The organism is Burkholderia sp. AU45251 (assembly GCF_030482905.1).
Taxonomy (GTDB): domain Bacteria; phylum Pseudomonadota; class Gammaproteobacteria; order Burkholderiales; family Burkholderiaceae; genus Burkholderia; species Burkholderia aenigmatica.
The window spans coordinates 173015-287037 of the sequence record NZ_JAUJQH010000002.1 but is presented as its reverse complement, the minus strand read 5'-3'; the positions used below and the strand labels follow the sequence as shown (position 1 = coordinate 287037).

Here is a 114023-nt window from a genome sequence, read left to right as displayed (position 1 = left end):
CGAGTGCAATGCCGTACATGCTCCAATAGAGCATCAGATTGTGCGTATCGAATCGCCGCATCACCTTGCTGCACACGACGGCGCCGGCCAGTGCGCCGAACGCGATGAAGCTCATTGCATAACCGACCATGCTGTCCGAGTAGCCGTTGCCTTTCAACAGCGCCGGAATCAGGATGCGTAAGGCCGAACCGACGAACAGAATGCAAAGCGCAGAGTATCCAATCGTGACGAACAATTCGCGTTTTTGTAACGCGCCCTTGAGATTCTGTCCGAAATCGCCGTAGAGACTCCGGATCGTCAGTTTCTCCTGGGAAAGCGAAGCGTCGTCGCGCATGTGCGCCGCGATGGCACACCAGATGCAAAGCGTCGACAGCAGATAGGTCGCGGCGTCGATGATCAACACGAAGCCCGGATTGCCAATGGTCGCCAGCATGACGCCGCCGAGCGCGGGCCCGACGAGTCCGCCCATTTCGGCGGCCATTTGCGTTGCCCCGTTGGCAGCAGGCAGGTGCTCGGTTTTGACGATCGCCGGAATCGTCCCCTGAAACGCCGGCTGGAACAATGTGCGGAAAGAAGTCATCGCCATGCCGATCAGCCCCAGTGAAACGAGGTCGACGCGATCGATCGCGAGCAGCACGCAGAATAGTCCCGTCGTGACGGCACGGGAGAGATCCGCGAATACCATCAACGCGCGGCGAGGCAGTCGATCGGACAATGCGCCGCCAAGCGGCCCGAGCACCAGATACGGGATGAAGCGGAAGAAGTAGACGATGCCGGCGAGCGCCACGTTGTTGTGTGCGGCGTGCAACACCGTGATGACGAATACGAACTCGTGAACGCCATCGCCAATTTGGGACATGGCATTGCCGGCCAGCAACACCGAGAATCGCCGTTCACGACGGAGCATTCCGATCATATGTCCTGCCTCCCTTCGCTACGCCGCCGCCAGAGGAATGATCGGATACAGCAATTCTCGCTTCGAGAACTGGCGCCCCGGGTCCTTGAGTTTGTCGACGACCATGCCGTTCATCAGCAGCTGATCTGCCTTTGGCATCAGGAAGTACATGAGATTGACGTACCAATACCAACCGAGCTTGGTCAGCGAAATGGACGTATCGTCTTCCGTGACGAATCCCTCGTCTCTCAGCGTGTCAAATTTGGCGAGCACTTCGGGATGAACCTGGTCCCAGACGACGCGCTGCTTCTCGATCGTTCCGTGATAGGGAAGGCGGAGGACGAGCGGGCGAGCGTAGTCGAGCGACACGTCGTGCTGGCTGACCACACTGGGAAACTCGCCGGCGGCGATCTTCTCCTGATAGACCTTCCTGCTATGCGTGTTCGTCGTGACGTGCCCCATCGTCGAACTGATCGCGTTCACGCCGAAACCCAACAGGTCGAGGTCGTGGTAGCCGTACACATGTTCGTGATAGACGAACGAATAGGCGTCGCTCACGACGCTGGTCGTTGCCGGTGTGCGAACGTAGCCGTGGCCGTTGTGCGGCATGAATCCGGCGTGCCGCATGAACTGGTCGACGAGGAGGTTCATCCCGAATTTGCGCATCGCCGATGTCGGCGCCGCACCTTCGTCAGACAGCTTTTTGTGCAACCCGACCTGGGTCACGATATTGTCGATCGGGTAGATATCGACGTTTGTCGTACCGAGCGCGACGGCTTTCTGAAGATCCGCGATGAGTTCTTCCTCGTCCTGCCCGCTCATGCCATACAGGATATCGAACGTCTGGTACGGAAACATTTCCTTGAGCAGCGTCGCAGCGCCGTGGATCTGGTCGAGCGTCGCGGTCAGGTCGAATATTTCACGCCACCTGGGTGAGAACGTCTGCAAGCCAAAGCGCGGGTGAGTCACGCCGATTTCTCGCATGGCTGCGGCACGCTCGGGCGTGAGGCTCTTGACCTCGACTTCGAACGAGAATTCACGCAGCTGCGACAGATCGAAGGTCGCACGAATCAGTTCGCCGATCTGCCTGATCTGCTCAGGATCAAGCAGGCTAGGCGTGCCGCCGCCGAAGAAAATTGAGCTCACCGGAACGTGCTTCAGATCGACCGACTCGGCTCTCATCCTGATCTCGGTGAGGAGCGCATCGAAGTACTGATCGATGGTGGAACGATCCGAATACTTTCCGCGGGTAAACGGGCAGAAATTGCAGATCGTGTCGCAAAACGGAATATGGAAATACAGCGCCCGCGACCGAGCGTGTTGTTGCGCGTGATGCCACACGCGAGACGCCGATACCGCGGACTGTTCCTTTCCCTGATTGGGAAAGAAGAAGTTGTAGATTGGAAACTGACGATCAAACTTGATTAGCGATGCCCCTGCCAGCAGATTCATGTCGCCCCCCGTGTTTGCCAGGAAGGAGGGGCATGCGCCCCTCCTCTTTCAACGCCTGATCTTGGCTTACCAGACGCCCATCTTCACCGGCATGGCCTGGACTTCCTGGGTTTCGAAATAGCTGAGCACGTCTTCCATTCTGGACTCCAAAATAAAAGAACAGGATGCCTCCTGCGAGGATGTCAGATTGATTCCGACATTCGATACCAGACCCGCTTCACTCGGAGCGGATTCTGCGTGACACGGCTCGATATTGCCGTCGTTTCGGGAAGGCACGAGGCCTCCTCATGACGCCAATCGGCAAGCGCTTATTTGTCTTATGAAACGTGAATGAAACGTATCAGGAGAAAATATGACAGTCAAACTTTTTTTGATGTAACCAAAAAATGTATGACCAGCGATGGGGCGCCACCGAACTGACCGGTACCACGGCGGGTTCTCGCCTTTCGGCAAGGCGTGTGGCGTGCCGTCGACGACGACTGCGCGCGAGCTCTCCTCGCGCTCAGCAAGCGTCAAGGCAACCTGGAGCGATGTCGAGGCGCCGGCCGTATTCCGTCAGTCCTGGCGATAATCCCCTGAATAGAGGCATGGTATCGATCGAACAGTTGGCCAATTGGATGAAGTGTGTCGCCCTTGCGCCACCGTTCCCACATCAGTGCCTTTTGAGGCTCGGTGTTGCAGATCCTGCGCCGCGGTTTCATTTGCAACACCTCCACCGCTTACGCAGCGTCTAGTGTGTTACATCGACCGGTTGAATCCCTCCGTTACGGACAGCCGGAAAACGCGGCATGGAAGCGGGCACGCCCTCGCCGCACTGCTCTGGAATACTATCGAATCTTCGTTCGAGAATCGTGCCGACAATCCGGAGAAGCCGGATAAGATGCGGGAACCTCAGCTATTGATCCCACCGAAGCCAAGAGGTCTTGTACCGAGGTCACTCGTCAGTCTAAGCAGGTACCCGTCCGGATCTTGAACGAGGAATTGCCTCAGTCCAATTTCCCGATCTCGGGATCGGTACCATTTTTCTTCTTCATCCATGAATAGCGCCCAACCTGCATCAAGTAATCGCTGACGCGCGGGCTGAATGGAAGGCAATGTAATGGAGAAGTTGATACCTCTTCCCAAAGGGGGCTCGACGTCACCAGTGAGCCAGCGAGCTTCGTCGTCGAGCTCTTCAAGCATAACCTGAGCTCCGTGAAGATCGAGGTAGGCAAACTTGTCCTCGGGACGATCGTACAAGATGTCGAAGCCAATGAGTCCGGTCCAGAAAGACAAGCTCCTGGCAAAATCTAGAACAACCAGTTCAGGTACTAATGGTTGTCGGTGCAACATAGCGACCTCGCTTGATAGGATGGAATCCGTTTGCAGATGGACAAGTGCATTCGCGCCAAGACCGTGACTGGCGTCGATCTGACCCACGATGGCGACTGACCGTTCACGGCCGGTTGCGATCGCCCGCCATCGGCAAAAACCGGCTGGAAGGAGAATATCGAACAGTTCGGCTCCGGACCCATGCAAATTCGGACTGCAAATGAAATTTCTCCAGTCGCGTGAACACCTGACCCACCGCATCACCTGCAAACGTCACCCCGACGATGCTGCGCGACCTGCACCGTCCCTGACAACACCCAACACGAGAAGTTACGCACAGTCGCCGGGCATGCCGCGCGCTCATCCTCCCTGCAGTGCTCATCGCATCACCACCCAAGAACCCCGCGCGACCCGCACGTTGCCCGTTCGAACAAAATCGGAAACATTCAGCGACACCGTATCGGCCTTCGCACTGGAGCGCGTCTTCCGCGCGACTGCCAGGATCGGCGCCAAGTGCTCGTAAAAGGATTCGAGTTGTCGCGCGTCAGATGCCAGTCGCTCGAGCTCGCACGCCTTCTCGAGAATCAACCGGGAAATATGAAAACGCTGAAGCCCGCGGCCGACCCGAATCTGAAACACGACGCCATCGCTGTTATGCGGCACCCCCGCCCATACGAGCGAACTGCGATCCATGAAGCCTCCGGGAAATCTTAATCGTCATATCAATATGCCAGCCATCTCTGACCTTGCATATTTGTATTTCAAAATTGTGGCATTCGGCACATCGGCGCTTTCACGAAATCCGCATATTGCGCCGCAGCAAAAGTGCCCGTAGACTGGGTTCGCATTCAATGTAGTTGCCCTGCAGTCGCCCCATGACGGGAGAGCACGCCATGACGACTTCTTCACCCGCACTGAGCCCAGCGCCTCCCGCCCTCCACGTGTTCCAGCAGGATGGAGGCTGGCACTGGGGCATCACGGTTCCTCGCTCCGCAGGATCCGGCTTCAAACTGATCGCATTCAGTCACCACATCTTTTCCACTGAAGACACGGCCCAACGTGACGGCGATCGGGCGTTGGCCTCCATCGTCGCAAGTGACATGCATTGAAAGGTGAATCGAGCCATTGCACTGTCCTTGAGTTTTCACAGGCAGATGCAATACTCGTATTTCCCTTCGATGCGAGACCACGTACCGCGCACGATGACGGACTCCGCCACTTGTCTGACTTACCCGATCGTCAGTGACGATCCAGGCCGGCCGCTCTCCACCTTTGGCCCCGGCTGGGGGAACGTTGCAATCAAGCTCGCAGCGGACGTCATCCGAGAAAAGCGCGGCGCACCGACTGCCACACCTACGCAATTGCTCACCGTGTTTGAAAGCAATCGAGAGAAGATCGCGGCCACGGTCAACCGTCCGACATTGACGAAAGACGGCCGGCAGATCCCACTCGACAAGTCAGACTTCTCCACCGAGGCCAGCTTGCCGACAGCAGACAGGAGGCGTTACATGAACATCCGGATCTTGGTTCCCTGCACCGTATTTCTTGTTTCTCTCAGTGCTCAAGCCGCAGATATCACCGGCGCAGGCAGCACGTTTGCCGCACCGATTTACGCAAAGTGGGCCGATGCGTACAAGAAGTCGGGCGGTGGCAAGGTCAACTACCAAGGTATCGGTTCGTCGGGCGGCCTGAAGCAGATCAACGCGAAGACGGTGGACTTTGCCGGTTCGGACGCTCCGTTGAAGGATGACGAACTCGCGAAGACCGGCCTGTTCCAGTTCCCGACGGTGGTCGGCGGCGTGGTGCCGGTCGTCAACGTGCCGGGCGTGAAGGCTGGCGAGTTGACGCTGTCGGGCCCGGTGCTCGGCGACATCTACCTCGGCAAGATCAAGAAATGGAACGACCCGGCGATCGCCGCACTGAACCCGAAGGTCAGGCTGTCGGACACCGACATCGCCGTGGTTCGCCGTGCTGACGGCTCGGGCACCAGCTTCATCTGGACGAACTACCTGTCGAAGGTCAACGGCGAATGGAAGTCGAAGGTCGGCGAAGGCACGACGGTCAACTGGCCGACGGGCACGGGCGGCAAGGGCAACGACGGCGTCGCAGCGTTCGTGCAACGTCTGCCGGGTGCAATCGGCTACGTCGAATGGGCCTACGCGAAGAAGAACAACATGGTCTACACCGCGCTGAAGAACTCGACGGGCACGGTGGTCGAGCCGAAGACCGAAACGTTCAAGGCCGCGGCTGCAGGCGCGAACTGGTCGAAGTCGTTCTACCAGATCCTGACGGACGAGCCGGGCAAGGACGCATGGCCGGTCGTCGGCGCGACGTTCGTGCTGCTGTACGCGAAGCAGGACAAGCCCGCACAAGGGGCGGAAACGCTCAAGTTCTTCGACTGGGCATTCCACAACGGCAACCAGGCCGCCACGGAGCTGGACTACATCTCGCTTCCCGATTCGGTGGTGTCCGAAATCCGCAAGCAATGGAAAGCGAAAATCAAGGACGCCGCCGGTAAGTCGATTGCAAACTGAGTGCGTCAGGTGGGACGCGCCCTCGCCCACCGTCGCACTGCGGCGAAGGCGACCGTCCCTCCGAAGAGCTTCCAGCATGTTCGATATGGCCGACAGTCGACGCCCGCCGCGATCATGAGCACGCTTGAATTGCACTTGGGCCGGATGCGCCGATCACGTTGTAATCAGCGGATCATTCGAATCATGAGCGAAGAGACGCTTCCTCGCGCCGGCGCATTCCTGAAAGGCTGACGCACATGCCTTGTGAAGCCTGCACGAACATGCGCACGATGTCCGATCCTGTCGCCCATGGCGAACTGGTGGAATTGCACAAGCCGACGAAGTTACGGCCGCTGGGACGCCCGGCAATCGTCGTGCGGCAGTATCGCTGCCGTCTTTGCAAGACGAACTGGCTGCGGGAGTTCGACCCCTTGCAAGCCGGGGGCACCGAATGGCTCTGCCTGAACGGGGCATCGAACATTCTCGCCCCCACTTCCACACGTCAGCCCAACGACGTGGCAACCGCGCGCGCCGGAGAAGCCGCGATCGGGAACTTGGCGATACTACCGAACCCGGCTCACTGCAATGGAGGCGGCGCCCTCTTTTAGTGCGCTACGGCTACGGCAGGTAAGGCGTGATGTTCGCGAGCGCACGGGAAACGTACTCGTCCTTCTCGCCGACCGGCGCAACGTAGTGCAGTGCGCTCCGCGTGGCTTCCTCGCCTTCCGTGCGCGCAATGATCCATGCGGCCAGATACGGCGAAGCAAAGCAGCCACCTGCGGTTGCGACGTTACCTTGCGCGAAGAATGGCTGATTGAGGACGTCGACGCCTGCCTCGACTACCCAGGGTTTGGTCGTGAGATCCGTGCAGGCCGGGATGTTGCCGAGGAAGCCGAGCTTTGCGAGAACCAGCGTGCCCGAACATTGGGCACCAATCAGTTGCCGGGCAGGATCGAGATTCAACTGCTCCATCAGCGTGGCGTCGTTGACGACCTCCCGGGTTTGAATGCCGCTCCCGACGATGACGGCATCCGCCGTGCAGGCATCCGCCAACGTCGACTGCGCCTGCACGGTTACACCATTCATCGACGTGACGAAATGCTCCGGGCAGGCAAGCGTTACCCGCCAGTCGGGCTTCTTGATTCGATTGAGCACGCCAAGTGCGATGAGGGAATCGAGTTCGTTGAAGCCCTGGAACGTCAGAATCGCGATGTGCATGGGGCGCCCTGTCTGAAGTCTGTCGACGCATATTGCCAGATCACCGTGATGAACGTCGCTTCCGTGCCGAAAACTTGTCGTTGCGACCACTGAAATCTGGTCAGAAGGCGTAGTTCGCGCACTCACGTCAGCACGACTGTCGACTTCGGCGCACAACGCAATTTTTCCCGGTCACGTGCGCACGCAACCTGCTGCAGCATCCACAAACGCCGCGCCACTGATGCAACAGTCGCTCTATTTGATAATGCCCGTCCACGAAAGCTACGCGTGGATCTACTGGCGCTCTTTGGGGAAATGACCCCGAAGAAGCATTCGACACATCCGGATTCGGTCGTTCCCGCACGTCCAGAAGCAGCCGCTCGCATGCATTTGAAGATGTCATCGTCGCGCTGATTTACCGAGTCGATGATCTCCATACAATTGACGCGACCTGCTCACTTGATTTATCGTGGATTCATGCAACGCCAATTTATTTCCCTCGCGAGCATCACCACCACGACGACCACCGGCAACGGCGGGTCGTCTGGAGGGTGCGCGCGGTAGTTTTGGCAGTTGCATACCTTCAAGGGCCCCGCCGGCAACGGACGGGGCCCTTGGCGTTTATGGCGCTCCGTGTGTTGTCAGCACATACCAACACGGAGTCATCATGAACGACAGCGATCATCGCATTCTCGGGAGCAAACTCGGCCTGTTCCATCAGCAGCAGGAAGGTCCGGGTATGGTTTTCTGGCATCCACGCGGCTGGGCGCTGTACCGCGTGCTGGAAGATTACGTGCGAATGCGAATGCGCCGCGCGGGCTTCCGCGAGATCCGCACGCCGCAACTACTGGCTCGCGAGTTGTGGGAACGCAGTGGGCATTGGGACAAGTTCGGCTCGCAAATGTATGCGCTACCCGAGCGATCGTTGATCGAGCCATCGGCCGATGCCGATCACGACGATGCGCTGGCGCTGTGTCTGAAACCGATGAGTTGCCCATGTCATGTGCAGGTGTTCAATCAGGGGCTACGTTCATATCGTGAGTTGCCGATTCGCTATAGCGAGTTCGGTGCGTGTCACCGCGACGAACCCTCTGGCTCGCTGGAAGGACTCAAGCGCACGCGTGCGTTTGTGCAAGACGATGCGCATGTGTTCTGCACGCAATCGCAAATCGAAAATGAAGTCGTGCGCTTTTGCGAGTTGCTGAGCGCGGTCTATGCGGACCTTGGATTTTCGTCCGTCACGGTCGCGCTGGCGACGCGGCCGATGCAACGGGCCGGCGAAGAGGCAGTGTGGGATCAAGCCGAAGCATCGCTCGCGGCCGCGGCTCGTGCGGCCGGTCTGGCATTCGAACTGTCCGAGGGCGAAGGTGCCTTTTATGGACCCAAGCTCGAATTCAAGCTGTCTGACAGTCGCGGCCGGGAATGGCAATGCGGGACGATTCAGCTGGACTTCGTGCTCCCCGATCGGCTGTCCGCGTATTTCATCAACGCGGAAAACGTACGAGAGACGCCGGTCATGGTGCATCACGCCGTGCTGGGCAGCATGGAGCGTTTCATCGCAATACTGCTTGAACACTACGACGGGTGGTTGCCTGTATGGCTCGCGCCCGAACAGATTGTCGTGGCGAGTATCAGCGATGCGCACGCCCCCTACGCGATGCGGGTGGTCCAGAGGCTTGAAAGCGCGGGACTGCGCGTCGTTGCTGACTGCCGTGCCGAGCGACTGGAGCGAAAAATCATTGACGCCCGGAAATTGCAGATTCCGTTCTTGATTGCCGTAGGGGCACGCGACGAACAGAATGGAACGGTCAGCATCCGCAACCGCAATGGCGATCAGGTTACGTTGCCGCTTGAGGAGGCAATCACGGTTTTATCGTGCGAGGCCAAGGTACCGGCGCCATAATCGCACCACGCGACTTCACGATCTGCGCTCTGCCATTTCAGAATCGGCCGGGAGCCGACGATCTTGATGTTGACGTCAACCGGCGAAATGGGCAGAAGTCTTCACGAATGCGAAGAGGATCGCAGCATGTCGTCCAGCTAGACAGCGCCCAAACATCGAAACGCTTATGATCGAGCTTCGTTACCCGAACTATATCGATTGCGCGCTCATTGACGAAGTGCGTCCCGAGCTTGACCTAGCTCGTTTGGAGACCGCATCCGTGCGAATCGATGCCATCACGGCTTCGATCTTGCTCGAGCAGTCCGCCCCAAAGGAATATCGCTAAAGGACCGCTCGTCAACAAACGGCCGCCATGATCCCCCTAGCTGGCGGTGTCGAGCGACAGCATTCGCAACCGGTGTTTCCAGATCAATCGTCGCATTTTCAAAGAGGAACCCTCCATGGCTATTCATCGAACTGGCCACCGATATCGTGACACGGCCACGGGCAAGACCATTGATGTCTGGTTTCCCGCCTCAGGCACCGGAAAACGTCGCGGTTGTCTTGCCGAGAAGGTCGGCCTCATTTCGGGTGATTTCGTCGACGTGGTGATCGAGGCATTGGAAGCCCCTCCGGTCTCGACCGAGGAAGCCTATCTGCGGTTACACCTGCTGTCCGAGCGATCGGTCAGGCCAAACGAAATCAATCTCGACGGCATTTTCGGCCTGTTGCCCAATGTTGCCTGGACGTCAGCAGGCCCGGTGTTCCCCGGAAATGTAGATGACCTTAGGGATCGGCTGGCTTCGGAGCATCATCATCTCACCGTGACCTCCGTAGACAAATTCCCCCGGATGACGGACTACGTCGTTCCCGACGGCGTGCGGGTCGCCGATGCTGATCGCGTGAGGCTCGGCGCCCACCTGGCAAGTGGTACGACCGTCATGCACGAAGGCTTCGTCAACTTCAACGCAGGCACACTGGGCGAATCGATGATCGAGGGACGCGTGACACCGGGTGTGACGGTCGGCAAAAATTCGGACGTCGGCGCTGGCTCGTCGATCATGGGAACGCTGTCGGGCGGAGGCAAGAGCAAGAACGCCATCGGGGAGCGCAGCCTGCTCGGCGCGAACGCAGGCATCGGCATTTCACTTGGAGACGAGTGCATTGTCGAAGCCGGTCTTTACGTCACCGCGGGTACGAAAGTGAAGATGCCCGATGGCACCGTCGTGCCGGCAAGACAGCTATCCGGTCAATCCGGCTGGCTGTTTCGTCGAAACAGTCAGACCGGTGCGGTCGAGGCACTTCCGACGGACGCCTCCCGCTGGGGTGGGCTGAATACGAACCTGCACACCAATGATTGAGTGCAGCCTCAGCCGCTTTCATGCGCCGCAAGCTCCTCGCCCGCGATCGGGGGTGACCGCCTTACGCTAGCGTGCTCGAACGGCCGCTCGTGACGGCACGCAGCATCCTTGAAGCCGCCTGCGGGCCCCGAACCGCCAGCCATGTTCCATGGCTGGCATGACTCCTCCACAAATCAAGGCTGGCGCTTGCCGCGACCGCCGGCGGGTTTGCCGGCCGGCTTGCGTGAACCCGCAGCGGGCTTGCTAGCGGGCTTGCCGGCAGGCTTGCTGCGCGGCTTCTGCGCGCTGAATGGACTGCCACTGGACAAGCTCGCGCCCTTACCCGCAGCCCCAGCCCGCTGCGCCGCAGGCTTGCGCTTGTTCTCGCCGCTTTGCGGGCGCGGCTTTTTGGCAGGCACCGGCATGGCACCCGACGCAGCTTGCGGCACTTTGGGCTTCTTGGGCTTTTTGGGTTTCTTGATGATCTGGCCCGTCGCGCTGGTTTCCGGCACACGGTGTTCGGCCTCGAAACCCGGCTCTTCTTCGCGCCGCAGCGTTTGCCGGATCAGCGCTTCGATCGCGGCCAGTTGCGGCGCTTCGTCGGCGCACACCAGGGACACCGCCACACCGCTGGCGCCTGCGCGGCCGGTACGGCCGATACGGTGCACATAGTCCTGCGCCACGATCGGCAAATCCACGTTGATCACCAGCGGCAGGTCGTCGATATCCAGCCCGCGCGCTGCCACGTCGGTGGCGACCAGCATCTGGACTTCGCCCGTCTTGAAGCGTTCCAGCGCACGCAGGCGCGCGGGTTGCGGTTTGTCGCCGTGGATGGTGTCGACCGCATAGCCCGCTTCGTCCAGCATGGCCGCCAGGTAATCCACGCCATTGCGGGTCTTGACGAACACCAGTGCATGCTCCCACTTGTTCTCGGCCACGAGGTGCATGAACAGGTCGGGCTTGTTCCGCTTGTCGACCGGTACGACCCACTGCTTGATCTTGCTGGCCGTGGCATTGGGCGGGCTGACGCTGATATTGACCGGGCCACGCAGAATGCTCGCCGCCATCGCGCGGATATCGTCGGTAAACGTGGCCGAAAACAGCAGGGTCTGGCGCTGCGCGGGCAACGCGGCAAAGACGGCGTTGAGTTCGCGCGCAAAGCCGAGATCCAGCATGCGGTCGGCTTCGTCCAGCACCAGCGCTTGTACTTGATCGAACTGCACCGCGTTCTGGCGGTTGAGATCCAGCAAACGGCCCGGCGTGGCCACGAGCACATCCACGCCCTTGCGCAACTTCATCATCTGCGGGTTGATGCTCACGCCGCCGTAGGCCGCCAGATATCGCAAGTCGAGGCCTTGGCCGTAAGCGATGAAGCTTTGCAGCACTTGTTCGGCCAGCTCACGCGTGGGCACCAGCACCAGCACGCGCGCGCGGTTGCTGGACACCGCCGGGCCGTGTTGCACCAGCCGTTGCAACAGCGGCAGCGCAAAACCCGCCGTCTTGCCGGTGCCGGTCTGGGCCGCCGCCATCACGTCCTTGCCATCGAGCACGGCAGGAATCGCCTTGGCCTGCACCGGCGTAGGGGCCTGGTAATTGAGGTCCTGCAGATTACGCAGCAAGGGATCGATCAGGCCGAGCGAGGCAAAAGACATGGACGTATTCCGGACTAAAACCGCAATTCTAGCGGTTGCCGGGCAGATCAAGGCCCGCCGCGCCTGGCTGGACGCCGCCGGCGGGGGGCAGGTACGGTCAACCGGAAGCAGCCGCTGACGCAAAGCAACCCGATCCAGCCCATTTTCCGGCACCCAATCGCCCCTCGGAGGAGCCGCTCGACCCTTATCTGTCTGTCACCTCATCGCTTGCGGTTCGGGCAACGAGGTCCGGAGAAGGTAGAGGTATCGCCGCTCCGAACTGGCGACGAAGGCGGGCCTGAGCCGCTCGACGCTGTTCCATGACGAAAGCCAGGTGATAAGCTCGATGCCGGCGTACTGTCGCGTATCGACACGCCCCGAACCCTGCCCTTACGACCGCAACGAGCCGCCCATGTCCCTCGCCCCTTCCGTCCTCTCCGCGTTCACGCCGACCGGCAAGCTGCGCGCGTCGATCAATCTCGGCAACCCGATCCTCGCGAATCGCGACCCGGCGACGGGCGAACCGTTCGGCGTATCGATCGACCTCGCGCGCGCGTTCGCCGAACGCCTATCGGCCGAGCTGGAGCTCGTGGTGTTCGACGCCGCCGGAAAGTCGGTGCAGGCACTGACCGACGAGCGTGCCGATTTCGGATTCTTCGCGGTCGATCCGCTGCGCGGCGAAACGGTCGCGTTCACCGCGCCGTATGTGCTGATCGAGGGGTTCTATCTCGTACGCGACGCTTCGCCGATCCGCACGAATGCGGACGTCGACCAACCCGACAACCGCGTGACCGTCGGCAAGGGCAGCGCCTACGACCTGTTCCTCACGCGCGAACTGAAGGCCGCGCAGATCGTGCGTGCGCCGACGTCGCAGGCCGTCGTGCAGACCTTCGTCGAGCAGCACCTGGAAGTCGCGGCGGGCGTGAAGCAGCAACTCGAGGCCGACGCGGCGAAGACGCCCGGCCTGCGCCTGCTCGACGAGCGGTTCATGGTGATCCGGCAGGCCATGGGCGTGCCGAAGAGTCGCGGCGAAGCGGCCGCGGCGGCGCTGAATGCGTTCGTCGAGGAAATGAAGGCGTCGGGCTTCGTCGCGGATTCGCTGCGGCGGCATGGCATCAGCGGCGCATCCGTCGCGCCGCAAGCGTGATGGCATACCGCGTGATGCAGCGGCACGCGACTGCGCGCGCCCCGCTTTTGACCTGAAATGCGAAAGCAGGCTCGATACCCGTCGACTTGCGCAACGGGATCGATGCCTGCTTTCGCGCCGCACTGACGCGGCGGTTCGCCGAATCAGCCGGCCTTACCTTGCGGCGGATTGGCCAGCGGCGTGCGTTGGCGGCGGCGCCACCAGAATGCGACGCCCAACAGCGCGATCAGCACGACAACCACTGCGCCAGGCAGCATCAGCGGCCGGACGCGCACGAGCAATGGAACCGGACCGCCGCTGCGCACGACGGCAACGTCGTCCGCGGTGACGGTCACGTCCGGATTGCCGTACTGCGCAAGCACGTAGTTCGAGATTGCAGCGATCTGATCGTCTTTGAGCGGCTGGACATAGGAATCCTCACCGAAAGACGGCATCAGCACGTGCTCGCCCCCCACCTCGCGATCGACGCCGTACAGGATCGCCGCAATCAGGTTCGACGGATTGCGCGAGCCGGTGGCGGTATTGTTCGACAGCGACGGATATGCCTGGCTCGGGCTGCCCTTGCCGTTGGCCTGGTGGCAACTCGCGCAGTACCCGCTGAACAGCGCCGCCCCCGTCGTCAGCGTGCCGTTCGCATTCAGCGCGGATGCGCCGCGCAACGTCGCTTCGCTGCTGGCCGCCTGCCCGTGCGCGAATGCCGGCACCGACTCGCGGTCGTCGCGGATCGGCTTCGTGCTGCGCAGATACGAGACGATCGATTTCAGGTCTGCGTCCGACAGATACTGCAGGCTGTTCTGCACGGCTTCCGCCATCGGCCCGGCCGCCTGGTTCTTGCCCGGTGCGCGGCCGGTCTTCAGGTACGACACCAGCTCGGCGTCGGTCCACGCGCCGATGCCGCTCACCGGATCCGACGTGATGTTCGGCGCATACCATGCGCCGAGCTGCGCGCCGCCCAGGTTGCGGCCGAAGTCTTCGGCCATCAGCACGTTGCGCGGCGTGTGGCACGCACTGCAGTGCGCCAGCACGTTGGTCAGGTACGCGCCGCGATTCCACTGCGCGTCGTGGGCCGGATCGGCTTCGAAACGCTTGTTCGTCAGGAACAGCATGTTCCATCCCGCCATCGCCATGCGCATGCCGAACGGGAACGGCAGGTTCGTGGCGGGCGCGGGTTCGTCGACCGGTTTCACCGCATGCATGAAGTAGCTGTAAAGCGCGTGCACGTCGTCGTCGCTGAGGCCGCTGTACGACGTATAGGGCATCGCGGGATACAGATGCGCGCCATCCGCGCGCACGCCTTCGCGCAGCGCGCTTGCGAACTGCGCTTCGGTGTAGTTGCCGATCCCGGCCGTTTTCGACGGCGTGATGTTGCTCGAATAGATCTGCCCCATCGGCGACGCGATGCCGTATCCGCCCGCGAACGGCTTGCCGCCGTCGAGCGCCGTATGGCATGCCATGCAGTCCGCCGCGATCGCGAGCTGATGGCCCTTTTCGATCAGCGCGGCGTCTGCCGATGTCGAAGCCGGGCCGGCCGACGCATCCTGCGCGAACACGGATGCGCTGCCGACAAGCGCGAACAGGCCGGCTGCGATGGCCGCGCGATACCCGGCGCCGCGCCGCGCGCGACGGTGTCGTTGAATCGTATGTGTCATCGCATCAACCCTTCGCGAGGCTGGCGGAAATCGAATCCGCGGCCTTCAGGCCAAGGGCCGCCATCGACAGCGTCGTGTTGACGACGGACGCCGACGGCATCGCGCCGCCGCCCGGCAGCCACAGGTTCGCATGGTCGTGCGCGCGGCAGTCGCCGTCGACGACCGAGTTCTTCGGATCCGAGCCCATGATGGTGCCGCCCATGATGTGATTGTTCGCGTTCAGCGTCGTCGTGATGTTGAATTCGACCGCGTCGAACAGGCTGCCGATGTGCGACAGCTGCTTGCATGCCGCGTCGTAGCCGCGCCGCACGTAGTCGCCGACGTCGTAGTGGATGTCCGGGCACGCGAGGCCGAGCGGATCGACGCGCGTCTTGCTGAGCGTCAGGCGGTTGTTCGGATCCGGCAGCGGTTCGAGGCTGATCGACAGGTCGACGCCGTAGATCGCGCGCCGCCGGATTTCCTCGTCGAGTGCCTTGCCGACCAGGCCGAGCTTCAGCGCCTGCTGCGTCGCCGGCCCGACGCGCGAGATGTTGTTCAGGATCATCTTGTTCGCCGAATACTGTCCGCGGAAATCGCCGTCGCGCGGACCGACGATACAGCTGCTCTGCGCGGGGCCACGGCCGAGCCACATCGGCTCGTTCGCGAGGAACGTGCAGTGAAAGCCCGAGTGATCCATCATGTTGCGGCCGACCTGGTCCGAGCCGTTCGCGATGCCGTGCGGATTGCGCTCGTTCGCGGCCAGCAGCAGCAGGCGCGGGGTCTCGATGCCGTTGCAGGCGAGCACGAACCGCTTGCCGCTCGCCTTGTGCGACTTGTGCGACGCGTCGTACCAATGCACGGCCGTCACGCGATTGTTCGCATCGGTGTCGATCTTGTAGACGACCGATTCGGCGAGCACCTTCGCACCCTTGCGTTCCGCGCGCTCGATGTGGTGGATGCCGTTGTACATCGCGCCGATCGGGCAGATCGGCTGGCAGTTGTTGTTGCCGCAGCAGGTCGGGCGGCCATGCCACGGCCGCGTGCTGCGCGCCTGCGGAATCGGGATCGACCGGTAGCCGTGCGCGTTGACGATTTCGGCGAAGCGCCGGTCGCCATGCCCCCACGGCACCATGTCCATCGGATACGGGCGGCTGCGTTGCGACGGCGACTGCATCGCCGGGTCGCTCGGCCCGGCAACGCCCATCTCGTCTTCCGCACGGCAATAGTACGGCTCGAGCTCCTCATAGGCGATCGGCCAGTCGCGGCCGACGCCATACGTCGACTTCATCCGGAAATCGACCGGCAGATGCCGCCAGCTCGACGCGGCCCAGTGCCAGGTCGTGCCGCCGACCGTGCGCAGGTAGCCCTGCTGGAAACTCTGGCCGTCCGGGCCGCTCAGGCCGACGTAGTTGTTCTTCGGAAAATACAGCGGGGCCGGCGCATTCGGCGCCTGCGGGTAGAGCCCCTGGAAGTCGGAGCCGACGCGATTGTCGAACGGCATGTTGCGCCAGTTCTCGACCGCCTGCCCACGCTCGATGCGCAGGCCGGATTCGAGGATCAGCACCGAGTGGCCCTGGCTCACCAGCTGGTCGGCGATCAAGCCGCCCACCACGCCGGATCCCACGATCACGACGTCGGCCGACACGTCGCCGTTCGATTCAAATACAGGAGTTTTCATGAGATTCAGGCGTGCGTTTGCGGGTGCTGTGAAGTGGCTGACGCGACTGCTTTGCGCGGCGGCGCGACATCGGCCGGCGGCGGTTCGGCGGTCCACCACAGCGGGCCGTTCGAACAGTAGGTCGGCGCGCTCATCCCGTCGTGGACGGTGCCGTACATCAGCGCATCCGCATACGTGACCATCACGGCCTTCTGGCCATGACCGACGGTGCCCGTGTACCACGCGGCGACGATCGCGAGCGCGGTGTCGTGCAGGCCCGCGCCATCGGCATCGGCCAGCAGTTGCCCCGGGGTTTGCCCGGCGCGCATGCGTTGCGCCAGCGCGGCCGCCCGCGCGGCAAAACCGGCGTCCGTGCGGTGGAACGCGTCGATGAGGCGTCTGGCCGTCATCGGGTCGAGATTCGTGTGGCCTGTCAGTGCTTGCGACAGTGCGAGAAAGGTCTTGGCGTCGAGCGACGGCTGCTGCGCGAATGCGTATCCGGGCGCGGCGGTGAGCAGCCCGACTTGCGTCAGTGCTGCCGCCATCACTTTCAGGGCTGCTCGCCGGGTAATGCCGGCGCGCGCGATGACGCGCGTGTCATGATCGTTAGGGGCCATGTCGTTTTCGTCTTTTTGGCGAGAGGTTGCTCGCAGGCTTTCTTGCAAATGATCGGCGACGGGAGTCGCTCCGCGCGAAACAACGGAATGCCTCCCCCACCGGCAGTGCGTAACCCGTCCGACAGCACCGGCAAACGACCATGACCGGCTGAACCAAGTATTGCACATGCCATGCAATGCGAATTCTTATCTGGCCGGATTATGCATAATCCGGCCAGTGAATGGAACCGGTTCCATTTTTGCATCCAGCAACCGGTTCAAATTTTCATCGCAAAGGGGGAAGTGTAGCGATATCGATCGAATCGCGTATTTTCGCGACCGAGTCGAACGGTCAATCCCGTCTGACGCGGGGCGAATCCATCGGGCCGCAGTCGGCCTCGGATACGCGCGAGACTGAATGAAATTAAAACGTCAGGTTTTTATTATTATTTTGAAAGAATAATCGGCTTATATCACTGCCGGCCCGTCGTGCGGCGATTTACCGGACTGCCGCCGCACCCGCGGCCGCGATCACGCTATCCTGCACACCCGCGCCACCGCTGGTCCCGATCGCACCGATCAGTTGCCCGCCAACCACGATCGGAATACCGCCCTCCCCCGCGAGAATGCCCGGGATGCTGAGGTTGCCGGTCGCGCCGCCGTTGTTGATCGCGTTCTGCATGTCCTTGGTCTGCCTGCGGAAACGCACCGATGCCCGCGCCTTGGCTTCCGCAATATCGGTGGATGCGAGTTGCGTCCCATCCATTTTGTCGCACGAGACCAGATTCCCGCCGCTGTCGACGACGGCGATCGCGTATTTCCAGTTGCGGTGTCGGGCCTCTGCTTCGGCGGCCGCCATCGCCGTGCGCGCCTGTGCCAGCGTAATGGGCGGACCGTACGGGATGTCATACGGCAGTTGTTCGGGAATCGGTGCCGGCGCGGGGGATTGTGCGGCTGCATGGGCCGTGAAAATGGCGCTGGCCACGATGAAGATACGGGATTTCTTCGAAAGCATGAGAGAGGGTTCCAGAAAGGCTCGACGAGGCTGATTGGCTCGGCGAATGGTTGATCTTGCTTGTGTCACAAACGTCATGCCTCGTCAGCATGGTCACCGCAAGGCCTCCCCATTCGGGAATGGCAGCTGATTACTCAGGTGATGACGCAGGCCCGTGATCGAGGTTGGAATGTGACGCTGGCCGCGCAAGACTGCCACGGTGGAGATGATCCCGAGAAACGGCAGGAACGGGTGCAGCAACGTGTTTTGATTGCTACAGACCCGAATACTATCCGACAGCCAATGACAGTGCGCCCGAGTCCGAGGGCGCTACCGATGGTCAGCCAGACTTTCGACATCCTGTTGCCATGCCTGGCATTTCATTGAGGACGGCGACGACGCAATCGCATGCACGGATACGGTTTCGTCGATGGCGTGGTTGTAATAGCGGTCGGCGAGCAGCCCCCGCCGGCCCGGTCAGGCACCTTCGACCAGCACGGCCCGAAAGCGTGCGCCCTTGAAGCGATGCTGCACAGCGCTCTGGTATTCCGGGCTGTCGTACCACGCGCGCGCGGCGTCCCTGGACGGAAACTCGACGATCACCACGCCCTCCGGGCCGTCGCCCTCGAGCGTTTCCTGCGGGCCATACGCGGCCAGCACCTTCACCGGGTGGCCGGCCAGCGTCGCGCCGACCTTGCTCTGGTAGATGTCGAGTTCGTGTTGGTCCTGCGTGCTTTCATGCGTGAAGACGATATAGGTCGCCAAGATTGCACTCCTGATGCGGTTAGAGAATGACTGGACGATCCGGAGACGTCCGTCGGCCAACGACATTCATCCTAACGATGCGGTGCGCTTTCTCGTATCCCCCTTGCACCCAACTCAGTATTCGAGCCGGATTAACAATGGATGCCTTACTTGGTCGGGCGCATGGCGCGGCGGCTGCATCTCGCGTCGACAGTTGCCGCCCAAAAAAACACCCCTCAAAGAGAGGGGTGCTTGGGCCGGATCGCGGCGCGGCCTCAGCCACTTGCCAGTTGGCTGAGAGAAACCATCACCCGTCTCCGGAGCCGTCGATACGAAGCATCACGCTCACCCTACCCGCGCTTCTCCCTCGCGCTCGGCTTCTCCCTCATCCGAACCCGTCCGCGCCAGCACGGGCTTGAGCGCCTGTCCGGTATGGCTGGCGCTCACCTGCACGAGCGCTTCCGGCGGCGCCGCCGCGACGATCGTGCCGCCGCCCACCCCGCCTTCCGGCCCGAGATCGATGATCCAGTCGGCTTCCGCGATCACGTCGAGGTCGTGCTCGATCACGACGACGCTGTGCCCCGCATCGACGAGCCGGTGCAGCACACGGATCAGCTTCGCGACGTCCGCCATGTGCAGGCCGACCGTCGGTTCGTCGAGCACGTACAGCGTGTGCGGCGCCTTCTGGCCGCGCCGCGTGATGTCGTCGCGCACCTTCGTCAGCTCGGTGACGAGCTTGATGCGTTGCGCCTCGCCGCCCGACAACGTCGGCGACGGCTGGCCGAGCGTCAGGTAGCCGAGGCCGACATCCTTCATCAGCTGCAGCGGATGCGCAATGTTCGAGATCGGTGCGAAGAACGCCACCGCCTCGTCGATCTCCATCGTCAGCACGTCGCCGATGTTCCGGCCGCGCCACGTGACGGCGAGCGTCTCCGGGTTGAAGCGCTGCCCGTGACACACGTCGCACGGCACCTTCACGTCGGGCAGGAAGCTCATGCCGATCGTGCGCACGCCTTGTCCTTCGCATGCGGGGCAGCGCCCGTCGCCGGTATTGAACGAGAAACGCGACGCCGTGTAGCCGCGCGCCCGTGCTTCCAGCGTATCGGCAAACAGCTTGCGGATCGTGTCCCACACGCCGATATAGGTGGCCGGGCACGAGCGCGGCGTCTTGCCGATCGGCGTCTGGTCGACTTCGAGCACGCGATCGATCTGCTCCCAGCCGCTCAGCGACTCGCAGCCCTGCCATGCGTGCGTGACGTTCAGCGACGGCCGCGGTGCGCTGCGCGCCAGCACGCTCGAACGACGGTTGGTGGCCGGCGCGTCCTGCTGCACGGCCTTGCGTGCGCGCCGCGTGGCCGGCGACGACAGCACCGAGCGGCCGACCGCGTCGAGCAGGTTCGTCATCAGCACGTCGCGCGCGAGCGTCGACTTGCCCGAGCCGCTCACGCCCGTGACCGCGACGAGCCGCGCGAGCGGAATGCCCACCGTGACGTCGCGCAGGTTATGCAGCCGTGCGCCATGCACGGTCAGCCACGCGTCCGGCACCGCGGCGCCGCCCTTCTTGCCTGGCAAACTCACGCTGCGGCGCGGCTGCAGCGGGTGCGTCATCGGCTGCGCGAGCAGGCGCCCGGTTACCGAATCGGACTGCGCGGCCAGATCCGCGACCGCGCCCTGCGCGACCAGCGTGCCGCCACGCTTGCCCGCGCCCGGCCCGACGTCGATGATGTGATCGGCGCGGCGGATCGTGTCCTCGTCATGCTCGACGACGACGAGCGTATTGCCCTTGTCGCCGAGCTTGCGCAGCGCGTCCAGCAGGATCTGGTTGTCGCGCGGATGCAGGCCGATCGTCGGTTCGTCGAGCACGTAGCAGACACCTTGCAGGTTGCTGCCAAGCTGCGCGGCGAGCCGGATGCGCTGCGCTTCGCCGCCCGACAGGCTCGGCGCCGCGCGATCGAGGCTCAGGTAGCCGAGCCCGACTTCCTCCAGAAACGCGAGGCGGCTGCCGATCTCGCTGACGATGTCACGCGCGATCTGCGCGTCGCGGCCCGTCAGTTCCAGCCCGTCGATCCAGCGACGCGTGTCGGACACCGTCCATTGCGCGACCTCGACGATCGGATGCGCGTCGAACGTGACCGCGCGCGCGGACGGATTCAGCCGCGTGCCGTTGCAATCCGGGCACGGCTCGTTGCCGACGCCTTCCGGTTCCTGCTCGTCGGACGGCAGCGTCTGCTCGCGGCCGCGGCCGTCCTCGGCGAGCACCGTGTCGTCGTACGCGGCGCGCTGTTCGCGCGTGAGCGTGACGCCGGTGCCGACGCAGGTCGTGCACCAGCCATGCTTGCTGTTGTACGAGAACATCCGCGGGTCCAGCTCCGGGTAGCTCGTGCCGCACACCGGGCACGCGCGCTTGACCGACAGCACCTTGACCGTGCCGACGCGCGCGGTCGAATGATCGTTCTGCATCGCATCGTGCAACCCGTCGAGCGGCGCCAGCAGATGCATCACGCCCTTGCCGAGCTCGAGCGTCTCGTCGAGCACGCGGCGCAATTCGGCTTCGTTATCGGGCGACACGACGATATCGGCCACCGGCAGCTCGATCGTGTGCTCGCGGAAGCGGTCGAGCTTCGGCCACGGATCGACCGGCACGAACTCGCCGTCGACCCGCAGATGCGTGCTGCCGCGCGCCTTCGCCCACTTCGCGAGATCCGTATACACGCCCTTGCGGTTGACGACGAGCGGCGCGAGCAGCCCGACGTGCTCGTCGCGATGGTCGCGCAGCAACTGCGCAGCGATCGATTCGACCGATTGCGACGTAACCGGCGTGCCGTCGTGGATGCAATGCTGCAGGCCGAGCTTCACGTACAGCAGCCGCAGGAAGTGCCAGACCTCGGACGTGGTCGCGACCGTACTCTTGCGCCCGCCGCGCGACAGCCGCTGCTCGATCGCGACGGTCGGCGGAATGCCGTACACCGCGTCGACTTCCGGGCGGCCGGCCGGCTGCACGATCGAGCGCGCATATGCGTTCAGCGATTCGAGGTAACGGCGCTGGCCTTCGTGGAACAGGATGTCGAACGCGAGCGTCGACTTGCCGGAACCCGACACGCCGGTGATCACGTTGAACTTGCCGTGCGGGATGTCGACGTCGAGCGCCTTCAGGTTGTGCTCGCGCGCGTTGACGATCCGCACGACGTCCTCGCCTTCGATCGCACGCCGCTCGCGCGCCGCGTTCAGCACGGCCTGCAACGGCTTGCCTTCGTCGGCGAGCGCCAGCTCGGCGTCCATCGCGCGGTCGTACTGCAGCAGCGCCACGCCGGTATGCGATGCGGCGCAGGCTTTCACGTCATCGGGCGTGCCCGCGCACAGCACGAGACCGCCGCCGTCGCCGCCCTCCGGGCCGAGATCGATCAGCCAGTCGGCCGCGCGGATCACGTCGAGGTTGTGCTCGATCACGATCAGCGAATGGCCGGCCGCGAGCAGCTTGCCGAACGCCTGCATCAGCTTCGCGATGTCGTCGAAGTGCAGCCCGGTGGTCGGCTCGTCGAACATGAACAGCTTCGCCCGCGCGATGCGCGCCTCTTCCGTGACGACCCGGCGCCCGTTGACGGCCGCCGCCGATTCGGCGAGGAAGCCGGCCAGTTTCAGGCGCTGCGCTTCGCCGCCCGACAGTGTCGGCACCGGCTGGCCGAGCTTCACGTATTCGAGGCCGACGTCGACGATCGGCTGCAGCACGCGCAGCACCTCGGCGTCGGTCGCGAAGAACGCGGCCGCTTCGCTGACGGTGAGATCCAGCACGTCGGCGATGCTCAGCGCGCGGCCGTTGCGCTCGATGCGCACTTCGAGAATCTCGGCGCGGTAGCGGCTGCCGTCGCAGTCCGGGCAGCGCAGGTAGACGTCGCTCAGGAACTGCATCTCGATGTGCTCGAAGCCCGAGCCGCCGCAGGTCGGGCAACGGCCGTCGCCCGAGTTGAAGCTGAACGTGCCGGCGCCGTAGCCGCGTTGCAGCGCGAGCGGCGCCTTCGCGAACAGCTTGCGGATCTCGTCGAACGCGCCGACATAGCTCGCCGGGTTCGAACGCGTGGTCTTGCCGATCGGCGACTGGTCGACGAACACGACATCGCCCACCTGGTCGGCGCCCGTGAGGCTGCGGAACGCGCCCGGCGACTCGGTCGCCTTGCCGTGATGCCGCGCCATCGCCGGATAGAGCACGTCCTGCAGCAGCGTGGACTTGCCGGACCCCGACACACCCGTCACGCAGACGAGCCGTTGCAGCGGGATCTCGACCGTCACGTCGCGCAGGTTGTGTTCGCTCGCGCCTTCGAGCACGATGCGCGGCGTGTTCGCGTCAACCACCCGGCGCGCCCAGTTCGATGCGTGCGCGACATGCTTGCGGCCGCCGAGATACTCGCCCGTCAGCGTGTGCGCCGACCGGATGTCGCCCGGCGTGCCGTCGTAGACAATCGTGCCGCCACGCTCGCCCGGGCCGGGCCCCATGTCGATCAGCCGGTCGGCCGCAAGCATCACCGACGGATCGTGTTCGACCACGACCAGCGTATTGCCCGCGTCGCGCAGCCGCTGCATCGCCTCGACGATCCGTGTGAGATCGCGCGGATGCAGACCGATGCTCGGTTCGTCGAGCACGAACAGGGTTTTCGTGAGCGACGTGCCGAGCGCCGTCGTCAGGTTGATCCGCTGCACCTCGCCGCCCGACAGCGTGCGGCTCTGCCGGTCGAGCGTCAGGTAGCCGAGCCCCACGTCGCACAGGTATTTCAGGCGCGTGCGCACCTCGGCGAGCAGCAGCTTCAACGCATCGTCGAGCAGCGCGCTCGGCAAGCTTATGTCATCGAAGAAGCGGCGAATGCGCTCGATCGGCAGCAGCATCAGGTCGTGCACGGTCAGGCCCGGCAGCGCTTCGAGCTGCGCGCGGCTCCAGTCGACGCCGCGCGGCATGAAGCGGCCGGCCGGCGCGAGCACGCCGTCGGCGTTCTCTTTCGAGCCAAGCCGCCATTGCAACGATTCCGTCTTCAGGCGCGCGCCGCCGCACACGTCGCACGGCGTGTAGCTGCGGTATTTCGACAGCAGCACGCGGATATGCATCTTGTACGCCTTCGACTCGAGATAGCCGAAGAAGCGCTTCACGCCGTACCACTGACTCTGCCACTTGCCGTTCCAGTCCGGCGAACCGTTGACGACCCAGTCGCGCTCGGCGTCCGACAACTCTGCCCACGGCGTGTCGCGCGGGATGCCGGCTTTCGCCGCGTAGCGCATCAGGTCGTCCTGGCACTCCTTCCAGGCCGGTGTCTGCATCGGCTTGATCGCGCCGCCGCGCAGCGTCTTGCGCGCGTCGGGGATCACGAGGCCGAGATCGACGCCGATCACGCGGCCGAAGCCGCGGCAGGTTTCACACGCGCCGTACGCCGAATTGAACGAGAACAGCGCCGCCTGCGGCTCCGCGTAGCGCAGGTCGCTGTCGGGATCGTGAAGCCCGGTGGAGAAACGCCACACCTGCGGCTCGGCGGCCGCGCCATCCGCCTGCTCCGGCTCCGCCGCGAGCACGTACACGTTCACGCGACCGCCGCCGCGTTTCAGCGACGCCTCGATCGCCTCGACGACGCGCACCTTGTCGGTGTTCTGCACGCGGAAGCGGTCGGCCACCACGTCGAGCACCTTGCGCAGCCCGGTGGGCGACGCGACCTCGCGCCGCGCCTGCACGCGCGTGTAGCCGCTCGCGGACAACCACTGCGCGATTTCTTCGTCGGACACCGTTTCAGGCAATTCGACCGGGAACGTGACGACGACGCGCGGATCGTCCGCCTGCGTGCGCGCGACGAGCTCCGCGTAGATCGTCTCCGGCGTGTCGTGCCGCACCTGCCGCGCGGTCTGGCGATCGAACAGCTCGGCCGCGCGTGCATACAGCAGCTTCAGGTGATCGTTCAGCTCGGTCATCGTGCCGACGGTCGAGCGCGAACTGCGCACCGGATTGGTCTGGTCGATCGCGATCGCGGGCGGTACGCCGTCGACGCGCTCGACCTGCGGGCGGTCCATCCGGTCGAGGAACTGCCGTGCGTACGCGCTGAACGTCTCGACGTAGCGTCGCTGGCCTTCCGCGTACAGCGTGTCGAACACGAGACTCGACTTGCCGGAGCCCGACGGGCCGGTGACGACCGTCATCTCGCCGGTGCGCAGGTCGAGGTCGAGATTCTTGAGGTTGTGCTGACGTGCTCCGCGAATGCGGATCAGATTGCTGGATGACAATTTGCCTGCCCGTCTGAATGAGTTAGCCAGAGTTCACGGTGCCGGAACGCTGCGGCGGATGCCCGCAGGCGCGGCGCACGTGCCGCAAGGTTGTACCCGTGCGGCTCGATTTCGACGGACACTATACTGTATATTCATACAGTTTTCCATGACGACCCTGGGGGCGTCATGGGCAGGCGGCTGGCGGTCGTGATTTACTTCGCCTGGCACGCGGTTCGCTCAAGCCGGAACCCGGTTTGGACGTCGCGCATGCTCGATGCGCTCGCGGTCCGCCATCCCTGGCTGGACCCGTTTGACGACGGAAACGAAACACCCGCGCTGCGGCGGTCACGTCCATTCCCGGATATTGGATAGCGCATGACGAACAGCTTTCATGTCAAGTCCGGTCGCGCTGCACTGGCGACCGAAGTCGTCGGTCGTGGCGCCCCGATTGTGTTTCTGCACGCACGCGTCGCGGACCGCCGGATGTGGGACCACCAGATGCGCGAAATCGGCGCGAATCTCCAGGCCGTTGCCTACGATCGGCGAGGCTTTGGAGAAACAGCTGCTGAAGCAGAGGCTCATTCTTCCGTCGAGGATCTGATCGCCGTGATCCAGTCGGCGACAGACGGCTCTCCTGCAATACTGGTGGCCTGCTCGCAAGGAGGCGGAATAGCACTCGACGCAGCGCTTCGATATCCGTCACGTGTTCGCGCGCTTGTTCTGGTTGCGCCGAGTGTGACCGGCGCGCCAAAACTCATCCATGCGGCGCAGGTTGACGATTTGATCGCCCGTTTAGCCGACGCTGAGGCCAACGGCCATATTGACGAAGCCATTGCAATACGCGCGAGTCTCTGGCTTGACGGCCCGCTTCAGCACGACGGGCGCGTGACAGGTGAGGCTCGCGAGCTGTTTGACGAGATGAACGCTGTCGCTCTCGGTTTGCCCCCGGCGGGCATGAACGCGGATGCTCCGATTGCATATGGGCGCCTGGCGGAAATTTCCGTCCCGACCTTGGTGATGTGCGGTGATCTTGACCTTCCCGGCATTCAGGAGCGCAGTCGTTACGTCGCGAATACCCTATCTGGCGGCATCTTCCACCCCATAACCGGTACCGCCCATTTGCCGAGCCTCGAGCGGCCTCGGGAGGTCACGGCCACGATCGTGGATTTCATCGGATCACTGTCATGTCCAGCAATCGCGGTGGGTGCGATACGCTGACGAAGATTCCGATTTCCATACTTCGAATTTCCCGTTGCGGCCCGTATCCGAAGTTTCGTGGATCCTGGTGCAGTTCCCCTTTCCCGCTTTCGTCCTACACTTCACAGGTTCCTTTTGACCGACGCGTTGCAATGAACATCGATTTTGACGTCGTCTGCGACAATCAGGGCCACTATTCGAATGGCCCGCATGCCCATCCTTGCGACATGCTGTTTGTCCCGCTCGACGGCATCTTCTCGGTGTCATCGCCACGCCAGACGCGCGGCGAGGTGCTGGCGAGCGGGAGTCTCTGGTTCGTTCCCGAACGGCACATCCATCACGTATCCGCAACGCCCGGACAGCGCCATCTCTGCTACTACCTGAACATCGACAGCCTGATGCCGCGGGTCAATGCGGATCTGCGCTCGCCAATACAACGTTCGGAGAAATGGGGAGCTTCGCTGCTCCTCTCCGACTTGCTGCGCATGCGTGCGCATCTCGCGCGAAAATCCGGCCCGCTTCTCGGGCCGTACGAACTCGACCTGCTCATTCTGCAGGAGGCCGGTCGCATCATGACGTCCGTCCTGCCGTCGCGCTCGCGCGAGCCGGCGGACATCGTGCGCGAGGTCAGGATTTACATCGGCGAGCACCTCGACGGCGATCTGTCCTGCACGACGCTCGCGCGTCAGTTCGGCACATCCGGACGGACGCTGTCGAGATGGTTCCAGGCCGAACAGGGGCGCTCGATCGGCCAGTACGTACTCGATACACGCCTCGTCGAAGCGAAGCGCCTGCTCTTCTCGACCACCTTGCCGGTAATCGACATCCAGAACACCGTGGGCTTCGCTTCGGCCCCTCATTTCGCCTACTCGATGCGCAAGGCCTTCGGCCTGTCGCCGCGGCATCTGCGGCGCCGTGGCGCGGCCGAGTGGCAGGAAATCGACAGTCCTGGCCCGCCGACGACATAACGCATCGACGCTCCCCCTTACGCTCTGAATGCTGACGCTCGCGGCTCGACCGCCTCGCGAGCCCGCGTCAGCCGGAATTCGCATGAGCCTCGAACGGAGTTGTCCGGTTGAAGTCAGCAGATTATCGGTGGTACGTGCTTGGCGTATCGACACTGACGCAACTGACCGCGGCGCTCGCGAGTCAGGGAATCGGTGTGTGGGGCACGTTCGCGCAGAAGACGTTCGGACTTTCGCTCGGCCAGATCGGCGGCCTCGCAACATTCTCGAACGTCGCCCCCATTCTCGGCCTCGCCCTCGTCGGGCGCATGCTGGATCGATACGGAGAGCGCTGGCCCGTCGTCCTCGGCCTGGCGATATTGAGCGTCGCGATGACGCTCGTTGCACTGTCCTCCGGCTACGGGGGGCTCGTCGCCGGCATGCTGATGATCGGCGTCGGCTACAGCCCGGTTCAGCCGGGCGGCAGCCGGGCGATCTATCACTGGTTTCCGCCCGGCGAGCGCGGGCTCGCGATGGGTGTCAGGCAGGCTGCGCTACCGCTTGGCGGTGCACTGGCGGCGGCGCTCTTCCCCGCACTGCTCATCCACACGGACTGGGCCCGCGCGATGCTCGGCGCGAGCGCCGTGCTCGCGACATCCGCGATCGTGTACGGCGCCGTTTTCCGAAATTCGCCCCGCCACGCACAGCGTGCATCCGCGCCGGCCCGGCGTGGCCTGATGCCCCATCTCCGCGACGCCGGATTCCGGCGAATCTCCGTCGTCGGCGCAGTGCTCGTCGGCGCGCAAACCGCGATCTCGATTTTCTGGGCGATCTTCGCGCAGCGTCGTTTCGGTTATTCGCCGACCGATGCCGCGTGGGTGCTGTTCATCGTGCAGTTGAGCGGCTCGGTAGGCCGGATCGCGCTGTCGGCCATCAGCGATCGCGTCGCCGACGGCAAGCGCCGGCTCGTCACGCTGTGTCTCGGCGTGACGCCCGTTGCGCTGATCACCGCGGCTTCGCTTCCAGCGCATTCGGCACCTTGGGTCGTCGGCGCGTTCTCGGCGCTGATCGGCGTGTGCTGTTTCGGCTGGTACGGACCCTGGGTAGTCTGGCTGTCGGACAGCGCAGAGGATGGGCAAGTCGGTGAAGTGCTCGGTGCGGCGATGGCCATCAACCAGATTGCGATTGCGTCCGTTCCCGCGATGTTCGGTTTCGTCTCCGACGTCGTGCCCGCCCCTGCACTACCCTGGTACTGCATCTCCGGTCTGCTCGGTCTCGCTTTCGCCTGGACGTTTCGGGCATCGTTGAAGGAACGCGGCGCATCGCCTGCCGGCGGCAGCACCGATACGCGGAATGCGAGGAAGTGCCAGCCTTTGCGGTGACGCGACCTGAAGGAGCGACGCGCGCACGCAAGTCACTCGCTAATGCGCACTGTGATCGAAATTGCCGTTTGGCAGTGTTCCTGAGTGAAAGCGATCTCGGGAGACAGAGAATGTCGACGACGAATCATGGACAGTCTCACGCCCCTGAAAGAAATCCGGCAAACCATCCTGCATGCAAGTGGAATCAGGCCATCCCTCCTTCGCTACGCCTTTTTCGTATAAGTGTTGCACCAGCCTTTCGCATTGACCTGCTTGCCGCCGAAAATCGCGCACGGCCCCGTCGTGGCGCCGGCCTTGCCCTGGAAGAACTGGCAGTTCGCACAGGCTTCGCCCGCCTGGAATTTCGGGTACTTCGCATGGTCGACCCGGCTGGCATCTGCCTTGTAGCCGAGCGCCCGGGCATTTGCATCGGTTTCCTGCACGATACCGGCACCGGCATCCGCCGCCGCGCGGCGTCCAACGGCGAGCGCGGAGGCGAGAACGGTGGTCACTGCAATAAAGCGTCGGCGTGAAAATTTCATGGGGTCCTCCCTTCAGGTTTGCATGAACGGATGTCCGGGGACGCCGTCCGCTCCGAAACTGCGTCCACCGATGGCGCATGTACCGTGCCCATCGCGATGCGAGGCGCCCGTCGGCCAACGCGCGGCCAGCGAAGCCATCAGCGAAAGAACAACTCCCGCATCCCGAACGTGTGATGCGCTTCGGCCGCCATCAGCACCATGAGCACCAGCAGGCACAGCGGCGGGATCAGGATCGCGTACACCAGCGCCAGCCGTTCCCACATCATGTGCATGAAGATCGACACGATCAGCCCGGCCTTGGCGATCATCAGCACGACGATCAGCACCCAGCGCATCAGGCCCTGCACGTTGAAGTAGTCGACCAGGTACGAGAACGTGCTCAGCACGAACAGCAGGCCCCAGATCTTCAGGTAGAGGCCGATCGGATGCTGCTGGCCGTGCGCGGCGTCGGGTCGATCGGCGGGATCGGTGTGCTCCATGGCTGCCTCACCACAAATAGAACAGCGCGAAGATGAACACCCACACCAGGTCGACGAAGTGCCAGTACAGGCCGGCAATCTCGACGATCTGGAAGTTGCCGTGTTCGGTAAACCCCGGCTGCAGGATCTTGCGTGCGATCAGCAGCAGGTAGATCACGCCGCAGGTCACGTGAAAGCCGTGGAACCCGGTGATCGTGAAGAAGCACGCACCGAACTGCGCCGCGCCGAGCGGGTTGCCCCACGGGCGGATCCCTTCACGGAAGATCAGGTTGCTCCATTCGAACGCCTGCAGCGACAGGAAGGTCGCGCCCAGCAGCGCGGTCGCCAGCAACAGCGCGGCGGCGGGTCGCGCGTTGCGCCGGTAGCCGAAGTTGACGGCCATCGCCATGGTGCCGCTGCTGCTGATCAGCGTGAACGTCATGATCGCAATCAGCAGCAACGGCACTTCCACGCCGCCCACGCTGAGCCCGAACACCTTCGCGGTATCGGGCCACGGGGCCGTGGTCGACATGCGCACCGTCATGTAGCCGATCAGGAAGCTGCTGAAGATGAAGGTGTCCGACAGCAGGAAAATCCACATCATCGCCTTGCCCCACGGCACCCGGAAGGCTTCGCGGTCGGACGACCAGTCCGTGACGATGCCGCGCCAGCCGTCGGGCCGCGCGTCGGCGGACGGGGCCGCAGGCGATTCGGCCGCGGATTCGGTATGAACCGTGGGCGCGGTCATGGCGCGGCTCCATACAGCGGCCCGCAGATCGCGGCGACGATCCCGGGGGTCAGCCACCACATCGCCGCCAGCAGCACGAGCCAGACGGCGAGCAGGAAATGCCAGTAGAGCGCGCACAGCGCGATAGCCCGTTGGACCCGGAACGGGTCCGCGCGCCGGAGCTGCGCCATCGTCACACCCCACGCCACCAGCCCGCCCAGCACATGCACCCCGTGCAGGCCGGTGAGCAGGTAGAGGAAGCTGTTGGACGGATTGACGGTGACGGTCTCCCCGGCCGCCGCCAACATGTGCCACGCAGTCAGTTGCCCGATCACGAACACGGCCGCCAGCACGCCGCCGGTTAGCAGCCACACCGTGCGGAACAGGCCTATCCGCCGGGCGCGCTGCATCGCGATGCTGGCCAGCGCCAGCGCGCCGGTGTTCCACCACAGCAGCGCCGGATGCGGGATCGGCTGCCAGTCGGATTCGCGCATGCGCATCGCATAGGCGAGCAGCAGCAGCGAAAACAACGTCGTGGCCACCGCCATGAAGACGGCCAGCCCCGTGCGGCCCGCATTCGGCAAGCCGGGTGGCGCATCGGGAACGAAGGGGCGCGGCAGCGTGATCATTCGTGTGCCTCGCCGGGGTGCAGCGTCGGGCGGGCCGCTTCAGGTTCAGGCGCGGTCGCCGGCGGCTGGTTCTGCGGCACGAAGTCTTCCTCCTGCCCCGGCGGACTGTATTCGTATGCCCAGCGGTAGACGATGGGAAGCGCCGCGCCCCAGTTGCCGTGTACGGGCGGCGTTTGCGGTGTCTGCCATTCGAGCGTGGTGGCCCGCCACGGGTTGCCGTCGGCACGCCGGCCGCGCACGAGGCTCCACGCCAGGTTGAACAGGAACAGCAACTGCGCCGCCGCGACGATCAGCGCGACGATCGTGATGAACGTGTTGAGCGTCTGCGCCGAATGCGGAATGAAGCTGTAGCCCTGATACGCGTAATAGCGCCGCGGCATGCCGAGGATGCCGAGATAGTGCATCGGGAAGTAGATCGCATAGGTGCCGACGAAGGTGATCCAGAAATGCGCGCGCCCGAGCGTGTCGTCGAGCATGCGGCCGGTCACCTTCGGGTACCAGTGGTAGAGGCCGCCGAACACCACCAGGATCGGCGACACGGCCATCACCATATGGAAGTGCGCGACCACGAAATACGTGTTCGACAGCGGGATGTCCACGCTCACGTTGCCGAGGTAGAGCCCGGTCAGCCCGCCCAGCACGAAGGTGCTGATGAAGCCGATCGCGAACAGCATCGGCACGGTCAGGTGGATATCGCCGCGCCACAGCGTCAGCACCCAGTTGTAGACCTTGAGGGCGGTCGGGACGGCGATGATGAGCGTGGTGGTGGCGAAGAAGAAGCCGAAGTACGGATTCATGCCGGCGATGAACATGTGGTGCGCCCAGACCACGAAGCTCAGCGCGCCGATGATGACGATGGCCCACACCATCATCCGGTAGCCGAAGATGCTCTTGCGCGCGTGCGTGCTGATGAGATCCGACGCGATGCCGAAGGCCGGCAGCGCGACGATGTAGACCTCCGGATGCCCGAAGAACCAGAACAGGTGCTGGAACAGCAGCGGGCTGCCGCTGGCATGCTTGAGCGTCTGCCCCATCGACACCACGGCCGGGATGAAGAAACTGGTGCCGAGCGTCCGGTCGAACAGCATCATCACCGCCGACACGAACAGCGCCGGAAACGCCAGCAGCGCCATGATGGTCGCGATGAAGATGCCCCACACCGTGAGCGGCATGCGCATCAGCGTCATGCCGCGCGTGCGTGCCTGCAGCGTGGTGGTCACGTAGTTCAGGCCGCCCATCGTGGCCGCGACGATGAAGATCGCCAGCGACACGAGCATCAGCACGATGCCCCATTCCACGCCCGGCGTGCCCGGCAGGATCGCCTGCGGCGGATACAGCGTCCAGCCCGCGCCGGTCGGCCCGCCCGGCACGAAGAAGCTCGCCACCAGCACCAGCACGGCCAGCAGGTAGACCCAGTAGCTCAGCATGTTGAGAAACGGGAACACCATGTCGCGCGCGCCCAGCATCAGCGGGATCAGGTAATTGCCGAAACCGCCCAGGAACAGCGCCGTCAGCAGGTAGATCACCATGATCATCCCGTGCATGGTGACGAACTGGTAGTAGTGGTTCGCGTCGATGAACGCGAACTTGCCCGGAAAGCCGAGCTGCAACCGCATCAGGTCCGACAAGACGAGGCCGACCAGGCCGATCGCGATGGCCGTCAGCGCGTACTGCACGGCGATCACCTTGTGGTCCTGGCTCCACACATAGCGGGTCCAGAAGCTGTGCGGGACGTGGTCGGTGTGCGCATAGGTCATGGCATCTGCTCCGCTACGGCTGGGCCGCGGTACTGGCGGGCGGCGTCCCGCCTTGCGCCTTGATATAGGCCACCAGCGCGGTCAGTTCCTGCTCGCTCAGGTCGAAGTGCGGCATGATCGGCGAGAAGCCCTTCACGACGCGGGCCGTCGGATTGCGGATGAACGCGCGCAGATAGGCTTCGTCCACCTTCGCGGTGCTGCCGTCGGCCATCGTTTCGGTCTTGCCGTACAGGCCCTTCCAGGTCGGGCCGACGAGCGGGCTGCCGTCCACGGTATGACAGGCGACGCAGCCCTTGCCCGCCGCGAGCGTCTTGCCCAGGTTGACAAGCGCCTGCGCGCTGCCACCGGCAGCCGCGGGTGCGGCCTGCACGTGGGCCAGCTGCTGCTGCGCGAACGTGGTCTGCTGCGCCAGCCAGCGCGAGAACGCGGCTTCGTCTTCCACCACCACCACGCCGCGCATGCTGGAGTGCCCGATCCCGCAGAGCTGCGCGCACAGGATGTCGTAGCGCCCTGCCTTGGTCGGCGTGAACCAGAAGGTCGTCACCATGCCCGGCACCATGTTCATGCGCGCGCGGAACGGCGGAACGTAGAAGTCGTGCAGCACGTCGCGCGACCGCGTCAGGACCTGGATCGGCCGGTTGAGCGGCAGGTGCACTTCGGGTGTCTCGATCAGGTAGTTGTCACGGCCGTTGGGGTCGGCGGGGTTCAGGCCGAACGGGTTGTCGTTGCTGATGTAGCGCACGTCCGTCGTGCCCAGCTTGCCGCCGGGGCCGGCGAAGCGGAAGCGCCATTGCCATTGCTGGCCGAGCACTTCCATTTGCAGCACGTTGCGCGGCGGCCGGATGTAGTCCGCGTAGACGAACAGCCCCGGTGCCAGCAACGCCGCCACGCCGACGGCGGTCAGGCCGATCAGCCACCATTCCAGCTTCCGGTTATGCGGTTCGTAGGCCGCGCGATGCCCGCTGCGGTGGCGATAGCGCACCAGTGCGACCACGATGAACAGGTTGATGGCGATGAAGAATGCACCGGTGATGACGAGCGTGATCGTCAGCATGTCATCCATGCGCACCCAGTTCGACGCGATCGGCGTGATCCACCACGGACTGGCAAAGTGAAACCCCACCGCCAACAGGATGATCAGGACCAGGGCAATCGCAAGGGCCATAGGCCGCCTCGCTGCGTGTCACCCGCCGGAGCCGCGAACGCGCGCTCCAGGCGTCAACGTGCCGCCTTGCCGTCTTTCGTATTGTTATTTTGGCGGCAGTCTGCCAGGACCGATTCGTCTGGCGTTGCAGGCGGCTCTAAAGAAAAGGTAGTTCGCTCCTCCCTATCGCGCAAGACAGTGGAAGCGCGAAGCGCGCCCCGGTACGAGCCGCGAGAATGACGGTTTCGAGTGGTGGCTTCACGTGCGGCAATGCCATGCGAAACGGCCACCTCCGGCGTCAGTTGCCGAGGCGGCCATCGCTTGATGGGCACCGGTTATTCCGAGTCGGCGCATCGGAAACAAAACGCCGCGTCAGTCCACCGCGTTCTGCCTGCGTCGCCGTTCCAGCATGCCGTAGGTGACAGCCGCCACCACGCCGAACAGCAGGTTGGCCAGCAACGGTCCGGAACCGCGTTCCGAGACGAACCACGGGAACACGGCCGTCATCACGTAGAAGTTCCACCCATACGCGACGAGCCCGAACGCCAGCCCGATGACCGCCTCCATGCCCACGCTCGAATCGAAGCGGAACGGCGCCATGATCGCGGCGAGGATCATCCCCATGATCGCGCCGAGCACGTAGTGCAGAAACAGCGCCAGCGCGACGATTTCGAGGTTGAATTGCGACATCTGACCGAGCGCGCTGCGGCCCATCACCATCGCCGCGATCTTGTGGGTCGGTTGCCACGGGCTTTCACCGATCACGAGGGTCGACCAGAAGAATTCCAGCGCGATCACCAGCGCACCGCCCGCAAGACCGGCCACGGCGGCGCAAAGCCAGTCGGGTGTACGCCGCTCCCAATGGTGTGATTGAATGTGCAGTTCCATACGACCTCCTTGCTGACGGTTCCACTTCAGCAATCATGTTCAGAAGGCACCACGCGCGCAGGTCAACGGCACGTTCCTTGCGCACTTCGTCATGGAAGACAGGAGTCCTGACGCAAGGGTCAGAAGCCCTGCGCGGTGCCTCTCACCGCGACACGCCGCACCACGTTCGGCATCGGCGTGTCGGCAGGCAGTGGGCGCGCGGTGTTGTTCTATTGGTTCACCGGTCAGAAACGACGCTGATACGCCGTGACGCACGCAGTCCGCCACGTCGCTGCCTGCGCGCGCCATGCAGCAACGCCCCAGCCGCTCGCATCGAGACGCAAGAGCCTGTCGCCCTGGGTCGCGGCAATGCGATAGCGCGCCCGGCGGTTTGCGTCGACGCGCTCGGGCGTCGTGCGTGCCGGTATTCGCGTGTCAGGGGAAGATCGGTGTCGTAGGCTCGCCACCCTCCAGGTCGGCCGTCGGAAAATGCTGGGCGACCATCTGCTCGATTTCCTGCTCTCGCAATGGCGGTACGTCGGCCATGATCAGGATCTGGCCTTCCTTGATCGCTTCACGAAATCGCTCGAGTCGCGCGTTCGGCTCGGCAATGCCGATCATCGCGGCCGTCCACGCGCCGAAGCCCGCCCCCATCACCGTCAATGCGACGACGGCGCCGCCCGCGATCACGAGCTCCGCAGGGGGGAACACCAACGCGACGAGGCCGATCAGCGCGCCCGTCGCACCGCCGAATGCGACGCCGCGCTCCAGCGCATGCACGACATCGCTGCTCTGCAGCAACGATGCTTCGGGTAACTGATCGAGTGTGACGCTGTGATTCGCGAGAACGTGGATATGACGCCAGATGATGCGCGCGCGCAGCAAGTCATCGACGATTGCCTTCGCCATCGGCGTATCGGGTACGAGGAAATAAAGGCGTCTCATGTTGGCACCCCTTTTTGCCATCAACGATTCTTTTCATTTTATGTCAGCATTGGCGACGCGCCAGGTGCTTGCGGGTCAGTACCGACGCCGCATGCGCGACGCATGACCTGTTGCAGCGCACGCACGATACGGTCTGGCGATCTGTTGCAAGGCAGGCACCACGAGCAACGTCAAGCATGGCCTTTCTTGCCGAACGACAGACACCGCCATGCGCTCGGGCTGCGCCGAACGTCCGATCACCGTGGCCCGATGCGGTCGCTCAACCCACGTGGCAGGGGCTGGATAGGATCGGTTGTCGCCGATCGCCGTCGATCGATGCGGGGCCCGCGTGGCACGCTGGGTCATTCGCCCCTGATTGACGCTATCCGCGCTTGCGCAACGGCTCCAACAAGTCGCGCAGGCCGTTGTGATCGATCTCGTGCATCAGCGCGAGCTGCCGGCCGATCTCACCGCGCGGGAACCCTTCGCGGGCCAGCCAGTTGAGGTAAGGCCCGGGCAGGTCGGCAATGAGTCGCCCCTTGTATTTTCCGAAGGGCATGGTGACGGTGACGAGGTGTTCGAGGTCTGGATTTTGCATGCGGGTATTGTGCACGGCTTTCCGCTCGTGTCGCATGCCGAGCGATTGAAGGTCGGGATTGCGGCCCTTCGCGGGAGACGGCTTCGTGACGCAGCGCCGGGTTGACGGCAATCGCTCACCTCCGGCCGGCGGCGGCCGATTACCCGCCGGATCGAGCACCGGCGGATACGGATGAGTCGGCCGGATTGACGCGTGGACCTTCGAGGCGGCAATACCGCCTTCAACGACCTCGAGGAAAGGACGCTGCAAACCGCCTGTGCCCCGTTTCTGGCCTGCTAGACTGGAATTCCCCCCTGCAAACGATGGAGGGAATCATGTTGTCCGTCTACGTCGTGAAGACCGGCGAGCAATTCCTGTGCACCGCCGAGGATGGCGATATCGGCATGGCACCGGCGGTTGAAGATGCCACGTCGTTTCTTTCGTACGAGGAAGCGGAAAAGATAGCGCACGTGCATGCCGACCCCGGATACGAAATCGTGGCCGTCTGCGTGCTCAAACACTGAGATGGCGCCCGCTGCCGGGCGCTCGGCGAGGAAGTGCGGCTCGCGGTTCCGCTGGCGCCATGCGGCATGGGTGGCGCGATTGGCTGCGTCCGAAATTGCCTGCGAACGGACCGATTGCGGGTCGGGATGCTCATGATGGCGGCACCCTGTGCGTCAACAGGCCCGCCGTGTGCAGTGCGACGCAGCGCACGCGCGACGCGGAACGCGCCTTTCCTGAGACGCGTGACATCCGGCGCGCACTCCCCGAATGCGGCACAGCCAGGAATCGAACCGTCGGTGCTCCGTTTTTATCGTCTGGGGCCTTTCATGCCCTCCGACTCCATGGCCGCATGCCACTCTTCATTCGCCTCGATCGGGTCCATCGCTTCGTCAACCGACGCGGTTGCGCGCTCGGCGGCCGCTCTGGTTTCATCTGCCGGGGAAGCGACATCGCTGTCGCCGTCGCCCGGGGGATGAAGCATGTCCTTGAGCATGGCGCTCAACTCCGACGTGTCCCATGGCAGCCCACGCCGAGTCCGATCCTTGATGTAGTGCCGCACTTCCGCGTCCTGCTCCACGGTCAGCGGCAGCCCTCGGAAGGTGCTTTGGGGACCAGCGTCGATCATCGCATTCTCCTGTTTCATGGCATGTTCAGTGTACTCGCCATCGCAAGCACGCGAGCCACGATTGCTGCGCCCTTGCGTCGGATCAAACGTGCGGGCTCGACAGGCAGGCGGCGGCCACAAAGCGTCGCTCCCCAGCAGCGTTGTCGGACATCAGGGCGACCGTTCCCCCCAGCAAGCAGCCGTTCGACCAATGTGACGAGCGTCGCAAGATCGACTGTTTGCAGCAGAGCCAACGCTGGCATCCTCCCGCTGCATTCGTCCGGCATTTCCGTGCACGCGAATCATCTTCGTTCGCGCGCCATCCGATGGCGGCCCGCCCGCCTCTATTCTTAAAATAGGACGATTGATTCAAAAAATCGAAACCCGATTGACACGTCTGAAATTACACGGATTTCATTGGATTTTTTATTTCGAAAAATAACTTTACGTCGCCTTGTAATCCGTCAATCGTCCGTCTATGTTCGTTCAATAACGAATAGTCTTGCTCACCAGGTTGTCGTGGGCGTGCTTTGTGTCCGGGGGCAGTCGGTAGTTAACGAAGGGAAGGAAGGCGACGACTATGGACACTTGCTTCACGCGCACGGTCTAGACACCCTAGGTCTCCATCTTCAAGCATCCACTCGCCTGTACGGCCATCCCGCGCGCCGGGTGACGTCACGCCTGCGCGTCTGCTTGATCACTGGCAATCAATGGGCGTTACGTGACGCGCCGAGGGAAACCGGTCGTATTTCGCCACCAAAATCGTAAAGCCTGGCTACAACGGATTTCGCCACCCGATAGTCGCCAAGCGAAACCGTGCCTGTTTTCGATTCCTGCTAGTGAATGCATGCAGTTCGGTCAGTCAAGGAAGCAATCCGCCCCGCTTGATCAAGTTAAGCGCCCGATTCATGACTTGGAGATGAACATGAAAAGCAAGCGTCTAAGCGTTCTGTCTGCAACAGCTGTTGCCCTTTTATCGCTCAGTGGTGCCGCGCAGGCCGACGGCCTTTGCTCGAACGCGATGCTAAAGGGAGCGTTTGAGTTTATCGGTCACGGAGAGATTCTTGGATTGATCGGTGCCGACGGCAAGGTGCATCCCTACGCTGCGCCGTCGATCCTCGATGACGTCGCGCTGGTGACGTTCGACGGTACGAGCCATTATTCACGCACCGATTTCGGGGTGATCGGCGGCCTGCCGAAAGGTGGGCAGACGACGTTCAATCCGCACCAGACCGGCACCTACACGGTGAACGCCGATTGCACCGGCACCATGAACACCGTCTATACCACCGGCGGATCCGTGCCGGCCGGCGTCGAGACCGATCTGAACATCGTCGTCGCTGCCGACGGGACGTTCATCGAATCCGTTGTCTACAAAGCGGTCACCGTGTCAGGCGAGAGCGCGGATGGTGTCGTAAAGTGTCCGCCGAATTGCGTGCAAGGCGTACAGGAGACCTTTGAGGGTAAAAAAATCTTTGTGCGTCGCGAAAACCACGATTGACCGTTTTACCTGGGTCGCTGCCGTTCGAACGCCGTCGCGCCGAACCCGCGACGATCTCGAGCCCCATGGGTGAGCGTCGTTCAGACGCCAGATAGGCGGAAGCCGGCCCGCACCCGGGGGCGACCCGCTCGGTTTCATTCAGGAGGAGGATGGCGTCGCACGATCCCCGGGACTGAGGCATGCGCCACCGGTTCGTGAGAACCGGGCGTTGGCCCGTCATGCCTGCCGTGCTCAGCGTTTTCGTGCCCGCCTGATTCGAGCGCGCACCGCGCGCGGCCGCCCGATGGATCGAACCCTCGGACGGCCAACGCGCAGCCACTCAACCTCTCCGTCCCGCCGTCAAACGCATTCTCCGGATTTCCGGAACAGCATCGACGACTTGCCGGACGCCCCCTGCATCGAATGAATCGATCGAATTTCGTTGACGATTTCTTCTCGACCGGCGCCTCACACACAAGCATATTTCAAGATTCACCGATTTTTCTTATATAGCAACGTATTCGGCAAATCATGAGATTTGCATTACCCTCGTGCCAGTTATTCGTGCCCTGCCTCAATCCCATGTCATCGGAATCGCATCATTCAATGTCATATTGGTATCGCATGCACCTCGACGGGACTTCGGCATGCGATCCACGCGATCTCGGATGTATCGAAATAATCGATTCCAGCCGCGCCAAGGCTAGTGTGCGGGTATCTGGACAAACGCACCTTTTCCCGATCGGAAAAAACCTTTTCCCGAGCGGACGACATTGACATCCATACACTTCGGCGCGAAGCCCGATTGCCGGACGAACAGAATTCCGACCAGCCCCCCGGCAAAAAATAGCAATCAGGCACGCTACGAGCTCCCCATCTGGTTTACCTTGATGACATCGATTTTCCGGCGCATGACGAACGGGTTCATCGATCGGAACAATTCGAATTCCGGGCAATTAACCCTCAAACAAAGACCGATTATCAACATTCAGTTCGGTATGTTTTTCCATCTCCGTTTCTTCCGGCCAGACGGCACGACGACACACAAGCCACACCGCGTCGCACAAGCCCTCTCGGGCCACACGGAATCCTCACAGTCGGCGCTGCCGCCGACATATAATTTTTCGCCACAATCGCGCAGACAGCGATGTTCCCAACCTGACCGGCCACCCTTCCAACGCGTCCGCAACCATGTCATCCCGCTCGCCCAGTTCGGTGTTGCCTCGTGCCACGCCGGATCTCGTTGACGCACATATTCTTGTCGTCGACGATCGCCCGAACGACCTGCGGCTCCTGACCGAGATCCTGCGTACCGCGCGGTGCCGGATCAGCGTTGCGTTCGACGGCCTGCAGGCCTATCACCGTGCCCAGGCGATCGCGCCCGACCTGATCCTGATGGATGTCCGCATGCCGCGCATGGACGGCTTCGCCGCGTGCCGGCTGCTGGCGTCGACGCCTTCGACGCAATCGATCCCGATCATCATCCTGACTGCCGCGGGCGATCTCGAGGATCGCCTCGCGGGGCTCGAAACGGGCGCAATCGACTACATCGTCAAGCCGTTCGAGCCAACGGAGGTGCTGGCCCGGATCCGCAATCATCTGAAGCGGGCACGGCGCAGCCAGCCGTTTGCGCATCTGCCCGCGTTGCCCGACCACCCGGACGCGGCCCTCGTGCGCGCGGCGACCGAGGTCCTGCTGCGCGACCTGCGCCATCCGCCGGCGCTCGAGGATCTCGCCAGACAGGTCGGGACGCACGAAAAGCGCCTGTCCCGTGTGTTCCGCGACCATCTCGGCCAGACCGTGTTCGAATATCTGCGCGACACGCGCCTGCGCGCCGCGATGCATTTCCTCGCGGAGACGTCGATGGGGATCGGCGACATCGCCGAGGAAATCGGCTTTTCCACGCCCGGCAATTTCGCGACGGCCTTTCGCGAACGCTTCGGCATCACACCGTCCGACTGGCGGCGCCAGCGCCACGCGGCCAATGCGCCCGCGGAGCACCGTCACGATGCGTAGGCGCCACGTGGCATGGGCAACCGGATGTCGCGCGGTGCTGCTGCTTCTGATCGCGATGGCCGTCACCTGCGCGACGGCGCGCGCCGCGTCGGCACCGAACCCCGCGCAACTGGATGCCGTGTCGGTATTCGAGGACGCGAGCACGACGATGTCCGCCGACCAGGTCGCCGCCCGGCTCGCCGATCCGGGGCATGGCACGCTGTTGGCCGCCACGTCGTCGTTCAACGTCGAGTTCTCGCGATCGGCATGGTGGATCCGCGCAACGCTGACCAACCGCGACAGCGCCACGCGCGCGCTGGTGCTGGCGATTCGCGACGCGCGTGTCGACCAGACGGACTTCTATATCGGCCAGCACGGCCGGTGGACACTCGACAGCCGTTTCCCGGCCGCCGGGACCGGCGGTGATGCCGCCCCGCCGTCGTCGCGCTACCCGGTACTCGACGTCACGCTGCGCGCCGGCGAAAGCATTCCCGTGCTGATCCGCGTCACGTCGCGCAAGGAGATGCGGCTCGCGCCGGCCGCGTTCACGCATGCGGCGTGGGATGCGCAGGAACGTCGCGCGACGATGTGGGATTTCGGCTTCTTCGGCGGGCTGCTCGCGCTCGTGTGGTGCGCGCTGCTGATCGGGTTCTTTTCGCGCAGCGGCGTGTTCCATGTGCTGGCCGCGATGGCGCTGGGCACGACGCTGTTCGAAGCGGCTTACCGGGGCTACCCGGCGATGGCGTTGCCGCCTGCGCTGCATGAATGGTCGGCGCGCGGCGAAGTGATCTTCGCGTACCTGGCGGTCGCCTGCTTCATCGTCTTCATCCTGATGGTCGCCCGGCGCGAGCAGGCAAGGCTGCCGATGCGCGCGATCTACATGGCCTTCCTCGCGCTCGAAGGTGTCGGCATGGTCGGCGCCGCCGGCGGCGACCTGCTGACGTTCACGTGGTTCTGCCTGCGGCTGAACGCGGTGCTCGGGATCGTCAACATCAGCCTCGCGCTGATGCTCGCGATCCGCCGGACGCCGACCGGCCGCGTGATGCTGATCGCCATCGGGTTCGCCACCTTCAACATGCTGATGCGCGTGCTCGACGGCATGAACACGCTGCCGCCGGCGCTGTCCTGGCTGAAATCCGACATCTACCCGAACCCCGTCATCGCGATCGTCGGTCTCGCCACGCACCTGCTGGTGCTGGCCGCGTGGATCCATCACGTGGGCCGCCAGCGCACCGAGGCGAGGACGCGCCTCGAACACTGGCAGATCACCGAACAGGATCGCCTGCGCGACGAAGTCGCACGACGCACGGTCGCGCTCAACGACGCGCTGCAACAGGTGACGACCCACATGCAGCAGAAGATCGAGACGCTCGGTTACGTCAGCCACGACCTGCGCGCGCCGCTGTCCACGATCAACGGCTACGCGAAGCTGCTGCTGCAAAGCGCGACGCGCAGCCAGGCGCAGCTGATCCGGTCGATCGATCGCAGCATCCGCTACCAGCTCGCACTGATCGACGAACTGCTCGCGTTCACGAAGACCGAGTTGCAGCCGCTCGGCGTGGCGCCGGACGCGACCGACCTGCCCGGCCTGCTCGACGACATCGGTCACTATGCGCTCGCGCTGTGCGCGCAGCAGGACAACCGGTTCGTCTACCGGCCGGCCACGCCGCTGCCGCGCACGGTGTCGATCGACGGCATGCGGCTGCAGCAGGTGCTGCTCAATCTGTTGTCCAATGCGTCGAAATTCACCCGCGACGGCACGGTCACGCTGTCGATTCATGCGTCTCGCGAAGGCGACGCATGGCGCCTGTTGTTCGAAGTTACCGACACGGGTATCGGGATCGACATCAGCGGAACCCGCGACATCTTCCGCGCGTACCAGCAGGTGCAGGCCGTGAACGGCGGCACCGGGCTCGGCCTGTTCATCGCGCAGCGCATCGTCGGCGCGATGGGGGGCGAGCTGGCCGTCGCCAGCCAGCCGGGCGCCGGCACCGCGTTCTCGTTCGCGATCGTCGCGCCGGCCGTCGAGCACGCGCTCGTACCGGCGTCGGAGCTCGTCCGGCGGTTTCATCCGGACCGCGATGCCGAGCCGGACCGTGCCGCGCCCCCGATGCAGGGCCCGCCCGACGACGCGCTCGCCGAACTGATCCGGCTGGCCGACAACGGGCAGCTCACCGATATCGAGGATTGGCTCGGCCAGTATGCGGACGAACCGGACTACGCGGCCTTCGTACAGGACGTGCGTGAGCGCCTCGATGCACTGGATCTGACCGCGATCGGGAAGCGGGCCAGCGCGCTGCAACGCGCGCGCATCGCCGATACGTCGTTCGACGCCGAGATGGACGCAGCCGGGCCGGCCTGACTACGTCGGTCCATCCGTTTCATATCGATCGGATACCTTACCGACGAATCAACGCAACGCGCCCTTCGCGCGCAGTTCGCGGCCGATGCGCACGATCTCACGCTCGCCCTCCACCAGCGCGGCGGCACTCGTGTGCACCGAATAGTTGCCCAGATGCAGATCGTGCGGATGCGGGACGGCCGTGCCGACCACGAAGCGCACATCGGTCACCGCCTCGAATTCGATCGCGGCGTCGGACGCGTCGAAGACCACCAGCTCGCCCTGGGCGACCGGATCCGGTACGCGCAGGCTGCCGTCCATCACGGCGGTCCAGCCGACGCTGTAACCCGGCTGCGGCCGGCAGGTCCAGCGCTCGCCGGCCTGGAGCTGCACGACGACGTAGTGGATGCCAGGCGGCGCATCGATCGGGCTGACCGCGTCGCCGCTGCGGCCGAGCAGCACGCGCGCCGGACCGTCCGACGGGATGTCGGCGATCGACAGATGCTGGCTGAAGGCCGGCGCCAGCTCGCGCTCCGGCGGCAACGCGACCCACAGCTGGAACACCTTGACCGGCGGCACGACGGTGCCGGTATGCCAGACCCCGCGCCCGGCGCTCATCCATTCGATGTCGCCGGCCACGATCGCGCCTTCGTGGCCGGTGGATTCCGCAAAGGTGCCCTGGCCGTCGATCACGAGCGTGAGCGTGGCGATCCCCGAGTGCGGATGCCAGCCGAAGCCCGACCCGAGCGACGCTTGCGTATCGACCAGATCGAGAAAAACGAATGGCTTGATCATCTCGCCGACGTCCGACGGGCTCACCATCCGCACGATGGGCCCGTGCGCGCGGCCGCGGGTGCGGAAGATGACGTGACGGCCGGCGACGGCGACATCGGCGGGCTGCATGGCATGTGACATGGGGGCTCTCCGGTGGTCGGTCTCGGTTACATGGCGTCAGGCCGCGAGCGCAGCCGCCGCTTCCTTCGCCGATGCGATCGCGCCGCTGCGCAGGTCCTGCCCCATCGCGACGCCTTCCGCACGGATGAACGTGATGTCCGTGATGCCCAGGAAACCGAACGCCGCTTTCAGATAGGTTTCCTGATGATCGAATGCGGCGGCAGGCGAACCTTCGCTGTACACGCCGCCGCGCGACGACGCGACGACCAGCTTCTTGCCGCCGCACAACCCGACCGGCCCGTTCTCGCCGTAACGAAACGTCGTGCCGGCAACCGAGATACGGTCGATCCACGCCTTCAGTTGCGACGCAATGCCGAAGTTGTACATCGGCGCGCCGATCACCACGATGTCCGCAGCGAGAAAGTCGTCGAGCGCGCGCTGGCCGATCTCGACGTCCGCCTTCAATGCGTCGCCGATCGGGGCGCCTTGCGCGGCGGCCAGGTGTTCCGCCGTCAGATGACCGATCGGCGTGGCGGCGAGATCGAGACGTGTCACCGTGAGGCCCGGATCGCGGGCGCGGAAGGTCGCGACGGCCTCCGCCGACAGTTCGCGGCTGACGGAGCCCTGGCCGAGGATGCTGGAATCGATATGGAGCAGTTTCATGTGGGTGTTCTCCGAACGGGATTACTGTTTGAGCGCTTCGGCCGTGATCAGCAGCTTCGTCTTCATCCTGAAGCCGTACTGCTTGCCGTAGTCGAGGCCGAAATCGCTGCGGTCGAATTCGCCGACCGCGTCGACGCCGCAAACTTCACGCTTGAGCATCGGGTGCGGCATGCACTTGAACGCATCGATCTTCAGCGTCACCGGCTTCGTGACGCCATGCAGCGTCAGGTTGCCGACCACCGACACCGGCTTGTCGCCGTCGAACTTGATCGTGCCCTTGTAGTTCGCCTGCGGAAACTTCGCGACGTCGAAAAACTCGGCCGTCTGCAGGTGCTCGTCGAGCTTCGCGCTGCCGGTGTGGATCGACGCGGTGTCGGTCGTCACGTCGACCGTGCCCGTCTTCGCCGCGCGGTCGAGCGTCACGGTGCCGCTCGACTTGTCGAACTTGCCGCGCCACACCGACAGGCCGCCCATGTGGTCGGCTTCAAAGCTCGGGTACGTGTGATTCGGGTCGAACTGGTAGGTGGCGCTTTCGGCGAAGGCCGAGCACGACAGCACCGCTGCCAGCGCGCCCGCTGCGATCATCAAATGCTTCTTCAACGTTTTCTCCCTGGAACGTAAAGGTTCGTCTGTAGCGTGAGAGCAGTATGGAGACGGACGCTGCTTTACACTAGACGGATAAATAGGATTTGATTAATCCATTTTTGGAGGAATCCGATGCTCGATCTGAATGATCTCGCGCTGTTCGTCCAGGTCGTGCGCGCCGGCAGCTTCTCGGAGGCCGCGCGCCGCATGCGCATGCCGGCCAATACGCTGAGCCGGCGCATCGACCAGCTCGAAGGGCAACTCGGCACGCGCCTGCTGCATCGCTCGACCCGCAAGCTCGCGCCGAGCACCGAAGGGCAAGCGCTGTTCGAGCGCTATGCGCCGGCGCTCGACCGGATCTTCGAGATCGGGCGGCTGCATGCGGACGGGCAGGAACCGTCCGGCACCGTGCGCGTGACGGCGATGGCCGGCCTGTTCGAAATTTTCCGGCTGGAATGGCTGGCCGAGTTCTATGCGCGCTACCCGCAGATCAGCATCGACTTCCTGCTCGACGACACGCCGTCCGACCTGATCGGCGAGCGCATCGACCTGGCCTTGCGCATGGGGATCGAGACCGGCGGCAGCTTCCGCGTGCGCCGGATTGCACCGGGCACGATGATCCTCGCCGCCAGCCCCGCCTACCTGGAGCGGCGCGGCGCGCCGCGCACGCCGCGCGAACTGACCGACCACGACTGCCTGACGGTGTCCGGCCGCCAGGGCCGCAGCATGTGGCGCCTGCAGGGGCCGCGCGGCACCCAGGAAATCTCGATAGACAGCCGCTTCTCGGTCAACGACATGCGCGTGGTGGTACAGGCCTGCATTGCCGGGCTCGGGGTCGCGCTGCTGCCGCAGTTGCTCGCCGAACCGGCCATCGAGCAAGGCAAGCTGGTGCGCGTGCTGCCTGCCTATCGACGGTCGAGCAGCGACCTCGGGCTACAACTCGTCTATACGAGCCGCCCGCCCCTGGCGCCCGCGGTCACGGTGTTTGCCGATTTCCTGCTGGAGAAACTGGGCGAAGCGCTGCCCGGGCAGTCGAAGCATGCTGCCGACCGATGACGTTTCCTTGTCGCGGCAAACGGGATATCGACAATCGATCGCTGTGGCGTATCGCGCCGGGTATCGACCGGCATGCCCTGTCGAAGGATGGCACCGAGGCCGGCAGCCGGAAGCCCCTCGCCGCCTTCCATCAGTGACGGTCGCAAGCAGAAGCGCGCGCGACACGACGTTGCGCGCCCCATGCGTCCGGGCCCGCTTCGACGCCCCCTGCCCCACTCGAACCCGTGTCGTTTACAACCGGGTTCCGGGCGCATGACCGATAGTCGGGCGCGCCCGTTTCTCTAAACTGGTTCCCACAACAAACCTGCCCGGTGTCGCCCGCAGCGCGCGTCACTTCACCGACATCGAGGCGCCCCGAGACATCCGCCTTCGCTGTCCATCGGCCCGCACGACTCCACTGCACACCCGCCCGGCCGGCTGCCAAGGCAATTCCAGGAGAGTTCATTGAGCCCGTCGCAAGCGCACCCCGCGAGAGCCCGATCTTCGCGCAAGACCGTCAAGCTGGAAGACATCACGATCGTCGACCCCGCCGTCCTCAAGCGCGCGGTCGGCGCAATGGCGTTCGGCAACGCGATGGAATGGTTCGACTTCGGCGTCTACAGCTACATCGCCGTCACGCTCGGCAAGGTGTTCTTCCCGTCGAGCAGCCCGTCCGCGCAGCTGCTCGCGACCTTCGGCACGTTCGCGGCCGCGTTCCTCGTGCGCCCGCTCGGCGGCATGGTGTTCGGTCCGCTCGGCGACCGCATCGGCCGCCAGCGCGTGCTCGCCGCCACGATGATCATGATGGCCGTCGGCACCTTTGCGATCGGCCTAATCCCCAGCTACGCGTCGATCGGCATCATGGCCCCCGTGCTGCTGCTCGTCGCGCGTCTGGTGCAGGGCTTCTCGACCGGCGGCGAATACGGCGGCGCGGCCACCTTCATCGCCGAATTCTCGACCGACAAGCGCCGCGGCTTCATGGGCAGCTTCCTCGAATTCGGCACGCTGATCGGCTATACGCTCGGCGCGGCCACCGTCGCACTGCTCACTGCAACGCTGTCGCAGGAAGCGCTGCTGTCATGGGGCTGGCGCGTGCCGTTCTTCATCGCCGGCCCGCTCGGCCTGGTGGGTCTCTATATCCGGCTGAAACTCGAGGAAACACCCGCGTTCAAGAAGGAAGCCGAAGCACGCGAAGCGGACGAACGCGGGCGGCCGAAGCAACGCTTCGCGACGCTGCTCGTCGAGCAATGGAAGCCGCTGCTGCAATGCGTCGGCCTCGTGCTGATCTTCAACGTGACCGACTACATGGCGCTGTCGTACCTGCCGAGCTACCTGTCGGCGACGCTGCATTTCCGCGAGTCGCACGGCCTGTTCCTGGTGCTGCTCGTGATGGTGCTGATGATGCCGATGACGCTCTATGCCGGCCACCTGTCGGACAAGGTCGGCCGCAAGCCGGTGATGATGGCCGGCTGCGTGGGCCTGCTCGTGCTGGCGGTGCCGGCGCTGATGCTGATCCGCACCGGCGGCATGCTGCCCGTGTTCGGCGGGATGCTGATCTACGGCGTGCTGCTGTCGACGTTCACTGGCGTGATGCCGTCGGCGCTGCCGGCGCTGTTCCCCACGCGGATCCGCTATGGTGCGCTTGCGATCGGCTTCAACGTGTCGGTGTCGCTGTTCGGCGGCACGACCCCGCTCGTCACCGCGTGGCTGGTCGATCGCACCGGCGACCTGATGATGCCCGCGTACTACCTGATGGGCGCATCGTTCATCGGCATCGTGTCGGTGCTCGCGCTGCGCGAGACGGCACGCCAGCCGCTGCCCGGCTCCGCGCCGTGCGTGGCGAGCCGCGCGGAGGCGCTGAGCCTCGTGCGCGGAGAATCCGGCGACGCACGCGGCCGCGATCGCAAGCTCGCCGCACTTGGCGAACGCGCGTAGCGCGACGTGCGGCGACTCGTCGGTACGCCTCGTGCGACGCGGTCGAGCATCAGTGCGCGGTAAGGGCGCCGCAGAAACGACCGCGGCGCCGGACAACCTCGGTCGTCCGGCGCCGCGTCGATGAAAGCACGCGATCGGAGAATCAGAACACCGCGTGCCCGCTGATGATGCTCGGCAGCCAAGTCGAGAAGAACGGCAGGTACGTGACGATGTTGATCGCACTGAAGATCGCGAGATAGTACGGCCACGCCATCTTCGTGGTCTCGCCGATCGACACGTTGCCGATCGCGCAGCCGACGAACTGCACCGAGCCGATCGGCGGGTGCACGAGGCCGAGCGAGCAGTTCAGCAGCAGCATGATCCCGAACTGCACCGGCCCGACGCCGCACGCCATCGCGATCGGCAGAAACAGCGGCGTCGTGATCAGGATGTGCGCGGCCATATCGACGAACGTGCCGAGGAACACCTGGATGATGTTGATGTACAGCAGCATCAGCCACGGCGCGGCGGTCGACTGCTTCAGCAGCCCTTCGATCGCATCCGGAATCTCCAGGTACGACATCTGGAAGCGCAGCATGTTGGACACCGCGATCAGCAGCAGCACGACGCCCGTCGTGCGCGCCGCATGCGACAGTGCGCGGCGCAGCTTCGCGGCCGTCAGCGTGCGGTAGACGACCGCGGTCAGCACGAGCGAGTACACGACGGCGATCGCGGCCGCCTCGGTCGCGGTCGCAATCCCCTTCGCGACGCACACGAGGATGATCGCGATCACCATCAGGCCGGGCACCGCACCGACGAAGCTGCGCAGCACCGCATACCAGCCGGGAAACGCGGGCAGCGCGGACGAACCGTCTTCCCGGCGCGGATAGCCGTGACGCACGGCCTGCCAGTACGCGGCGGCGAGCACGAAGCCCATCACCCACAACACCGGCAGCAGCCCCGAGAACAGCAAGTCGCCGATCGACACGCCGCTCACCGGCTGGCCGTGCAGCATGCCGGTGATGCCCTGCGCGGCGAACGCATAGATGATCATGTTGGTCGACGTCGGCATCAGCGCGCCGGCGAGCGACGCATGCGTCGTCACGTTGACCGCGTACGCGGCGCTGTAGCCTTCGCGCTTCATCAGCGGAATCACCACGCCGCCCATCGCCGACGTATCGGCGGTCGGCGAGCCCGACACGCCGCCGAACAGCGTACAGGCGACGACGTTCGCCATCCCGAGGCCGCCGCGGAAGTGGCCGACGGTCGCCTGCGCGAAGCGCAGGATCCGGTCCGCGATACCGCCGTGCAGCATCAGTTCGCCGGAGAAGATGAAGAACGGCACCGCGAGGAACGAGAACGCGTTCATCCCCGAGATCATGGCCTGCATCGCGGTCGCGATCGGCAAGCCTTCGACCATATAGGTCAGCACGCAGGCTATCCCGAGCGCGAACGACACGGGCACGCCGAGCACGAGAAAAATCAGAAAACTGACGGACAGGATCGCGAGTTCCATGGCGTTATTGCCCCGGCGAAGAACGACGAAGCGCGAGCAGGTGCTCGAGCGAGAAGAGGATGATCGCGATCGCCGCGGGCATCGCGATCAGGTAGCGCACGCCTTCGGGCAGCCCGATGATCGGAATGCGGTCGCCCATCGTTTCGGCGGCCATGCTGCCGCAGCCGACCATGATCATGATCGCGAAGGCGATCAGGCTCAGATGCTGGATCGCGATCACCACCGTGCGCGACTTCGGCGGCAGCCGGCGCACGAGCGAATCGAGGCCGATATGGCCGCCGTCGCGCACCTTCATCGCCGCACCGAACATCGCGATCACGATCACGAGCAGCAGCGCGATCGGCTCGACAAAATCCGGCGCATTCTCGAACACGTAGCGCATCACGACCGCGTAGAACACCAGCACCGTCAGCACCGCGAGGCACGCCGACGCGATCACCGCCAGCACGCGGAACAGCACGTCGTTCACGCAGCGCAGCAGCGGCGCGGCATGCGGCCGCGCCGTCGCCGTGCCTTCCGGGGCGCCGGCGCCGGGCGAACCCGCAGCCGACGCGCCGTCCAGGGAAGTGTGACGTGTCACTTGGTGGCCTCGATCTCGTCGACGATCTGCTTCATCTGCGGCGTCTTTTCATACTTGGTCCACAGCGGCTGCATCGCCTTCACGAACGCCGCGCGATCGATCTGCGCGGCCGGCAGGATCTTCGCGCCACCCTTCGCCACCGTCTGCTGCGCGGACGCCTCGCGCGCGGTCCACAGCTTCTGGTAATACGGCACCGAATCGGCCGCGGCCTTCCTGATCGCCGCCTGCTCCTGCGGCGACAGCGTGTCCCAGATCTTCTTCGAGAACACCAGCACTTCCGGCGTCATCGCGTGCTGCGTCTCCGAGTAGTCGGGCGCCACTTCGTAGTGCTTGGTTTCCTCGTACGACGGCATGTTGTTTTCAGCCGCATCGACGAGGCCCGTCTTCAGGCCCGTGTACACCTCGGCGAACGGCATCGGCGTCGGCGTGCCGCCCATCGCCTTGATCTCGTCGACCATCAGGTCGGACGGTTGCACGCGCACCTTCAGCCCTTTCATGTCAGCCGGCGAGCGCACCGGGCGCTTCGCGTAGATCGAGCGTGCGCCGCTCTCGTAGAACGTCAGCGCGATCATCCCCTTCGCGGTGAACGCATCGAGGATCTTCTGGCCGGCCGGGCCGTACATCGCCTTGCGGAAATGATCGATGTCGCGGAACAGGAACGGGAACGACGGGATCAGCGATTCCGGCACGATCTCGTTGAACGATGCGCCGTTGACGCGCGCCATGTCGATCGCGCCGATCCGCACCTGGTCGACCGTGTCCTTCTCGGAGCCGAGCGCGCTGTTGCCGAACACCTTGATCGAATCCTTGCCGCCCGTCTGCTTCGACAACTCGTCGCCCATGAACTTCACGGCCATGTTGGTCGGGAAATTGTCGCCGTGCACGTCCGCCGAGCGGAACACGCGCGCCTGGGCGGACATCGCGAAGCCGGCCATCAGCGCGACGGCCAGGGCGATACGGGAGCGGGTGAATCGGTGCTTCATCGTCAGTCTCCTTGATGGTTGTGCTCGTTGTGGCGCGGCGATCCGCCGGCATGCGCATGTTTCGGCGCCGTACTCGCTGATCGCAGAGTCATACGTCGTATGACGTGTTGACGCGAATGTACGTCGGTTAATCGTTTAACTCACTTGGTGCATACCCGTAGAATGCCTAACATGAAGGGCTTTCAGCCAATTTCAGGGAATCGTGTTCTCTGTTTAGAGGAATTTTCGCGAAACGTTTTCCGGAAGCGGGCTCGCATTCAAGCCGGACGGTGGCGCGACTGCTTCCGCCTGTGTCCGAAAGCAATCTTTCGCTTCGCTTGTCCTAGTTGTAGGATGACCGACTTCAAGACCAGCACGTCGGCGCGATGCCATGAGCACACGCCGGCCATGCGCCGCTGCGTGCGGCGCTACCAGGAAGGGACGACAGGGAATCCGGACAGCGGCAGACGCCAACGCCTGCCTCGCGCCGTCACGTCTGCATGACCAGCGACGTCAGTTGCGACGCGCGCGCCACGGCCGTCTTCGCGTAGATCGACTTGATCTGCGAGCGGATCGTGCCGATCGACACGCCGCGCAACCCGGCGCATTCCTGCGGCGACAGCCCGTCGCAGCACAGCAGCACGGCGAGATCGGCCTCGGCCGACGACAGCCCGTAGAACACGCGCAACCGCTGCGCGCGGGCCGACGGTGAACGCAGGTCGGCGGCCGTCATCAGCGTCGCGACGCCCGGCCGCTCGCGCACCAGCCGCGATTGCTCGGGCACCGGCATCAGCGCCAACGGCAGCGGCTCGCCTGTCGCGCGCCGCAACAACAGTCCGCCGCGCGCGTGAGCGTGCCGCCATTGCGCATCGTCGATGCAGCCTTCCGGCGCGAACCGCCCGTTCACGACCCGCAGCGCCGGCTCCGCCGCGATCAGTTGATCGGCCGCGCGATTCGTATAGCGCAGTTCGCGCTGCGCGCCGAGCAGGAACACCGGCACCGGAATCGCATCGAGCGCCGATTCGGCGGCAGCCACGCGCGCCTCGAGCTCGCCGATCCGCGCCTGGATCTGCAGCGCGCGGCTGATATGCGTTCCCATGCTTTCGATCGCACGGCGCTGATCGTCGGAAAGGCCTTGCGATTCGGGGCCGCTCTGGACGCTGAGGAATGCGCCGGAACCCTCGCTGCGATGGATGTACAGGCCCGAGATGCTGCCGAGCCCGAAAGGAAGAAGGAATTCCTGATAGAACGCGCTGTGCGCACGCTGCTGCGCAGGCAGGTGCTTGACGTCCTCGAACCAGCGGCCCGCCGGCCAGTTGCCGGCGACCGGCACGACCGGGTCGTACCGATAGAACTCGGTGTTGTAGGTGTGGTAACACGCGGCGACCCATGACGCGTCGTCGCCCGCCGCCTGTTCGATCGCCGGCACCCTCGCCGCGTCGTCGAACGACAGCAGCGTGACCATGCGCACGCCGACCCACGATCGCAGCCCGTCCAGCACCGTTTCCCATCGTTGATCGCCCAGTGCCGCAGCGTAGACGTCATCGATCCATGCCGATGGAATCAATCCGTTCATTGGCATCTGGCCACCCCGCGCCGTGCGTTTTTGTCGAACGTCTTTCTTCTGCGCATCTTAGTCAATCGGCGCCAACGTTTAAATCACTCGTTCGCGTTTGATCGAAATACCACGTTTGTTACCGTTTATCGTCAGACGTAATGGCCGTTTTTCCGGCTTTCACCACGCAATTGCATCGGGTGCGCGCGGTGCCGCCTGCTTTTCATCCGGATCAGGGTATGCCATGATGCGACGCATGACGATTCGAAACACCACGACCTCGCTGCACCATCACCACGGACGCCCTCTGTTGCGCCGTGGCTCGTTTCGCATCTAGCAATTGCATCGGGTAAATGCCCGATCAAGACGACAACCAAGGCGCCTCCGGCGCCTTTTTTGTTTTCTGCGGCCTTAAAAACCTGCAGCGCCAATCAATCGATACCGTACGGAGTGTTTTCAATGCAACCACCCTGGAAAGCCGTTGCCCTGTCGGATTTGCCGCTTCGCGAGGATCTCAAGTTGCAGCACGCATACGGTGCGCCGCAGCTCGATGTGCCGGTATGCCTGAACGTCAACGAGAATCCCTATCCGCCGTCGCCTGCGCTCATCGAGCGCATCGCGACCGCGGTGGCCGACGCGGCGCGCGCGGCGAACCGCTATCCCGATCGCGACTTCGTCGAACTGCGATCGCATCTGGCTGCGTATCTGACGCACGACACCGGCGTGACGGTCGACGCATCGCGCGTCTGGGCGGCCAACGGCTCGAATGAAGTGATCCAGCAGATCCTGCAGGCATTCGGTGGCCCGGGGCGATCGGCGCTGGTCTTTACGCCCGCGTATCCGATGTATGACGAATACTGCCGCACGACTTTCACGCGCCTGCATACGTTGCCGCGCACCGAGGATTTCGCGCTGGATCTGGATCAGGCGCTCAACAGTATCCGCGAGCACCAGCCGAGCGTGGTGCTACTGACGTCGCCGAACAACCCGACCGGCACCGCGCTGCCGCTCGACGATATCCGCGCGATACTGGCCGTCGCGCCGGGCGTGGTCGTCGTCGACGAAGCCTATGCGGAGTTCCGGCGTCACGGCGTCCCCAGCGCGGCGACGCTGCTGCCGAACCATCCGCGGCTCATCGTTACCCGTACGTTGAGCAAGGCGTTCAAGTTCGCGGGCGGCCGCGTCGGGTATTGCGCGAGTGCGCCTGCGATCGTCGAAGCGCTGAAGCTGGTTCGATTGCCCTATCACTTGTCGGCCTTCACCCAGGCGGCAGCCTGCGCGGCGCTGGTCGCGCGTGACGAGATGTTGTCGCAGGTCGACGCGATCAAGGCCGAGCGCGACTCGACCGTCGGCTGGCTGCGTGGCCTGGGCCTCACGGTGGCCGATTCCGATGCCAACTTCGTGATGTTCGGCGAGTTTGCGGATCGGCACAGGATCTGGAGCGGGCTCCTGCGCCACGGCGTCCTGATTCGCGAGTCGGGCCCGCCGGCATATCTTCGCGTGTCCATCGGCACCGCTGCGGAGATGGCCGCGTTCCGTGCGGCCCTGCTTGACGTGATGGCGCTCGCATAACCCGGATCAGCGACCGGCCATCCGGTCGACGAAGCGATGGCGCGACGGCGCGCGTGCCGGCGCCGTATCCGACGATGTGCTTACTTCATCGTCGCGAACCGCATTTCCATCGCGTCGATCTTCGCGAGCACTGCTTCGCTCAGCTTTCTGACGTGGCGCGGCACATCGGGCGCCGACAGCAGCTCCTCGATGCGCCCGCGCCAGTAGCTCGGATGCCGTACACGCCCCGCGCCCGACATCGACACGTCGTCGGCGTACGTTTCGCTATCCAGGAGAGCAACCATTCTCTGGATGTGAGAGAGCTCTCGCTCTGCATAGTCTCGTGCCAGCATATTGATTGAAATTCCCCGAAATACGACTGCAGGCCTTCCGTCATCAACGCGCCATCGTGTTGCGATGCAAATGACTCACCGCACACGTCGAACGTCATCGTACGCAGAAGCTGTGTCAGTAAACCGTGTGGGCATTGATTGATTTCGACACGGAGTGGCGGGCCTGTCCATTTCTTCTGATGACATCCGCCCCGATGCCCTGCGGTCAATCGTAGGCTTATCGTCGGGTGATGGCATCTCCCAAAATGGGGATGCCGGTTGATATTGGCGGGGTGGTGGTTTCTTGAAATTGCGGGAATCGGAAATAATCCGGCAGGCATGCGGTTGCCGGACCGTGACAAATTCGCGATCGGCTGACGACTTGAAAGGCGTATAGCCGGCGCGCTGCCGCCGCGCAGGCAGGAAGCGCGGATCGACTGCGTGCCCGGGCGCGGTGCACAGCGATATGCGCAACCCCTACGGACGCGAACGTGCAGCGCCGTGTGCCGCATTCGCAGGTCGCGACAACATACGCGCTCCACTCAGTGCGCTATCACGCGAGATCGTCTGGACACGGGTCGAACGCCAGCGCGGCCCACTTGCCCAGTCCGCCGCGCGCATTCATGTCTCAGGCATCGAACAGCGCCTGAAGCTTTGCGAGCTTCTCTTCATCGTGCATCGCTTCGAATTCCTTCGGCAGCCGTTTCTTTCTTTCGGCATCGCGAGGCGCCACCGTCAATGCAAATGCATCGGCTTTCCGCGTACTTCGAGGAACTACGCATCCGCGACATGCAGCCCGCGGAAGTCAGCTACCGGCAGCGCCGTGCATTAGCCCGAAAATGAAATCCGCTTCAACCGATGCGCCTTTGGGCAATTGCAGCACACCGACCGACGTACGCGTATGAATACCGGCGTCGCCAAGTACCGCATACAAAATGTCCGATGCGCCATCGGCAATTTCGCTTTGCATCGTGAAGCCGGGCGCGCTTCGCACATACACGGTGATGCGTGGCACCGTCGCTATCGCGTCCAGCGTGCCGCAGTGCTTTCTGATCAGCGAGAGCGCACGCAGCGCCGATACACTGGCGGCCCGACGGCCTTCGTCGAGCGAAACGGACTCCCCCACCACGCCCACGAAATGCACCATGTCGCCAATCCGCGGAATCTGGCCGGCAATGTAGGCCGTGCGCCCGTCGACCAGAACGGGCGTGTACTTTCCGCCAATCCTGATTTCCTCGTCCGGATCGAATCCGAACTCGGCCGCGATTTTTATCAGCTTATCGTCTCTGTTCATTAGTGAATTCCCCGATACTTCAGAAAAATGTAAAGACTCATTAAGTCTCTGCTGCTTGTCTGCAAGAAAAAAACCACCTCGTACGGTCAAAACGACGCGTCGTTTCCGATAAAAGTTTCCGGGTAATCCTCTACGCGCTCGTCAACATGACACACTTCTCAGGTGTTCGAAGCAGTCCTGCGCGCCCAATCCATGACAAAACACGTAGTCGGTGAGAATTTCCACAAATTTTCCCGTTGAAACCGCTATCATGTGAGAACTCAACCAGAAGAGCGATCATGGCGACTTACAAGGAACTGAAAGCCCAAATGGATGCTTTGGCCGAGAAAGCCGAAGCTGCACGTGCCGCAGAATTCCAGGCGATCGTCGACGACATCCGCACCAAAGTTGCGGAATACGGCATTACCGAAAAGGACATTTTCGGTGCGCGTCGTGGTCGTCCGGCCAAGCAAGCGGCCGCCCCCGTGCAGGCAAAGTATCGCGACCCGAAGACCGGCGCAACCTGGTCGGGCCGCGGTCGCGCACCTGCATGGATCAAGGACGCGAAGAATCGCAATCGATTCCTGATCCAGGAATAAGATTCTCGACGCACACCGGCGCGCAGCTTCGCGCGCCGTCCTGCTATTTGGGCATCGATACCGGCGGTATTCAAAGACCGCCGGGTTGATGAAGCGTTGTCTCATTCGGCGCGCGGTGGCATGCTGCGTGCCGGATTGCATGCCGCCCAAAATTTCCCGATTCAACGTTCGTAATAAATTGCAAGCCAGACGGTTTGCGTTTCTTCGTGCGTCCACGCGACGCGATGGCGGCAATGCGGCTCGATCAGCACGTAGTCGCCTGGGTGCATTTCATGGCGCGCCGGGCCTTCTTCGAATTCGAGCACGGCTGCGCCCGACAGCAGTACGACCCACTCGGCGCGTGAGTCGTCATACCAGAAGTCGTCGGGGCTCGTATGGCCCATCGAAACGATCCGCTCAACGTTTAGGCGCTGCCCCGTGACGAGAAGGTCGATTCGCTCGTCGTCGCCATGCTGGCCTTCGGCGGTGAACAGGTTGCCGGTTTGAAGTTGCATGGATTGACCTCGACGTGGACATTCAATGGATGGGGCGAGCTTGAAGGTAGCCGGCAATGTTCACTGTCGTCCAGTGTCCGACAATTCGCCGACTTGTTTCGCCGCGATGGACATCGTGGCACACCGAGGTCCGTAGTCGGCCGAGACAACGCAGGACGGAATTACGTCAAGCCTCGCCGGCAACGTGACTACGATCCATCACCCAAGATAACGATTCAACATTACAACGCCTGCGCCCATTCATTGCCGGGGTGGAGAACGTCGAGGCATTCTTTCAACCACGCGCGTTCGACAGCTGGCAGTTTCGGTAATGCTCTGTCGAAATCCTGTTGATCTTTCGGGCGCCGATCCCGGGCCTTGAACAGCAGTACGGCCGATGGATTCAGATAGGGAATGCCGTCGGCTGTTTTCATCACCATGTCCGCGCGCGGCCGTTTGAACGACGGATCTCTCTTGTAGGCCCAGCATTCATTCGTGCCCGGCTCGATCATCATATCAATCCGCCAGCTTTCAGCCGCGCAGTCGAATCCCCAGAATTGCATGATCCCCGATGGGGCATCCTGATTTTCCGGCAGCCTTTCCAGAACTCCGGCATGCGCGGTGTAGAACGCGAGATCATCGAACACTCGGCGGAAGGTACCGAAGTCTTCTCGCAATATCGTGAATTCCAGATCGCCATGTTCACGCGTCTGAGCGCCATGCCAAAGATCGAGCGCCCATCCGCCGACGACACACCAAGGCAAATGGACAGCATTCAATCGTTGAGCAAGCTCGGCCGGATGCCATGCGTTCCACGCATCCTCGTCGGGGACAGTCATTTGAGTACGCATCCTGTTGAAGTGATTTGCGCTGAACAATGCTCATCGGGATCGTTAGCGAACGCCCCAATACATCGATGCTTCGCAGCGACACCAATGGGCACGACGGCGTGCAGACTGCCGCCGATCGTCGTCAGTTTCGCATGCCTGGAAAAAACGAACCTCGAGCCGATGCGGCAGGCCGAAATCGGCTAATTGCGATCAATCGATCCCGCGCAGTCCGGGACATTCAACAGCCCCTTTCAGCACTCAATCGTCATTCGATCGCGTATCGCAGTGAATGTTTTCATCACGGAGATCGAAACGAAAGCGTGATGCGAAATCACGTTCGTTCCGTCAAGGACGGTGCACGGGCTCAGCCTCGATCACTGCTTGCGACGAGGAACAGCAAGCGGCTGCCGGTGTGCATCTCCCAGTGCTCGCTCGCTGACAACACCGCCCAAGGCGCTTGAAGAACGCTCCATCTCCTGTCGACGGCTCTGGAGATGAAACAAACTGGCGACTCGTACCATGTAGCGATCTCCGCCAGTGCCGTCCGCCAGCTTGAAGATTCGGAACCGTCGCAAGCAAGCCTGAATACGTTGCAGATAGGAACTTTTCACGGATCTTGCACCTTGATTCAGGGAGGATGGGCTCGCCACGGTATCGTATACAGACAGATCTGTATACCTCTGTTAAAGTGCAGGCTTGGAGTGTGAAACGGAGCAGCGCGATGAGCGCAAAGAGACAGGCCGTCGTCGACACGGCGGCCCGACTATTTTCGGAATTCGGGTATCAGGCGGTGGGTGTCGACAGGATCATTGCGGAGTCGTCAGTCTCCAAAATGACGATGTACAAGTACTTCCCGTCGAAAGACGATTTGATCGTAGAGGTCCTTCGTCAACGTCAACTGGCCGCCTCCGACGACCTTGTCGCCTATGTAACCGCACGCAGCGACCCCACAGCGCGAATCGATGCCGTTTTTGAATGGCATGATCTGTGGATCAATGGCCCCTTGTTCTACGGCTGCATGTTTATCAACGCAGTAACTGAACATCCTGAAGCTGACTCGGAGATTGCCAAAGCCTCAGCCATGCAGAAAGTCCATCTGCGAACTTTCGTCGAGCAGTTATTGAAGCCACTGATAGGCGAAACCCGGGCTCCGGTCTGCGCGAGCAAGTTAATGATTTTGATTGATGGCGCCATCATCGCCGCTCAGGTCTACGGCAACAAGAACGCGGCAATAGAGGCGCGAGATGTCGCCAGGATGCTTCTGTCAGAAGCTGGCAAATCTGCTTGATGTCGACCCCGGCATGCGTCCCTCGCACACGACCGGGGAAAACGGTGATACGAGCGATTGAGCGTAGCCCGTCCAAGCCGGATGAATCCCCTTTCCAGTCATGCCCAAGCAAAGAATTTCAACACCTGACAACGTTCGCCTCGGCGAGCAAGATTCGAAGCCTCCGCAAGCGCCTGGACAAGACGCTTGAAGACGTAGCCACTGCGTCAGGACTCTCGAAGGGATACATGTCCCAAGTCGAGCGAGGCCACGCCTCCCCATCTTTGTCCGCGCTCACCCGCATCGCTACTGCCCTCGGTGTTGCGATCGATTATTTTTTTACCCCGTTGGGTAACGATTTATCCATTTCGCATGCCGAATCAAGAACGTTTCTCAGCACGTCAGAATCACCCAGCTGCTTTTCTCACCTAACTGGCTATCGCGGCAACGGTGAGATGGACGCGGTATTGATTCGAACACCGCCGGGAGCGCGATGTATCGAATCGCCATCGTCGGCAGAACAACTGATCTACGTTCTGAAAGGTGAGATCAAACTGACCCTGGACGGCAACGAATTTCCGCTACGGGAGGGCGATTTCGTGCAGTACAAGACGATGGCCCCGCACAGCGTCGAGAACATCGCGCAAGCCGAGACCACCTTGCTGTGGATTGGCACGCCTTGATGCTCGCCGATTCGAACCAGCGCGCGATTGACTACGCATGAAGGACGGATTCGTTCGCGTCGCTCGATTCCTTTATGCCTGCCGCCTCATGGCGGAATGCTTCGTTGCCGGAGTAATGCATCCATTACTCCGGACTTCCGAGCCGGCGATCAGAAACCGTGGTACATGCCGATGTTGACCTGAACCTGGTTACCGCCCGATGCGGTGTTGCCGAAGTCGGCAACCGAAGCCTGAGCGCCCTGGGCATGAACGTAGCCGCCCATCGCGTACAGCGCAGTGCTCTTCGACAGCGAGTACGTTGCACCCAGCGACACCTGGTTGATCGACGCCATCGTGCGGCCTTCAGCAGCCAGCTTCGGCGTGGCCGCGGAACCGTAGACGTACGTATACCCGGTCGCCAGCGCCAGCGCCGGGGTGACCTGGTACTGCAGGAGGGCACCCAGCACGTTGAAGTGGATCGATGGCTGGCCAGCGTTGCCCTGGTACTGCGCGTTCGAGTAGCGCAACCCGGCCGTGTACGGACCAATCTGGTATTGAGTCGCGATTTGCGCGATGCCCGCACTCTTGAACGCATTGCCGCCGTTGTAACCCGAGCTCGGATAGCCCAGCGCACCGCCGAAACTCGGTTGCGCCGTTGCGTTCATCCACCCGTTCTCACCCTGGTTCGCCGCATGGAAGTAGCCGCCGGCGACCGTCAGGCCACCTTGGGCGTAGTTCGCAGCCACCGACCACGATTGACCCGAACCCATCGCACCGGCCACGCCGCCGAACGAATACGCGCCTTCCGCCTGGAAGCCGTGGAAGACCGGCGAAATGTACTTCACGGCGCTGTTCTGGTTCGTCGTGTTGTCGTTGTTGTCTACGTCGCCCGGGGTCGAGAATGCCGACGCCGAAATGGCGTCGCCCGTCAGGACTTGCACCATTTCCGTCACAGCGTCGAGCTGGCGCCCCAGGCGCACGGTACCGTACTGATCGGAAGCGAGGGAGACGTAAGCCTGGCGGTTGAACAACGAACGCGAGGAACCAATGGGCCCCTGGCCGCCTATGCCACCTGTACCAATGTTGAAACCGTTTTCGATCTTGAATATCGCCTTGAGGCCGCCACCGAGGTCTTCCGTCCCCCTGAGGCCCCACTTGTTCGAACCTGAGGCACCGCCATCGAGGCCGAACCGCTTGTGGCCATTGATGTTCGAGGTGTAGCCGATACCTGCATCGAGCATGCCATACAGGGTGATCGACGACTGTGCCATTGCTGCCGACGACGCTGCGAAGGCGGCAACAGCGATAACGCTGACGTTGAATTTCTTGTTTTTCATCTGTATTTCACTGTCAGGAGTGGTTTCGGGATTGTTTGAAACGGGTTTTGTTGTATTCGAATGCAGATGACGGCGCACGGCCTGCGCGTCGTCTCAAGTTGCAACGGCCGGCGTCATATTCGACAAATCGGCATATTCAATTCGATCATTTCGTCATCCTCACAATTTCATGCGGGAACGCGCCTTACGTGTTCACCCATCCGGCACTCCCCCGATTAGAACAGTCGCGGCGCCCCTACCTGGACGAAGACCGCTTCCTTGCCTCCGTTGTCGCTCCAGCTATACGGCACCGTGGATTGATCACGTGCCGAGTCTCCTGCATGCAGCACAAACACCTTGCCTTTCAGTTCCAGCGCCACTTCGCCGTCGATCACGCAAAGGAACTCACCCCTGGGGGGACTTCCGAGTACGTCTTCCCTGTGGGCAGGCATACGAGGATCCACTCGAACTGCCGTCCTTCCGCCGTATTCGCGATCCGTGCGAACAAACGTGCCGATTCCGCGAAGCCCAAAAAACTCGAGCGGGTTACCGCGCCCGGCCAAACGCTCCTCCGATGGCATGTCGAAGAAGGACTGCGTCGTGACGCTCAACACTCGCGCATTACCCGCAAGCGAGTGCGGCGGTGACGAAACCAGAACACGCACCACCTGCTCCCCAAATCGATCTGGAAATAACGGCCGCCATTGCAGACTGATTGAGCGTCCAATTCAGCCGCCGGCAACCTGGGCGAACCATTTCGCTGAGCACCGACGCAGCCGGGTCGCGCTTTGCAATTGCAAAAACCATATCAGGAACATAAATCGTCGTCAAAATTAGTTTGATATAAGTTAATCTCGTCTGATAACCTGGCACCGCACCGGGATTTCCCTGATGTCGAGATGCAGCCAACTTGGAACTTTGTTCGCTCAAATTGGAACTGCGAGAACCTACCGACCCGCAAGCAGCAGCCTGCTTTTCCCAATTAAAACAATGGGATAAAAATCAGAAACTGACCGTTGTGGCAGCGACATAGAGCACGCGACGTGTAATGGCTACGCGACTCCCGGCCGGTAAATGATGATCGCCAAGTCCCCTAGGGAAACCCCGCCCCTGCGCCCGAACAGACCGTGCTGCACGTACTCGATGGACCTGCTGACCGCCCTCGCCGTCCGAGACCAACGGGTGCGCCGGCGGCATCGATCCATCTGGCACCCGCAGCCCCGATAATCGGCCCCTGTTTACCCAGTGGGGAAGAACGGTGACCAGATTCAAACTCGCTCTGATCGAGGTCTCGGCGCGTAGCAGCAAAGGCACAGCGGCACGAACACCAGTGCCGCTCCGGTAATGAACGTAGCCGACGAACCAAAGCGCTCCCATATCACACCCGCAATGGCGCTCGCGAACAACATGCATAACCCACTGATCAGGTTGAATATGCCGAACGCGGTGCCGCGTAGCGTCATGGGCGACGTTTCAGACACCATCGCGGCAAGTATGCCTTGCGTGAATCCCATGTGCAGGCCCCAAACAGCCACCCCGGCGAACACCGCCGGCACCGACCGCTCCATGCCCAGTATCAGATCGGCCGCCATGAGCAACGCCATGCCGATGCCCAGCAGAATCCGGCGATCAAGCCGGTCGGAGAGCACGCCTACCGGCCATGCGGACACCGAATAAGCAAGGGCCATGACCACCATCACACCGGGAATCCATGCAATGTCCAAACCTGCGTGCTGTGCGCGCAGTACCAGAAACGCCTCGCTGAATCGTGCGAGCGTGAACGTGGCGCCGATCGCAACGACATACCAGTAGCTGGCCGGAAATTCCCGCAATGCTCGCCAATGCAACGGATTCCGGAAACGTCGTGCCGAATCCGCATGCTCGGGTTCCCGGACGCCCACCACAATCAGGCCGATCGCAATGAACGCGGGCACCACGGCAAACCACAGAACAATGCGAATGTGGTCGGCGAACCAGAACATGAGCGCGATGGCGAGCATCGGTCCGAGAAACGCGCCGACCGTATCCATGGACTGACGCAACCCGAAGCAGGCTCCGCGAATTTCAGGCGGGGCGACATCGGCCACCAACGCATCCCGAGGTGCGCCGCGGATACCTTTTCCGACACGATCGAGCAGACGAGCCGTCACGACTACAGCCGGCGTACTCGCCAGCGGGAACAATGGCTTCGTTAATGCAGCCAGGCCATAGCCAAGAAGCAGCAGCCCCGTGCGACGCCCCAACCAATCGCTGATCGCACCGGAGAACACCTTGACGATCATTGCAGTCGCCTCGGCCGCGCCCTCGAGGACGCCAAGCGCCGCGACACTCATGCCCATCGTCGAGACCAAGTAAATGGGCAACAGCGCATGGATGAGCTCGGAAGACAGATCCATGAAAAGGCTCACGAAACCCAGCGCCCAAACGGTACGTGGAATGGCGGGCCTAGTAGATGCGGGTGAACGGGATGCCATGGTGCGCCGTGGTCAAAGGAGGTTCATTGGAAAGGAGCATGCCTCCGATACAGCAGGCATCTCGGTTCGTCTGACGGAGATCGACCGGAAGTGCATCTCTCCACAACGGAAGACGAATCAGATGCCGGAATATTCACCACCTCAGGATGGCAACCGAGATTCGTTACGCGCGCCGCTGAACGCGGTGGGCACAGGAAAATATGTGTCAGCGCCCAACCACCGGCACGCCACGCGGCGATACCAGCGTGACAGGTGCCGTCGCACCGCTACCGCCTGCCTCGACGCTCGACACCGCTGCATCCGTCTTGGCGAAACCAGGAATGACAGCAGTATCCGAACGCGTTGTGACACCAACCGTGAGCAGCTGCCACGGCCGCCGAAAGATTTCAGGATATAACGCGCCGTACCAGACCGGCATACCGCTCGCCCCCCCGGCCGCCACCTCGTAGTCGGATCTCCAGAGCCGCAATACCGTACGGTTCAACGGTCGCGCCGGATCGATCTTCACAAAGGTCAGCGCCGCGCCATAACCGTTCGACAGCTTCGGCAGCACGGGCAACGCGCTGACGGACACGCGTGGCGTCAACCACAGCAACGCAGATTGCACCGACCATGCGGGAGCAGGCCGCCACCCGGCTGCTTCGAGTTGCGCCGAAATCGAGGTTGAATCGTCCGCCCATTGCAACGGAAGCGCTTCTTCCCGGTCACCGCTCAAATCAATACGCCGGCCAGGCAGGGAGCGCCAGCCCCCCTCTCGCCACTGGCGAAGCGTCAGTGTCGTTTCGTGCGCAACTAGGTGGCTCCGGTCAAGATCGGACTGGTCGCCGTCAAGATTCGCCCAGACGCCGTAGATCGCAAGCGTGGCCGCCACAACGCAAACCAGTATGCCCGGCCGAACGTCGTCACGGACGTTCCAGTGCGCATGGATACCGGCCAGCACTGCAAACCAAGCAAGCCCGAGGCTCCATCCGGCCAGAACGTCGGCCAGCCAGTTCTCGCCAAGATAAAGGTGGGCGAAGCCGACCAGTGCTATCCATCCGACGATTCCGGCTGCGACCGCACCTCGCCATGGCCACGCCCATCGCCGAATCAGCAGCCAGCCGAGGGATCCGTACAGGAGGAGATTGAGCGTTGCGTTACCGCTCGGCGACGGTGCGTGCGGTACGCCCGCCGGCCAGGCCAGCGGTTTCACGTAGTCCGATGGCTCGAGCACGGGGCTGACGGCCGCAGCAACGCATACGGCAAGTAGCCAGTAGATGGCTGTACGCCAACATTGCCGAACCACCAGCCAGAGCAGCACAAGGGCGGACACGATCAGGCCGACATCCCATCCGCTCAATGCGACAACACTGGTCATCAGATAGTCGACAGGCACCGTGTGTAACGTGCGCAGGAAATTGTCGATCGCGATGTCGGCTTCCATGAGCGGATCGTGTGCGATCACGTCCTGGAGAATCCCGAGGAACAGCCACACACTCCCGATGAACAGTAGCGCGAGCACCATCAGGGTCGGCGATTCCGGATGGTCGGGACCGACGATACCTGACAGCGCCGTCGCGACACTCGGGTGCCGCCGCCCGAGTCGCTCCATTGCCCGCCATGCAGCGGTCCTTGCGACTGGCACGCCATATCGCATCGCAACGCGCACGAACCGAACAATCAACCAGATCAGCGCAGCGAACAGGAGCAGCATCACGGCAAGGCGCTCGCTCACGGCAGCGGCAAGTTGAGCGGATGCGCCAAACACGATCCCAGGGACGATATGCGCGGGCGACCATGCCAATGCCGACGCAACATTGATCGGATAGAACTTGTGGCGCGGCATCTGCGCCGCACCGGCAACCAGCGGAACAACCGCGCGTACCGGGGCAAAGAAGCGGGCCATGACGATGCTTTTGCCGCCATGCTTGTCGACGAACTGCTCGCCGCGCTCCCAGGCTTCCGCGTGCCCCTTTTCGGCCCACCACGTGCGCACTTCACCAGCGTATCGGCGGCCCAGTTCAAAGCTGACTCCATCCCCCGTCATTGCGCCCAGCGCGGCAACAGCGAGCGTGGCCCACACTTCCAGCACGCCGGCGCCGATCAACGCGCCGGCCGCGAACATGACGATGCCGGCCGGGACCAGCGTTCCAACGATGGCGAGCGACTCGGCGCATGCCACACCGAATACGACGATCAAGACGAGCGCGGGATGCGCCGCGATACCGACAAGCCACGCGTGCATGGGTCACCCGTTCGACGGAGCGGCGGACGACTCCGCCAGTGTGTCCAGCTCGAACCGCCCGTACCGCAATGCCAGCGTCGGCAGCACGATCAGGTTCAGCGCCGTCGACGTGATCAGGCCACCCAGGATGACGATCGCCATCGGTCCCTCGATCTCGTTACCAGCGGCGCCGCTGGTCAATGCGAGCGGCATCAGCGCAAGCGCGGTGACGAGCGCGGTCATCAGGATTGGAATCAGGCGCTCCGATGCACCTCGTACCGCGGTATCGAGCCCCCACGGCATGCCTTCGATGTGGACGAGGTGCTCGTAGTGGCTGATCAGCATGATCGAGTTGCGCAACGAGATGCCGAACAACGTGACGAAGCCGACCATGCTGCCCAGCGACAGGTCGCCGCCCGCCAACGCAACGCTCAGGACGCCGCCCACCAATGCAAACGGCAGATTGACCATCACGAGCACGACGCCTCGACGGCTCTTCATCGCGAGAAACAGCAGCAGTGCAATGCCGACGGCGGACATTGCGCCATAGACGAGCAGGTCGTGCTGCGACTGCGAACGCGCTTCACTTTCTCCAGAGAAGACGGCATACGTGCCCGCAGGCATCGCTACTTCGCGACTCACACGTGCTTGCGCCTCCTTCACGAAATCGCTCACTGCGCGGCTGCCGAGCGTCACGGAAACCGTCTGCATGCGGCGGCCGCCATCATGCGTGATCTGGTAGTGACCCGACACCTGACCGATCGTCGCGAGTGCGCGCAGCGGAACCGCGAGCCCGTCCGGGTTACGCAGCATCAATGCCCCGACGTCCGCGAAGCTGCGGCGTACATCGGGCGACAGGATCACGACGACGTCGTATGTTCGGCTGCCCAGATAGACCTGAGACGCGGTGGCACCCTGATAGGCGCTCTGGATTGCATCGAGCACGTCCACCGGCCGGAAACCCCAGCGGCTCAGTTGATCGGGCTTGAGCCGCACGTCGAGCTCGGGAATGCCGGGAGGCGACTCGACGCCCACGCTGGCGACACCGTGAATCGTCCCGAGCAGACGGGCGATCTCCTGCGCCTTGCGATCGATCACGTCGAGGTTGTCGCCGAACACGTTGACGACGACCGGCGCGGTGACGCCCGAGATCGTTTCGTCGATCCGTTCGACCAGGAACGTGTTGACCGACGTCGTGAGACCCGGGAACCGGCCAAGCGCCTGCTGGATGCGGTGCAGCGCTTTACTTTGACCCGATGCGCTCATCGGCTCGAGGTCGACTTCGAATTCGCTCAGTTGCACGCCCATCGGGTCGACCACCTCGTTGGCGCGCCCCGCACGCTGCGCGACGAGACGCACGCCGGGCACCTGCATCAGCGCATGCGTGACTTGCGCACCGATGCGCATCGATTCTGCGAGCGACGTGCCGGGCGCAATCCCCATGTGGACGATGTAGTGACCTTCGCGCAACTCCGGAATGAAGTTGCCGCCCATGAACGGAAGCGACGCCAGCGCGGCGACGCACATCAGCGCGACAACGATCATCACGGTCTTCACGCGCTGCTCGACCTTCAACAGCAGCGCCGTGTAGCGTTTTTTGAAACCCGCAATCAGCCGCGGCTCGTGAGCAGGCAGCGGCCCGCGCGTGAGCAGCGCGAGGGCCATCGCTGGCGTGAGCGTCAGCGCGACGCCGAGCGACGCCAGCACCGCGAGGATGTACGCGATGCCGAGCGGCGCGAACAGCTTGCCCGCAACCCCCGACAACGTCAGCACCGGCAGGAAGATCAGCATCACGATGAAGGTTGCGAACACGACTGCGCTTCGCACCTCGAGCGACGCGCGAAGCACGACGCGAAACACGGGCAGCGGTGTCGACAACGCACGGTTCTCGCGAAGCCGCCGGTAGATGTTCTCGACATCGATGATCGCGTCGTCGACCACTTCGCCGAGCGCAATCGCGAGGCCGCCCAGCGTCATCGTGTTCAGGCTCACGCCGAACGACACGAGCACGATGATCGCGACCAGCAACGACAGCGGGATTGCGACCGCCGAAATCAACGCGGTGCGGACATTCAGCAAGAACAGGAACAACACCGCGATCACGAGCACAGCGCCGACCAGCAACGCGGTACGCAGGTGTCCGACCGATGCATCGATGAACTTGGCCGGGCGGAACACGTCGGGTTGTACGTCGACACCCTGTTTCGCCAGCACCGGACGAAGCGCGGCGAGCGTCTTGTCGATGTCGTTCGTCACGGCCCGCGTATTCGTGCCGTACTGGCTTTCGAGCACGAGCATCACGCCCGGCTGCCCCATGATCGATGCGGCGCCCACCGCCGGCGCGCTATCCCACGTCACTGCCGCGACATCGGACAGACGAACGGCGACGCCGTTGCTCCAGCGGAGCACGACGCCCGCCAGTTTCTCCGGCGTGGCGATCTGGCCGTCCGCATTGACGGCGATGCGCTGGTTGTCGTTCTCGATGAAACCGGCGCCGCGCACGCCGGTCGACTGGCGTGCCGCAGCGATGACGTCCTGAATCGACAGGCCATAGCGCATCAATTTCGCCGGATCGACCTGAATCTGCAACTGGCGTGTCTGGCCGCCGAACACGATCGCGTCGGCGACGCCCGGTGCGCTCATCAACTGCGGCCGCACGACCCATTGCGCAACGTCGTACAGGTCCATCAACGAGCGCGTTTTCGACGTCAGCCCGATCGTGCGCACCACGCTGGTTGTCGTCGTCAACGGCAACAGGCGCGGCGGCAGCACGCCCGCCGGCAACGTAGCGGCTAGTGCATTCACGCGTTCGGACACGAGCTGTCGGATCTGCAGCACGTTCGCATGCGCGTCGAATACCAGCGTGATCGACGACAGGCCCTGCATCGACCGCGAACGCATCGACTGCAGGCCGACCATGCCGCCGAGCCCGTTTTCGACCGGCTGTGTCACGAGTGTCTCGACTTGCTCGCTGGTCAGGCCCGGCGCTTCGATCTGGACGATGCTCATCGGTGGCGCGAATTCCGGAAACACATCGAGCTTCGCGCGCGTCAGCGAAAAGAGTCCGTATCCGGCCGCGAGCACGGCGAGCGCATACACGATGCCGCGAAAGCGCAGCGAGAACCGGATGATCGCGTTAAGCATGGGCAGTTGTCGGATGGATGACGGGCAAGCCGACCTTCGGATTCAGTCGTCGCATTCGGGCGGATCCTTGCAGACCGTTGCAATGCCCTGCGGCTTCTGTTCCTCCGACAGCAGCAGCTGCGCACCCTGCGTCACGACGGCATCGCCAGCATGGAAGCCCGTCGTCACGTCGAAGCCCTGATCGCCAGCGGAGTCGGCTGGCACGGCGCGACGTGTAAAGCGATCGAGTGCCGTGCGGACATAGACCCAGGGCTGGCCGCCGTACCACACGACGGCACGGTCGGGGATCGCCAGCGCGGACGCGGCCGGATTCGCGCCGGGCACGTGCGCGCTCGTGCGGGTGCCGACCGGTAACGCACGCGCGGCCGCATAGAGCCACGGATTGCCCTGTACCGCCGGATCGCCCTGCGGCGACGCCGACAGCTTCTGCGCCGTCACCGGCTGCCCGTCCGGGCCATCGATCGCGATACGCTCGGGAGCGGTATCCGCATCGTCGGGCGGCAGTGTCACGCGCACGACAACCGCCTGCCCGGCCAGCAGCCGCTGGAACAGTACCGATTGAGGTGCCATCGCGGCATTCGTCAGCACATCGCCGAACTGCTGACGCATCGTCGCGGCCAGCGAGCCTTGCGCCGCATCGGCGGATTGCAGCTTCGCACGAGCCGTTTGCGCGGCCGCCTGCGCATCCTGCAGCGCCTTTTGCGACACGTTGCGATCGTCCGCGAAAAGCGTCCGGCTTCGCTCGTATTGCGCTTGCGACGTGGCGGCCAGTTCGCGCGCGGTGTCGCGGTCCGCGATGGCGGTCGCCAGCCGGTTGCGCAGATCGAACAACGGCTGCAAATCAACGACTGTCGCATAAGCAGTACGGCCGGAACGCACGACCGCCGCGGCCAGCGGCGTTACCTCGATCCGGCTGGCGCGCTGCTCGTCGGGCGGCACCACAACAACCGTCTCGCCGTTCACGGTTTGCACGGTTGGCTGCGCCGTTGGTGCGGCGGCAACCGGTGCCGATGCTCCCGGACCGAGCGTCCGGTAGATGTACCACCCGGCACCGGCGACCAGCGCGACGGAGATGACTGAGAGGAAGAACAGTCGGCGTTTCATCGCGCACCCTGTTGTAACGGAGAGAGGGTTCGACCGGCGTCCGGCGTCAGCGGGCGCTGCATCGCGTCCTCGAGCGCGCCGGCCGCCTGGCGAACCGCGACGGTCGCATCCAGACGGGCGATCTCGTTGGCCTGGTAGTCGGCCTTCGCCTGCGTGAGCGTCAGGCGATCGACGTCACCGGCCGCGAATCCGGCCTCCTGACTGTCGAGTTGCCTGCGTGCGGCGGTTCGGTGCGCATCGGACAACTGCAACGCATCGATGCTCGATCGATAGCGAGCCAGCGCGTGGTCGAGATCGCCGAGGATCGTGTCCTGCAGCGCGGCGGTGCGGGCCGCGGCTTCCTTGCGCTTCGCTTCCGCCTGGGCGATACCGCCCTGGTTCTGATCGAAGATCGGCAGCGTGATGCCGGCCAAGCCGAACGCGATCTTGTGCGTGCCGGTGTCGTACGTGTATCCGGGGCCCAGATGAATGTCCGGGTATTGCTTCGCGACCTCCAGCTGCAACGCCGATTCGGCGGCGGCATAGTCGGCGAGCGAACCGAGCAGGTCGGCACGATGCAGGATCGCGTCGCGCCGGGCCTCGGTCGCGGGTGGCGGTGGTGGAGCGCCGTCGAATCCGTCGAAATCGAACGCGACATGCTCCAGTGCGGCGGCCGGAATGCCGATCGCCGCAGCCAGTTGCGCGCGCGCATCCTGTTCGGCTGCCCGGCTGGCTGCCAGATCGACCTGCGCCTGGATTTGTGCGGCGACGGCCGCATCAACGTCGGGGCCCGCGCTTTCTCCGACTGTGCGTCGCTTCGTCACCATCGCGACGATCTGCTGCTGGGCCTCGACCTTGCGCAACAACAGCGCGCTGCGTTCGCGGTCCGCATGAACCGCCAGGAGCGCGTCGCGTACCTGAGCGCCGACTTTCCACGCTTCGTTGCCAATCGCAAGGCGAGCGGATTCCGACAGGTGTGACGCCTGATCGATCCGGTATCCGCGCTTGCCCGCAGTCTCGATCGGGATATCGAGTGCCGGCCCGGTTGTGAACGGCGCACCCGGCCCCGGATTCGGCGTCGCCCACTGGAACGGCAACTGAAGGACCGGATTCGGAATCGCGCCGGCCACATCGATTCCGGCCTTCGCTGTTCCCCACTGCGCGCGCGCGACACCCAGCGCGGGACTGTAGTACCAGGCCGCCAGCGTGAGCGTCTCGCGGTTCCAGTGCGGCAGCGGCCACTGCGCTACGTCGTGTCCAAGCTCGCGCACGAGGTACACATGCAGTTCGTCGCTCGCGAGCGTACGGTTCTCGAATTGACGGGCAATCAGTAACGGAGCGATCGGCTGGGGATGGTAGGTCGCACAGCCGCCCAGCAACGCACAGACGACAAGCAGCGCTCCGCGCATACGGATATCCAGGGTCCATGCCGACCGGGTGTCGGCTTTCGGCCCGGATACTACGCAACCGGTTGTGAAGTTTTCGTCAACAAAGGGTCAGGTTGCCCCGGGCCGTGCGGGATTCGGGGCCGGCAGGCACAGCGACACGCGCGTGCCGCGGCCTGGTTCGCTGCCGATCCGGATCGGCCATCCGTGGCGGTCGCAGATCTTCTTCACGATCGACAGGCCGATGCCGAAACCCGGCGTGGCCGTGCGCGCCTGGTAGCCGCGATCGAACACGTGCGGCAGCGCATCGGCGGGGATCCCGTGGCCGGTATCCTCGATATACAGCCAACCGTCCGCGAACGAGAACGCGATCTCGCCGCGATCCGTATAGCGGACGGCGTTGTCGATCAGATTCGACAGCACGAGTCCGAGCACGGAGCGGCTGGCCTCGACATGCACGCCGCGATCGATATCGATCCGGGTACGGATGCCCTTCGCATGCAGCGTCGCGGCGGCTGGATCGACCGCCTCTTCGATCGCACCGACGAGGCTCACGGCAGCAATGTCGGCGGGCTGCTTCTCGCGCGCGAGCAGCAGCAGTGCGTCGACCAGATCCTTCATGCCGTCCGCCGCACGCTCGATCTGCTGCAGGCGGGCGCGCGACTTCGCACCGATCGACGCGTCGTGCTCGATCAGTTCGCAACTGGTCTTGATCACGGTCAGCGGTGTGCGCAGTTCGTGGCTGACATTTCCGGCGAATTCCTTTTCGCGCTCGACCATCTCGGCCATGCGCCGATGGTAGTCGTTGAACGCCTCAGCCAGCTCGCCCACCTCGACCTCGTCGTACTTCCCTGTGTTCAGCGACGTAGCGCCGCCGAGCCGCAGCGATTTGACCTGCTGCGCCAGGTTCGCGACCTGCCGCACCAGCAGCCCCGACAGCCAGAACGCGCACCAGATCGTGAACAGCGCGAACACGCCGGTGCCGGCCATCAGGGCGTTGATCACCTGCCGGAATCGCTGCTCGTAAGCGCTGAAGTCGTACACGCGGTAGAGGCGGCCCGCGCCGAACGAGACGATCGCGACGTGAATCTCGCGGTCGTCGAGAATGATTTCGTGGGTGCCGTCGGGGAGTTGAGTCACCGAGTCCGGCAGCGCAAGTTGCGGGCGGTCCGCCGCCGATACATAGCCTTTCAGCCGGACGTCGAACGGCGGCATCAGCGCAGGGTCGCTGCGATACGAACGAAGCACGCTGACAAGATCGTCGCTGATCAGCGCGGTGATCAGTCGTTCCTCCTGCGCTTCGGCGAGCGTCTTGACGCCCAGTGCCTGTGCGATGAGCAGCACGATCGTCAGCGCGGAGAAGAAGAGCGCGACCTTCGCGCGAAGGCTAAAGCGCACGATCGTCGCCCGCCACAAACCGGTAGCCGAGACCATGAACGGTTTCGATCGGGTCGGGTTCACCCTGCGCGGTGAGCGCGCGACGCAACGTGTAGACGTGCGTGCGCAGCGTGTCGCTGTCCTGCAGCGCGTCGCCCCATACCTCGGCTTCGAGCTCCGCATGGCCGATCACCCGATCCGGCGTCTGCATCAGCAGACGCAGCAGATGCAGGCATTTCGGCGGCATCTTCACCGGCCGCCCGGCACGCTCGACCGTCAGCGTTTTCAGATCAAGGCGGACATCGGCACAACACAGCGCGGTCTCGGCAACTTGCCCGCGGTAGCGCTTGACCAGCGCACCGAGACGCGCGCCGACTTCCTTGAGCGAGAACGGCTTGACGAGATAATCATCGGCACCGTGATCAAAGCCGTCGAGCTTGTCGTCCAGCGTATCCCGAGCCGTCAGCATCAGCACCGGCGTGTCGCGATGGTTCTCTTCGCGCAGCTTGCGACACAGCGTCAGCCCGTCCATGCCCGGCAGCGACAGGTCGAGGAGGATCGCGTCCCACGATTGCGACACCGCAAGCTTCAGGCCGGCCGGGCCGCTCATGGCCATGTCGACCTCGTAGCCAGCACTCTCCAGATAGTCGTAGAGGTTGGTCGCGATGCTGGCGTCGTCTTCGATGACGAGTACGCGCAAGGTGTTCTCCAAAGGTCCGCAAGCAGGAACGATTTTGCCACGCGATCCGGTTCCAAACTTTCGTCGGATTTCAGCGAACCGTTTCGGTGTGCGACGACGCATATTCCGCAAAGCGGGCCTATGCCGGATCAACCGCCAGCACGCACGTCCGATCCTACCCAACGGAACAGCTTCGGTCCGAACGACCAGGTCGCAATCAGCAGGATGACCGTCAACCCCACATTCCACGCCAGGATCATCACGGTCGCATCGAGCGGATGGAACAGCGACAGCCCGACGCCCGTCATCGCCGAGACCGCGAGACTTCCGGTCATGGCCACCGGCATCGGCGCCAGACGCGCGACGTGACGCAGCATGATCAGCAGCAGCAGCGTGAGCGGCACGCCAATGAGCACAAGCGTTCCGAAGCACCGAGCCGTTTCGCCGGGCGACATGCCGTCCGGGCCGAGTTCGACCCAGTTCGTCAGGCAACCGTAGCCGACTGTCGACATCCACACGGCCAGTGCCGGCAGCGGCAGTAACGTCCAGCGCAACGAGCGCCCCGGCACGCTCGCGATGAACGCACCCACCGCGGCAAGGATGCCGGTCACGGCAGCAGCCGTCACGTTCGTCACGAACACGCGCTCCTGAAGCTTGAACGGCAGGTCTACCCGCATGCCATGGACGAACGCGACCGACAGCAGCAGCAGCGCCGCGAGCGTCAGCCAGCCGACCGCGCGCCAGACCGGTTGGCGCAGCGGCCGAACCGGCGCGCTGCCGGCAACCAGCGATTCGATCAGTTCCGGTGTCGACTGCTTCATTGTTGCTTCTCCCGATGATCGAGCAGCTTGCGCAGCGCTTTCAGCCCGCGATGCACGGCTACCTTCAACTCCGCCACCGTCATGCCGGTAGCGACGGCCGCTTCCTTCAACGATTTCTCCTCCAGCTTGAGCATCTGGATCGCATCGCGCTGTCCACGAGGCAACCGGGCCAGCGCTTCATGCAGCACCCGGGCGTCGGCCGCTTCTTCCATAAGATTCGCTCCATCGCCCGGTATGGTTTCATGGTCGGGATCCAGCGGCAGCTCGCGTGACGCATTGCGTCCCTGACGGCGCAGCGCGTCGACCACCCGTCGGCTCGCAATCGATACCAGCCATGGACCGAACGGCCGCTCGGGCGCGTAGGTGTGCCGCACCTGGTGAATGGTAATAAGAATCTCCTGTACGACGTCCTCGACGATGTCCGGATGAACGCCATGGCGTGCAACGAATCGCCTGAGATACGGCGTGATGCTCTCGAGCAACCGGCGGTAGGCATCGCGGTCGCCAATCTGCGCGCACGCCATCAATACCGACCAGTCCGGCGAACCGTCCTCCCGGACCGGCGGCGGCCCACTGTCGGCAGCGTGCGCGACGGCCGACCGAACCAGCCGGATGCGCGTGTCACGAGGGTGTCTCTCGTCTGTCATGTTCCAGGTTTCCAGCGGCAAAGTCCGGCGCAGAAAATTTTCCGGCACGCTGCGTAACCTTTAGTCGTGGCAGAGCGAATTTTCTGACAAGGTCGCGCATCGGCGATCCCAACCTCAGGAGAAGACACCATGATCAAATCCGCTTCCGCCATCTCGTCCCTGTCCGCTGCCATCGGACTCGCGCTCGCCGTGCAGGCGGTGCCGAGTCAGGCACAAGGCATGAAAGACATGAGCAACATGCCGCAGGTCGTCAAGGACAACATGACCCGGATGTCGCAGAACCACCTCGAGAAATGTTACGGCATCAACGCGGTCGCGAAAAACGATTGCGCCGAGGGTGCGCACTCCTGCGCCGGTCAGGCAACGCAGGCCCGGGATTCGAAGTCATTCGTGCTGTTGCCCGCCGGCGACTGCGGCAAGATCGCTGGCGGAAAGCTCAAGGCAAGCTGACGGTCCGATTCGCCATGAACGTGCTCGCGAAACTACACGGCGCGGCGCCTCGCCCGATACCGGCCCGGGCGGGTGTCGGGCTGCGCTTCCGCCATCACCGGGCGGTGCTTGACGAGAAGCCTGCCATTCCATGGTTCGAGGTGCATACCGAGAACTACATGGGGGGCGGCATCGCTCCGTCGTATCTGGATGCGATTCGTCAGGATTATCCGCTGTCGTTGCATGGGGTCGGCCTGTCGCTCGGCAGCGCGGACGGGCTGGATGCCTCGCACCTCGCTCGGGTACGCGACGCGGTGTGGCGTTTCGAACCCGCGTTGGTTTCCGAGCACGTGTCGTGGAGCGCGGCAGGCGAGACCTATCTGGCCGACCTGCTGCCGTTGCCGATGACGGAGGAAGCGCTCGGCGTCGTATGCCGGCATGTCGATCAGGTTCAGTCGACGCTCGGACGGCCGATTCTGGTGGAGAACCCGTCCACCTACCTGTGCTTCGTCCACTCGATCATTCCGGAATGGGAGTTCCTGTCGGAGATCGTGCGGCGTACAGGATGCGGCCTGCTTTGCGACGTCAACAACATCTATGTCAGCGCGTGCAATCACGGCTGGGATCCACACGCCTATCTTGAGGCACTCCCGCGTGAAGCGGTCGCGGAGGTTCATCTGGCCGGCCACAGTGTTAGGCACGTCGAAGACGGCCAGACCTTGCGGATAGACGATCACGGATCGCGTGTCGCGGCCGAGGTGTGGGCGCTATACCGCGAAGCCCTTTGCTACTTTGGCGCCGTGCCGACATTGATCGAGTGGGATACCGACGTCCCGTCGCTGCAAACCTTGATGGAAGAAGCGGCGATCGCCGATTCGATACTGGAGGTGGCATGCCATGAACACGCATGCGCCCACGCTGGCTGAATTGCAGCATGTGGTTCGAGCGAACCTGCATGGCGCGCGGACCGACGTGTCGCGCTGGATCGTGTCCGATGGCCTCGAGCCCGACGCGCGCCTTTCCATCTATCGCAACACGATGACTGCGGTACTGGCGAACGCACTTCGTCTGGCGTTTCCGGCCGTGCAGTATCTGCTCGGCGCGGACTGCTTCGACGGAGCGGCCCGTCGCTTCATGACTGCCACACCGCCGGACAGCGCGTGGCTGGATGAATACGGCGCCGCGTTTCCCGCCTTTCTCGCGGCGCTGCCCGAGACGCAATCGATACCGTATCTTGCCGACGTCGCGCATCTCGAGCGGCATGTGAACAGCGTGCTGCATGCGCCGGATGCGCCGACACTGAATCTCGCACACGTCGCGACGCTGGATGAAGTCACACTGGGTGATATGCGCCTGCGCGCTCATCCAGCGGTACGCATCGCCGGCCTCACGTATCCGGCCGATGCAATCTGGCGCGCGGTCCTCGATCGGGACGACGCGGCGATGCATGCGATCCGGCTCGACGACGGCCCGGTACACCTGCTCATACAGCGTACTGCCGAGGGCGTCGAAACGGTCCGTCTGGACGACGACTCATATCGTATGGCGATTGCACTCTTTTCCGGCGAAGCTATTCGCGATGCATTGACGGCTACCCCGAATGCAGAGGCCTATGCCCGTTTCGCTTCGCTGCTGGCCGGAGCGTGCTTTGCCGACACGATGTCCGCACCCGATGCCGCGGCGCCTTCAGGAGAATCGACATCATGCCGAACATGACCCGAACACCTTCCCGCACGTCACCTGCCACTTCGAGGTTGGCAGGCATCGTACAGTGGCTCGAGCGCGTGCCGTACTGGCTGCTCGCGATCCCGCTGCGTCTCGCGGTGGCGACGATCTTCTGGAATTCGGCGATGGCCAAGCTCGCGAACTGGGACGTCGCGCTCGACCTGTTTCGAGATGAATACAGGCTACCGCTGCTGCCGCCGGAAGTCGCCGCGTACATGGCCGTGTCGATCGAACTGAGCATGCCGGTCCTGCTCGTGCTCGGCCTCGCGACCCGGCCTGCCGCGTTGGTACTGCTCGGCATGACGACCGTGATCGAGATATTCGTCTATCCGCTCGCATGGCCGACCCACATACAGTGGGCGGCCATGCTGCTTGTGCTGCTCTGCCGGGGAGCCGGATGGCTGTCGCTCGACACGATGATCCGGCAGCGCTGGTTGCGGTCCTGACCTGATGGAGGATCGACCGTCGATCAGTCCGACGTTTCGCGAGGCAGTTTCGCCTGCCGCCGGGCACGATCATTCACGATCTGGTGACGTCGATGGTCCGTCATCTTCTTCCACGCCCGCGCTTCTTCCCGCGTACGCAAACACGCCACGCAGTAGCCGGTCCTGCCGTCGAACGAGCACACTTCGGTGCAAGGCGATTTGACCGCCATCCTCAGTGCCCCCTCGCTGCCGGAACGACCTCGACGGTCACGTGCGACAGATCCTTGAAGCGTTGCAGCAGGCCATGATAAAAGCGCGAATCCCGCGCGGTGTCATCGGTCGAGACGGACACGACCGCGCTCATGTGACCCGGCCCGAGGCGCCAGACGTGCAGATCGTTGATCCGGTCGCCGCTGCCTTCGATGGCGGTACGCACGTTGTCCGCCAGCCGGCGATCCGGATTCATGTCGAGCAGAATGCCGCCCGTGTCGCGCATCAGGCCGTACGACCAGTTCGCAATCACCAGCGCACCGATGATGCCCGCGAGCGGATCCATCCAGACCCAGCCGAACGCACGCGCGAGCAGCAGGCCGATGATCGTCAGCACCGAGACTGCCGCATCGGCGATCACGTGAATGTAGGCGGAGCGGATGTTGTGATCCCGCGTCGCCGAGGTCGATACCCCGTGATCGTGTTCCTCGAACACCAGTTCATGCTCGCGGCCGTTCAATCGAACGATGGCCTTGAACTCGTGAGGTTCAGGGATATCGTCCACCGACTCCAGATAGTCACCGCGACTTACCATCGCGAACTCCTGGCGGGAACCGTCCGGACGAATCGTCGTCACCGACACAGCGTTCGGGTCGACGTGTTTCGTCTCGTTCGTAGCGGCCGCCACACGGAATACCGGTGGGACACCGTCTTCGAACACTGATACGAGAAATACGCCCTGCTGATCGAAGATCTGGTGCACTTCCTCTTCGTGCGCGTGATCGTCGTGACCGCCATGCGCGTGCCCGTGATGATGGCCGTGGCTGTGTCCATGGCTATGGCCGTGATGATCGCCGCTCAGCAGCCAGACGCTCGCGATGTTGACGAGCAGGCCGGCAACCGCAATCGGAATCGCCTCGCCGAAATGGATCGGCACCGGGGCGAGCAAGCGCGCGACCGCTTCATAGCCGATCAACAGCGCGATCATCGCGAGCACGATGGCACTCGTGAAGCCGGCCAAGTCGCCGAGCTTCCCCGTGCCGAATACGAAACGCGGGTCGCTCGCGTGTTTGCGGGCATAGGTATACGCCAACGCGGCAATCAGCATAGCGCCTGCATGCGTCGACATGTGCAGCCCGTCGGCGATGAGCGCCAGCGAGCCGAAGAGCGACCCGCCGACGATCTCGGCCACCATCATCGCCGCGCACAACCCGATGACCATCCACGTCCTGCGCTCGTTCTCCTCGTGTGCGGCACCCAGAAAAATATGGTCGTGACCCGCACCGAAGGCAGCATCCTTGAATTCGCTCATTCCGGCACCCGATTACTTGAAATAGCTGTGAACGACTTCGATCAGCTGTTCGGTCGCGCTGCCTTCGTCCTCATGCCCTTCGGCATCGACAAGATGGCTGCGGATGTGATCCTCGAGAACGACCGCGAGCAGCCCGTTCATCGCGCCTCGGCTGCTGGTGATGAGCTGAAGAATTTCGTTGCAGCCGAGCTCTTCTTCCAGCGCGCGCTCGATGGCTTCGACCTGCCCCTTGATGCGGCGAACGCGATTCAGCAGCTTCTGCTTTTCCTTGATGGTGTGGCTCATGATGGCTCCTTCATATAGCGGGGGGGAGTATATTCCAATTCCCGATTCCATATAGGGAGGAGGGGTATATGTGGGGTTAATGCAAGGTTGGCGCGCGAAGTTCGAATCTCGACGGACGCCTTCTGTCCGTGACCCTAAAGTACCCGTTGGCGAACGTACGACCCTGGGAATAAGTGTCCCGAAGCGCTCGTTTACAGTACGTATCGCTCGCCGCAGATAACGTTCATGCCGTCACACCGGCAGGGGCGTTTGTGTGCTCGAAGATTGGCGCACGGCAGTCGCCCGATTCGCGGCAGGCGCGATGCTTCGATGCACATGGAGGTGGACATGCGTGCTATTTGCAGAATCGTCATCGTCGCCGGTGTGACCTCGCTGGGTGTGGCATCACATGCCAGTTGGGCGCAGCAGACAGTCAACGCGACATTGCTATCGAACTCGATCCAGCTCAAGACGCACAACGTGAAATCTGGTCGCGTCACGCTTGATGTCAAGAACGATGCGGGCAACAACATGGAACATGAGCTCGTCGTGCTCAAGACGGATCTTGCTGACGATGCGCTCCCTGTCAGCAAAGGACAGGTGCTGGAGCACAAGCTGAGAAAAATCGGGGAAGTCGAAGACATCGCGCCGGGCAAGAGCAAGCGCATGTCGTTCAAGCTCGCGCCCGGCCACTACGCGCTGATCTGCAACAAGCCGGGCCACTATGAAGCGGGGATGCATACGGCACTCGTCGTGACACCGTAAAGCCCTCCAGCGGACCGCGAACTGTCCCGAAGGACTTGAGCGCCCTCTACCCTCGTTCCGCTGTACGGGTCACCCATCGCACGGCGGATGACCCTGTCCCAATCCCGCCCGAGTGAGGCGCGGTACTACGCGCCAGCCCCGAAGATCTTGTAGAATAAATAACATCTGAGTAGCATACGCTACATGAACACAATCTCGACTTGGTCAATCCTTGTTCTGACTCTCCCGACAGAAAACGCGACTGCCCGCATGCGAATCTGGCGCGCGCTGAAAGCGAAGGGCTGCGCGGTGCTGCGCGACGGCGTCTATCTGCTGCCCTACACCGAAACGCATGAAGAATCGCTGCGTGAGCTCGCGGACGCCATTGCCGAGAGTGGCGGCGCAGCCCACCTGTTGCGCGCGCCGAGCCTGACTCCGTCCCAGGAACAGGAATTCCGCGTGCTGTTCGACCGAGTCGATGACTACGCGACCTTCACGCGGACGCTTGCCGACGCGCGCAAGACGCTTGCCGGGCAATCGGCCACGGAACTGTCGCGGCTGTTGCGTCGCCTGCGCAAGGATTTCGACGCGATTCAGGCGATCGACTATTTCCCGGGCGATTCGGCCACCCGTGCGGAAGTCGCGCTACAGGATTTCGTTGCGCTGGTCGACACCGTGCTGTCGCCGGGCGAGCCGCATGCCGCGGATCGCACCATTCGCCCGCTGGCGATTAGCGAATACCAAAGACGCGCCTGGGCGACGCGGCAGCGGATGTGGGTCGATCGCGTCGCCAGCGCGTGGCTGATCCGCCGATTCATCGACGCGCAAGCGAGCTTCATCTGGCTCGCGTCGCCGGCGGATTGCCCGGCTGATGCGCTCGGCTTCGATTTTGACGGTGCAACGTTCACGCACGTCGGCGAGCGTGTGACGTTCGAGGTGCTGCTCGCCAGTTTCGGACTCGACAAGGATCCAGCGCTGATGCGGCTCGGAGAGATCGTGCACGCGCTCGACGTAGGCGGTCCTGCCGCGCCGGAAGCAGTGGGCTTCGAGGCCGTGATGGCCGGCACGCGCCAACGAACAGAGAACGACGATCAGCTGCTCGAGCAGATGGGCGCCGTACTCGACTCCCTGTACGCGCACTTCACGTCGAACGGCAAAAACGAAACCACGGCCAAATCATGACCACTGCCATCGCCACGACCGAACCGACCTACTCGCTTGGCGAGCTGGTCGCCTACATGCTGCGTCTCGGCACGTTCGGTTTCGGCGGGCCGGTCGCGCTCGCGGGCTACATGCGTCGCGACCTGGTCGAGCGACGCGGGTGGATCACCGAGGCCGACTACAAGGAAGGGCTCACGCTGGCCCAGCTCGCGCCAGGGCCGATGGCGGCGCAACTCGCGATCTATCTCGGCTTCGTCCACTACCGCCTTCTCGGCGCGACGCTGGTTGGGTTCGCGTTCGTGCTGCCGTCGTTCCTGATGGTGGTCGCGCTCGGGTTCGCGTACGCACATTTCGGCGGTCTGTCCTGGATGCAGGCTGTCTTCTACGGCGTCGGCGCCGCAGTGGTCGGCATCATCGCGATGAGCGCGTACAAGCTCACGACCAAGACCGTCGGGCACGACAAGCTCCTTTGGGCGATCTTCCTGACACTGGCCGCCGTGACCTTCATCACCGAATCGGAAATTGCGTGGCTCTTCATCGCGGCCGGGCTCGTCGGATGGCTGTGGCGCGCACCGCCCAAGTGGCCGAACAAAGGTGGGCTGAATGCAATTGCTGCGGTCAACCTGCCGGCGGCTAGCGGCCTGCTGAGCGGCATCGACCTGCCGCAGCTCATTCAGATCGGTGCGTTCTTCATGAAGGCTGGCGCGTTCGTGTTCGGCTCCGGACTCGCGATCGTGCCGTTCCTCTATGGCGGCGTCGTCACCGAGCACCACTGGCTGAACGACAAGCAGTTCGTGGATGCCGTTGCGGTCGCGATGATCACCCCGGGGCCGGTCGTGATCACCGTCGGCTTTATCGGGTATCTCGTGGCGGGCTTCCCGGGCGCACTCGTCGCCGCACTCGGCACGTTCCTGCCTTGCTATCTGTTCACCGTCATCCCTGCCCCTTATGTGAAGAAGTACGGGCATCGGCCCGGCGTCAAGGCGTTCGTCGATGGCATTACGGCTGCAGCCGTCGGCGCGATCACGGGCTCCGTTCTCGTCATCGCAAAGCGATCGATCGTCGACATTCCGACCGCACTGCTCGCCGTCGCAACTGTGCTGCTGCTGTGGCGCTTCAAGAAGCTTCAGGAACCGGTGATCGTGACAGCCGCCGCCGTCATCGGGCTCGTGGCTTTCCCGCTCCTCCATCACTGACTTGCGTAGCCGGGAAACGAACATGACTTACCAGACGAAGACGTTGAAATGCGATCGTCATTCCCGTCTTCGAGTAAACAGCGCGGGCGACTGGGTGAGGAGCTAGTGATGCGAAGGTATTGGCGAATCGTGCCCGTCGCAATGGCAATTACCCTGTCTGTTGCGCTATCCGGTTGCGACAGCAGTGAGTCCGATCAGAGTACCGGCGAGATCGTCACGCTTGAGCACGCGCCGGAGGGTGTGAGAACGACGATCGAGCGTCAACGGCAAGGTGGCAGCGTCGGCGTGATTCAACGGCGTGTGCAAGACGGCAAGACACGCTATGCCGTAACCATCGTGCAGGGTGGCCAGGAGCAACGTCTGATCCTGACCGAGGACGGCAAGCTCATCAGCAGCCGCCCAGCCGGCGACGACGAAGAGGACGACGACTGACCATTCAGCCGTACAGCCAGACAGGAGACGCGTCATGAAGTGGATTACGCGGGCACGTCCGAAAATCGATCGCAGCGCCTGTCCGTGGCTCATCGCCCGGTTCATCGACGACGCGCCAGGATTTCTCTATGTACCCGGTGCGGACGTGCTGCGCAGCCAGCGCACGAAGCCTCGAGCGTCTGGCCCTGCAGATCGTGGGCCTGCAGCTGATGGACTATGCCGGCGCTCATGTGTCCGGGGTGCATACGCTGGATGAACTGCTTGTGCTGGAGCAGGCGATTACCGAGCAGCGGGACAGCGTGACCTCACTGACCGGGTGGGACGAACGATGGCGGGCAAGTTGGCAGATGCCTGGGGCGCCCCAGGTATGCTTCGCTCCCGAAATCGATGCGTGGGAAATGGGGCAATCCGATGTCACCGCCACCCGCCGGGAGCGCCTGCGACACACGCTGCTCTCTACCGCACATAGCCAGGTCTTCGGTGGCACGGGATGGTTCAGCAGAGCATTTGGCTGGAGCGTGACGCGGCCGATATGGAAGATCGGTGTGGCGGCTGATGCGCTACATGCTGTCGAGCGGACGGTGAAACGACCGCTGGTCGGCTGCGATACCTGCGGCAGTTGCCGCTTGCATGACACCCTCTACGTATGCCCCGAGACATGCCCCAAAGGTCTGGCGAACGGCCCCTGTGGCGGGACCCGGCTCAATCGTTGCGAATTCGGCGACCGGGAGTGCGTGCACAGTGTCAAATACCGGATTGCCAAATCGGCCAATCAGTTACCGGTACTGGCGCAGACATTGATTCCTTGCATCGAGGCGCGCAACCGGCACCGCAGCTCGTGGCCTGAATGGTTCGAACCAGAAGAGTCGACGCCAGGACGCTGAATCGAACCCCGGGAAATGATGGCTGGCCAAACACCCATGGCCCCACCGAGTTGCCCGGCCAGGTAATCAACGCAGCCGGCATACCAAGCGTGATCGCTACCTCGGCGCCCCTTTTGATGGATTGATGCAGTGCCGCTTCGGCTCCGGTGCCGAGCGTATTCACCGAGATGGTCAGGCGCTCAATTGATTGACACTTAAAAGAGGGCCGCGGAGGTCAACGCTCAAACCGCGTCATGCGCGGCGATGTTGCGATATTTCCCTTTGAAATACAGCAATGGCTGCGTAGCAGCAGCCTCTTGCACGTCCAACGCTTTCACTTCGCCAATCACGATCAGGTGATCACCCGCGGCGTGTTCGGCGTAGATTTCGCAATCAAGCCAGTGAAGGCTGCCGACAATGATCGGGTTACCCAGCGGCGACGCCTGCCATTCGACTCCGTGCCACTTGTCCGCGCCGCGTCGAGCGAACTGGTTGGAAATCCCGACTTGCTCGTCTGACAGGATGTTGACCACGAATCGACCTGCCTGGCGAATTTTAGGATAGCTGGCCGAGCTGGACATGACGCTGAACGACACCAGCGGCGGGCTCATCGACACGCTGTAGAACGACTGGCAAGTGAAGCCGATCGGCTTGTCATCAACGTGCGATGTAATGACCGTAATACCGGATGCGTAATGCCCGAGCGCTTCGCGAAAGCTCAATGGCTCGATGGCAGTGCTGGAAAGAGACATGGTAGACACTGAATACTGGGTGCGGCTCGAAAATATCAAGGAAGGCCTGAAGTCGTCAGGTCATTTTGGCTGACTTCAGCGGTTGTCAATTGTGCAAGCGGCCCATCGATCAAAATCGACCCGATAGCCCACTCGCTTCTCCGCGCTCGGCCGTCGCGAGCAGGTCGCGGCGACAATTTTGCGCATGATGGCACACCGCTTCGGCGCCGACCGGCACATATCGGCGTGCCGGCTTTCTATAAACCCACTCGGCATCCGTGCCGATGTGTGCCGTCGTACTGAAGCAGTACGCGCCAGCCAACCTTCCGCGGCGCCACCTGATCCGCTTCGATCGTCGACAACTTCCTGCCGGCCTGCTTGTGCTCGTCGGCTTGATCGGAATCGAAAAGGGCCCCTGCTTCATCTTTACGCGGGAAATCCGGGCGGCGTATTCCAACGGAATCAGGGAGCCCGCTTGAGGCTCCCCCTGAAATCCACATCCGCTTCAATTTCCCGAGCTCCCATTCCGACTACAGCCAGGAATTAGTTCGAGATTTCTCGTCGGACGATTTCCGCGCCTGCACTCAAAGCATTCAGCTTGCCTCGTGCGACTGCACGAGACAACGGAGCCATCCCGCAGTTGGTGCAAGGATAGAGCTTGTCGGCATCGACAAACTGCAGTGCTTTCCGCAAGGTGCTGGCGACTTCCTCGGGCGTTTCAACGGTATCCGTTGCCACATCGATCGCCCCCACCATCACCTTCTTCCCGCGAATCAGCTCGATCAGATCCATCGGAACGCGGGAGTTGTGGCACTCCAGCGAAACCATATCGATACTGGATTTTTGCAGCTTGGGAAAGGCTTCTTCGTATTGCCGCCACTCCGACCCCAGCGTCTTTTTCCAGTCCGTATTGGCTTTGATGCCATAGCCATAGCAAATATGCACGGCAGTCTCACACTTGAGACCCTCAATTGCCCGCTCCAGGGTCGCAACACCCCAGTCATTCACCTCATCAAAGAAGACATTGAATGCAGGCTCGTCAAATTGAATGATATCAACGCCGGCAGCCTCCAGCTCCTTGGCTTCCTGATTCAGGATCTTTGCGAACTCCCACGCCAATTTTTCGCGACTTTTATAATGATCGTCATAAAGCGTATCGATCATGGTCATGGGGCCCGGCAGCGCCCATTTTATGGGTTGCCTGGTTTGCTGGCGCAAGAACTTGGCATCTTCGACAAAAACCGGCTTTTGTCGAGCAACGGCACCGACGACCGTCGGCACGCTTGCATCGTAGCGATCGCGAATTCTAACGGTCTTGCGGTTCTCAAAATCAACGCCGCTGAGGTGCTCGATGAACGTCGTCACAAAATGCTGGCGCGTTTGCTCGCCGTCACTGACGATATCGATACCTGCATGTTGCTGCTCTTGCAGTGACAAGCGCAAAGCATCTTGCTTGCCCTCAATCAGCCCCTCATCCTGCAATTTCCAGGGCGACCAAAGCGTCTCCGGTTGCGCGAGCCAAGAGGGTTTAGGCAAACTGCCGGCAGTTGAGGTAGGCAACAATTTCTTCACAGTAGATGACCTTGTGTTTTTGATGAATCAAAGAGCGTAGTTAGCGGACCACTGCTCAAGAACAGCGTGGTACGGTTTGATGAAGTGCTCTTCGACAAACTTTCCCTGCTCGATAGCCAGCCGGCTGCGTTCTTCCCGATCATAAACAATTCGAGTTAACGAAAAATCCTGGTGCTTCAAACTTGGCTGATAGGATTTTCCCGCCGCAGAATTCGCATTGTAAATCTCGGGCCGGTAAATTTTCTGGAACGTATCCATCGTGCTGATGGTACCGATAAGCTCGAGATCACTGTAATCAGCAAGCAAATCGCCGGAAAAATAAAAAGCCAGCGGCGCAACACTATTCGGCGGCATGAAATAACGAACCTTCAAGCCCATTTTCTTGAAGTATTCGTCAGTCAGAGAGTATTCGTCCTGCAGATATTCGATACCCAAAACCGGATGCTGATTGGCGGTCCGATGATAAGTCTTGCTGCTCGAGACACTCAGGCAGATAACGGGTTGCTTTTTGAAGTTGGCCTTGTAGGCGCTTGAGTTCACGAAGCATTTGAACAGCTTCCCGTGCAGATCCCCAAAATTCTCCGGGGTGCTGAATTCGGCCTGATTCCTGGTGTGCTCCAGCAGCAGAACGCTGAAATCATAATCTCGTACGTAAGACGAGAAATTATTCCCTACGATGCCCTCGATGTGCTCGCCGGTTTTTTGATCGACAATATTCGTTTTCAATATTTCAATCAACGGAAGGGAGGCGCCACTGCTTTCACCGTCGATGCTCATTTCGACGGAAATGATTTCAAGCTTGACGGCATAGCGGTCGCCTTCAGGATTATCCCAATGCGCCAACGCATTGAAACGATTGTCGATCATCCTGAACGTGTTGCGCAAATTCTCTTGACGACTCGTCCCTCTCGCCAGGTTGGCGAAGTTGGTCGTGATACGCGTACTGTCTGACGGCCGATAGTCTTCATCGAAGCTAAGGCGCTTGATGGCAAATGTAAAATCTTGACTCATGTTGATCTGACACCCTGATTTCCGAGATGAAGCCTGAATTCATCCCCTGGTTTTTCAATGCTTTCCGATTTTGTTTTCTGGCTCTTGCTCAGAAATCTTCAAGATATCGGCATTCAAGACAAATTTTATGTCGAGCCATCCATGAATAAAAGTGAATAGATTTCATCAAACCATTAATCATGTTCATGGCCGGGGGTGCAGGTTGGCCTGCTCGCCTCTCTCCTTCCGCACCTTCATTGCGTGATGCAGTCAGCGACGCGGTCATACGACGCTTCATGCCCCAACACGCTCGCGTCCAGGCGCATCTGCGCCAGGGGCGTTCCTTGCTTTCGGAGTTTGCCGCCTCGGCGCTCAGCCACGCAGAAGGCCTGATCGCGAAGTCATAGAGCGAGCTTGGGGAACGCCTTGCGCGACCAGCGGGTTCGTTTGCTTCGGATCGAATCTAACGACGAACCGTGAAATGACGCGCGCGAAAAAGAGACGTCCGTCACTGCGGGCCAACGAACGAGGATCGCAGGAGATAAGGGGCGCAGGACAGTTTCGAGCCGCTTCCGATGCACTAGCGGAATGCCAAGCGCCTGCGCCGCGGCGATCAGTGGCATGCGTCCGACAGTACGCAGCCCGACCAGAGTTTTGCGCGAGTACGGGATCTTCAAGCCGTCCCGCTTGTTGATCCGGGAACGGATGGCGAGCTCAGGATTCGATTGTGGAGTCGTCGTCGCCGTAGAACTTCACGCCCAGCTGAATGCGTTCGCGGCCACTTTCCAGGCGATGCCGATTGGTGTCGCGTAGCGAGTAGACGCAGCCGCAATATTCTTGCTGGTAGAAGTTTTCTCGCTTGCTGATCTCGATCATGCGCGCCGAGCCGCCGCCTTTGCGCCAGTTGTATTCCCAATACAGCATGTCGGGATAGTGCGAGGCCGCGCGCACACCGCAATCGTTGATCTGTTGCATGTTCTTCCAGCGCGAGATGCCCAACGAACTGGTGATGACAGGGAAGCCGTGCTCATGGGCATACAGTGCCGTGCGCTCAAAACGCATGTCGAAGCACATGGTGCAGCGGATGCCGCGCTCCGGTTCGTTTTCCATTCCCTTGGCGCGCTCGAACCAGTTGTCACGATCGTAGTCGGCATCGATAAATGGAATACCGAATGTCTCTGCAAACCGGATGTTTTCCTGCTTGCGTAGTTCGTATTCCTTCAGCGGATGGATATTCGGGTTATAGAAGAAGATCGTGAAGTCGATGCCCGACGCCTGCATGGCTTCCATCACTTCGCCCGAGCACGGCGCGCAGCAGGAATGAAGCAGCACTTTCTTGTGCCCGCCAGGTAACGCCAATGGCTTGCGTTCGATTGTGGTTGCCATGAGAAGTGTCAATGAAATACGCCCGCGTCCGCCGGACTGGGGAGCCCGGAATTATGGTCTCCGCCCGGGAGAAATAAAAATGGATATATTTCATGTTCCCATGAACCACGTTCATGGATCCCGCTGCCACGAAGCATCACGCCATGTCAGGTCTCGTCGCGTGTTCGATACATGCACGCAGGCCATCGATACCCACGTCCGCCGCGCGAGCACCCGGAAAGATGTGTTTGGCAATGCCGTTCTCGCCGAGCCGTACTGGCACCACATCGAACTGGAATGTTTGTTTGACGTCTACGACCCCATCCGGGCACGCGGCACGAACGAAACCACAAACGGGCTTCCGTGACAGCCCCTCCCGAAAGGAACCCATCTCTCTGCCTGCTCGCAAGCCAGGCTCAACACATTGCCAGACGGCTCGACGAACGCCCGCGCAAGACACTAGCTTTCGATTCACCGGCTGAACGAATCCATCAAGCTGTCGCATCGACCGGTTGAATCCACCGTCGACTACAGCCCCCGCCCGCTAAGACGCGTCCCGCGCCGCCACATGCTCAAGCAAATGCGCGACAAAGCGCGTCAGCTTCGGCAGCGGCCGCCGATCATGCCGATACACGATATGAATCGGATGCGGCTCGGGCAAGTACGCTTGCAACACCGGCACCAGCGCGCCACTCGCCAGATCGTGAGCCACCAGCACTTCAGGCTGCAACAACAACCCCGCCCCCGCGATCGCCGCCATGCGCAGGCCATGACCATCGTCGCACGTGAAAACCGGATCCTTCGAAACCTGCGGGCCATCCCAGCCTTTGAGCTTCCACCCGTTACGGCCATTCCACACCGAGTGAGACAGGCAGTGATGCACGCCCAGGTCCTGCGGCGTCTCCGGACGCCCATGCCGCGCGAGGTAACCGGGCGACGCACAGATCACCATCCGATACATGGCCAGCGGCTTCGCGATCAGGTCGACATCGCCCAGCGCACCAATACGAATCGCCAGATCGAACCCCTCGTCAACCAGATCGACGACGCGATTGCTCAACGCCAGCTCGATGCGCACGAGCGGGTACATCTGCTGGAAAGTCGCCGCCAAAGGCGCGACGACACAGGACCCGAAGGTCATCGACGCACTGATACGCAACGTGCCGGACGGCGACGCGCGCAACCGTTCGACCGACGTCTCGGCAATACGCACATGCTCAAGCGCACGCTTGGCATCTTCGTAGAACACGCGCCCCGCATCCGTCAGGCTTTGCCGTCGCGTGGTGCGCTCCAGCATGCGCGCACCGAGGCGCTCTTCGAGTTCGCGCACATACTTGCCCACCATGACCGCCGATATGCCCAGCCGCTGCGCCGCCTCGGTGAAGTTGCCCCCTTCCACGACGGCAACGAAGGCTTCCATCGAACGCAGCTTGTCCATATTCCGAACCGGAGATTAGTAGTGTCGGAAATTAGAGCACATTTATCGCAATATTGGTTCGATGAACAATGGCCGCTCCAACCTGAAATCGAAAAGGAGTGGTTCCATGAAGATCGTTGTAATCGGCGCCGGTGGCGACGTAGGGCGTGCCGTGGCGGATGAGCTCGCGCGCGACGGAAAACACGACATCATTCGCGTGGGGCGCACCTCGGGCGACCATCAGGTCGACATCGCCCGTGACGAGAGCGTGAGCGCGCTGTTCGGAAAGATCGGGCAAGTCGACGCGATCATCGTGGCCGCGGGCAATGTCGTCCTGGCACCGATCGAAAAGATGACGGCGGCCGAATTCCACAAGGGATTGCAGGACAAGCTGCTGAGTCAGGTGCGCGTCGCACTGGTTGGTCAGCACGCCCTGTCCGATGGCGGGTCGATCACGCTAACCTCGGGCATCGCAGTCGATGATCCGATTGCGCAAGGCGCCAACGCCGCAACGTCGAATGCCGGGATTGAAGGCTTCGTGCGCGCTGCCGCATGCGATTTTCCCCGGGGCATCCGGATCAATGCCGTGAGCCCGACCATGCTGACGGAATCCATCGACCGGTTCGGTCCGTTTTTCCCCGGCTGTGAGAGCGTGCCGGCGGCACGCGTGGCCATGGCCTATCGGCGCAGCGTGGAGGGGGTACATAGCGGTCGCGTCTATCGAGTTGGGCACTGACGTTGAGGGCTCGCCCCGCGAGCCCCCATCCCGCGCTCCGCCGCCTGCCCCAGATTCCGCCAGGCCATCACCGCACCGACCACCAGCAGCAGAACCGACACGATCAACGCCCGCGCCATCCCGTGCACAAACGCCACACCCCCTGCCTCGCGAACGAAGAAGCCAAACAACGCGACGCCCATCACGCCGCCCACCTGCCGGGCCGTATTCAGCAACCCCGACGCCACACCTGACTGCGCACCGCTCACCGCCGCGAGCGCCGCATCCGTGATGGTCGGTATCGTCAGCGCGATGCCGCTGCCGGCCAGCAGCATCGGAATCGCGAGCAGCGCGTTGGCGTGCACGGCGATGGCCGGCCACATCGCCAGATAGCCGGCGGCGGAAATCGACAGTCCGGCCGTCGCCAGCGTGCGTGCGCCCAGCCGGCCGGTCAGTCGCCCGGCAACGATGCTCATGGCCATCAGCACGCCCATCATCGGCAGAAACGCCACACCCGTGCGCACGGGTGTCATATGCCAGACCGATTGAAACAGCAGGCTCAACGTAAACACGATGCCGTAGAACACCAGATTCGCGATCGCACCGATCACGATCGAACTGCGGACGATCCGGTCCTGCCACAACGTGGCCGGCAACATCGCGTCCGGATTGCGCGCTTCCAGCCGGAAGAACGCGATGCCCAACCCGACGCACAACGCGAACGCACAGACGATGACCGGACTGCGCCACCCCAGCGCACTGAGCTCGGTCGACGCGAACGTGAGCGCCGCCAGCGCAAACGCACCGGTCAGTTGCCCGGGAAGATCCAGGTGCCTGCCGCGCTGCGCTTGCGTGTCGGGCGCAAACCGCCATGTCATCCAGATACCGGCCATGCCGACCGGCACGTTGACCAGGAAAATGCTGCGCCAGCCGACTGCCGCAATGAGCAACCCGCCTGCCAAGGGCCCCGCCGCCAGCGCGATACCGCCGCCCGCGCCCCACCAGCCGATCGCGCGGCTGCGCGCCGCCGCGTCGTCGAATGCCAGGCGCAGCACGGCCAGCGAGTTCGGCACCAGCAGCGACGCGCCGATCCCCTGAACGAGGCGCCACGCGATCAACGCGCCCATCGAATGCGCGATGCCGCAGCCGATCGACGACAGCGTGAATATCGCGTAACCGGCCATGAACACGCGCTTTGCGCCCAGCCGGTCGCCGAGGGCGCCTGCCATCAGCAGGGTCGCCGCGAACACGAGCGCATACGCGTTGACGACCCATTGCAAGTCGGTGACCGCTGCGCCAAACGCCGTGCGCAATGCATCGAGCGCAACGTTGACGACGCTGACGTCGATCAGGACGACCGCAAAACCGAGGCACGCCGCCGTTTGAACCAGCCGCGGATGAGGTGTGGAAGATGTCTGCATCGGCAATCCTTCGCATTCGGAGGATTGAAGCGTAGAGGATCGCCTTCTGTGCGAATATTCCGCAAAACAGCACAGCAACCTGGAGAAAATGCACCGATGTTCGACTGGGAAAACCTGCGTTACTTCGTTGCCGTCGCACAGGCGGGGAGTCTTTCGGCGGCGGCCAGGCGGTTGAATGTCGACCATGCGACCGTCAGCCGTCGCTTGAGCGCACTCGAAACCGAATTGAAGGTGCGCGTGATCGACAGGTTGCCACGCGCGTGCCGGCCGACCGCCGCGGGCCGGCAAATGCTCGAATTCGCCGAGAAAATGGAGGAGCACGCGTTCGCGATCGAGCGTCTCGCGCTCACGGAACATCTGCCGATGCACGGCACCGTGACGATCAGCGTGCCGCCCGTACTCGCCAACAATTTCTTCGCGAATCATCTCCATGAATTCGCGCAATTGCATCCGGGCATTCGACTGTCGATGGCCAGCCAGGCGCAAAGCGTATCGCTCGCCCGCCGTGAAGCGGATATCGCCGTGCGCCTGTTCCGCCCCGAGGAGCCGCAGAACGTGACGCGCAAGCTGGGCGAGATGCCTTTCGGGCTCTATGCGAGCCGCGACTATGCGCACGCGTCGACGCCCGACGATTGGGGCTTTATCTGCTACGACGCGCAATTCGCGGAAATGCCGCATCAGAAGTGGCTCGAGTCGATCGCTCGAGGCCGCCGCATCGCCTGCGAAGTCAGCGATATCACGACGCAGCAGGTCGCGGCCCGCACGGGAATCGGCGTGGCAGGGCTGCCCGTGTTCATGGGCGACCGCGATCCCGGGTTGCAGCGCCTGCCGTTCGACGGGGAATCGTACTCCCGCGAAATCTGGCTGGTCGTGCATGCCGATCTCCGGCATTCGCCGTCGATTCGGGCGGCAATCGACTTTATCGGAGACGTGACGGGCAGGACCTTCGCACCGGCTTCCGCGCGGTAGCAACGGCCGTCACGGCCGCCTGCGATACCGGGCGCGGGCGTCCGATCGTCCTGTCACGCGTGCGGCGACGGCTCGTACCTGAAATAACTCAGGTTGAAGTACCAGTAAGGATCGGAGGTCGGAAGATCCTCGTTCGGCCGCGCCCGATTCGGCCATCGAGAGACCTTTCGCAAATTGAAATTCTGCGGATCGGGCCAGCCGAACGCCCGGAAGATGCACTCGGCCAGTTCATCTTCGATGCTGTTGCGGAACTTCCATTTCCCCAGGAAGTAAAAAAACATCATGACGATGGCACCTGCGACCAGTGCCCCTCCCATCATGATCGCGAAGTCGCCGATGCTGCCTTCGCCACGAAATAAGTTGATCCCCAGGAAGACGGCCATGATCAACTCCACGAACACGAAGAACCCCAGCGTGCCCTTCCGCTCGAATCGGCCACGCGCCTTCGTACCCATGATCGCATTCGGATAGATCGACACCACGGCGTCCGAATCGCGCTGGACCGCATAGGCGAAATAGCGGTGCTCGCCGATTTTTTCGGCGACGACCTTGACCGCCTCTCCACTGCGCATCGGCATCATCCACAGCACACCGTGAAAATGATTGCCGTCCATCTCGAACTCCACCCAGTCCGCTTCGTCTTTCCAGCTCGATCCGTCGGTCGCATCGACCATCACCCGCGCCTGGGCGCCCATGCCCAGCAACGTCGCCGCAATCGCGGTCGCCCCCACGACGCCCGCTGGCGGCGGAGGTATCTGAGGCGGGGCCGCCGCGCGCTTTTTCGACACACGGGCCAACGTGCCCTCCAACAGAACCAGATTGTCCTTCCACCCCGGCACCTGGCCTTCCGGTTTCCCGGCTGCGCGCCGGGCCGCGATCAATGCCTGCAGTTCGTCTTCCATCAGCCGCTCCATGAAGTGACGATCCACCCGATATGGCGCGGGGGCGCTCGTCTGTCGTGGCGTCTCGTCGGCGCACGCGCGTCGAAATTGTGCCATTGCCCGGACGATGCCTGCGCCGTTTTGCGTCACCCGTGAATGTCCATTCAGCCGCCCGCTCCCTCAAACCATCGCCCTCAACCACCCGAGCAAATCCGCCTGCGCACTCCCGGCCGCCACCGGTTCCGGCGTCAACAAGCAGTAATGCGAACCATCCTCGACGAATCCGAGCGGCGCGACCAGCACACCGCTTTCGATGTCGTCGCGAACGAGGTGCCACGGGCCGATCGCGACACCGAGCCCCGCGACGGCCGCCTGCAGGCTGAAGTAGAAATGGTCGAACGTCTGCCCGCGCCCGCCTGTGACGGGCTGATTCGCCGCTACCGACCATTCCTTCCACGCGTCCGGGCGTGTCCGCGTATGCAATGGCGGAGCGTCCTTCTTCAACGAGCGATCACCACGACGCGTGGCAAACCACGCATCGACTTTATCCGGCCGGCAAACCGGCCCGACCCGCTCTGCGAACAGACGCTCCGCGTGATACCCCGCTGGCCACGCAAAGTCATTGCGTCGAATCGCCATGTCGATGCCGCTGTCGAATGAAAACGGGCCGCCCGCGGCAGCCAGGTGAATGTCGACGCCCGTATGCCGCGCCTGAAAATCCGGCCAGCGCGGAATCAGCCAGCGCATCAGCAGCGTCGGCTCGCACGACAGGACCCAGCGCCGCGCCCGGGCGGCTTCGGTGCGCAATTCGTGCGCGGCGTGACGCATCAGGCCCAGCCCATCATGGACGGCCTGCGCCAGCTTGCGGCCCGCATCGGTCAGGAAGACGCGACGGCTGCGCCGCTGGAACAGCGCCACACCCAGGTCGTCCTCGAGCAGCCGCACCGCGCGGCTGACCGCGCCATGAGTCAGGCACAGCTCGTCGGCGGCACGGCTGAAATTCTCGTGACGCGCCGCCGCCTCGAAGCAACGCAAGGCCATCAGCGACGGCAGGCTGGCGCGAACGGATTGTGAGTCAATCTCACCATTCTGGTCAGAAATCATCGCTTTTCCCGATGTAACGTGACCCATAAGATTGCGTCATCAAGCCATCAATCGCAAGGACAAGACGATGACCGAACTGATAGTCGTAGTCACCATCACGCTGCTGGCCGTGATCAGCCCGGGCCCGGACTTCGCAATGGTCACGCGCAACAGCCTGATGCTGTCTCGCCGCTCGGGCGTGCTCACCGCGCTGGGTATCGGGCTCGGCGTGACGGTTCATGTGAGCTACACGCTGCTGGGCGTCGGCCTGCTGATCCGCCAGTCGCTGTGGCTCTTCAATGCCGTCAAGCTGGTCGGCGCGATCTACCTGATCTACCTGGGCGTGAAGATGCTCATGACGAAGGCAAGCAACGGGCAGCCCGACACACGCGTCGCGCCGCTGTCCGACCTGGCCGCACTGCGCACCGGCTTCCTGACCAATGCGCTGAACCCCAAGACCACGGTGTTCATCGTCAGCCTGTTCATGCAGGCCGTGCGGCCCGACACGCCGTTGATCGTGCAGATCGGCTACGGCGCGTTCATCGCCGTCGCACATGCCGGCTGGTTCAGCCTGGTGGCGCTGTGTTTTTCCGCAACGGCTGTCCGCGATCGCCTGCTGGCGCTGCGGCACTGGATCGACCGCACCTTCGGCTGCCTGCTCGTGGGCTTCGGCGTCGCGCTGGCCATCGCGCGCGGCGGGCGCTGATCTGAATTTCCGGGCCGCCGCGCTTCAAGGACACCATCGCACGCGCTGATCCGGCCCCGCGCCCGGTTCAGCGCTTCGCGGTCAATCCCGCCCGCACGCCCACCGGATCCCGGCTGCGCCCGAGCAGCGCCGCCAGCGACAGATCCGCGAGCTTCCCGAACGGCGCGCGCAGCAGGCTCGGCAGGTTCCAGCGCCCCAGCACGAACACGCCCTTCGCATGGCTCATCGCGCGGAATCCCTCGATGCCGTGATACGCGCCCATCCCGCTCGGGCCGACGCCGCCGAACGGCAAGTCTTCCTGCGCGACGTGCAGGAGCGTGTTGTTGATGCCGACATTGCCCGACGTGGTGCGCGAGAGCAACGACGCGCAGTCGCTGTCCTGCGCGCCGAAGTAATACAGCGCAAGCGGCCGCGGACGCGCATTCACGTAGTCGACGACCTCGTCGATCGTGCGATACGTGCGCACCGGCAGGATCGGCCCGAAGATTTCTTCCTGCATGACGGTCGTATCGTCGCCGGCCCCGACGATCAGCGTGGGCGCGAGCGTCCGCTTGCGGGTGGCCGCCTGCTGCGGATTCACGCCCGCCTCGATCACGCGCGCGCCTTTGCTGCGGGCTTCGTCGACGAGATTTTTCAAGCGATCGTAATGCCGGTCGCTGACGATCGACGTGTAGTCCGGGCTGGTCGGCCCTTCCGGATAGAAGCGCGCGACGGCCGCATCGTATTGCGTGACGAACGCGTCCAGGTCGTCTTCATGCACCAGCGCATAGTCGGGCGCCACGCAGGTCTGCCCGCCGTTCGACAGCTTGCCGAACACGATGCTGGACATCGTCCGGTCATCGACGTGCCCCCTCGCGACGATCGCCGGGCTCTTGCCGCCGAGTTCGAGCGTCACCGGCACCAGATTGTCGCTGGCCGCCTTCATGACCTTGCGGCCCACCTGCGTGCTGCCGGTAAACAGCAGATGATCGAACGGCAAGCCGCTGAACGCGGCGCCGACTTCCGGGCCGCCGAGCACGACCGCGACTTCTTCGATCGGGAAAGTCTCCGCGAGCATCCGGCGCATCACCTCGCTGGTGCGCGGCGTCAGCTCCGACGGCTTGAGCATCGCGCGGTTGCCCGCGGCCAGCGCGGTGGCCAGCGGAATGAACGTGAGCGCGAACGGGTAATTCCACGGCGCCATCACGCCGACGACACCCAGCGGCTGGTATTCCACGTGCGCCTGCCCCGCGCGATAGAAGATGCCGACGTGCCGGCGCTGCGGCTTCATGAAGCGGCGCAGGTTGCGCGTCAGATAGTCGATCGCCTGGATCACGCCGACCAGTTCCATGATCGCGGTCTCGTGTCGCGAGCGATGACCGAAATCGACGCTGACCGCTTCCTCCACTTCGCGGCGATACGCGAGCACCACGGCGCGCAGCCGCGCGAGCCGGGCCTTGCGCTGCTGCATGCTCGGCGGCCCCTCGCTGACGAATGCGTTGCGCTGGCGGGCCAGCAACACCGCCGGGTCGAAGCTCGAGCTGGATTCTGCGGAAACGGCCATGGTGCACCTCACGAGGTTGCGTCGATGTAGACACTGTCAACTTGCATGCGGCCGATCATAGGACCACAATGTGTTCCCTGTCAACATAGGAGCAACACGATGTCGTCGGATGGGGATGCGGATGCCGGGCAGAAGGCTTATCACCATGGGGATCTGCGTCGCGCGATCATCGATACCGCGCTCGACACGCTGCAGGAGCAACAGGGCTGGCAGTTCACGCTGCGTGAAATCGCGCGGCGCGCGAACGTCAGCCACTCCGCGCCGTACCGGCATTTCCCGGACAAGGCCGCGTTGCTGCACGAGCTCGCACTGATCGGCTTCGATCGCCTGCGCGACGATCTCGCCGCGTCCGTCGATCCCGCAACCGATGCACCGGACGTGCTGCTCGCCCTCGCCTATGCCCATCTCGCGTTCGGGCAGCGCAACCCGGATCTCTATCGACTGATGTTTGCCGCGGATGCCGGGGAGCCTTCGGACATCCATCTCGATCCGCGCGTGCAAGCGCCCTTCCTGCTGGTCGTCGACATCCTGGAGCGCGGCCAGCGCGCCGGCACGATCCGCCCGCGCCCCGCGCTCGGCCAGGCGACCGCCTGCTGGGCGCATCTGCATGGCCTGACGATGCTGGCGATCGACGGGCGGCTGGTGCGCGAGAAGGTCGGCGACCACGCGATCGAAGATGCGCTGACCACCTTGCTGGACGGACTCGTGCTGCCCGCCACGCCCGCGCGGGCGGCCAGGACGAAAAGGCCTTGACCTTCGACTTTGCTTAAAGGTTATGGTTTGCCTCGGCAGCGTATCGAGGTCGTGGGTATGTGCAATGCCATCCGACAATCCGGCGGTGCGTCGACGACGTCCGCCCATGGCCGATGAAAGGGAAACCGCATCATGAGCAAGCGCATCCTTCACGTCGTGAGCAACGTCGCGCACTACGCCGATCCGTCGCAACCGACCGGCCTGTGGCTGTCCGAACTGACCCATGCGCATCACATCTTCGCGGCAAAAGGCTATGAGCAGCAGCTCGTGAGCCCCAAGGGCGGCGTGTCGCCGCTGGAGCCGCGCTCGCTCAAATGGCCTCATGCGGACGCCGCCGCGAAAGCGTGGCGAGCCGACCAGGCCAACGCGGCGCTGCTGGCCACCACCGCACGCCCCGACGAGATCGATCCGGCCGATTTCGATGCGATCTACTTCACCGGCGGCCATGCGGTGATGTGGGACTACCCGGACGATGCGGGGCTGCAGCGCCTTACGCGCGAGATCTACGAGCACGGCGGCGTCGTGTCGTCGGTCTGTCACGGCTACTGCGGGCTGCTGAACACCAAACTATCGGACGGCTCGCTGCTGGTTGCCGGACGCCGGATCACCGGCTACTCGTGGGTGGAGGAAATCCTGGCCGGCGTCGCGAAGAAGGTGCCCTACAACGTCGAGCAGCAGATGCAACAGCGTGGCGCGCGCTACGAGAAGGCGCTGCTGCCGTTCACGTCGAACGTCGTCGTCGACGGCCGCCTCGTGACCGGCCAGAATCCGCAATCGGCAAAGGCGACCGCGGAACAGGTCGTCGCGTTGCTGTGATGTGATGTGATGCGCCGGCGCGCCGCTAGGCGCGGGGTGACCGGCGGCGCGCAACCGCTTCGTCGCGATCGGCGGCGGCAGTCGCAGCCTCGCCGCCATCCGCCGCATTCCCGGGCGGGATGCGTGACAGCAATCGTTTCGCATGGGTTGCACAATCGACCGACTCCGGTTTTGCGGCGATGTCGGCGATCAGCGACACGATCTGCGCCTTGCTTCGCGCGAGCCGCGCCTCCAGTGCCTCGATGTCCTGCACCTTGCGGCAGAGTGCTTCCAGCAACGAATCGCAGGGCCACTGCGCGAGGTCGGCCGGCATCAGCGTACGGATCTCTTCAAGACTGAAATCCGCCTTCTGCGCGGCCGTGATCAGGTCGAGCACCGTCACCGCTTCCTGCGGATAGGTGCGATAGCCGTTCGCTTCGCGCTCGACGAGCGCCAACAGACCGATGCGCTCGTAAAAGCGGATGCGCGAAGGGGTAAGGCCGGTGCGTTCCGCCAGTTCCCCGATCTTCATGTTCCGATACTCCCCGGCCGGATTACATCCGGCCATCTGCCCCGTCGTGACTGTCAGTCGTCTCCTGATGTTGATTCGCAATCCGATCTTTATCGGCTTTCTGTCGACTAGCGAGCGGACGGCACACGCGCTCAAATCACGTCGAAGCGCAACCCCGCATGGCGCACCAACCGCTCGATGTAGCGCTCGTCGAACATCGTTGCAGGCGTCCAGAAGCCGCCGCCGCGTCCGGTCTTGACGCCATTGCCAACGCAATCCAGTGCGAGACTGATCGCGGCCTGGCCGAGCATCTTGCCGGTGGAGCCGTAGCCCGGATCGCGGTCGCCGGTGACTTTCACGCGCAAGGTCTTCCCGTCGTCGGTGCGGCCGAAGAATCGCAGATCGTAGCGGCCGGCCAGTTGCGCCGCGGCGCTCGGCCCCTCGCCGGGCTTCGGCAGCAGGAAGCGCTCCATCAGGCTGCGCACCGGCTTGATGACGACACCCACCATGAACGCGCCAAGGCCGGCCACCATCGTCACCGCGGTCAGGCGGCCCTTGAGGCCCGTGCCCGTCATCACCGCTTCGTCATACGTGAAGCGGCTGCCGTACGCGTTGCCGGCCAGTGCATTGGAGCGATGCACGACACGTTCGTTGATCGCCGCCATCACGAAGGGCGCGATCCACGCGTCGAAGTCGCGATCGAACGCGGCGGATCGCACCGCATGCTGGCGTGCCGTAAAACCATGTCCCTTCGGGCACAGCGAATAAGGATCGAGCAGTTCCCTGCGCAACGCGGGATCCGCCGCCGCTTCCCGAACGACGTTGATCACGCTCGCCACCGTGCCGCCCGACGCGCCGCCCTTCAGCGTTTTCACACGCATCTTCACCTGCGCGGCCGGTACGCCCCACTGTTGCCGCGCCTGTTGCTGCAGGAAGAACACGCCCATGTCCGACGGCACCGAATCGAAGCCGCAGCAATGAACGATGCGCGCACCGGATTGCCGGGCCGCCGGTTCGTACTTGTCGATCATCCGTTTGATCCACTGCGTCTCGCCGGTGAGGTCGCAGTAGTCGGTGCCGGTTTCCGCGCAGATCCTGACCAGCGGCTCCCCGTAAAGCGCATAGGGGCCGACGGTGGACACGACCACCCGCGTCTGCGCGCAGAGCGCTCGAAGCTGCGCTTCGTCGGCCGCATCGGCAACGATGATCGGTACCGACTGCCCGGCCGCGCCCAGCGTATCCCTGACCTGCCTGAGCTTCGCTTCGGAACGGCCGGCGATGGCCCAGCGCAGCGTCTCGCCGGCACCCGACAGGTACTCGGACAGGTAGCGGGCGAGAATCTGCCCGACAAAACTGGTGGCGCCAAATACGACGAGATCGTGAGTCGGCCGGGTCATGGGCGGTTCCTTCGCGCGGGCGTGCCGCGGCGTTGCGTGGCGTCAGCGTTGCTTTCCGGGTTCATCGAAGGCCTTCAACGAGGTCGGCAGGTTCAGCACCAGTTGCGCATCCTTCACTACGTCGAGACGCAGGATGGTGGACGCGCCAAGCCCGTCGAGCAGCTGGCTCAACGGACCGCCGTGCCGCACCAGCTCGACATTGCGCGGCAACAGGCGCTGGGCGAACGATAACGCATTCGTCTGCACCGATGTCTGGTGCCATTCGCCGTCGATGCGATTGATCATCGTCGACGTGCCCATGTGCGACTGCGACGCGACCTGGGTCAGCTCGGGCATCGGCACGCTCAGGCTCAGGTCCGGCCGGCCGCCCGGGCCGGCAATGCGGGCGGTGGCGGTGGCGCCGAGGTTCACGTCGATATCGGCGAGCCACTTGGGCAGCTGATAGCCATGCACGCCGCGCACCCGCGCGATGTCCGTGGTGACCGGCAGCGCCAGCACGTGCGCGAAGAAGCTCCGGCGCCGCATCGAATCGATCAGCTCGAGCGCATGCGACCCGGTTGCACCGGGCCGGCGGATGACCACCGCGACGGACACTTCGTCATACGGATCGTTGTCGCACACCGAATACGAGAAGAAGGTCAGCGCGGCCAGCCCGTATCCGGGAAGCGCGCGCAGCGGTTCGAGCGGCACCGGCAGCGTGGTCCGCAGGCGTTCGAGCGGTGCCAGAAACAGCAGCTGAATGCTGCTGGAACGGTAGTAGAAATTCGGCGCCCAGGTCGGGCCGACCCTTGACGCGACCTGACGCTTCGGAATCCGACGGAAAAAATCGATGTTCCCCGCCGCGGGATCGCGCGCCACCTCGTCGAGGTCAGGATTCATCCGGAACCGGTCGTAATACCCGCCTTCGGGCACGTCGACCTTGTGCGGCCCGAATTCGACCTGTGTAAACCGCCTGTCCATGTTCGTCGCCTCTCGTCGATGATCGACCGTGGCAGGCAACACCCGAAGCCTGCTGACTCACTGCCGTCAGCAAGCACTCTAAGATTTAAGTCAACTTTAAGGTCAAGGGCCCGAATAGAGGGGCGCGTCGGATTGCTCATGGCATGCCCACGTCCAACGCCGAGACGATCAACGCCGATCTGCTCGCGTTCATCCGCGGCTGAACGCCGAGCACCCCGCTGCGGCCTTCCGTTGCCATCGCGGCTGAAGGCCGTCTTCCACCCGCTCTCGAACGCAGCTAGTCGAGCGCGCGAAGAAAATCGGGGACCGCCTCTCCGATCGAGACAAGATAGCCGGCCATCGCGCCGGCGACCTTGCGCACGGCGGGACGCGCCGTCATCCGTTCACGCCACGCGAGCAGGCGGGGCGTTTCGTCCGTCATCGGCGCGCCCTTGCGCGCGCCGAACAACTGCGCCATGTAGAACGCGATGTCGGCGCAGGAATACGTTTCGGCCAGAAACTCGCGATCCGCCAACACGCGCTCCATGCGCCGATAGTAGTGCGCCGCTTCCGCGCGCGCGGCCTGTGCCGCCGGATCGTCGGGCGTCGCTTCCAGCCCCATCAGCCGGACGACGTGCGGAAAATAGACTTCGTCGCTGCAGTGTTCGAGCTGACGCGCAATGGCGCGCGCCGTTGGATGCGCCGGCCATAGCGCGGGATCGGGCTTCAGATCCTCGAGATACTCGAAGATCTGCGTGGAATCGAACAGCTCCAGATCACCGTCGATCAGCACCGGCACCTGCCGCTTCGGGTTGATCCGCAACACATCCGGATGCTTGGGATCGTAGCCGCGCAGTTGGCTGAACGGCACCATCACCAGCTCGAAGTCGATGCCCTTCTCGTGCGCCGCAATCTCTACCTTCGCGCCGAACATGCTCAGCGGCCCGGAAATGATCTTCATGGTTCGTTCCTCCGTGATGTCGTGTCGATGAAACGGATCGGGAATGCGGCAAAGCATAAGCCCGATAACATGACATCTCATGTCAGGTATTTGAGGTAACGTGTCGCCCATGAAAGCGAGCCGCCTGTTGTCGATCATGATGATGCTGCAAGCGCGCGGCCGGATGACCGCACCGGCGCTCGCCGACGCGCTGGAGGTGTCCGAGCGCACGATCCTGCGCGATATCGACCAGCTCTCCACGGCCGGCGTGCCGATCTGGGGCGATCGCGGCCGCAACGGCGGCTTTCAGTTGAGTGACGGCTGGCGTACCGATCTCACGGGGCTCACCGAGCATGAAGCGCACGCGCTGATTCTGGCGGGCCTGCCCGGGCCCGCGAGCGAACTGGGCCTCGACGGCATGGCGACCTCCGCGCGACTGAAGATGATGGCCAGCCTGTCGCCCGGCTCGCGCGAGCACGCCGATCGCGTCGCCAGCCGGCTGCACGTCGACACCGTGGATTGGTACCGGGCCCAGGAGACGCCGGCATTCCTGCGTGAAGTCGCCGATGCGGTGTGGGGGGCGTACCGCATCGATGTGAAGTATCAGAGCTGGCGCGGCGTGTCGCGCCGCGAACTCGAGCCGCTCGGCCTGGTGCTCAAGGGTGGCGCCTGGTACCTGGTTGCCCGGGTGGTCGGCAAGCCCGGCGCACTCACGTTCCGGGTCGCGAATATCCTCGAACTCGACGCATCGCGCCGCCGCTTCAAGCGCCCCGCGCGATTCGACCTGGCAACGCACTGGCGCGACGCGATGAGCCGGTACGAGACCGAGCTCAATCGGTTGACCGCCCATATCGCCGTGTCGCCGCGCGGCGAAACCTGGCTGGCCAACGCACGGATCAAGACCGTGCCTGCCGCGCAGGACGCCAGCAGCGCGGAGGTGCCGCCGGGATGGAAAGTGTTCCTGATGCCCATCGAATCCATCGAGCACGGCGCACGGAAGCTCCTGGGGTACGGCGCACACGTGAAAATCCTCGGGCCGCAGGCGCTCAAGGATGAATTCATCGAAGCGTTGTCGCAGGTGAAAGCGCTTTATCAGGCAGGCGACGATTGAAGCGTTGCCGTTTGCGTCGATGAGGCTTCGGCGATTCGAAACATTGGAACCCCTGCGCCTTCGTCACGTACGAAGTCGCACCTTTCAATGTCTCGCGTCGACGCGACCGTCATCCGCCCGAGTCCGGTTGGCTTATAGTGCGGGTTGCCGATTCGACAAGGAGCGCTGCAATGACCCTGCTGGCCAATGGTCCGTTTGAAGTGAAGCTGAATCCGGAAACCCTGAGTACCGTCGCGGAACAGACCGGGCTCGGTCGCATGTCGTTGGACAAGCAGTATCACGGCGACCTCGAAGCCGTCAGTCACGGCGAGATGCTCGCGTTTCGAAGCAGTATCCAGGGCTCGGCGGGCTATGTGGCCATGGAAACCGTGCAGGGCGTGCTGGGCGGCCGCCACGGCAGCTTTGTCCTGCAGCACAGTTCCACCATGACTCGCGGACAGCCGCAGCAGTCGATCACCGTCGTGCCCGACTCCGGCACGGGAGAATTGCTGGGACTCTCCGGCGCGATGATCATCACCATCGAAAGCGGCCGGCATTCGTACCGCTTCGACTACACGCTGCCTGACTCGCCTCAGTAAGCGGGCTTATGGGGATGCTGCGACTTCATCGCGTCGCCGCGCTGGTGCGGTAACGCCCTCTGTGCAGCATTCACCTGCTCGATACCCGGCGATTGCGCCTCGACGAAGGCATTGCCGGGTTCGCTCATGGTCGTGCGAATGCGTTCGGGCGCGGCGACGCATTCAACCATCGCCGCAGCATAACGCCACGATCGCAACGGGTTCAATTCCACGCATGGCGCGCCGGCCGCACGCCGTTCAGGTAGTAGTTGCCGACGAGGTGATATTTCCAGCGCACCGGATCGTGCAGCGTATGCGTGCGTGCATTGCGCCAGTGCCGGTCGAGGTTGTGCTCGGCCAGCGTCGCCTGCGTGCCGGCCAGCTCGAACAGCTTCTCGCCCGCGAGCAGCGCGATCTCCGTCGTCAGCACCTTCGCCTCGCCCACCGCCACCGACGCGCGCGCGACCTCGTCCTCGGTCACGTCGCCGCGCGCCGCGATCTCGTCGAGCGTACGCGCCGCGCGCTCGAGCAGCGCCTCCGCCGCATGCAGCTGGATGTGTAGACGGCCGATCTCGCGGATCGTCAACGGATCGTCGGCCGCCCGCTCGACGCCGCTGTCGACCCACGGCCGCGTGCGCGCGCGCACGAACGCCAGCGTATCGTCGAGCGCGGCCCTGGCGATGCCCGCGTCGATCGCGGCCTGGATGATCTGCGACAGCGGGCCGTTCAGCGTCGGCAGATCCGACACGCGCTGGGCCGGCAGCACGTGCGACGCCGGCACCCGCACGTTGTCGAGCACGACGGTGCCGCTCGCGGTGGTCCGCTGCCCGAACCCCGACCAGTCGTCGATCACGGTCAGCCCCGGCGCCGGCTGGCGAACGTACGCGAGCCACGCGCGGCGCTCGTCGTCGAGGCCGAGCACCGGCACGTAATGCGCGAACAGCGCGCCGGTCGAATAGAACTTGGTGCCGTCGACGACGTAATCGTCGCCGTCCCGGCGCACCCGCGTCTTCAGGTCGAGCACGTGCTTCGTGCCCTTCTCGGAAAAGCCGTTGCCGAACCGCTTGCCGCTCAGCACTTCCGCGAAGAAGTGGCGCTTCTGCGCGTCGGTGCCGGTCAGCGCGATCACGTCGACCAACCCGAAATGATTCTGCGGCAACTGCCCGAGCGACGCATCGGCCGCCGCGACGATCTTCACCACCTCCGTCAGCGTCACATGCGACACGCCCGCGCCGCCGTACGCCTTCGGCACGGTGATGGCCCACAGCCCCGACTGCGAGAACCATTCGATCTCGTCACGCGGCAGCCGGCGCTCCCGGTCGCGTTCGGCCGCCCCTTGCGCGAGCCGCTGCGCCAGTGCATGCGCGGCCGCGATGGCCTGCGCGTCGTCGGCGATCACGCGCGCTACCTGTGGTTGCGTATCGGCCGGCCGTTCCTGAATCGTGGCGCTCGTCTCTGACATCGGGCTCTCCTGCTGATTGACGGACACATTCAATCTAGCAGCGCGCCGCGTGCCGGCAAACCGAGCGATTCGCACAACGATATTCCTTCGCATGACAAACGATGCGGCACGTCGCTTGCAGCAAACCGCGCGTCAGCGACGATATCGACGCCCAGGCATCGATGCCATGCCGCCTCGCCCGCGTAATACCCGGTGGCGATAACGATGTACGAATCCGTTATTGGATCGTCCGCAGCGTGCTTCCTATACTGGCCTGCCGGCATCGACGGCCCCGCCTTTCAAGGACCCCGTATGACTTCGTCTCCCGCAGCAACCGAACTTTCCACCGGCACCGACTATGACGCGCTGGCCGGCCGCTTCAGGCCGATCTTCGAACGCATCGCGGCCGGCACCGCCGAACGCGAACGCCGCCGCGAACTGCCGCACGAGGCGATCGGCTGGCTGAAGGCCGCCGGCTTCGGCGCCGTGCGGCTGCCGGTGCGCGACGGCGGCGCCGGCGCGTCGCTGCCGCAGCTGTTTCGGCTGCTGACCGAACTCGCTGCGGCCGATTCCAATCTGCCGCAGGCATTGCGCGGGCACTTCGCGTTCGTCGAGGACTGGCTGAACGTGCCGCCCGACGCCGATCGCCAGACGTGGTTCGACCGCTTCGCGAGCGGCCAGCTCGTCGGCAATGCGTGGACCGAAACCGGCGACGTGGCGCTCGGCCAGACCATCACGAAGGTCTCGAAAAAGCATGGCCGCCTCGTGCTGAACGGCCGGAAGTTCTACAGCACCGGCAGCCTGTTCGCAGACTGGATCGACGTGTTCGCGCAACGTGCGGACGACGGCAGCGACGTGATCGTCGCCGTCGCAACCGCGCAGCCCGGCGTGATCCGCGAAGACGACTGGGACGGCTTCGGCCAGACCACGACCGGCAGCGGCACCACCCGCTTCGAGGACGCGACGGTCGATGCACGGGACGTAATCGACTTCGCGCGACGCTTCAAGTACCAGACCGCGTTCTACCAGCTCTTCCACGTCGCGACGCTGGCCGGCATCGGCCACGCGATCGTGCGCGATGCAGCCGGCCTGGTGCGCCGCCGCACCCGCGTGTACAGCCACGGCAACGCCCCGCGCGCGGCCGACGATGCCCAGCTGCAACAGGTGATCGGCGAGATCGCGTCGTGGGCCTATGCGGCCGACGCGCTCGCACTGCGCGCCGCGCAGCCGCTGCAACGGGCCTACGAAGCGCACTTCGGCGGCGACGCAACGGCCGAGCACGATGCCAACGTCGCGGCCGAGATCGAATCCGCGCAGAGCCAGCTCGTCGTGTCGGACCTCGTGCTGCGCGCGGCGACGCGCCTGTTCGACGCGCTCGGTGCGTCCTCGACCCGCAGCACGACGGCGCTCGACCGCCACTGGCGCAACGCGCGCACCGTGTCGTCGCACAATCCGCTCGTCTACAAGGCGCGGATCGTCGGCGACTGGGTCATCAACGGACGCACGCCGCCGTTCGTCTGGCAGGTCGGTAACGGCACGGGCACAAGCACGCATGCAGAGGCAGGAGCCGCACAATGAGCAAGACCATCCGTTTCAATGCGTTCGAGATGAACTGCGTCGGCCACCAGTCGCCCGGGCTGTGGGCCCATCCGCGCGACCGGTCGTGGCAGTACAAGGACCTCGACTACTGGACCGACCTCGCCCGCGTGCTCGAACGCGGGATTTTCGATGCGATCTTCATCGCGGACGTGATCGGCTATTACGACGTCTACAAAGGCAGCAACTACCACGCGCTGCACCAGGCCGCGCAGATCCCGGTGAACGATCCGCTGCAGCTCGCCGCGCCGATCGCGATGGCGACCGAGCATCTCGGCATCGGCATCACCGCATCGACGACGTTCGAACACCCGTACACGTTCGCGCGCCGGCTGTCGACCGCCGACCATCACACGAAGGGCCGGCTCGCGTGGAATATCGTCACGTCCTACCTCGAAAGCGGCGCGAAGAACGTCGGCGATCACGGCTTGCGCACGCACGATGATCGCTACGCGGTCGCAGCCGAATACGTCGAGGTGCTGTACAAGCTGTTCGAGGGCAGCTGGGAAGACGGCGCGGTGGTGCGCGACCGCGACGGCCGCGTGTTCACGCATCCGGAGAAGGTGCACGAGATCGGCCACAAGGGGCGCTTCTTCGACGTGCCCGGCTACCACTTGTGCGAACCGTCGCCGCAGCGCACGCCGGTGCTGTTCCAGGCCGGCGCGTCCGGCCCCGGCAAGGCGTTCGCCGCGCAGCACGCGGAATGCGTGTTCGTCGCCGCGCCGACCCGCCCGCAGCTCGCGCGCTACGTGGCCGACGTGCGCGCGCAGGCCGCCGCCGCGGGGCGCGACGCGAGCCAGGTCTTGATCTACAACCTCGTCACCGTGATCGTCGACGAAACCGACGAGAAAGCGCAGGCCAAGTTCGACGAATATCGCAAGTACGTGTCGTATGACGGCTCGCTGGTGTTCATGTCCGGCTGGACCGGCATCGACTTCGGCCAGTACGCACCGAACGATCCCGTCCGGCGCGTCGAAACGAATGCGATCGTGTCGGCGGTCGAGCATCTGGCGGGCGGCGACACCGCATGGACGATCGAGGAACTGGCGGCCTGGGGCGGCATCGGCGGCCTGGGCCCGGTCTTCGTCGGCTCGGCGGCGACCGTCGCGGACATCCTGCAGGAATGGGTCGCCGCCACCGACGTGGACGGCTTCAACCTCGCGTATGCGGTTGCGCACGAAACCTTCGAGGATGTCGTGCGTTATCTCGTCCCCGAGCTGCAGCGGCGCGGCGTGTATCCGACCGGTTATGCGCCGGGCACGCTGCGCGAGAAGCTGTTCGGCGGATCGGCTCGGCTGCCGGACGAACATCCGGCCGCGCAATTCCGCGACATCGAGCAGGTCAAGCGCGATGCCGAACAGGTGGCGGCCTACGCGTGACGTGAATGTGACGGCGGGTCGGTCCGCGTGTCCGCGAGCGGGCCGGCCGGCTTCACGATGAACAACAGCAACCGGTGTGTCGGGCCGCTCGCCCGACTCGCCGCCCGATCGCCCCTCTCCCCTCGCTAGAAGCCCGGTGCCGCGCCGATTCCCGTTCTGCTTCCGCACTCGCACATCGAATGGGTGAACATTGTGGCTGCGGCAATGACGACGCGCGCACTCGAGAATGCGCGCGCCATTTCCGGACTAGACACGATCTCGACCGCGCTCACACACCACCGTCGTCGTCGATATCGCGCGCCGTCGGCTCGTAGCGCACGATCAACAGGAACACGATCGGCGTCGCCGCACTGATCGCGACGACCCAGAACATGTCCGTGCCGAGCCGCGCCTGCAGGATCGGCAGCACGAACAGCGCCAGCGCCTGACCGATGCCGCACAGCGACCGCCCGAAGCCGACGCCGGTGCCGCGAATCGTCGCCGGATACGACAGCGTCGGATAGATCATCATCTGCGCGCCGGGCCCGAACCCTTCGGCGAACAACCACGTGCCGAGCATCAACAGCACGAAGCCGATCGCGAGTGCGCCGTGCGGATGCCCGGCCAGCGCGAGCGCCACGAGCGCGACGAACTGGAGCGCGAAGCCGGCGATCGCGACATGACGCGACGCATGACGATGGGCCAGGCGCATGCCCAGCAAGCCGCCGGTGAACGCAAACAGTACGTTCAGCGCCAGCGACGCCGCGATCGTTTCGAATACGCCCGCGCCGAGAAACTGCGACAGGATCGACGGCAGGAAGAAAGCGATCGCCGTGTACTCGAACGGAATGCACAGGTTCATCACGCTGGCGACGATCGTGCGCCCCAGGTACGGACGCTGGAACAGCACGCGAATGCGCACGGGCGGCTGGCTCGGCGCGCGCGGAGCATCCTCCGCTTCGTGCGCATGAATCCCGTACGACTCGCGCAGAATCCTCGCGGCATTGGCCAGGTCGCCCTGGTTTGCCGCCCACAGCGGCGATTCGTTCATGAAGCGATTCCTGAACAGAATGATGACGAGGGCGGGCACCGCGCCGAAGATCAGCGATGCGCGCCACAGCCATCCCGCATGCTCGGCAGGCAGCAGGAAATACAGTCCGAAGATCAGCAGGAAGCAGACCGAGGACGCCACGTACCACATCGGGCACCACGCCGCGAGCCGCGACGCCTTGTTGCCGCGACCGTCGAATTTCGAGAATTCCGCGAGAAACGCCATCGCGACGGGCAGGTCGATACCGACACCGAGCCCCATCACGAAGCGCGCACCGATCAGCACCCAGACGTTCGGCGCGAGCCCGGCCGCGATCGCCGCGACCACGAAAAACAGCATGTCGGCCATGAACACCTGATAGCGGCCGATCCTGTCGGTCAGCCATCCGCCGATCAGACTGCCGAAGATCGTGCCGATCATGATCGCTGACCCGACCAGCCCGGTCAGCGCGGGCGTCAGACCGAACTCGCGGGCCACGTCGTCGATCCCGTAGGATAGCGTCGTCAGATCATATGCATCGAGAAACACGCCGCCGAGCGCCAGCAGCACGATCATCCGGGCATGGCCGACCGAGCTGTCCACGGTATTGATCAGGCGCGCGACATCGCTTGCCGAGCGGATGGGCGACGACACCGGGGGGACGGCGTTCAGATCGATCGAACTCATCGCATTCCTTAGTTTTCCGCCGAGTTGTCGGCAATGTCTACATGAAGCCGCCAACCGGACGTGCTCATTCGTGACCCGCGAGAATCCACTGCGACTGCGATCCTCCCGACACGCAATGCAGTCACGTTCCGGCAGCAGGCATTCTGTTCTCCCGGTCCCGTTATCCCAAGCGATATAAATCGATAAATTAATCGGCCCGCGTCATAAAGTTGCTCGCCGCGCGCGCTTAGCAGCAACGCACATGTTCAATTGCGGATTTCTTCGTTCGCGAATCGCCGCTGCTTCGTTACATTAGCCGGTCACCCTGCCTGTTCGCGGCACCTTGCCGCCCTTCCGGAGAATCCCGATGAAGCTGTCCTGGTCCCGCGCATGGCAAGCCGCGGCCCTCGTCGTTGCCGCGTTCGCCAGCCTCGTGTCGGTGCACGCCCGTGCAGCGACGCCCGCGGAAATCCGCGTCGACTACGCGTACTACTCACCGGAGAGCCTGGTGATCCGCCACTTCGGCTGGCTCGAAGACGAATTCAAGGCCGACCGCACGTCGATCCGCTGGGTGCTGAGCCTGGGCAGCAATCGCGCACTCGAATACCTGAACAGCGGGGCGGTCGATTTCGGTTCCGCCGCGGGTCTCGCGTCGGTGCTCGCGCGAGCGAACGGCAACCCGATCCATACGGTCTACGTGTTCTCCCGCCCCGAGTGGACCGCGCTCGTGGTCCGCAAGGATTCTCCGATCCGCTCGCTCGCGGATCTGAAGGGCAAGAAAATCGCCGCGACGCGCGGCACCGATCCGTTCCTGTTCACACTACGCGCGCTGCACACGGTCGGCCTGACCCGCGACGACGTCGAGATCGTCAACCTGCAGCATCCCGACGGGCGCACCGCACTCGCGAACGGCCAGGTCGATGCGTGGGCCGGCCTCGATCCGCACATGGCCGCGGCGCAGCTCGACGACGGCGCTCGCCTGCTCTATCGCAACGTTGCGTTCAACACCTATGGTTTCCTGAATGTCCGCGACGCATTCGCCAGCCAGTACCCGCAGGCGGTCACGCGTGTCCTGAAGGTCTATGATCGGGCACGCCAATGGATCGGCGCGCATCCGGCCGATACCGCGCAGATCCTCGCCGACGAATCGAAGGTATCGCTGCCGGTGGCGAAACTGCAGCTGCAACGCAACGACTTCAGCCATCCCGTTCCCGGCGATACCCAACGCGCGGCGCTGAAGGCCGCGGCGCCGGTCCTGACGGCCGAACAGCTGACCAAGCCCGGCGTCGATCCCGCGAAGATCGTCGATGCGCTGATCGATCCGTCGTTCGCGCGCCCGCTGGTCGACGCTGCGCGCTGAGACGACCGACCATGACCGACACCGCTGCCCGAGATACCGCACTCGCGCGTCGCCGCCCCGCGTCGCCACGCGCCGGCCGGCGCGATCCGCTTCGCCGATGGCGGATCGCGGGCCTCGCGCTGCCGTTCGCGGTGCTCGCGTTGCTGGAGGTCGTCGTGCGGCAGGGCTGGCTGCCGGATCATCTGGTCCCGGCGCCGAGCGAGATTCTCGACACGCTCGTCCACATGGGCATCACGCGCGTAGCACGCCATGTCGGCGCGAGTACGCTGCGGGTCGCGGCGGGCTTTGCCGCCGGCGCCACACTCGCGCTCGTCGTCGGCGCGGCGATGGGCCTGAGCCGCCGGCTCGACGCGCTGCTCGAGCCGACGTTCCAGGCGCTGCGCGCGATTCCGTCGCTCGCGTGGGTGCCGGTGCTGTTGCTGTGGCTCGGCATCGATGAAGCGCCAAAGATCACGTTGATCGCGATCGGCGCCTTCTTCCCGGTCCACCTCGCGGTGGTCGCCGGCATTCGCGACGTCGACCGCAAGCTCGTCGAGCTTGGCGCGGTGTACCGGCTCGGCCCGCTCGCGCTGTTCCGGCGCATCCTGCTGCCGGCCGCGCTGCCGCAGATCGTCACCGGCTTGCGCACCGGCCTCAGTCTCGCGTGGATGTTCATGGTCGCCGCGGAGTTGATCGCGGCCACGCGCGGCCTCGGCTTCCTGTTGAGCGACGGCCGGGAAACCGGGCGCCCCGATCTCGTGTTCGGTGCGATCCTGCTGCTGGCGTTGCTCGGCAAGCTGACCGACGGCGCGATGGCGCGCATCGAGTCGCACTGGCTCGGTTGGCGCGACGCGTTCGACCACTCACGCAAGGTGTCGACATGAGCATGCCCCCTTCGGCGCGCACGGCCGCGGGCGCCGCTACCCCGCTGCTCGACCTGCGCATCGTCCGCAAGCTTTACGGCGATCGCACGATCCTCGCCGACGTTCCGGTGCAGGTCGCGCGCGGCGAGATCGTCTGCGTGGTCGGCCCGAGCGGTTGCGGGAAGAGCACGCTGCTGCGGATCGTCGCCGGCCTCGACACGGATTTCCGCGGCAGCGTGGCGGTAGGCGGCATCGCGCTCGACGGCCCGTCCCCGCGCGTCGGCGTGATCTTTCAGGAGCCGCGGCTGCTGCCGTGGCTATCGATCGCGGACAACGTCGGATTTGCGGCCGGCCCGCGCGGCGGGCGCGAGCCGGCCGTCGCCCGGCTGCTCGACGAAGTCGGTCTGGCCGGCGTCGCCCAACAACTGCCGGCCACGTTGTCGGGCGGCATGGCCCAGCGCGCGGCGATCGCGCGCGGGCTGTTCGGCGAGCCCGACCTGCTGCTGCTCGACGAACCGTTCAGCGCGGTCGATGCGATGACCCGGATGCGGTTGCAGACACTGCTGCTCGATGTCGTGGCCCGGCACCGGATGGCCGCGATCGTCGTCACGCACGATCTCGACGAAGCACTGTATCTGGGCGATCGCGTGCTGATGCTCGCGCCCAACCCGGGCCGCATCGACGACACGATCCACGTCGAGGTCGCCCGGCCGCGAGATCGGCGCGACGCGACGCTGGCCGTGCTGCGCGCGCGGCTGCTGGATGCGTTTCAACACTTTCAGGATCGAGCCGACGACGCGAAGCGCCAGCCGCGTGCCTATCCCACCTCCGGCATCCGCGCCGGCTGATTCGTCACCGGCGTCTCCCGGCCCCGATCCGGCACGTGGTCGGCACCGGGACGACGCGTTCGCCAAGTCGTGCCAGTGCGACAAGAATCACCATCACATCGATGGCCCCAACAGGGTGCGCGGGTATCGCGCGTGCCCGCTCGCGCCGCAGCGACGTGACATGCTGCAACGCGCCGGTGCACTTCAAACGTGCGTATGCCGCAACTCGCCGTCGATCGTCTGCGGCAGTCTCAACAGATTGAAGATCGGGCACACGGCCTCGACCGCCTGATGGAGTGCGCGTATCGACTCCGGCGGTTCGGGCGAGACGATATCGAGCGTATAGCGCAGGTTGTGCGGGAACACCGGCACATGCTCGAAACCCGGTTGCTGCGCGAGCGGATGCTGGTCGCCGGTTACCTCGACTTCGATCGAGTCGATCTTCAGCCCGCGCTCCGCGGCCTGAATCAGCGTGATGTGCGTCAGGCAGCTGCCCAGCACGCCGAGCTGCAACTCCGGCGATGCCGGCCCGAGGTTGTAGCCCGCGAAATCAGGCGGACTGTCGCTGATCACCTGGAAATCGCGAATGCGGATCTCCCGCACGCCGCTGCGGCCCAGCGCGCGCACGTTCGCTTTCAGCGGGGTCGCCTTGAAATC

Annotated in this window: 108 protein-coding genes and 3 pseudogenes (2 of these 111 running past the window's edge); 43 read left to right on the top strand and 68 right to left on the bottom strand. The window is 63.6% G+C overall.

The annotated features are described in order from the left end of the window. The 6 genes and pseudogenes from QZM67_RS08010 to QZM67_RS07985 all read right to left on the bottom strand — a co-directional run. A protein-coding gene (locus QZM67_RS08010) for an MFS transporter (RefSeq protein WP_301801679.1) crosses the window boundary here: on the bottom strand, window positions 1-916 show its 5' portion. 299 nt of this gene lie to the left of the window's left edge; 916 of the gene's 1215 nt are visible here — the first part of the coding sequence; its start codon is at window positions 914-916; the stop codon falls past the left edge of the window. An 18-nt stretch (window positions 917-934) separates the two neighbouring features. Continuing rightward, window positions 935-2347 (bottom strand): coproporphyrinogen-III oxidase family protein, encoded by a 1413-nt coding sequence (locus QZM67_RS08005; RefSeq protein ID WP_301801677.1) that lies wholly within the window; start codon window positions 2345-2347, stop codon window positions 935-937. Between the two features lie 66 nt (window positions 2348-2413). Then, on the bottom strand, window positions 2414-2623 hold the full coding sequence (locus QZM67_RS08000; protein WP_175020701.1) for a hypothetical protein: 210 nt from the start codon (window positions 2621-2623) through the stop codon (window positions 2414-2416). Window positions 2624-2821: 198 nt separating this feature from the next. Further along, a pseudogene (locus QZM67_RS07995) lies at window positions 2822-3048 on the bottom strand (IS30 family transposase); the annotation flags it as partial. A 190-nt stretch (window positions 3049-3238) separates the two neighbouring features. Beyond that, on the bottom strand, window positions 3239-3766 hold the full coding sequence (locus QZM67_RS07990; RefSeq protein WP_301801675.1) for a VOC family protein: 528 nt from the start codon (window positions 3764-3766) through the stop codon (window positions 3239-3241). Between the two features lie 270 nt (window positions 3767-4036). Next, window positions 4037-4351: a hypothetical protein gene (locus QZM67_RS07985; protein WP_301801673.1), complete on the bottom strand. Its 315-nt coding sequence runs from the start codon at window positions 4349-4351 to the stop codon at window positions 4037-4039. A gap of 200 nt (window positions 4352-4551) precedes the next feature. Between QZM67_RS07985 and QZM67_RS07980 the strand changes: the two genes are divergently transcribed. From QZM67_RS07980 to QZM67_RS07970, 3 genes are all read left to right on the top strand, one after another. Then, window positions 4552-4767, top strand: a complete 216-nt coding sequence (locus tag QZM67_RS07980) for a hypothetical protein (protein ID WP_175020703.1) — start codon at window positions 4552-4554, stop codon at window positions 4765-4767. A 399-nt stretch (window positions 4768-5166) separates the two neighbouring features. Further along, complete coding sequence (gene pstS, locus QZM67_RS07975; RefSeq protein ID WP_301802197.1) at window positions 5167-6192, top strand: phosphate ABC transporter substrate-binding protein PstS; 1026 nt, start codon at window positions 5167-5169, stop codon at window positions 6190-6192. Window positions 6193-6461: 269 nt separating this feature from the next. After that, entirely contained in the window at window positions 6462-6779 is a 318-nt protein-coding gene (locus QZM67_RS07970) for a hypothetical protein (RefSeq protein WP_301801671.1), read from the top strand. A 10-nt stretch (window positions 6780-6789) separates the two neighbouring features. Here QZM67_RS07970 and QZM67_RS07965 read toward each other — a convergent pair whose 3' ends face one another. Further along, window positions 6790-7389 (bottom strand): DJ-1/PfpI family protein, encoded by a 600-nt coding sequence (locus QZM67_RS07965; RefSeq protein ID WP_301801670.1) that lies wholly within the window; start codon window positions 7387-7389, stop codon window positions 6790-6792. A 646-nt stretch (window positions 7390-8035) separates the two neighbouring features. Here QZM67_RS07965 and thrS point away from each other — a divergent pair. From thrS to QZM67_RS07950, 3 genes are all read left to right on the top strand, one after another. Beyond that, window positions 8036-9271, top strand: a complete 1236-nt coding sequence (thrS, locus tag QZM67_RS07960) for a threonine--tRNA ligase (protein WP_301801669.1) — start codon at window positions 8036-8038, stop codon at window positions 9269-9271. 166 nt (window positions 9272-9437) lie between these two features. Then, window positions 9438-9596 carry a hypothetical protein gene (locus QZM67_RS07955; RefSeq protein WP_301801668.1) on the top strand — a complete coding sequence of 53 codons (159 nt, stop codon included), beginning with the start codon at window positions 9438-9440 and terminating at the stop codon, window positions 9594-9596. A gap of 115 nt (window positions 9597-9711) precedes the next feature. Beyond that, on the top strand, window positions 9712-10611 hold the full coding sequence (locus QZM67_RS07950) for a DapH/DapD/GlmU-related protein (protein WP_175020706.1): 900 nt from the start codon (window positions 9712-9714) through the stop codon (window positions 10609-10611). A gap of 173 nt (window positions 10612-10784) precedes the next feature. On the opposite strand, the gene QZM67_RS07945 is transcribed toward QZM67_RS07950, so the two are convergent. Next, window positions 10785-12242: a DEAD/DEAH box helicase gene (locus QZM67_RS07945; RefSeq protein ID WP_301801667.1), complete on the bottom strand. Its 1458-nt coding sequence runs from the start codon at window positions 12240-12242 to the stop codon at window positions 10785-10787. A gap of 391 nt (window positions 12243-12633) precedes the next feature. Between QZM67_RS07945 and QZM67_RS07940 the strand changes: the two genes are divergently transcribed. Next, complete coding sequence (locus QZM67_RS07940; protein ID WP_301801666.1) at window positions 12634-13368, top strand: ABC transporter substrate-binding protein; 735 nt, start codon at window positions 12634-12636, stop codon at window positions 13366-13368. A gap of 143 nt (window positions 13369-13511) precedes the next feature. Here QZM67_RS07940 and QZM67_RS07935 read toward each other — a convergent pair whose 3' ends face one another. The 6 genes from QZM67_RS07935 to uvrA all read right to left on the bottom strand — a co-directional run bounded on the left by QZM67_RS07935 (window position 13512) and on the right by uvrA (window position 25236). Continuing rightward, window positions 13512-15017, bottom strand: coding sequence for a cytochrome c (locus tag QZM67_RS07935; protein ID WP_301801665.1), 1506 nt, complete (start codon window positions 15015-15017; stop codon window positions 13512-13514). A gap of 4 nt (window positions 15018-15021) precedes the next feature. Beyond that, window positions 15022-16674, bottom strand: coding sequence for a GMC family oxidoreductase (locus QZM67_RS07930; protein ID WP_175020710.1), 1653 nt, complete (start codon window positions 16672-16674; stop codon window positions 15022-15024). Window positions 16675-16679: 5 nt separating this feature from the next. Beyond that, a complete protein-coding gene (locus QZM67_RS07925) occupies window positions 16680-17270 on the bottom strand; it encodes a sugar dehydrogenase complex small subunit (protein WP_301801664.1) in 591 nt (196 codons plus the stop codon). 478 nt (window positions 17271-17748) lie between these two features. Continuing rightward, on the bottom strand, window positions 17749-18264 hold the full coding sequence (locus QZM67_RS07920; protein ID WP_235995718.1) for a heme-binding protein: 516 nt from the start codon (window positions 18262-18264) through the stop codon (window positions 17749-17751). 456 nt (window positions 18265-18720) lie between these two features. Beyond that, window positions 18721-19008 (bottom strand): DUF1330 domain-containing protein, encoded by a 288-nt coding sequence (locus QZM67_RS07915; protein WP_175020711.1) that lies wholly within the window; start codon window positions 19006-19008, stop codon window positions 18721-18723. 324 nt (window positions 19009-19332) lie between these two features. Beyond that, window positions 19333-25236: an excinuclease ABC subunit UvrA gene (gene uvrA, locus QZM67_RS07910; RefSeq protein ID WP_301801661.1), complete on the bottom strand. Its 5904-nt coding sequence runs from the start codon at window positions 25234-25236 to the stop codon at window positions 19333-19335. Window positions 25237-25593: 357 nt separating this feature from the next. On the opposite strand from uvrA, the gene QZM67_RS07905 reads away from it, so the two are divergent. From QZM67_RS07905 to QZM67_RS07895, 3 genes are all read left to right on the top strand, one after another. Further along, window positions 25594-26436 (top strand): alpha/beta fold hydrolase, encoded by an 843-nt coding sequence (locus QZM67_RS07905; protein WP_301801659.1) that lies wholly within the window; start codon window positions 25594-25596, stop codon window positions 26434-26436. A 131-nt stretch (window positions 26437-26567) separates the two neighbouring features. Then, entirely contained in the window at window positions 26568-27383 is an 816-nt protein-coding gene (locus QZM67_RS07900) for an AraC family transcriptional regulator (RefSeq protein ID WP_301801656.1), read from the top strand. Between the two features lie 107 nt (window positions 27384-27490). Then, window positions 27491-28741: an MFS transporter gene (locus QZM67_RS07895; RefSeq protein ID WP_301801655.1), complete on the top strand. Its 1251-nt coding sequence runs from the start codon at window positions 27491-27493 to the stop codon at window positions 28739-28741. 203 nt (window positions 28742-28944) lie between these two features. On the opposite strand, the gene QZM67_RS07890 is transcribed toward QZM67_RS07895, so the two are convergent. From QZM67_RS07890 to QZM67_RS07850, 9 genes are all read right to left on the bottom strand, one after another. Beyond that, complete coding sequence (locus tag QZM67_RS07890) at window positions 28945-29262, bottom strand: high-potential iron-sulfur protein (protein WP_301801653.1); 318 nt, start codon at window positions 29260-29262, stop codon at window positions 28945-28947. A gap of 137 nt (window positions 29263-29399) precedes the next feature. After that, window positions 29400-29741: a cytochrome C oxidase subunit IV family protein gene (locus tag QZM67_RS07885; RefSeq protein ID WP_043184330.1), complete on the bottom strand. Its 342-nt coding sequence runs from the start codon at window positions 29739-29741 to the stop codon at window positions 29400-29402. A gap of 7 nt (window positions 29742-29748) precedes the next feature. After that, the gene (locus QZM67_RS07880; protein WP_175020717.1) at window positions 29749-30468 is read right to left on the bottom strand and encodes a heme-copper oxidase subunit III family protein; all 720 of its coding nucleotides are present in this window, start codon (window positions 30466-30468) and stop codon (window positions 29749-29751) included. Then, on the bottom strand, window positions 30465-31076 hold the full coding sequence (locus QZM67_RS07875) for a cytochrome c oxidase subunit 3 (RefSeq protein ID WP_301801651.1): 612 nt from the start codon (window positions 31074-31076) through the stop codon (window positions 30465-30467). The genes QZM67_RS07880 and QZM67_RS07875 overlap by 4 nt, the downstream gene beginning before the upstream one ends. Beyond that, window positions 31073-32833, bottom strand: coding sequence for a cytochrome c oxidase subunit I (gene ctaD / locus QZM67_RS07870; RefSeq protein ID WP_301801649.1), 1761 nt, complete (start codon window positions 32831-32833; stop codon window positions 31073-31075). The genes QZM67_RS07875 and ctaD overlap by 4 nt, the downstream gene beginning before the upstream one ends. A 13-nt stretch (window positions 32834-32846) precedes the next feature. After that, the gene (locus QZM67_RS07865) at window positions 32847-33998 is read right to left on the bottom strand and encodes a cytochrome c oxidase subunit II (protein ID WP_089452690.1); all 1152 of its coding nucleotides are present in this window, start codon (window positions 33996-33998) and stop codon (window positions 32847-32849) included. Window positions 33999-34349: 351 nt separating this feature from the next. Further along, window positions 34350-34865: a hypothetical protein gene (locus tag QZM67_RS07860; protein ID WP_175020721.1), complete on the bottom strand. Its 516-nt coding sequence runs from the start codon at window positions 34863-34865 to the stop codon at window positions 34350-34352. A gap of 414 nt (window positions 34866-35279) precedes the next feature. Next, complete coding sequence (locus QZM67_RS07855) at window positions 35280-35789, bottom strand: DUF1269 domain-containing protein (protein ID WP_089452688.1); 510 nt, start codon at window positions 35787-35789, stop codon at window positions 35280-35282. A 361-nt stretch (window positions 35790-36150) separates the two neighbouring features. Then, the gene (locus tag QZM67_RS07850; protein ID WP_043184321.1) at window positions 36151-36366 is read right to left on the bottom strand and encodes a DUF3820 family protein; all 216 of its coding nucleotides are present in this window, start codon (window positions 36364-36366) and stop codon (window positions 36151-36153) included. A 314-nt stretch (window positions 36367-36680) separates the two neighbouring features. Here QZM67_RS07850 and QZM67_RS07845 point away from each other — a divergent pair, with 314 nt between their 5' ends. Further along, complete coding sequence (locus tag QZM67_RS07845) at window positions 36681-36869, top strand: hypothetical protein (protein ID WP_301801646.1); 189 nt, start codon at window positions 36681-36683, stop codon at window positions 36867-36869. 287 nt (window positions 36870-37156) lie between these two features. Here the strand turns inward: QZM67_RS07845 and QZM67_RS07840 are convergent, their stop codons facing one another. Next, window positions 37157-37474 (bottom strand): hypothetical protein, encoded by a 318-nt coding sequence (locus tag QZM67_RS07840; RefSeq protein ID WP_301802192.1) that lies wholly within the window; start codon window positions 37472-37474, stop codon window positions 37157-37159. Between the two features lie 904 nt (window positions 37475-38378). Between QZM67_RS07840 and QZM67_RS07835 the strand changes: the two genes are divergently transcribed. The 3 genes from QZM67_RS07835 to QZM67_RS07825 all read left to right on the top strand — a co-directional run bounded on the left by QZM67_RS07835 (window position 38379) and on the right by QZM67_RS07825 (window position 43290). Continuing rightward, a complete protein-coding gene (locus QZM67_RS07835) occupies window positions 38379-38954 on the top strand; it encodes a hypothetical protein (protein ID WP_175020722.1) in 576 nt (191 codons plus the stop codon). Window positions 38955-40124: 1170 nt separating this feature from the next. Next, window positions 40125-40949 (top strand): response regulator, encoded by an 825-nt coding sequence (locus QZM67_RS07830; protein WP_301801642.1) that lies wholly within the window; start codon window positions 40125-40127, stop codon window positions 40947-40949. Beyond that, on the top strand, window positions 40942-43290 hold the full coding sequence (locus tag QZM67_RS07825; RefSeq protein ID WP_301801640.1) for a sensor histidine kinase: 2349 nt from the start codon (window positions 40942-40944) through the stop codon (window positions 43288-43290). The genes QZM67_RS07830 and QZM67_RS07825 overlap by 8 nt, the downstream gene beginning before the upstream one ends. Window positions 43291-43338: 48 nt before the next feature. Here QZM67_RS07825 and QZM67_RS07820 read toward each other — a convergent pair whose 3' ends face one another. From QZM67_RS07820 to QZM67_RS07810, 3 genes are read right to left on the bottom strand one after another with little or no spacing between them, the layout of a single operon-like run. Then, window positions 43339-44184, bottom strand: coding sequence for a pirin family protein (locus QZM67_RS07820; protein WP_301801637.1), 846 nt, complete (start codon window positions 44182-44184; stop codon window positions 43339-43341). A 36-nt stretch (window positions 44185-44220) separates the two neighbouring features. Next, window positions 44221-44826, bottom strand: a complete 606-nt coding sequence (locus QZM67_RS07815; RefSeq protein WP_089452685.1) for an FMN-dependent NADH-azoreductase — start codon at window positions 44824-44826, stop codon at window positions 44221-44223. Between the two features lie 21 nt (window positions 44827-44847). Continuing rightward, window positions 44848-45426, bottom strand: coding sequence for a YceI family protein (locus QZM67_RS07810; RefSeq protein WP_301801634.1), 579 nt, complete (start codon window positions 45424-45426; stop codon window positions 44848-44850). Between the two features lie 117 nt (window positions 45427-45543). On the opposite strand from QZM67_RS07810, the gene QZM67_RS07805 reads away from it, so the two are divergent. After that, window positions 45544-46467 (top strand): LysR family transcriptional regulator, encoded by a 924-nt coding sequence (locus QZM67_RS07805; protein WP_301801632.1) that lies wholly within the window; start codon window positions 45544-45546, stop codon window positions 46465-46467. Between the two features lie 444 nt (window positions 46468-46911). Beyond that, window positions 46912-48381, top strand: coding sequence for a glycine betaine/L-proline transporter ProP (gene proP / locus QZM67_RS07800; protein WP_301801630.1), 1470 nt, complete (start codon window positions 46912-46914; stop codon window positions 48379-48381). A gap of 142 nt (window positions 48382-48523) precedes the next feature. On the opposite strand, the gene QZM67_RS07795 is transcribed toward proP, so the two are convergent. From QZM67_RS07795 to QZM67_RS07780, 4 genes are all read right to left on the bottom strand, one after another. Then, entirely contained in the window at window positions 48524-49876 is a 1353-nt protein-coding gene (locus tag QZM67_RS07795) for a TRAP transporter large permease (RefSeq protein WP_043184307.1), read from the bottom strand. A 4-nt stretch (window positions 49877-49880) separates the two neighbouring features. Next, entirely contained in the window at window positions 49881-50456 is a 576-nt protein-coding gene (locus QZM67_RS07790) for a TRAP transporter small permease (RefSeq protein ID WP_175020731.1), read from the bottom strand. Then, window positions 50453-51439 (bottom strand): TRAP transporter substrate-binding protein, encoded by a 987-nt coding sequence (locus QZM67_RS07785; protein ID WP_043184305.1) that lies wholly within the window; start codon window positions 51437-51439, stop codon window positions 50453-50455. The genes QZM67_RS07790 and QZM67_RS07785 overlap by 4 nt, the downstream gene beginning before the upstream one ends. A gap of 469 nt (window positions 51440-51908) precedes the next feature. Next, entirely contained in the window at window positions 51909-52994 is a 1086-nt protein-coding gene (locus QZM67_RS07780) for a helix-turn-helix transcriptional regulator (protein WP_301801625.1), read from the bottom strand. Between the two features lie 438 nt (window positions 52995-53432). Here QZM67_RS07780 and QZM67_RS07775 point away from each other — a divergent pair, with 438 nt between their 5' ends. After that, window positions 53433-54545, top strand: coding sequence for a histidinol-phosphate transaminase (locus QZM67_RS07775; RefSeq protein ID WP_301801623.1), 1113 nt, complete (start codon window positions 53433-53435; stop codon window positions 54543-54545). Window positions 54546-54625: 80 nt separating this feature from the next. Here QZM67_RS07775 and QZM67_RS07770 read toward each other — a convergent pair whose 3' ends face one another. Continuing rightward, window positions 54626-54877 (bottom strand): hypothetical protein, encoded by a 252-nt coding sequence (locus tag QZM67_RS07770; protein ID WP_043184298.1) that lies wholly within the window; start codon window positions 54875-54877, stop codon window positions 54626-54628. Window positions 54878-55661: 784 nt separating this feature from the next. Beyond that, on the bottom strand, window positions 55662-56150 hold the full coding sequence (locus tag QZM67_RS07765) for a RidA family protein (RefSeq protein WP_301801620.1): 489 nt from the start codon (window positions 56148-56150) through the stop codon (window positions 55662-55664). Window positions 56151-56428: 278 nt separating this feature from the next. Between QZM67_RS07765 and QZM67_RS07760 the strand changes: the two genes are divergently transcribed. After that, the gene (locus tag QZM67_RS07760; protein WP_043184296.1) at window positions 56429-56728 is read left to right on the top strand and encodes an H-NS family nucleoid-associated regulatory protein; all 300 of its coding nucleotides are present in this window, start codon (window positions 56429-56431) and stop codon (window positions 56726-56728) included. Between the two features lie 161 nt (window positions 56729-56889). Here QZM67_RS07760 and QZM67_RS07755 read toward each other — a convergent pair whose 3' ends face one another. From QZM67_RS07755 to QZM67_RS07745, 3 genes are all read right to left on the bottom strand, one after another. After that, on the bottom strand, window positions 56890-57222 hold the full coding sequence (locus QZM67_RS07755) for a cupin domain-containing protein (RefSeq protein WP_301801618.1): 333 nt from the start codon (window positions 57220-57222) through the stop codon (window positions 56890-56892). 221 nt (window positions 57223-57443) lie between these two features. After that, window positions 57444-58040, bottom strand: coding sequence for a hypothetical protein (locus QZM67_RS07750; RefSeq protein WP_301801616.1), 597 nt, complete (start codon window positions 58038-58040; stop codon window positions 57444-57446). A gap of 365 nt (window positions 58041-58405) precedes the next feature. Further along, window positions 58406-58642 carry a hypothetical protein gene (locus tag QZM67_RS07745; protein WP_301801614.1) on the bottom strand — a complete coding sequence of 79 codons (237 nt, stop codon included), beginning with the start codon at window positions 58640-58642 and terminating at the stop codon, window positions 58406-58408. Window positions 58643-58752: 110 nt separating this feature from the next. Here QZM67_RS07745 and QZM67_RS07740 point away from each other — a divergent pair, with 110 nt between their 5' ends. Together QZM67_RS07740 and QZM67_RS07735 are read left to right on the top strand one after the other, a co-directional pair. Continuing rightward, window positions 58753-59319, top strand: a complete 567-nt coding sequence (locus QZM67_RS07740) for a TetR/AcrR family transcriptional regulator (RefSeq protein ID WP_301801612.1) — start codon at window positions 58753-58755, stop codon at window positions 59317-59319. After that, on the top strand, window positions 59319-59981 hold the full coding sequence (locus QZM67_RS07735; RefSeq protein ID WP_301801610.1) for a helix-turn-helix domain-containing protein: 663 nt from the start codon (window positions 59319-59321) through the stop codon (window positions 59979-59981). Before QZM67_RS07740 ends, QZM67_RS07735 begins: the two co-directional genes overlap by 1 nt. Window positions 59982-60130: 149 nt before the next feature. Here the strand turns inward: QZM67_RS07735 and QZM67_RS07730 are convergent, their stop codons facing one another. The 12 genes from QZM67_RS07730 to QZM67_RS07675 form a co-directional block, all read right to left on the bottom strand. Continuing rightward, window positions 60131-61297, bottom strand: a complete 1167-nt coding sequence (locus tag QZM67_RS07730; RefSeq protein ID WP_043184291.1) for a porin — start codon at window positions 61295-61297, stop codon at window positions 60131-60133. A gap of 215 nt (window positions 61298-61512) precedes the next feature. After that, complete coding sequence (locus tag QZM67_RS07725; RefSeq protein WP_301801599.1) at window positions 61513-61887, bottom strand: cupin domain-containing protein; 375 nt, start codon at window positions 61885-61887, stop codon at window positions 61513-61515. A gap of 10 nt (window positions 61888-61897) precedes the next feature. Then, window positions 61898-62206 carry a hypothetical protein gene (locus QZM67_RS07720; RefSeq protein ID WP_301801594.1) on the bottom strand — a complete coding sequence of 103 codons (309 nt, stop codon included), beginning with the start codon at window positions 62204-62206 and terminating at the stop codon, window positions 61898-61900. Window positions 62207-62544: 338 nt separating this feature from the next. Next, a complete protein-coding gene (locus QZM67_RS07715) occupies window positions 62545-63750 on the bottom strand; it encodes an MFS transporter (RefSeq protein ID WP_301801592.1) in 1206 nt (401 codons plus the stop codon). 205 nt (window positions 63751-63955) lie between these two features. Next, a complete protein-coding gene (locus QZM67_RS07710) occupies window positions 63956-65974 on the bottom strand; it encodes a bifunctional DedA family/phosphatase PAP2 family protein (RefSeq protein WP_301801591.1) in 2019 nt (672 codons plus the stop codon). A gap of 3 nt (window positions 65975-65977) precedes the next feature. Continuing rightward, window positions 65978-69097, bottom strand: coding sequence for an efflux RND transporter permease subunit (locus QZM67_RS07705; protein ID WP_301801590.1), 3120 nt, complete (start codon window positions 69095-69097; stop codon window positions 65978-65980). 42 nt (window positions 69098-69139) lie between these two features. Continuing rightward, window positions 69140-70201, bottom strand: coding sequence for a metal transporter (locus QZM67_RS07700; protein ID WP_301801589.1), 1062 nt, complete (start codon window positions 70199-70201; stop codon window positions 69140-69142). After that, complete coding sequence (locus tag QZM67_RS07695; RefSeq protein ID WP_301801588.1) at window positions 70198-71589, bottom strand: TolC family protein; 1392 nt, start codon at window positions 71587-71589, stop codon at window positions 70198-70200. The genes QZM67_RS07700 and QZM67_RS07695 overlap by 4 nt, the downstream gene beginning before the upstream one ends. A gap of 87 nt (window positions 71590-71676) precedes the next feature. Continuing rightward, window positions 71677-72963 carry a HAMP domain-containing sensor histidine kinase gene (locus QZM67_RS07690; protein ID WP_301801586.1) on the bottom strand — a complete coding sequence of 429 codons (1287 nt, stop codon included), beginning with the start codon at window positions 72961-72963 and terminating at the stop codon, window positions 71677-71679. Further along, the gene (locus QZM67_RS07685) at window positions 72953-73642 is read right to left on the bottom strand and encodes a response regulator transcription factor (protein ID WP_301801585.1); all 690 of its coding nucleotides are present in this window, start codon (window positions 73640-73642) and stop codon (window positions 72953-72955) included. Before QZM67_RS07685 ends, QZM67_RS07690 begins: the two co-directional genes overlap by 11 nt. 128 nt (window positions 73643-73770) lie before the next feature. Then, the gene (locus QZM67_RS07680) at window positions 73771-74442 is read right to left on the bottom strand and encodes an NrsF family protein (RefSeq protein ID WP_301801584.1); all 672 of its coding nucleotides are present in this window, start codon (window positions 74440-74442) and stop codon (window positions 73771-73773) included. Then, window positions 74439-75089: a sigma-70 family RNA polymerase sigma factor gene (locus tag QZM67_RS07675; protein ID WP_301801583.1), complete on the bottom strand. Its 651-nt coding sequence runs from the start codon at window positions 75087-75089 to the stop codon at window positions 74439-74441. Before QZM67_RS07675 ends, QZM67_RS07680 begins: the two co-directional genes overlap by 4 nt. A gap of 129 nt (window positions 75090-75218) precedes the next feature. Here QZM67_RS07675 and QZM67_RS07670 point away from each other — a divergent pair, with 129 nt between their 5' ends. Genes QZM67_RS07670 through QZM67_RS07655 form a run of 4 tightly spaced genes read left to right on the top strand, consistent with a single transcriptional unit; the run spans window position 75219 to window position 77689 of the window. Next, window positions 75219-75539, top strand: a complete 321-nt coding sequence (locus QZM67_RS07670; RefSeq protein ID WP_301801582.1) for a DUF2282 domain-containing protein — start codon at window positions 75219-75221, stop codon at window positions 75537-75539. 14 nt (window positions 75540-75553) lie between these two features. Continuing rightward, on the top strand, window positions 75554-76444 hold the full coding sequence (locus tag QZM67_RS07665) for a DUF692 domain-containing protein (protein ID WP_301801581.1): 891 nt from the start codon (window positions 75554-75556) through the stop codon (window positions 76442-76444). Further along, complete coding sequence (locus tag QZM67_RS07660; RefSeq protein ID WP_301801579.1) at window positions 76416-77234, top strand: DNA-binding domain-containing protein; 819 nt, start codon at window positions 76416-76418, stop codon at window positions 77232-77234. Before QZM67_RS07665 ends, QZM67_RS07660 begins: the two co-directional genes overlap by 29 nt. Then, window positions 77231-77689, top strand: a complete 459-nt coding sequence (locus QZM67_RS07655; RefSeq protein WP_301802190.1) for a DoxX family protein — start codon at window positions 77231-77233, stop codon at window positions 77687-77689. The genes QZM67_RS07660 and QZM67_RS07655 overlap by 4 nt, the downstream gene beginning before the upstream one ends. A 23-nt stretch (window positions 77690-77712) precedes the next feature. On the opposite strand, the gene QZM67_RS07650 is transcribed toward QZM67_RS07655, so the two are convergent. The 3 genes from QZM67_RS07650 to QZM67_RS07640 are packed head-to-tail and all read right to left on the bottom strand — an operon-like array spanning window position 77713 to window position 79475. After that, complete coding sequence (locus tag QZM67_RS07650; protein WP_175835890.1) at window positions 77713-77898, bottom strand: DUF1289 domain-containing protein; 186 nt, start codon at window positions 77896-77898, stop codon at window positions 77713-77715. Window positions 77899-77900: 2 nt separating this feature from the next. Beyond that, the gene (gene dmeF / locus QZM67_RS07645; RefSeq protein ID WP_301801577.1) at window positions 77901-79190 is read right to left on the bottom strand and encodes a CDF family Co(II)/Ni(II) efflux transporter DmeF; all 1290 of its coding nucleotides are present in this window, start codon (window positions 79188-79190) and stop codon (window positions 77901-77903) included. 12 nt (window positions 79191-79202) lie between these two features. Further along, window positions 79203-79475, bottom strand: coding sequence for a metal/formaldehyde-sensitive transcriptional repressor (locus QZM67_RS07640; RefSeq protein ID WP_301801575.1), 273 nt, complete (start codon window positions 79473-79475; stop codon window positions 79203-79205). A gap of 327 nt (window positions 79476-79802) precedes the next feature. Here QZM67_RS07640 and QZM67_RS07635 point away from each other — a divergent pair, with 327 nt between their 5' ends. The 6 genes and pseudogenes from QZM67_RS07635 to QZM67_RS39925 all read left to right on the top strand — a co-directional run bounded on the left by QZM67_RS07635 (window position 79803) and on the right by QZM67_RS39925 (window position 83871). Continuing rightward, window positions 79803-80219, top strand: coding sequence for a plastocyanin/azurin family copper-binding protein (locus tag QZM67_RS07635; protein WP_301802186.1), 417 nt, complete (start codon window positions 79803-79805; stop codon window positions 80217-80219). A 183-nt stretch (window positions 80220-80402) separates the two neighbouring features. Next, window positions 80403-81380 (top strand): chromate resistance protein ChrB domain-containing protein, encoded by a 978-nt coding sequence (locus QZM67_RS07630; protein ID WP_301801573.1) that lies wholly within the window; start codon window positions 80403-80405, stop codon window positions 81378-81380. After that, a complete protein-coding gene (locus QZM67_RS07625) occupies window positions 81377-82555 on the top strand; it encodes a chromate transporter (RefSeq protein WP_301801571.1) in 1179 nt (392 codons plus the stop codon). Before QZM67_RS07630 ends, QZM67_RS07625 begins: the two co-directional genes overlap by 4 nt. A 141-nt stretch (window positions 82556-82696) precedes the next feature. Beyond that, window positions 82697-82987, top strand: coding sequence for a hypothetical protein (locus QZM67_RS07620; protein ID WP_301801570.1), 291 nt, complete (start codon window positions 82697-82699; stop codon window positions 82985-82987). A gap of 34 nt (window positions 82988-83021) precedes the next feature. After that, window positions 83022-83141, top strand: a pseudogene (locus QZM67_RS07615) (chromate resistance protein ChrB domain-containing protein); the annotation flags it as partial. Then, the gene (locus QZM67_RS39925) at window positions 83116-83871 is read left to right on the top strand and encodes a methylenetetrahydrofolate reductase C-terminal domain-containing protein (RefSeq protein ID WP_367620432.1); all 756 of its coding nucleotides are present in this window, start codon (window positions 83116-83118) and stop codon (window positions 83869-83871) included. The pseudogene QZM67_RS07615 and the gene QZM67_RS39925, both read left to right, overlap by 26 nt. Before the next feature lie 221 nt (window positions 83872-84092). On the opposite strand, the gene QZM67_RS07605 is transcribed toward QZM67_RS39925, so the two are convergent. The 4 genes from QZM67_RS07605 to QZM67_RS07590 all read right to left on the bottom strand — a co-directional run bounded on the left by QZM67_RS07605 (window position 84093) and on the right by QZM67_RS07590 (window position 88529). Further along, window positions 84093-84602 (bottom strand): flavin reductase family protein, encoded by a 510-nt coding sequence (locus QZM67_RS07605; protein WP_301801568.1) that lies wholly within the window; start codon window positions 84600-84602, stop codon window positions 84093-84095. Between the two features lie 522 nt (window positions 84603-85124). Next, window positions 85125-86153 (bottom strand): methionine synthase, encoded by a 1029-nt coding sequence (locus tag QZM67_RS07600; protein WP_301801566.1) that lies wholly within the window; start codon window positions 86151-86153, stop codon window positions 85125-85127. A gap of 27 nt (window positions 86154-86180) precedes the next feature. Continuing rightward, the gene (locus QZM67_RS07595) at window positions 86181-87164 is read right to left on the bottom strand and encodes a DUF1852 domain-containing protein (RefSeq protein ID WP_301801564.1); all 984 of its coding nucleotides are present in this window, start codon (window positions 87162-87164) and stop codon (window positions 86181-86183) included. 693 nt (window positions 87165-87857) lie between these two features. Next, complete coding sequence (locus tag QZM67_RS07590; protein ID WP_301801562.1) at window positions 87858-88529, bottom strand: epoxyqueuosine reductase QueH; 672 nt, start codon at window positions 88527-88529, stop codon at window positions 87858-87860. A gap of 298 nt (window positions 88530-88827) precedes the next feature. Here QZM67_RS07590 and QZM67_RS07585 point away from each other — a divergent pair. Beyond that, a pseudogene (locus QZM67_RS07585) lies at window positions 88828-89024 on the top strand (IS30 family transposase); the annotation flags it as partial. 28 nt (window positions 89025-89052) lie between these two features. Here the strand turns inward: QZM67_RS07585 and QZM67_RS07580 are convergent. Then, window positions 89053-89946, bottom strand: coding sequence for a LysR family transcriptional regulator (locus QZM67_RS07580; RefSeq protein ID WP_301801560.1), 894 nt, complete (start codon window positions 89944-89946; stop codon window positions 89053-89055). Window positions 89947-90052: 106 nt separating this feature from the next. On the opposite strand from QZM67_RS07580, the gene QZM67_RS07575 reads away from it, so the two are divergent. After that, entirely contained in the window at window positions 90053-90661 is a 609-nt protein-coding gene (locus QZM67_RS07575) for a short chain dehydrogenase (RefSeq protein WP_301801559.1), read from the top strand. Here QZM67_RS07575 and QZM67_RS07570 read toward each other — a convergent pair. Further along, entirely contained in the window at window positions 90643-92031 is a 1389-nt protein-coding gene (locus QZM67_RS07570; protein WP_367620437.1) for an MFS transporter, read from the bottom strand. The two genes, QZM67_RS07575 and QZM67_RS07570, sit on opposite strands and share 19 nt — an antisense overlap. Here QZM67_RS07570 and QZM67_RS07565 point away from each other — a divergent pair. Next, window positions 91915-93030, top strand: a complete 1116-nt coding sequence (locus QZM67_RS07565) for a LysR family transcriptional regulator (protein ID WP_367620431.1) — start codon at window positions 91915-91917, stop codon at window positions 93028-93030. The two genes, QZM67_RS07570 and QZM67_RS07565, sit on opposite strands and share 117 nt — an antisense overlap. Before the next feature lie 53 nt (window positions 93031-93083). Here QZM67_RS07565 and QZM67_RS07560 read toward each other — a convergent pair whose 3' ends face one another. Together QZM67_RS07560 and QZM67_RS07555 are read right to left on the bottom strand one after the other, a co-directional pair. Beyond that, window positions 93084-93932, bottom strand: coding sequence for a putative type VI secretion system effector (locus tag QZM67_RS07560; protein WP_301801556.1), 849 nt, complete (start codon window positions 93930-93932; stop codon window positions 93084-93086). 159 nt (window positions 93933-94091) lie between these two features. Further along, a complete protein-coding gene (locus QZM67_RS07555) occupies window positions 94092-95015 on the bottom strand; it encodes a LysR family transcriptional regulator (protein WP_301801555.1) in 924 nt (307 codons plus the stop codon). 67 nt (window positions 95016-95082) lie between these two features. Here QZM67_RS07555 and QZM67_RS07550 point away from each other — a divergent pair, with 67 nt between their 5' ends. Then, the gene (locus tag QZM67_RS07550; protein ID WP_043184544.1) at window positions 95083-95700 is read left to right on the top strand and encodes a LysE family translocator; all 618 of its coding nucleotides are present in this window, start codon (window positions 95083-95085) and stop codon (window positions 95698-95700) included. A 67-nt stretch (window positions 95701-95767) separates the two neighbouring features. Here the strand turns inward: QZM67_RS07550 and QZM67_RS07545 are convergent, their stop codons facing one another. Beyond that, window positions 95768-97243 (bottom strand): coniferyl aldehyde dehydrogenase, encoded by a 1476-nt coding sequence (locus QZM67_RS07545; RefSeq protein ID WP_301801554.1) that lies wholly within the window; start codon window positions 97241-97243, stop codon window positions 95768-95770. Between the two features lie 99 nt (window positions 97244-97342). Here QZM67_RS07545 and QZM67_RS07540 point away from each other — a divergent pair, with 99 nt between their 5' ends. Beyond that, entirely contained in the window at window positions 97343-97996 is a 654-nt protein-coding gene (locus tag QZM67_RS07540; RefSeq protein ID WP_301801553.1) for a TetR/AcrR family transcriptional regulator, read from the top strand. Window positions 97997-98128: 132 nt separating this feature from the next. Continuing rightward, entirely contained in the window at window positions 98129-98812 is a 684-nt protein-coding gene (locus tag QZM67_RS07535; protein ID WP_043184272.1) for a type 1 glutamine amidotransferase domain-containing protein, read from the top strand. Window positions 98813-98837: 25 nt separating this feature from the next. Here the strand turns inward: QZM67_RS07535 and QZM67_RS07530 are convergent, their stop codons facing one another. From QZM67_RS07530 to QZM67_RS07515, 4 genes are all read right to left on the bottom strand, one after another. After that, on the bottom strand, window positions 98838-99323 hold the full coding sequence (locus QZM67_RS07530) for a MerR family transcriptional regulator (protein WP_301802181.1): 486 nt from the start codon (window positions 99321-99323) through the stop codon (window positions 98838-98840). 131 nt (window positions 99324-99454) lie between these two features. After that, the gene (locus tag QZM67_RS07525) at window positions 99455-100699 is read right to left on the bottom strand and encodes a trans-acting enoyl reductase family protein (RefSeq protein WP_301801552.1); all 1245 of its coding nucleotides are present in this window, start codon (window positions 100697-100699) and stop codon (window positions 99455-99457) included. A 42-nt stretch (window positions 100700-100741) separates the two neighbouring features. After that, window positions 100742-101659, bottom strand: coding sequence for an acetoacetate decarboxylase (locus tag QZM67_RS07520; RefSeq protein ID WP_301801551.1), 918 nt, complete (start codon window positions 101657-101659; stop codon window positions 100742-100744). 277 nt (window positions 101660-101936) lie between these two features. Next, window positions 101937-102599 carry a glutathione S-transferase family protein gene (locus QZM67_RS07515; RefSeq protein ID WP_301802178.1) on the bottom strand — a complete coding sequence of 221 codons (663 nt, stop codon included), beginning with the start codon at window positions 102597-102599 and terminating at the stop codon, window positions 101937-101939. 163 nt (window positions 102600-102762) lie between these two features. Between QZM67_RS07515 and QZM67_RS07510 the strand changes: the two genes are divergently transcribed. Together QZM67_RS07510 and QZM67_RS07505 are read left to right on the top strand one after the other, a co-directional pair. Further along, window positions 102763-103689, top strand: a complete 927-nt coding sequence (locus QZM67_RS07510; protein ID WP_301801550.1) for a YafY family protein — start codon at window positions 102763-102765, stop codon at window positions 103687-103689. Window positions 103690-103859: 170 nt separating this feature from the next. Then, complete coding sequence (locus tag QZM67_RS07505) at window positions 103860-104267, top strand: DUF3224 domain-containing protein (protein ID WP_175020755.1); 408 nt, start codon at window positions 103860-103862, stop codon at window positions 104265-104267. Here QZM67_RS07505 and QZM67_RS07500 read toward each other — a convergent pair. Both QZM67_RS07500 and QZM67_RS07495 read right to left on the bottom strand, forming a co-directional pair. Beyond that, window positions 104261-104479 (bottom strand): hypothetical protein, encoded by a 219-nt coding sequence (locus QZM67_RS07500; RefSeq protein ID WP_175020756.1) that lies wholly within the window; start codon window positions 104477-104479, stop codon window positions 104261-104263. The genes QZM67_RS07505 and QZM67_RS07500 overlap by 7 nt on opposite strands. Beyond that, window positions 104470-105708 carry an SfnB family sulfur acquisition oxidoreductase gene (locus QZM67_RS07495; protein WP_175020757.1) on the bottom strand — a complete coding sequence of 413 codons (1239 nt, stop codon included), beginning with the start codon at window positions 105706-105708 and terminating at the stop codon, window positions 104470-104472. The genes QZM67_RS07500 and QZM67_RS07495 overlap by 10 nt, the downstream gene beginning before the upstream one ends. Before the next feature lie 291 nt (window positions 105709-105999). Between QZM67_RS07495 and QZM67_RS07490 the strand changes: the two genes are divergently transcribed. Both QZM67_RS07490 and QZM67_RS07485 read left to right on the top strand, forming a co-directional pair. Beyond that, complete coding sequence (locus tag QZM67_RS07490; protein WP_175020758.1) at window positions 106000-107265, top strand: acyl-CoA dehydrogenase family protein; 1266 nt, start codon at window positions 106000-106002, stop codon at window positions 107263-107265. Then, on the top strand, window positions 107262-108662 hold the full coding sequence (locus QZM67_RS07485; protein ID WP_043184262.1) for an LLM class flavin-dependent oxidoreductase: 1401 nt from the start codon (window positions 107262-107264) through the stop codon (window positions 108660-108662). The genes QZM67_RS07490 and QZM67_RS07485 overlap by 4 nt, the downstream gene beginning before the upstream one ends. A 268-nt stretch (window positions 108663-108930) precedes the next feature. On the opposite strand, the gene QZM67_RS07480 is transcribed toward QZM67_RS07485, so the two are convergent. Further along, on the bottom strand, window positions 108931-110358 hold the full coding sequence (locus QZM67_RS07480) for an MFS transporter (RefSeq protein ID WP_175020948.1): 1428 nt from the start codon (window positions 110356-110358) through the stop codon (window positions 108931-108933). A gap of 346 nt (window positions 110359-110704) precedes the next feature. Between QZM67_RS07480 and QZM67_RS07475 the strand changes: the two genes are divergently transcribed. From QZM67_RS07475 to QZM67_RS07465, 3 genes are read left to right on the top strand one after another with little or no spacing between them, the layout of a single operon-like run. After that, complete coding sequence (locus QZM67_RS07475; RefSeq protein ID WP_301801549.1) at window positions 110705-111697, top strand: aliphatic sulfonate ABC transporter substrate-binding protein; 993 nt, start codon at window positions 110705-110707, stop codon at window positions 111695-111697. Between the two features lie 11 nt (window positions 111698-111708). After that, complete coding sequence (locus QZM67_RS07470) at window positions 111709-112560, top strand: ABC transporter permease (protein WP_301801548.1); 852 nt, start codon at window positions 111709-111711, stop codon at window positions 112558-112560. Beyond that, window positions 112557-113387 carry an ABC transporter ATP-binding protein gene (locus QZM67_RS07465; protein ID WP_301801547.1) on the top strand — a complete coding sequence of 277 codons (831 nt, stop codon included), beginning with the start codon at window positions 112557-112559 and terminating at the stop codon, window positions 113385-113387. Before QZM67_RS07470 ends, QZM67_RS07465 begins: the two co-directional genes overlap by 4 nt. Window positions 113388-113570: 183 nt before the next feature. On the opposite strand, the gene QZM67_RS07460 is transcribed toward QZM67_RS07465, so the two are convergent. Continuing rightward, window positions 113571-114023: the 3' portion of an OsmC family protein gene (locus tag QZM67_RS07460; RefSeq protein WP_175020762.1), read on the bottom strand. Its footprint extends 78 nt past the window's final position; only the last 453 of its 531 coding nucleotides appear in the window; its start codon lies beyond the right edge, outside the window — the gene reads right to left on this strand; it ends in the stop codon at window positions 113571-113573.

Coding starts and splice junctions, on each gene's coding strand:
- QZM67_RS08005 (WP_301801677.1), bottom strand. CDS start 2,347: ATGAATCTGCTGGCAGGGGCATCGCTAATCAAGTTTGATCGTCAGTTT.
- QZM67_RS07985 (WP_301801673.1), bottom strand. CDS start 4,351: ATGGATCGCAGTTCGCTCGTATGGGCGGGGGTGCCGCATAACAGCGAT.
- QZM67_RS07980 (WP_175020703.1), top strand. CDS start 4,552: ATGACGACTTCTTCACCCGCACTGAGCCCAGCGCCTCCCGCCCTCCAC.
- pstS (WP_301802197.1), top strand. CDS start 5,167: ATGAACATCCGGATCTTGGTTCCCTGCACCGTATTTCTTGTTTCTCTC.
- QZM67_RS07970 (WP_301801671.1), top strand. CDS start 6,462: ATGTCCGATCCTGTCGCCCATGGCGAACTGGTGGAATTGCACAAGCCG.
- QZM67_RS07965 (WP_301801670.1), bottom strand. CDS start 7,389: ATGCACATCGCGATTCTGACGTTCCAGGGCTTCAACGAACTCGATTCC.
- thrS (WP_301801669.1), top strand. CDS start 8,036: ATGAACGACAGCGATCATCGCATTCTCGGGAGCAAACTCGGCCTGTTC.
- QZM67_RS07955 (WP_301801668.1), top strand. CDS start 9,438: ATGATCGAGCTTCGTTACCCGAACTATATCGATTGCGCGCTCATTGAC.
- QZM67_RS07950 (WP_175020706.1), top strand. CDS start 9,712: ATGGCTATTCATCGAACTGGCCACCGATATCGTGACACGGCCACGGGC.
- QZM67_RS07945 (WP_301801667.1), bottom strand. CDS start 12,242: ATGTCTTTTGCCTCGCTCGGCCTGATCGATCCCTTGCTGCGTAATCTG.
- QZM67_RS07940 (WP_301801666.1), top strand. CDS start 12,634: ATGTCCCTCGCCCCTTCCGTCCTCTCCGCGTTCACGCCGACCGGCAAG.
- QZM67_RS07935 (WP_301801665.1), bottom strand. CDS start 15,017: ATGACACATACGATTCAACGACACCGTCGCGCGCGGCGCGGCGCCGGG.
- QZM67_RS07930 (WP_175020710.1), bottom strand. CDS start 16,674: ATGAAAACTCCTGTATTTGAATCGAACGGCGACGTGTCGGCCGACGTC.
- QZM67_RS07925 (WP_301801664.1), bottom strand. CDS start 17,270: ATGGCCCCTAACGATCATGACACGCGCGTCATCGCGCGCGCCGGCATT.
- QZM67_RS07920 (WP_235995718.1), bottom strand. CDS start 18,264: ATGCTTTCGAAGAAATCCCGTATCTTCATCGTGGCCAGCGCCATTTTC.
- QZM67_RS07905 (WP_301801659.1), top strand. CDS start 25,594: ATGACGAACAGCTTTCATGTCAAGTCCGGTCGCGCTGCACTGGCGACC.
- QZM67_RS07900 (WP_301801656.1), top strand. CDS start 26,568: ATGAACATCGATTTTGACGTCGTCTGCGACAATCAGGGCCACTATTCG.
- QZM67_RS07890 (WP_301801653.1), bottom strand. CDS start 29,262: ATGAAATTTTCACGCCGACGCTTTATTGCAGTGACCACCGTTCTCGCC.
- QZM67_RS07885 (WP_043184330.1), bottom strand. CDS start 29,741: ATGGAGCACACCGATCCCGCCGATCGACCCGACGCCGCGCACGGCCAG.
- QZM67_RS07880 (WP_175020717.1), bottom strand. CDS start 30,468: ATGACCGCGCCCACGGTTCATACCGAATCCGCGGCCGAATCGCCTGCG.
- QZM67_RS07875 (WP_301801651.1), bottom strand. CDS start 31,076: ATGATCACGCTGCCGCGCCCCTTCGTTCCCGATGCGCCACCCGGCTTG.
- ctaD (WP_301801649.1), bottom strand. CDS start 32,833: ATGACCTATGCGCACACCGACCACGTCCCGCACAGCTTCTGGACCCGC.
- QZM67_RS07865 (WP_089452690.1), bottom strand. CDS start 33,998: ATGGCCCTTGCGATTGCCCTGGTCCTGATCATCCTGTTGGCGGTGGGG.
- QZM67_RS07860 (WP_175020721.1), bottom strand. CDS start 34,865: ATGGAACTGCACATTCAATCACACCATTGGGAGCGGCGTACACCCGAC.
- QZM67_RS07855 (WP_089452688.1), bottom strand. CDS start 35,789: ATGAGACGCCTTTATTTCCTCGTACCCGATACGCCGATGGCGAAGGCA.
- QZM67_RS07850 (WP_043184321.1), bottom strand. CDS start 36,366: ATGCAAAATCCAGACCTCGAACACCTCGTCACCGTCACCATGCCCTTC.
- QZM67_RS07845 (WP_301801646.1), top strand. CDS start 36,681: ATGTTGTCCGTCTACGTCGTGAAGACCGGCGAGCAATTCCTGTGCACC.
- QZM67_RS07840 (WP_301802192.1), bottom strand. CDS start 37,474: ATGATCGACGCTGGTCCCCAAAGCACCTTCCGAGGGCTGCCGCTGACC.
- QZM67_RS07835 (WP_175020722.1), top strand. CDS start 38,379: ATGAAAAGCAAGCGTCTAAGCGTTCTGTCTGCAACAGCTGTTGCCCTT.
- QZM67_RS07830 (WP_301801642.1), top strand. CDS start 40,125: ATGTCATCCCGCTCGCCCAGTTCGGTGTTGCCTCGTGCCACGCCGGAT.
- QZM67_RS07825 (WP_301801640.1), top strand. CDS start 40,942: ATGCGTAGGCGCCACGTGGCATGGGCAACCGGATGTCGCGCGGTGCTG.
- QZM67_RS07820 (WP_301801637.1), bottom strand. CDS start 44,184: ATGTCACATGCCATGCAGCCCGCCGATGTCGCCGTCGCCGGCCGTCAC.
- QZM67_RS07815 (WP_089452685.1), bottom strand. CDS start 44,826: ATGAAACTGCTCCATATCGATTCCAGCATCCTCGGCCAGGGCTCCGTC.
- QZM67_RS07805 (WP_301801632.1), top strand. CDS start 45,544: ATGCTCGATCTGAATGATCTCGCGCTGTTCGTCCAGGTCGTGCGCGCC.
- QZM67_RS07795 (WP_043184307.1), bottom strand. CDS start 49,876: ATGGAACTCGCGATCCTGTCCGTCAGTTTTCTGATTTTTCTCGTGCTC.
- QZM67_RS07785 (WP_043184305.1), bottom strand. CDS start 51,439: ATGAAGCACCGATTCACCCGCTCCCGTATCGCCCTGGCCGTCGCGCTG.
- QZM67_RS07780 (WP_301801625.1), bottom strand. CDS start 52,994: ATGAACGGATTGATTCCATCGGCATGGATCGATGACGTCTACGCTGCG.
- QZM67_RS07775 (WP_301801623.1), top strand. CDS start 53,433: ATGCAACCACCCTGGAAAGCCGTTGCCCTGTCGGATTTGCCGCTTCGC.
- QZM67_RS07770 (WP_043184298.1), bottom strand. CDS start 54,877: ATGCTGGCACGAGACTATGCAGAGCGAGAGCTCTCTCACATCCAGAGA.
- QZM67_RS07765 (WP_301801620.1), bottom strand. CDS start 56,150: ATGAACAGAGACGATAAGCTGATAAAAATCGCGGCCGAGTTCGGATTC.
- QZM67_RS07760 (WP_043184296.1), top strand. CDS start 56,429: ATGGCGACTTACAAGGAACTGAAAGCCCAAATGGATGCTTTGGCCGAG.
- QZM67_RS07755 (WP_301801618.1), bottom strand. CDS start 57,222: ATGCAACTTCAAACCGGCAACCTGTTCACCGCCGAAGGCCAGCATGGC.
- QZM67_RS07750 (WP_301801616.1), bottom strand. CDS start 58,040: ATGACTGTCCCCGACGAGGATGCGTGGAACGCATGGCATCCGGCCGAG.
- QZM67_RS07740 (WP_301801612.1), top strand. CDS start 58,753: ATGAGCGCAAAGAGACAGGCCGTCGTCGACACGGCGGCCCGACTATTT.
- QZM67_RS07735 (WP_301801610.1), top strand. CDS start 59,319: ATGTCGACCCCGGCATGCGTCCCTCGCACACGACCGGGGAAAACGGTG.
- QZM67_RS07730 (WP_043184291.1), bottom strand. CDS start 61,297: ATGAAAAACAAGAAATTCAACGTCAGCGTTATCGCTGTTGCCGCCTTC.
- QZM67_RS07715 (WP_301801592.1), bottom strand. CDS start 63,750: ATGGCATCCCGTTCACCCGCATCTACTAGGCCCGCCATTCCACGTACC.
- QZM67_RS07710 (WP_301801591.1), bottom strand. CDS start 65,974: ATGCACGCGTGGCTTGTCGGTATCGCGGCGCATCCCGCGCTCGTCTTG.
- QZM67_RS07705 (WP_301801590.1), bottom strand. CDS start 69,097: ATGCTTAACGCGATCATCCGGTTCTCGCTGCGCTTTCGCGGCATCGTG.
- QZM67_RS07700 (WP_301801589.1), bottom strand. CDS start 70,201: ATGAAACGCCGACTGTTCTTCCTCTCAGTCATCTCCGTCGCGCTGGTC.
- QZM67_RS07695 (WP_301801588.1), bottom strand. CDS start 71,589: ATGCGCGGAGCGCTGCTTGTCGTCTGTGCGTTGCTGGGCGGCTGTGCG.
- QZM67_RS07680 (WP_301801584.1), bottom strand. CDS start 74,442: ATGAAGCAGTCGACACCGGAACTGATCGAATCGCTGGTTGCCGGCAGC.
- QZM67_RS07675 (WP_301801583.1), bottom strand. CDS start 75,089: ATGACAGACGAGAGACACCCTCGTGACACGCGCATCCGGCTGGTTCGG.
- QZM67_RS07670 (WP_301801582.1), top strand. CDS start 75,219: ATGATCAAATCCGCTTCCGCCATCTCGTCCCTGTCCGCTGCCATCGGA.
- QZM67_RS07665 (WP_301801581.1), top strand. CDS start 75,554: ATGAACGTGCTCGCGAAACTACACGGCGCGGCGCCTCGCCCGATACCG.
- QZM67_RS07660 (WP_301801579.1), top strand. CDS start 76,416: ATGAACACGCATGCGCCCACGCTGGCTGAATTGCAGCATGTGGTTCGA.
- QZM67_RS07655 (WP_301802190.1), top strand. CDS start 77,231: ATGACCCGAACACCTTCCCGCACGTCACCTGCCACTTCGAGGTTGGCA.
- QZM67_RS07650 (WP_175835890.1), bottom strand. CDS start 77,898: ATGGCGGTCAAATCGCCTTGCACCGAAGTGTGCTCGTTCGACGGCAGG.
- dmeF (WP_301801577.1), bottom strand. CDS start 79,190: ATGAGCGAATTCAAGGATGCTGCCTTCGGTGCGGGTCACGACCATATT.
- QZM67_RS07640 (WP_301801575.1), bottom strand. CDS start 79,475: ATGAGCCACACCATCAAGGAAAAGCAGAAGCTGCTGAATCGCGTTCGC.
- QZM67_RS07635 (WP_301802186.1), top strand. CDS start 79,803: ATGCGTGCTATTTGCAGAATCGTCATCGTCGCCGGTGTGACCTCGCTG.
- QZM67_RS07630 (WP_301801573.1), top strand. CDS start 80,403: ATGAACACAATCTCGACTTGGTCAATCCTTGTTCTGACTCTCCCGACA.
- QZM67_RS07625 (WP_301801571.1), top strand. CDS start 81,377: ATGACCACTGCCATCGCCACGACCGAACCGACCTACTCGCTTGGCGAG.
- QZM67_RS07620 (WP_301801570.1), top strand. CDS start 82,697: ATGGCAATTACCCTGTCTGTTGCGCTATCCGGTTGCGACAGCAGTGAG.
- QZM67_RS39925 (WP_367620432.1), top strand. CDS start 83,116: ATGTACCCGGTGCGGACGTGCTGCGCAGCCAGCGCACGAAGCCTCGAG.
- QZM67_RS07605 (WP_301801568.1), bottom strand. CDS start 84,602: ATGTCTCTTTCCAGCACTGCCATCGAGCCATTGAGCTTTCGCGAAGCG.
- QZM67_RS07595 (WP_301801564.1), bottom strand. CDS start 87,164: ATGAGTCAAGATTTTACATTTGCCATCAAGCGCCTTAGCTTCGATGAA.
- QZM67_RS07590 (WP_301801562.1), bottom strand. CDS start 88,529: ATGGCAACCACAATCGAACGCAAGCCATTGGCGTTACCTGGCGGGCAC.
- QZM67_RS07580 (WP_301801560.1), bottom strand. CDS start 89,946: ATGGACAAGCTGCGTTCGATGGAAGCCTTCGTTGCCGTCGTGGAAGGG.
- QZM67_RS07575 (WP_301801559.1), top strand. CDS start 90,053: ATGAAGATCGTTGTAATCGGCGCCGGTGGCGACGTAGGGCGTGCCGTG.
- QZM67_RS07560 (WP_301801556.1), bottom strand. CDS start 93,932: ATGGAAGACGAACTGCAGGCATTGATCGCGGCCCGGCGCGCAGCCGGG.
- QZM67_RS07555 (WP_301801555.1), bottom strand. CDS start 95,015: ATGATTTCTGACCAGAATGGTGAGATTGACTCACAATCCGTTCGCGCC.
- QZM67_RS07550 (WP_043184544.1), top strand. CDS start 95,083: ATGACCGAACTGATAGTCGTAGTCACCATCACGCTGCTGGCCGTGATC.
- QZM67_RS07545 (WP_301801554.1), bottom strand. CDS start 97,243: ATGGCCGTTTCCGCAGAATCCAGCTCGAGCTTCGACCCGGCGGTGTTG.
- QZM67_RS07540 (WP_301801553.1), top strand. CDS start 97,343: ATGTCGTCGGATGGGGATGCGGATGCCGGGCAGAAGGCTTATCACCAT.
- QZM67_RS07535 (WP_043184272.1), top strand. CDS start 98,129: ATGAGCAAGCGCATCCTTCACGTCGTGAGCAACGTCGCGCACTACGCC.
- QZM67_RS07530 (WP_301802181.1), bottom strand. CDS start 99,323: ATGAAGATCGGGGAACTGGCGGAACGCACCGGCCTTACCCCTTCGCGC.
- QZM67_RS07525 (WP_301801552.1), bottom strand. CDS start 100,699: ATGACCCGGCCGACTCACGATCTCGTCGTATTTGGCGCCACCAGTTTT.
- QZM67_RS07520 (WP_301801551.1), bottom strand. CDS start 101,659: ATGGACAGGCGGTTTACACAGGTCGAATTCGGGCCGCACAAGGTCGAC.
- QZM67_RS07515 (WP_301802178.1), bottom strand. CDS start 102,599: ATGAAGATCATTTCCGGGCCGCTGAGCATGTTCGGCGCGAAGGTAGAG.
- QZM67_RS07510 (WP_301801550.1), top strand. CDS start 102,763: ATGACCGCACCGGCGCTCGCCGACGCGCTGGAGGTGTCCGAGCGCACG.
- QZM67_RS07505 (WP_175020755.1), top strand. CDS start 103,860: ATGACCCTGCTGGCCAATGGTCCGTTTGAAGTGAAGCTGAATCCGGAA.
- QZM67_RS07495 (WP_175020757.1), bottom strand. CDS start 105,708: ATGTCAGAGACGAGCGCCACGATTCAGGAACGGCCGGCCGATACGCAA.
- QZM67_RS07490 (WP_175020758.1), top strand. CDS start 106,000: ATGACTTCGTCTCCCGCAGCAACCGAACTTTCCACCGGCACCGACTAT.
- QZM67_RS07485 (WP_043184262.1), top strand. CDS start 107,262: ATGAGCAAGACCATCCGTTTCAATGCGTTCGAGATGAACTGCGTCGGC.
- QZM67_RS07480 (WP_175020948.1), bottom strand. CDS start 110,358: ATGAGTTCGATCGATCTGAACGCCGTCCCCCCGGTGTCGTCGCCCATC.
- QZM67_RS07475 (WP_301801549.1), top strand. CDS start 110,705: ATGAAGCTGTCCTGGTCCCGCGCATGGCAAGCCGCGGCCCTCGTCGTT.
- QZM67_RS07470 (WP_301801548.1), top strand. CDS start 111,709: ATGACCGACACCGCTGCCCGAGATACCGCACTCGCGCGTCGCCGCCCC.
- QZM67_RS07465 (WP_301801547.1), top strand. CDS start 112,557: ATGAGCATGCCCCCTTCGGCGCGCACGGCCGCGGGCGCCGCTACCCCG.